Source organism: Cellulosimicrobium sp. RS (assembly GCF_046159675.1).
Classification (GTDB): Bacteria; Actinomycetota; Actinomycetes; order Actinomycetales; family Cellulomonadaceae; genus Cellulosimicrobium; species Cellulosimicrobium funkei.
The window spans coordinates 168,193-282,876 of the sequence record NZ_JBJXVU010000002.1; the positions used below are offsets into that span (position 1 = coordinate 168,193).

At 75.5% G+C, this 114,684-nt stretch carries 97 protein-coding genes and 2 pseudogenes (2 of these 99 cut by a window edge); 66 read left to right on the forward strand and 33 right to left on the reverse strand.

Annotated features, from left to right (window positions below; genetic code table 11):
- The 4 genes from ACI769_RS03955 to ACI769_RS03970 form a co-directional block, all read left to right on the forward strand.
- A protein-coding gene (locus tag ACI769_RS03955; RefSeq protein WP_137279932.1) for a hypothetical protein crosses the window boundary here: on the forward strand, positions 1-172 show its end. The gene continues 365 nt to the left of window position 1, outside the view; 172 of the gene's 537 nt are visible here — the last part of the coding sequence; its start codon lies off the left edge, out of view; its stop codon occupies positions 170-172.
- 181 nt (positions 173-353) lie between these two features.
- On the forward strand, positions 354-1,088 hold the full coding sequence (locus tag ACI769_RS03960; RefSeq protein WP_085386809.1) for a YcnI family protein: 735 nt from the start codon (positions 354-356) through the stop codon (positions 1,086-1,088).
- 3 nt (positions 1,089-1,091) lie between these two features.
- On the forward strand, positions 1,092-2,804 hold the full coding sequence (locus tag ACI769_RS03965) for a copper resistance protein CopC (RefSeq protein WP_085386808.1): 1,713 nt from the start codon (positions 1,092-1,094) through the stop codon (positions 2,802-2,804).
- Positions 2,801-3,418 (forward strand): DUF1775 domain-containing protein, encoded by a 618-nt coding sequence (locus ACI769_RS03970; protein ID WP_085386807.1) that lies wholly within the window; start codon positions 2,801-2,803, stop codon positions 3,416-3,418. Before ACI769_RS03965 ends, ACI769_RS03970 begins: the two co-directional genes overlap by 4 nt.
- 27 nt (positions 3,419-3,445) lie before the next feature.
- On the opposite strand, the gene ACI769_RS03975 is transcribed toward ACI769_RS03970, so the two are convergent.
- Both ACI769_RS03975 and ACI769_RS03980 read right to left on the reverse strand, forming a co-directional pair.
- On the reverse strand, positions 3,446-5,377 hold the full coding sequence (locus ACI769_RS03975) for a sigma-70 family RNA polymerase sigma factor (protein ID WP_409141208.1): 1,932 nt from the start codon (positions 5,375-5,377) through the stop codon (positions 3,446-3,448).
- Between the two features lie 355 nt (positions 5,378-5,732).
- Positions 5,733-6,929: a GTP-binding protein gene (locus ACI769_RS03980; RefSeq protein ID WP_085386805.1), complete on the reverse strand. Its 1,197-nt coding sequence runs from the start codon at positions 6,927-6,929 to the stop codon at positions 5,733-5,735.
- Positions 6,930-7,102: 173 nt separating this feature from the next.
- On the opposite strand from ACI769_RS03980, the gene rpmB reads away from it, so the two are divergent.
- From rpmB to ACI769_RS04015, 7 genes are all read left to right on the forward strand, one after another.
- Positions 7,103-7,339: a 50S ribosomal protein L28 gene (gene rpmB / locus ACI769_RS03985; protein WP_085386804.1), complete on the forward strand. Its 237-nt coding sequence runs from the start codon at positions 7,103-7,105 to the stop codon at positions 7,337-7,339.
- Positions 7,339-7,506: a 50S ribosomal protein L33 gene (gene rpmG / locus ACI769_RS03990; RefSeq protein WP_021483268.1), complete on the forward strand. Its 168-nt coding sequence runs from the start codon at positions 7,339-7,341 to the stop codon at positions 7,504-7,506. Before rpmB ends, rpmG begins: the two co-directional genes overlap by 1 nt.
- The gene (gene rpsN, locus ACI769_RS03995) at positions 7,506-7,811 is read left to right on the forward strand and encodes a 30S ribosomal protein S14 (RefSeq protein ID WP_085386803.1); all 306 of its coding nucleotides are present in this window, start codon (positions 7,506-7,508) and stop codon (positions 7,809-7,811) included. Before rpmG ends, rpsN begins: the two co-directional genes overlap by 1 nt.
- 47 nt (positions 7,812-7,858) lie before the next feature.
- Complete coding sequence (locus ACI769_RS04000; protein ID WP_021483270.1) at positions 7,859-8,158, forward strand: type B 50S ribosomal protein L31; 300 nt, start codon at positions 7,859-7,861, stop codon at positions 8,156-8,158.
- On the forward strand, positions 8,155-8,277 hold the full coding sequence (gene ykgO / locus ACI769_RS04005) for a type B 50S ribosomal protein L36 (protein WP_021483271.1): 123 nt from the start codon (positions 8,155-8,157) through the stop codon (positions 8,275-8,277). The genes ACI769_RS04000 and ykgO overlap by 4 nt, the downstream gene beginning before the upstream one ends.
- 61 nt (positions 8,278-8,338) lie before the next feature.
- Complete coding sequence (gene aztD / locus ACI769_RS04010) at positions 8,339-9,784, forward strand: zinc metallochaperone AztD (RefSeq protein ID WP_409141209.1); 1,446 nt, start codon at positions 8,339-8,341, stop codon at positions 9,782-9,784.
- 154 nt (positions 9,785-9,938) lie between these two features.
- Positions 9,939-10,220 carry an HU family DNA-binding protein gene (locus ACI769_RS04015; protein WP_021482680.1) on the forward strand — a complete coding sequence of 94 codons (282 nt, stop codon included), beginning with the start codon at positions 9,939-9,941 and terminating at the stop codon, positions 10,218-10,220.
- Positions 10,221-10,408: 188 nt separating this feature from the next.
- Here the strand turns inward: ACI769_RS04015 and ACI769_RS04020 are convergent, their stop codons facing one another.
- Positions 10,409-10,780, reverse strand: coding sequence for a hypothetical protein (locus tag ACI769_RS04020; protein ID WP_021482679.1), 372 nt, complete (start codon positions 10,778-10,780; stop codon positions 10,409-10,411).
- A 168-nt stretch (positions 10,781-10,948) separates the two neighbouring features.
- Between ACI769_RS04020 and rpmF the strand changes: the two genes are divergently transcribed.
- The 5 genes from rpmF to ACI769_RS04045 all read left to right on the forward strand — a co-directional run bounded on the left by rpmF (position 10,949) and on the right by ACI769_RS04045 (position 15,244).
- Positions 10,949-11,119: a 50S ribosomal protein L32 gene (gene rpmF, locus ACI769_RS04025; RefSeq protein WP_009864893.1), complete on the forward strand. Its 171-nt coding sequence runs from the start codon at positions 10,949-10,951 to the stop codon at positions 11,117-11,119.
- Positions 11,120-11,213: 94 nt separating this feature from the next.
- Positions 11,214-12,524, forward strand: coding sequence for a YibE/F family protein (locus ACI769_RS04030; protein WP_409141210.1), 1,311 nt, complete (start codon positions 11,214-11,216; stop codon positions 12,522-12,524).
- 68 nt (positions 12,525-12,592) lie between these two features.
- Complete coding sequence (locus tag ACI769_RS04035; protein ID WP_198163124.1) at positions 12,593-13,510, forward strand: ketopantoate reductase family protein; 918 nt, start codon at positions 12,593-12,595, stop codon at positions 13,508-13,510.
- 716 nt (positions 13,511-14,226) lie between these two features.
- Positions 14,227-14,862, forward strand: a complete 636-nt coding sequence (locus ACI769_RS04040; RefSeq protein WP_157446525.1) for a hypothetical protein — start codon at positions 14,227-14,229, stop codon at positions 14,860-14,862.
- Positions 14,863-14,956: 94 nt separating this feature from the next.
- A complete protein-coding gene (locus ACI769_RS04045) occupies positions 14,957-15,244 on the forward strand; it encodes a hypothetical protein (RefSeq protein WP_043659635.1) in 288 nt (95 codons plus the stop codon).
- A gap of 197 nt (positions 15,245-15,441) precedes the next feature.
- Here the strand turns inward: ACI769_RS04045 and ACI769_RS04050 are convergent, their stop codons facing one another.
- Entirely contained in the window at positions 15,442-15,780 is a 339-nt protein-coding gene (locus tag ACI769_RS04050; protein ID WP_085386802.1) for a hypothetical protein, read from the reverse strand.
- Between the two features lie 67 nt (positions 15,781-15,847).
- Between ACI769_RS04050 and ACI769_RS04055 the strand changes: the two genes are divergently transcribed.
- Entirely contained in the window at positions 15,848-20,092 is a 4,245-nt protein-coding gene (locus ACI769_RS04055; protein ID WP_409141211.1) for an SCO7613 C-terminal domain-containing membrane protein, read from the forward strand.
- Positions 20,093-20,133: 41 nt separating this feature from the next.
- Here ACI769_RS04055 and ACI769_RS04060 read toward each other — a convergent pair whose 3' ends face one another.
- The gene (locus ACI769_RS04060) at positions 20,134-20,604 is read right to left on the reverse strand and encodes an Lrp/AsnC family transcriptional regulator (RefSeq protein ID WP_034655696.1); all 471 of its coding nucleotides are present in this window, start codon (positions 20,602-20,604) and stop codon (positions 20,134-20,136) included.
- 253 nt (positions 20,605-20,857) lie between these two features.
- Between ACI769_RS04060 and ACI769_RS04065 the strand changes: the two genes are divergently transcribed.
- From ACI769_RS04065 to ACI769_RS04105, 9 genes and pseudogenes are all read left to right on the forward strand, one after another.
- Positions 20,858-22,060, forward strand: coding sequence for a thiamine pyrophosphate-dependent dehydrogenase E1 component subunit alpha (locus ACI769_RS04065; protein ID WP_409141298.1), 1,203 nt, complete (start codon positions 20,858-20,860; stop codon positions 22,058-22,060).
- Positions 22,057-23,085 carry an alpha-ketoacid dehydrogenase subunit beta gene (locus tag ACI769_RS04070; RefSeq protein WP_114553432.1) on the forward strand — a complete coding sequence of 343 codons (1,029 nt, stop codon included), beginning with the start codon at positions 22,057-22,059 and terminating at the stop codon, positions 23,083-23,085. The genes ACI769_RS04065 and ACI769_RS04070 overlap by 4 nt, the downstream gene beginning before the upstream one ends.
- On the forward strand, positions 23,082-24,659 hold the full coding sequence (locus ACI769_RS04075) for a dihydrolipoamide acetyltransferase family protein (protein ID WP_409141212.1): 1,578 nt from the start codon (positions 23,082-23,084) through the stop codon (positions 24,657-24,659). The genes ACI769_RS04070 and ACI769_RS04075 overlap by 4 nt, the downstream gene beginning before the upstream one ends.
- Positions 24,656-26,296: a carboxyl transferase domain-containing protein gene (locus ACI769_RS04080; protein WP_409141213.1), complete on the forward strand. Its 1,641-nt coding sequence runs from the start codon at positions 24,656-24,658 to the stop codon at positions 26,294-26,296. The genes ACI769_RS04075 and ACI769_RS04080 overlap by 4 nt, the downstream gene beginning before the upstream one ends.
- A 4-nt stretch (positions 26,297-26,300) precedes the next feature.
- Entirely contained in the window at positions 26,301-28,718 is a 2,418-nt protein-coding gene (locus tag ACI769_RS04085; RefSeq protein ID WP_409141214.1) for a biotin carboxylase N-terminal domain-containing protein, read from the forward strand.
- Positions 28,715-29,890 (forward strand): acyl-CoA dehydrogenase family protein, encoded by a 1,176-nt coding sequence (locus ACI769_RS04090; protein ID WP_034654689.1) that lies wholly within the window; start codon positions 28,715-28,717, stop codon positions 29,888-29,890. Before ACI769_RS04085 ends, ACI769_RS04090 begins: the two co-directional genes overlap by 4 nt.
- A gap of 105 nt (positions 29,891-29,995) precedes the next feature.
- Positions 29,996-30,466 (forward strand): annotated as a pseudogene (locus ACI769_RS04095) (MaoC family dehydratase); the annotation flags it as partial.
- Between the two features lie 194 nt (positions 30,467-30,660).
- Positions 30,661-31,563 (forward strand): HpcH/HpaI aldolase/citrate lyase family protein, encoded by a 903-nt coding sequence (locus ACI769_RS04100; RefSeq protein ID WP_409141215.1) that lies wholly within the window; start codon positions 30,661-30,663, stop codon positions 31,561-31,563.
- A gap of 115 nt (positions 31,564-31,678) precedes the next feature.
- Entirely contained in the window at positions 31,679-32,266 is a 588-nt protein-coding gene (locus ACI769_RS04105) for a hypothetical protein (RefSeq protein ID WP_051028391.1), read from the forward strand.
- A 52-nt stretch (positions 32,267-32,318) separates the two neighbouring features.
- Here the strand turns inward: ACI769_RS04105 and pntB are convergent, their stop codons facing one another.
- The 3 genes from pntB to ACI769_RS04120 form a co-directional block, all read right to left on the reverse strand.
- Positions 32,319-33,728 (reverse strand): Re/Si-specific NAD(P)(+) transhydrogenase subunit beta, encoded by a 1,410-nt coding sequence (pntB, locus tag ACI769_RS04110; RefSeq protein ID WP_409141216.1) that lies wholly within the window; start codon positions 33,726-33,728, stop codon positions 32,319-32,321.
- Positions 33,725-35,323 (reverse strand): Re/Si-specific NAD(P)(+) transhydrogenase subunit alpha, encoded by a 1,599-nt coding sequence (locus ACI769_RS04115; protein WP_409141217.1) that lies wholly within the window; start codon positions 35,321-35,323, stop codon positions 33,725-33,727. Before ACI769_RS04115 ends, pntB begins: the two co-directional genes overlap by 4 nt.
- A 171-nt stretch (positions 35,324-35,494) precedes the next feature.
- The gene (locus ACI769_RS04120; RefSeq protein WP_396049557.1) at positions 35,495-38,299 is read right to left on the reverse strand and encodes a lysylphosphatidylglycerol synthase domain-containing protein; all 2,805 of its coding nucleotides are present in this window, start codon (positions 38,297-38,299) and stop codon (positions 35,495-35,497) included.
- Positions 38,300-38,469: 170 nt separating this feature from the next.
- On the opposite strand from ACI769_RS04120, the gene ACI769_RS04125 reads away from it, so the two are divergent.
- The 5 genes and pseudogenes from ACI769_RS04125 to ACI769_RS04145 all read left to right on the forward strand — a co-directional run bounded on the left by ACI769_RS04125 (position 38,470) and on the right by ACI769_RS04145 (position 45,562).
- On the forward strand, positions 38,470-39,387 hold the full coding sequence (locus ACI769_RS04125; RefSeq protein ID WP_396049556.1) for an HdeD family acid-resistance protein: 918 nt from the start codon (positions 38,470-38,472) through the stop codon (positions 39,385-39,387).
- A gap of 294 nt (positions 39,388-39,681) precedes the next feature.
- The gene (locus ACI769_RS04130; RefSeq protein ID WP_340697240.1) at positions 39,682-41,328 is read left to right on the forward strand and encodes an ABC transporter substrate-binding protein; all 1,647 of its coding nucleotides are present in this window, start codon (positions 39,682-39,684) and stop codon (positions 41,326-41,328) included.
- A 115-nt stretch (positions 41,329-41,443) separates the two neighbouring features.
- The gene (locus ACI769_RS04135) at positions 41,444-42,565 is read left to right on the forward strand and encodes an ABC transporter permease (protein ID WP_085386785.1); all 1,122 of its coding nucleotides are present in this window, start codon (positions 41,444-41,446) and stop codon (positions 42,563-42,565) included.
- A 145-nt stretch (positions 42,566-42,710) separates the two neighbouring features.
- A pseudogene (locus ACI769_RS04140) lies at positions 42,711-43,566 on the forward strand (ABC transporter permease); the annotation flags it as partial.
- A 265-nt stretch (positions 43,567-43,831) separates the two neighbouring features.
- Positions 43,832-45,562: an ABC transporter ATP-binding protein gene (locus tag ACI769_RS04145; RefSeq protein WP_051028173.1), complete on the forward strand. Its 1,731-nt coding sequence runs from the start codon at positions 43,832-43,834 to the stop codon at positions 45,560-45,562.
- 173 nt (positions 45,563-45,735) lie between these two features.
- Here the strand turns inward: ACI769_RS04145 and ACI769_RS04150 are convergent, their stop codons facing one another.
- The 3 genes from ACI769_RS04150 to ACI769_RS04160 all read right to left on the reverse strand — a co-directional run bounded on the left by ACI769_RS04150 (position 45,736) and on the right by ACI769_RS04160 (position 48,134).
- Positions 45,736-46,596, reverse strand: a complete 861-nt coding sequence (locus ACI769_RS04150) for a CPBP family intramembrane glutamic endopeptidase (RefSeq protein WP_391514988.1) — start codon at positions 46,594-46,596, stop codon at positions 45,736-45,738.
- A 162-nt stretch (positions 46,597-46,758) separates the two neighbouring features.
- A complete protein-coding gene (locus ACI769_RS04155; RefSeq protein ID WP_409141218.1) occupies positions 46,759-47,169 on the reverse strand; it encodes a hypothetical protein in 411 nt (136 codons plus the stop codon).
- Positions 47,166-48,134, reverse strand: coding sequence for an SPFH domain-containing protein (locus ACI769_RS04160; RefSeq protein WP_021482834.1), 969 nt, complete (start codon positions 48,132-48,134; stop codon positions 47,166-47,168). The genes ACI769_RS04155 and ACI769_RS04160 overlap by 4 nt, the downstream gene beginning before the upstream one ends.
- Positions 48,135-48,314: 180 nt before the next feature.
- On the opposite strand from ACI769_RS04160, the gene ACI769_RS04165 reads away from it, so the two are divergent.
- Genes ACI769_RS04165 through ACI769_RS04180 form a run of 4 tightly spaced genes read left to right on the forward strand, consistent with a single transcriptional unit; the run spans position 48,315 to position 51,169 of the window.
- Entirely contained in the window at positions 48,315-49,085 is a 771-nt protein-coding gene (locus tag ACI769_RS04165; RefSeq protein ID WP_211932338.1) for a hypothetical protein, read from the forward strand.
- A complete protein-coding gene (locus tag ACI769_RS04170; protein ID WP_021482836.1) occupies positions 49,078-49,383 on the forward strand; it encodes a transcriptional regulator in 306 nt (101 codons plus the stop codon). Before ACI769_RS04165 ends, ACI769_RS04170 begins: the two co-directional genes overlap by 8 nt.
- Positions 49,380-50,381 carry an ABC transporter ATP-binding protein gene (locus ACI769_RS04175; protein ID WP_409141219.1) on the forward strand — a complete coding sequence of 334 codons (1,002 nt, stop codon included), beginning with the start codon at positions 49,380-49,382 and terminating at the stop codon, positions 50,379-50,381. Before ACI769_RS04170 ends, ACI769_RS04175 begins: the two co-directional genes overlap by 4 nt.
- Complete coding sequence (locus ACI769_RS04180; protein ID WP_034651519.1) at positions 50,378-51,169, forward strand: ABC transporter permease; 792 nt, start codon at positions 50,378-50,380, stop codon at positions 51,167-51,169. The genes ACI769_RS04175 and ACI769_RS04180 overlap by 4 nt, the downstream gene beginning before the upstream one ends.
- Before the next feature lie 109 nt (positions 51,170-51,278).
- On the opposite strand, the gene ACI769_RS04185 is transcribed toward ACI769_RS04180, so the two are convergent.
- From ACI769_RS04185 to ACI769_RS04195, 3 genes are all read right to left on the reverse strand, one after another.
- A complete protein-coding gene (locus ACI769_RS04185) occupies positions 51,279-53,921 on the reverse strand; it encodes a heavy metal translocating P-type ATPase (RefSeq protein WP_409141220.1) in 2,643 nt (880 codons plus the stop codon).
- A 207-nt stretch (positions 53,922-54,128) separates the two neighbouring features.
- The gene (locus tag ACI769_RS04190) at positions 54,129-54,503 is read right to left on the reverse strand and encodes a heavy-metal-associated domain-containing protein (protein WP_021483343.1); all 375 of its coding nucleotides are present in this window, start codon (positions 54,501-54,503) and stop codon (positions 54,129-54,131) included.
- A gap of 24 nt (positions 54,504-54,527) precedes the next feature.
- Entirely contained in the window at positions 54,528-54,866 is a 339-nt protein-coding gene (locus tag ACI769_RS04195) for a metal-sensitive transcriptional regulator (RefSeq protein WP_021483344.1), read from the reverse strand.
- 247 nt (positions 54,867-55,113) lie between these two features.
- On the opposite strand from ACI769_RS04195, the gene ACI769_RS04200 reads away from it, so the two are divergent.
- From ACI769_RS04200 to ACI769_RS04215, 4 genes are all read left to right on the forward strand, one after another.
- Positions 55,114-55,596 (forward strand): hypothetical protein, encoded by a 483-nt coding sequence (locus tag ACI769_RS04200; RefSeq protein WP_409141221.1) that lies wholly within the window; start codon positions 55,114-55,116, stop codon positions 55,594-55,596.
- Positions 55,597-55,680: 84 nt separating this feature from the next.
- Positions 55,681-56,778: a DUF2330 domain-containing protein gene (locus ACI769_RS04205; protein ID WP_409141222.1), complete on the forward strand. Its 1,098-nt coding sequence runs from the start codon at positions 55,681-55,683 to the stop codon at positions 56,776-56,778.
- Positions 56,779-56,937: 159 nt separating this feature from the next.
- Entirely contained in the window at positions 56,938-57,540 is a 603-nt protein-coding gene (locus ACI769_RS04210; protein ID WP_085386778.1) for an HdeD family acid-resistance protein, read from the forward strand.
- Positions 57,541-57,966: 426 nt separating this feature from the next.
- Entirely contained in the window at positions 57,967-58,554 is a 588-nt protein-coding gene (locus ACI769_RS04215) for a hypothetical protein (protein WP_409141223.1), read from the forward strand.
- 120 nt (positions 58,555-58,674) lie between these two features.
- Here the strand turns inward: ACI769_RS04215 and hemL are convergent, their stop codons facing one another.
- The 6 genes from hemL to hemE form a co-directional block, all read right to left on the reverse strand.
- Complete coding sequence (gene hemL, locus ACI769_RS04220; protein WP_081600255.1) at positions 58,675-60,090, reverse strand: glutamate-1-semialdehyde 2,1-aminomutase; 1,416 nt, start codon at positions 60,088-60,090, stop codon at positions 58,675-58,677.
- Positions 60,087-61,121, reverse strand: coding sequence for a porphobilinogen synthase (hemB, locus tag ACI769_RS04225; RefSeq protein ID WP_409141224.1), 1,035 nt, complete (start codon positions 61,119-61,121; stop codon positions 60,087-60,089). Before hemB ends, hemL begins: the two co-directional genes overlap by 4 nt.
- Complete coding sequence (locus ACI769_RS04230; RefSeq protein WP_409141225.1) at positions 61,118-62,056, reverse strand: uroporphyrinogen-III synthase; 939 nt, start codon at positions 62,054-62,056, stop codon at positions 61,118-61,120. Before ACI769_RS04230 ends, hemB begins: the two co-directional genes overlap by 4 nt.
- Positions 62,057-62,190: 134 nt before the next feature.
- Complete coding sequence (gene hemC, locus ACI769_RS04235) at positions 62,191-63,318, reverse strand: hydroxymethylbilane synthase (protein WP_085386774.1); 1,128 nt, start codon at positions 63,316-63,318, stop codon at positions 62,191-62,193.
- A 148-nt stretch (positions 63,319-63,466) separates the two neighbouring features.
- Entirely contained in the window at positions 63,467-64,939 is a 1,473-nt protein-coding gene (locus ACI769_RS04240) for an NAD(P)/FAD-dependent oxidoreductase (protein WP_085386773.1), read from the reverse strand.
- On the reverse strand, positions 64,936-65,964 hold the full coding sequence (gene hemE / locus ACI769_RS04245) for a uroporphyrinogen decarboxylase (protein WP_369824960.1): 1,029 nt from the start codon (positions 65,962-65,964) through the stop codon (positions 64,936-64,938). The genes ACI769_RS04240 and hemE overlap by 4 nt, the downstream gene beginning before the upstream one ends.
- A gap of 176 nt (positions 65,965-66,140) precedes the next feature.
- Here hemE and ACI769_RS04250 point away from each other — a divergent pair, with 176 nt between their 5' ends.
- The 3 genes from ACI769_RS04250 (at position 66,141) to ACI769_RS04260 (ending at position 71,450) form a co-directional block, all read left to right on the forward strand.
- On the forward strand, positions 66,141-67,514 hold the full coding sequence (locus ACI769_RS04250; RefSeq protein ID WP_409141226.1) for a glutamyl-tRNA reductase: 1,374 nt from the start codon (positions 66,141-66,143) through the stop codon (positions 67,512-67,514).
- Positions 67,515-67,713: 199 nt separating this feature from the next.
- Positions 67,714-70,416, forward strand: coding sequence for a GH92 family glycosyl hydrolase (locus ACI769_RS04255; RefSeq protein WP_409141227.1), 2,703 nt, complete (start codon positions 67,714-67,716; stop codon positions 70,414-70,416).
- Positions 70,417-70,514: 98 nt separating this feature from the next.
- A complete protein-coding gene (locus tag ACI769_RS04260) occupies positions 70,515-71,450 on the forward strand; it encodes a Ppx/GppA phosphatase family protein (RefSeq protein WP_409141228.1) in 936 nt (311 codons plus the stop codon).
- 15 nt (positions 71,451-71,465) lie between these two features.
- Here ACI769_RS04260 and ACI769_RS04265 read toward each other — a convergent pair whose 3' ends face one another.
- Positions 71,466-72,833, reverse strand: a complete 1,368-nt coding sequence (locus tag ACI769_RS04265) for a CoA transferase (RefSeq protein ID WP_409141229.1) — start codon at positions 72,831-72,833, stop codon at positions 71,466-71,468.
- Positions 72,834-73,010: 177 nt separating this feature from the next.
- Here ACI769_RS04265 and ACI769_RS04270 point away from each other — a divergent pair, with 177 nt between their 5' ends.
- Positions 73,011-74,270, forward strand: coding sequence for an SH3 domain-containing protein (locus ACI769_RS04270; protein WP_409141230.1), 1,260 nt, complete (start codon positions 73,011-73,013; stop codon positions 74,268-74,270).
- Positions 74,271-74,307: 37 nt separating this feature from the next.
- Here ACI769_RS04270 and ACI769_RS04275 read toward each other — a convergent pair whose 3' ends face one another.
- The 3 genes from ACI769_RS04275 to ACI769_RS04285 all read right to left on the reverse strand — a co-directional run bounded on the left by ACI769_RS04275 (position 74,308) and on the right by ACI769_RS04285 (position 78,473).
- Positions 74,308-76,086: a hypothetical protein gene (locus ACI769_RS04275; RefSeq protein ID WP_409141231.1), complete on the reverse strand. Its 1,779-nt coding sequence runs from the start codon at positions 76,084-76,086 to the stop codon at positions 74,308-74,310.
- Between the two features lie 127 nt (positions 76,087-76,213).
- Positions 76,214-76,681, reverse strand: a complete 468-nt coding sequence (locus ACI769_RS04280; protein WP_409141232.1) for an NUDIX hydrolase — start codon at positions 76,679-76,681, stop codon at positions 76,214-76,216.
- Between the two features lie 160 nt (positions 76,682-76,841).
- Positions 76,842-78,473, reverse strand: a complete 1,632-nt coding sequence (locus tag ACI769_RS04285; RefSeq protein WP_085386766.1) for a glycoside hydrolase family 10 protein — start codon at positions 78,471-78,473, stop codon at positions 76,842-76,844.
- A gap of 236 nt (positions 78,474-78,709) precedes the next feature.
- On the opposite strand from ACI769_RS04285, the gene ACI769_RS04290 reads away from it, so the two are divergent.
- Together ACI769_RS04290 and ACI769_RS04295 are read left to right on the forward strand one after the other, a co-directional pair.
- Positions 78,710-79,123, forward strand: a complete 414-nt coding sequence (locus tag ACI769_RS04290) for a PadR family transcriptional regulator (RefSeq protein ID WP_085386765.1) — start codon at positions 78,710-78,712, stop codon at positions 79,121-79,123.
- A complete protein-coding gene (locus tag ACI769_RS04295) occupies positions 79,120-80,232 on the forward strand; it encodes a hypothetical protein (protein ID WP_043656598.1) in 1,113 nt (370 codons plus the stop codon). Before ACI769_RS04290 ends, ACI769_RS04295 begins: the two co-directional genes overlap by 4 nt.
- Positions 80,233-80,333: 101 nt before the next feature.
- On the opposite strand, the gene purB is transcribed toward ACI769_RS04295, so the two are convergent.
- Positions 80,334-81,821 (reverse strand): adenylosuccinate lyase, encoded by a 1,488-nt coding sequence (purB, locus tag ACI769_RS04300; protein WP_085386764.1) that lies wholly within the window; start codon positions 81,819-81,821, stop codon positions 80,334-80,336.
- 170 nt (positions 81,822-81,991) lie between these two features.
- Between purB and ACI769_RS04305 the strand changes: the two genes are divergently transcribed.
- Both ACI769_RS04305 and ACI769_RS04310 read left to right on the forward strand, forming a co-directional pair.
- Positions 81,992-82,297 carry a hypothetical protein gene (locus ACI769_RS04305; protein WP_085386763.1) on the forward strand — a complete coding sequence of 102 codons (306 nt, stop codon included), beginning with the start codon at positions 81,992-81,994 and terminating at the stop codon, positions 82,295-82,297.
- A 53-nt stretch (positions 82,298-82,350) separates the two neighbouring features.
- Complete coding sequence (locus tag ACI769_RS04310; protein ID WP_157446522.1) at positions 82,351-83,964, forward strand: lipase family protein; 1,614 nt, start codon at positions 82,351-82,353, stop codon at positions 83,962-83,964.
- 70 nt (positions 83,965-84,034) lie between these two features.
- Here ACI769_RS04310 and ACI769_RS04315 read toward each other — a convergent pair whose 3' ends face one another.
- Entirely contained in the window at positions 84,035-84,424 is a 390-nt protein-coding gene (locus tag ACI769_RS04315; protein ID WP_085386761.1) for a phage holin family protein, read from the reverse strand.
- Positions 84,425-84,527: 103 nt separating this feature from the next.
- On the opposite strand from ACI769_RS04315, the gene hisC reads away from it, so the two are divergent.
- From hisC to ACI769_RS04405, 18 genes are all read left to right on the forward strand, one after another.
- Entirely contained in the window at positions 84,528-85,607 is a 1,080-nt protein-coding gene (gene hisC / locus ACI769_RS04320) for a histidinol-phosphate transaminase (protein WP_085386760.1), read from the forward strand.
- A 120-nt stretch (positions 85,608-85,727) separates the two neighbouring features.
- Positions 85,728-86,018: a lactococcin 972 family bacteriocin gene (locus ACI769_RS04325; protein WP_021483224.1), complete on the forward strand. Its 291-nt coding sequence runs from the start codon at positions 85,728-85,730 to the stop codon at positions 86,016-86,018.
- Between the two features lie 60 nt (positions 86,019-86,078).
- Positions 86,079-88,124 carry a hypothetical protein gene (locus ACI769_RS04330; protein ID WP_043656583.1) on the forward strand — a complete coding sequence of 682 codons (2,046 nt, stop codon included), beginning with the start codon at positions 86,079-86,081 and terminating at the stop codon, positions 88,122-88,124.
- A gap of 10 nt (positions 88,125-88,134) precedes the next feature.
- On the forward strand, positions 88,135-88,830 hold the full coding sequence (locus ACI769_RS04335; RefSeq protein WP_232422994.1) for an ABC transporter ATP-binding protein: 696 nt from the start codon (positions 88,135-88,137) through the stop codon (positions 88,828-88,830).
- Between the two features lie 56 nt (positions 88,831-88,886).
- Positions 88,887-89,153, forward strand: a complete 267-nt coding sequence (locus tag ACI769_RS04340; protein ID WP_076403859.1) for a hypothetical protein — start codon at positions 88,887-88,889, stop codon at positions 89,151-89,153.
- 249 nt (positions 89,154-89,402) lie between these two features.
- Complete coding sequence (pdhA, locus tag ACI769_RS04345) at positions 89,403-90,581, forward strand: pyruvate dehydrogenase (acetyl-transferring) E1 component subunit alpha (RefSeq protein ID WP_198163199.1); 1,179 nt, start codon at positions 89,403-89,405, stop codon at positions 90,579-90,581.
- Positions 90,578-91,570: an alpha-ketoacid dehydrogenase subunit beta gene (locus ACI769_RS04350; protein WP_043656580.1), complete on the forward strand. Its 993-nt coding sequence runs from the start codon at positions 90,578-90,580 to the stop codon at positions 91,568-91,570. The genes pdhA and ACI769_RS04350 overlap by 4 nt, the downstream gene beginning before the upstream one ends.
- Before the next feature lie 56 nt (positions 91,571-91,626).
- Positions 91,627-93,144, forward strand: coding sequence for a dihydrolipoamide acetyltransferase family protein (locus ACI769_RS04355; RefSeq protein ID WP_085386757.1), 1,518 nt, complete (start codon positions 91,627-91,629; stop codon positions 93,142-93,144).
- A 253-nt stretch (positions 93,145-93,397) separates the two neighbouring features.
- Entirely contained in the window at positions 93,398-93,781 is a 384-nt protein-coding gene (locus ACI769_RS04360) for a hypothetical protein (protein ID WP_043658855.1), read from the forward strand.
- Positions 93,782-93,866: 85 nt separating this feature from the next.
- The gene (locus ACI769_RS04365; RefSeq protein ID WP_409141233.1) at positions 93,867-94,568 is read left to right on the forward strand and encodes a DUF6766 family protein; all 702 of its coding nucleotides are present in this window, start codon (positions 93,867-93,869) and stop codon (positions 94,566-94,568) included.
- 145 nt (positions 94,569-94,713) lie between these two features.
- Entirely contained in the window at positions 94,714-96,174 is a 1,461-nt protein-coding gene (locus ACI769_RS04370) for an MFS transporter (RefSeq protein WP_409141234.1), read from the forward strand.
- Positions 96,175-96,176: 2 nt separating this feature from the next.
- Positions 96,177-98,357 carry a molybdopterin oxidoreductase family protein gene (locus tag ACI769_RS04375; protein WP_409141235.1) on the forward strand — a complete coding sequence of 727 codons (2,181 nt, stop codon included), beginning with the start codon at positions 96,177-96,179 and terminating at the stop codon, positions 98,355-98,357.
- A complete protein-coding gene (locus ACI769_RS04380) occupies positions 98,354-100,081 on the forward strand; it encodes an FAD-dependent oxidoreductase (RefSeq protein ID WP_409141236.1) in 1,728 nt (575 codons plus the stop codon). Before ACI769_RS04375 ends, ACI769_RS04380 begins: the two co-directional genes overlap by 4 nt.
- 335 nt (positions 100,082-100,416) lie before the next feature.
- Complete coding sequence (gene nirB, locus ACI769_RS04385; RefSeq protein ID WP_409141299.1) at positions 100,417-103,080, forward strand: nitrite reductase large subunit NirB; 2,664 nt, start codon at positions 100,417-100,419, stop codon at positions 103,078-103,080.
- Positions 103,077-103,517, forward strand: coding sequence for a nitrite reductase small subunit NirD (gene nirD, locus ACI769_RS04390; protein ID WP_082774289.1), 441 nt, complete (start codon positions 103,077-103,079; stop codon positions 103,515-103,517). Before nirB ends, nirD begins: the two co-directional genes overlap by 4 nt.
- Positions 103,514-104,875, forward strand: a complete 1,362-nt coding sequence (cobA, locus tag ACI769_RS04395) for a uroporphyrinogen-III C-methyltransferase (protein WP_085386752.1) — start codon at positions 103,514-103,516, stop codon at positions 104,873-104,875. The genes nirD and cobA overlap by 4 nt, the downstream gene beginning before the upstream one ends.
- A gap of 125 nt (positions 104,876-105,000) precedes the next feature.
- Positions 105,001-106,092, forward strand: coding sequence for a uroporphyrinogen-III synthase (locus tag ACI769_RS04400; protein WP_034653096.1), 1,092 nt, complete (start codon positions 105,001-105,003; stop codon positions 106,090-106,092).
- Positions 106,089-106,883 carry a sirohydrochlorin chelatase gene (locus ACI769_RS04405; RefSeq protein WP_085386751.1) on the forward strand — a complete coding sequence of 265 codons (795 nt, stop codon included), beginning with the start codon at positions 106,089-106,091 and terminating at the stop codon, positions 106,881-106,883. Before ACI769_RS04400 ends, ACI769_RS04405 begins: the two co-directional genes overlap by 4 nt.
- Here ACI769_RS04405 and ACI769_RS04410 read toward each other — a convergent pair.
- Positions 106,873-108,402, reverse strand: coding sequence for an MFS transporter (locus ACI769_RS04410; RefSeq protein WP_085386750.1), 1,530 nt, complete (start codon positions 108,400-108,402; stop codon positions 106,873-106,875). The two genes, ACI769_RS04405 and ACI769_RS04410, sit on opposite strands and share 11 nt — an antisense overlap.
- Positions 108,399-109,427: an alcohol dehydrogenase catalytic domain-containing protein gene (locus ACI769_RS04415; protein ID WP_085386749.1), complete on the reverse strand. Its 1,029-nt coding sequence runs from the start codon at positions 109,425-109,427 to the stop codon at positions 108,399-108,401. Before ACI769_RS04415 ends, ACI769_RS04410 begins: the two co-directional genes overlap by 4 nt.
- A gap of 173 nt (positions 109,428-109,600) precedes the next feature.
- On the opposite strand from ACI769_RS04415, the gene soxR reads away from it, so the two are divergent.
- Positions 109,601-110,071: a redox-sensitive transcriptional activator SoxR gene (gene soxR, locus ACI769_RS04420; RefSeq protein WP_043659223.1), complete on the forward strand. Its 471-nt coding sequence runs from the start codon at positions 109,601-109,603 to the stop codon at positions 110,069-110,071.
- 76 nt (positions 110,072-110,147) lie between these two features.
- On the opposite strand, the gene ACI769_RS04425 is transcribed toward soxR, so the two are convergent.
- The 5 genes from ACI769_RS04425 to ACI769_RS04445 all read right to left on the reverse strand — a co-directional run.
- Positions 110,148-110,870 (reverse strand): GNAT family N-acetyltransferase, encoded by a 723-nt coding sequence (locus tag ACI769_RS04425; protein WP_085386748.1) that lies wholly within the window; start codon positions 110,868-110,870, stop codon positions 110,148-110,150.
- A gap of 110 nt (positions 110,871-110,980) precedes the next feature.
- The gene (locus ACI769_RS04430) at positions 110,981-111,616 is read right to left on the reverse strand and encodes a nitroreductase family protein (protein ID WP_085386747.1); all 636 of its coding nucleotides are present in this window, start codon (positions 111,614-111,616) and stop codon (positions 110,981-110,983) included.
- A 168-nt stretch (positions 111,617-111,784) separates the two neighbouring features.
- On the reverse strand, positions 111,785-112,831 hold the full coding sequence (locus tag ACI769_RS04435; protein WP_137279870.1) for a hypothetical protein: 1,047 nt from the start codon (positions 112,829-112,831) through the stop codon (positions 111,785-111,787).
- Positions 112,828-113,913 carry a VWA domain-containing protein gene (locus ACI769_RS04440; protein ID WP_085386745.1) on the reverse strand — a complete coding sequence of 362 codons (1,086 nt, stop codon included), beginning with the start codon at positions 113,911-113,913 and terminating at the stop codon, positions 112,828-112,830. Before ACI769_RS04440 ends, ACI769_RS04435 begins: the two co-directional genes overlap by 4 nt.
- A 7-nt stretch (positions 113,914-113,920) precedes the next feature.
- Positions 113,921-114,684: the 3' portion of a VWA domain-containing protein gene (locus tag ACI769_RS04445; RefSeq protein ID WP_085386744.1), read on the reverse strand. Its footprint extends 331 nt past the window's final position; the window shows 764 of its 1,095 coding nt (coding positions 332-1,095); its start codon lies off the right edge, out of view; the stop codon is at positions 113,921-113,923.

The window sequence follows — 114,684 nt, forward strand, 5'->3', positions numbered from 1 at the left end:
CGACGCCGTGCTGTGGCGCCTGTGGACGTGGCTCGCAGGACGCCGGGTGCCCGGCCGCCCGCGGCCCGTCGTCGTCCTCGCGGCCCCTCCCGCCGTCGGCGCGCTGCCGACGGTGCGCGACCTGCTCGTGCGCGGCGCCGCGCCCGGGCGCGGGCCGCCCCTTCCCGCCTGACCTCTCCCGGACGCCCCCGCGGACGCCGTCGCCCGACGGAGTCCGCGGCGTCCCGCTCCCGCGCGCCCGCGCGACCGCTCACCCGCCGCCGGCCGGCTCCGCCGACCCGTGGCGCGGCGCGCCGTCGTGCCCGCCGGAGCAGCGTCCCCTCTCCCCGCACCTCTCCCCGAAAGGCACCACCATGCGAAAGACCCTGCGCGCCGTCGGCGCCGCCGCACTGACCACCGGGCTCGCCGTGACCGGCGCGGCCGCCGCGTCCGCCCACGTCACCGTCACCCCCGACACGACCGAGGCGGGCTCCTACGCCCTCCTGACGTTCGGCGTCCCGCACGGCTGCGGCGACTCCCCGACGACGAAGGTCTCCGTCCAGGTCCCCGAGCAGGTCGTCACCGTGACCCCCACGGTCAACCCCGGCTGGGACGTCGAGAAGGTCATGGAGGACCTCGCCGAGCCCGTGGACGACGGGCACGGCGGCCAGTACACCGAGCGCGTCGCGGAGGTCGTGTACACCGCGAAGGCGCCGCTGCCCGACGGCTACCGCGACGCGTTCGTGCTGTCGCTCAAGCTCCCCGACGCGGCGGGCGAGACGCTCGTCTTCCCGACCGTCCAGGAGTGCGCCGAGGGCGAGAGCGCCTGGGTGCAGGTCCCGGCCGACGGCGAGGACGGCGAGGAGCTCGACCTGCCCGCCCCGCTGTTCGAGCTGACGGCCGCGTCCGGCGGCGGCGCGCACGGCACGCAGGACGGCGCGGCCGACGCGACCGCCGAGCCGGCCGCCGCGGACGGCGAGGCGGCGGAGGCCGCCGCGAGCACGTCGAGCGGCCCGGCCCCCGCGGTCACGTGGACGGCGCTCGTCCTCGCGGCGGCCGGCCTCGTGCTCGGGCTGCTCGGGTTCGTGCGCTCGCGCCCGCGGGCCTGACCCGTGGGCCGCCCCCTGGCGCTGCGCCGGGCGGTGGCCGTCGTCGTCGGTGCCGCGGCCGCGGTCCTGCTCGCGATCCTCGCGAGCGGCCCGGCCGCGGCCCACGCCGTCCTCGTGGGCACCGACCCGCAGGACGGCACCGTCCTCGACGCGCCGCCCGACGCGCTGACCCTCACCTTCAACGAGCCCGTCCAGGTCGTCCCCGGCGGCACGACCGTCCTCGCGGCCGACGGCACCCCCGTCGACGTGGACGTCGCCGCGGTCGACGACGCGCTCGTCGTCACGCCCGGCACGGTCCTCGGCGACGGCACCTACGTCGTCAGCTGGCGCGTCGTGTCGCTCGACACGCACCCCGTGGCGGGGGCGTTCACGTTCTCCGTCGGCGCGCCGAGCACGACCGCGGTCGAGGCGCGTGTGGCCGAGCCGACGGCGGCGCTCGTCGCCGTCCGGGCGCTCGACCAGGCCGCCGTCTACGCCGGGACGTTCCTCGTCGCGGGGCTCGTCGTGTTCGAGCTCCTCGTGCTGCACGTCTCGCCCGGCGCGGCCCCCGTGCTGCGGCGGCGGCTCCACCGCGTCCGGCGCGGGGCGCTCGGCGTCGCGGCCGTCGGGACCGTGCTCGCGGTCCCGCTCACGCCCGCCTGGCAGGCGGGCGGCGGGCTGGGCGCGCTCGCGGACCCGGCGACGTGGGCCGCGGGCCTCGCCTCCGACACCACCGTGGCGGGCGCGCTCGGGCTCGCGGGGCTCGTCGTCGCGACGCTGCTCGCGCCCCGGGCCGCGCGCGAGACCCGGGCCGCCTGGCCCGCGGGCACGGTGCTCGGCGCCGCCGCGCTCGCGCTGGGGTCGCTCGTGCTCGTGGGCCACACGCGGACCTTCGGGCCGCCGTGGCTCGTCGTCACGGCGGACGCGCTGCACGTCGCGGCCGGGGCGGTGTGGCTCGGCGGCGTCGTCGGGCTCGCGCTCGTGCTCGCGCCGTCCGCCCACGTGGACGCCCGCCGCGCGGGCGTGACCGTGGCGCGGTTCTCCGCGCTCGGCGCGTGGGTCGTCCTCGCGCTCGCGGTCACCGGGACCGTCCTCGGGTGGCGCATCCTCGGGACCCTCGACGCGCTCGTCTCGACGACGTACGGCCGGACGCTGCTCGTCAAGGTCGGCGTCGCGCTCGTGCTCGTCGGCATCGCGGCGTGGAACCGGTACCGGCTCGTCCCCGAGGTCGCCGGGCCCGGAGGAGCCGGCGCGGCGGGCGGCACGACCGCGACGACGGCGCGCCGTCGGCTCGGCCGGACCGTCGCGGTCGAGGCCGCGCTGCTCGTGCTCGTGCTCGCCGCGACGGGCGTGCTCGTCTCGCGCAGCCCGGTCGTCCCGGCGGTGGCGTCCGCGCAGGACGGCGCGGCCTCCGCCGTCGAGGTGGTCGAGGAGCTCGGGGACGGGACGCTCCGCGCGCGCGTCACGCCGGGGCGCGTGGGCGTCAACGCGCTCGAGATCGAGCTGCTCGACGCCGACGGTGCGCCGTTCGAGCCGGTCGCGGTGCCGGAGCTGGCGACGACGCTCGCCGACCCGGCGCTCGGCCCGTTCTCGCGGCCGCTCACGCGCACGGGGCCGGGCGCGTACGAGGCGACGCTCGATCTGCCGATGCCCGGCTCCTGGACGCTCGAGGTGAGCGTGCGGACGTCCAAGTACGAGAACCCGATCGTCCGCATCCCCGTGGAGGTGACCTCATGACCCCCGACCGACGGCCGCCCGGGCCGCACCGCGGCGCGCGCGCCCTCCTCGCCCTGGCCGCCGCCGGGGCGCTCGCCCTGCTCACGACCGCGCCCGCGGCGGCGCACGTGCTCATCGAGACGGTCGAGCCGCGCGGCGACGGCACGTCGCGGCTCACGTTCACGTTCGACCACGGGTGCGACGGCGAGCCCACCGACGCCCTGCGCGTCACCTTGCCCGCGGGCGTCGAGGCGCTGGACGCGGGCCAGCCGGCCGGCTGGACCGCCGAGGTGACGGACGACGCCGTCGCATGGGCCGGGGAGCCCGTGCCCGACGGCGAGCGTGCGGCCTTCACGCTCGACGTCCGCGTGACGGGCGAACCCGGGCAGGCGTTCGTCTTCCCGGCGGTGCAGGAGTGCCCGTCCGGGGCCTCGTACGCGTGGACGGACACCGACCCGGCGGGCGCCCGTCCGGCACCCACGTTCGTCGCGACGGCGGCCTCCCTCGCCCCCGCGCCCGTCGCGGCGGGCGCTTCCCCGACGCCGACCGGCCCGCTCGTCGGGGCGGTCGTGCTCGGGGCGGGCGTCGTCGGCGTCGCGGGAGGGGCGTGGTCCCGCCGGCGCGCGCGGGGGTGACGCCCGCAGCCGTCGCGTGTCCCGCGCTCAGGGGCCCGCGACGGTGAAGCCGACGCTCACGGTCGGCCCGAACCCGGCGGTGTCCGACCACGGCTCGACGAACCGGATCCCGAACGTGTGCGGCCCGGGGGCGAGGCCGCGCACCTGGCGCACCGCGGGCTCGTCGCCGAGCTCGTGGAGGTTGCCGGTCGAGCGCCCGTCGACGAACGCCTCGACGACCAGGCCCGCGGTACCCGCGAAGGTCACGAGGACGGAGAAGCGCGGGTCCTCCCACGGCGCGGTCTCGCGCGCGCCGAGGACCGTCTCGCCGGGGCCCGGCGACAGCACGCGCGGGAGGTCGAACACGTAGGGGCCGAGCGGCGCGGCGGCCGCGGAGACGACGCCGTCGACCTCCTGGACGACGTCGAGCACGTGCTCCCCGGTGGCACCGAGCCCGGTCGGGACGAGCGCCCAGCGGCCGTCGTCGGCGGCGGTCGTCGTGCCGACGACCGTTCCCGTCGCGTCGAGCGCCCGCACGCGCGCCCCGGGCTCCCCGGTGCCGCGCAGGGCGGGGTAGACGGTGAGCGTCCCGGCCGGGGGCGCCTCGTCGACGACGGGTGCCGGAGGCGCCGGTTCCTCGGGCCCGGGCTCTTCGGGCGCGGGTTGCTCCGGACCGGGCTGCTCGGGCTCCGGCGGGGCCGGCGCGGCCGGCTCGACCGACGGCGGGGCCGGCTCGGGCGCGGTCTCGCCGGCTCCGGGCGCGTCCTGCCCGTCCGGACGGGAGGCGGGTGGGGCGTCGAGGCCCGCGGCGGGCGGCTCGGGGCGGTCGCCCGCCCCGGCGGGGGCGTCCGGCTCGGTCGCGACCGGCACGTCGTCCGCGCCGTTCTCCGCGGGGTCGCCGTCCGGAAGGACGGGGAGCGGCGCGGCGAGACCGGGAGCGGACGACTGCTGCCCGGCCGCGGCGGCGGGCGGGTCGGCAGCGGACCACGGCCGCGCCACGGCCAGCACGCCGACGACGGCCGCCACGACCACCGCGGCGAGCGCGCCGACCAGGACACCGGGGACCGCGGCTCCCGCCGCGGCGGCTCCGGCCCCGGCGCCGGACGCCGCTCCGCCGACCCCGCCCCCGGTGGTGCCGGTCGTCAGGCCCGTCGTCGTGCCGGGAGCCGGGCCCGTCGGCGTGCCGGGTGCGGCGGTCGTCGCCGCGAGCCCGCCCGTCGCGGCGTCGACGGCGGCCGGGACGCCGAGGACGAGCGGGAGGAGGACGATGCGCAGGCGCGAGGCGACGTCGTCGACCTCCTCCGCGAGGATCGAGCACGACAGGCACCCGGTGAGGTGCTCCTCGACGCGGTCCTGCGCCGCGCGCGACAGCGTCCCGCGCGCGTGGTCGCCCAGGCGCTCGACCGTCCAACGGCACTCGGGGGCCACCGCGTCGCTGCTCACGTGGGCCTGGAGCCACTCGCGGCGCAGGCCCTCGCGGGCGCGGTAGGAGAGCGCGGCGGTCGCGCCCGCCGAGAGCCCGAGCAGCGGTGCCGCCTCGCGCGGCTCCATCCCCTCGACCTCGGTGTACCAGAGCACGGCCTGCCACCGCTCCGGCAGGCGGCGGAACGCGCGGACCGTCACCGAGCGCTCGAGGACCTCGGTCGACAGGTCGTGCGGGTCGACGACCTCGGGCACGTCCTCGACAGGCGTCGGGTCCGGCGTGCGGGCCCAGCTCGCCGCGACGCTGCGCAGCGTCGTGTAGAGGTAGGGCCGGAACGGGCCGGTCGGCCCGTGGCCGGACTGCAGCGCGCCGAGCACGCGCAGGTACGCCTCCTGGACGAGGTCGTCCGGGTCGTACGTCGCCGTGAGGCGGCGGGCCGCCGCGCGTCCGGCGTCCGCGTGCCGCTCCCAGAGCACGGCGAACGCCTCCGCGCGGCCCGCGCGCACCGCGTCGGCGAGCTGCTCGTCGCCGAGCTCCGTCAGGTCCTGCGTGTGCACGCCGCTCCCGTCCCGGCCGCCTCCGTCCGGCGGCCCTCAGGGAGGAAGACGCTCTCGGGCCGCGATCATGACGCGGGTCGGGGTGTGACGTGCGCGCGCGGTCGAGCAGCCCGCGTCGTACTGTGATCCACATCACTGGCAACGCGCGTCACGAACGGGCGCCCCGGTGCTCTTGCACTGGTGGGGGACGTCGCCACGACGGGTCACGTGGCGACACACCTGGACCGGTGGCGGTCCGCGACGAGAGCTTCGCTGGGGGGAGCTCTCGCGGCGGATCGCCACCGGTTCTTCCGTCTCCGGGAGGTTCCGTCCTGCCGGCACGTGCCCTCGCGTCCCGGTGGCAGCGCCCCCGATCTCAGACGGCGTCCGTGCGCGCGCCGAGCCAGGGCGCGAGGACGTCGGTGCGCCCCAGCCAGCGCAGCCCGCCGTCGGCCAGCTCGTCCGGCGTCGCGAGCACGTCGCGGAACGCGTCGAGGACCCGCTCGCGCACGTCGTCGCCCGGCTCGCCGTCCGGCGGCGTCGCGCCGACGACCACCACGCGCGTGTGCGGCTCGACGGGCCGCCCCTCGGCGGTGGTCGCGTCGTCCCACGTGCCGAGCGTGCCGATGCACAGCTGGCCGCCCGCGCCGTCCCACGCGCACAGCGAGTCCGGGCGGTTCGCGACGTGGAACACCCCGCGCGACCGGACCCGCCCGGTGCCCAGGTCCTCGATGCGACGCAGCAGCCGCTCGGAGTCGAAGGGGCGGGCCGAGCGCAGCTCGACCGTCCAGCTCCGGTCGCCCGCGCGGCGCGCGTGCCGGGGGAGCGGGCCCCGCACGCCGAGCGGGTGCGCCCGGCGCTCGCCGGCCACCGGGTCGTGCGTGCGTCCTGCGAGGTCGGCGGCGGCGAGCGCGTGGAGCCCGTCGACCCGGCGCGTCCCGACGCCGCGCAGCCGGTCGACGAGCCCCGCCCCGGTCGCGGCGGCGACGGGGTCCCCGGTCGTCACGACGAGGTCGGCGTGCTCGAGCTGCGCGGCGAGCACCTCCCCGACGGCCCGCTGGTCGTCCTCCGTGAGCCCGACGCCGCGCTCGGTGACGAGCTCGTCGTCGAGCAGGTCGTGCTCGAGCGTGTCCACGTCGGCGACGGCGAGCACGGTCGCGAGGCGCAGCCGCTCGAGCTCGCCGCCGGGGGCGGTCTGCGCGGCGAGCGCGCGGACGACGGGCAGCGACTCGGCCGCCACGGGGAGCGCGAGCACGACGTGCTCCCAGCGCCCGTCCTCCGCGAGCCGCCGCAGCGTCGGGACGGCGTCCTCCCGGACCGCGCACGACAGGCACGCGTGCTCGAGCGGCACGACCTCGTCCTCGACGACGCCGCTCGCGTCGACGACGACCCGGCGCAGCGCTCCCTCGGCGGCCCGGATGTCGTGGCGGAGCGCGACGACCCGCGGAGCCCCGACGACGAGCCCGAACACCGCGCTGTCGCGCAGCACGGGGTCGATGGTCGCGAGGACGCTGAGGGCGACGCGGGTGTCGTCGGGCGCCGGGTCTGGCGAGGGGTGTGACGAGAAGGGCATGAAGCGCTCCGATCCGTGGTCTGGGGCGTCCCGGGAGGCGCGGCGGCCGGCTCGGGAACAACCTGCTCCTGAGAACTGTTCTCGACAGCGGGTCAGCATAGCGTCTTGACGGGAATGATTCTCACTATCTAGTGTCGTCCCCGTCGCCCCGACCGACCCCGAGAGGAACCGCCATGTCCGCCGTCTGCCAGGTGCTCGGCACCGCTCCCGGGTTCGGCCACGCGATCTCGCACTCCCACGTGCGGACCAAGCGTCGCTTCGACCCGAACATCCAGAAGAAGCGCTACTGGGTGCCGTCGCTGGGTCGCCACGTGACCCTGCGCGTCAGCGCCCAGGGCATCAAGACCATCGACCGCCAGGGGATCGACGCCGTCGTGGCGCGGATCCTCGCCCGAGGGGAGAAGCTCTGATGGCTACCCGCACCGACCTCCGTCCCGTGATCAAGCTCCGGTCCACCGCGGGCACCGGGTTCACCTACGTGACCCGCAAGAACCGCCGCAACGACCCGGACCGCATGGTCCTGCGCAAGTTCGACCCCGTCGTCCGCCGCCACGTCGACTTCCGCGAGGAGCGCTGATGGCGAAGCGGTCGAAGATCGCGCGCAACGAGCAGCGGGCGGCCGTCGTCGCCCGCTACGCCGAGCGTCGCGCCGAGCTGAAGCGCGTCGTCGCGTCGCCGTCGTCCTCGCCCGAGGAGAAGGAGGACGCGGTGCGCGAGCTCCAGCGCCAGCCCCGCGACGCGAGCGCCACGCGCACGCGGAACCGCGACGTCGTCGACGGCCGCCCGCGCGGCTACCTGAGGAAGTTCGGTCTCTCCCGCGTCCGCCTGCGCGAGCAGGCGCACCGCGGCGAGCTGCCCGGAGTCACGAAGTCGAGCTGGTGACCGCCGCCCCGAGCGGCGGCCGGCCCTGGCTCAGCAAGGAGACCATCATGAAGAAGGACATCCACCCCGTCTACGGGCCCGTCGTCTACCGCGACAAGTCCGCCGACTTCTCGTTCCTGACCCGCTCGACCCTCGCGGGCGACCACCCGCAGGGCCCGGGCGTCCCGCGCGAGACCGTGACGTGGACGGACGGGAACACCTACCCGGTCGTCGACGTCGAGATCTCGAGCGCGAGCCACCCGTTCTACACGGGCACGCAGCGCGTCGTGGACACCGCCGGGCGCGTCGAGAAGTTCCGCCAGCGCTACGGCGCCCGCGGCGGCGCGCAGGGCGGGGGCGCGCGATGAAGGTCCGCGCCTCGCTCCGCTCGCTCAAGGACAAGCCCGGGGCGAAGGTCGTGCGCCGGCACGGCAAGACCTTCGTCCTCAACAAGGCCAACCCGCGCTGGAAGGCCCGTCAGGGCTGACCCGCGCACCACCACCACCGGAGAGGAGCGGCCGCCCGGGGGTCCGGGCGGCCGACCACGCATGCACCACACCGCACCCGACCCGACCGACGCCGCTGCCGATCCCGCCCGGGTGACGGCCCCTCCCGGCGCCCGTGCCCGACGCCGCCCGCTCGCCCTCGCGCTCGGCCTCGCCCTCCCGCTCACGCTCGTCGCGGCGTGCGCGCAGGGCGCGGGCTCCGAGGGCGAGCAGGGCGACGCGACCGAGCTGGCGCCGTCGGCCACGTCCGACGTGAGCGAGGCTGCGGCGCTCACACCGCGCCTCGCGATCACCTACGACGGCGGCGTCCAGGTCCTCGACGCGACGACGCTCGAGGTCGTCGACGACCTCGCGCTCGACGGCTTCAACCGCCTCAACCCCGCGGGCGACGGGCGGCACCTGCTCGTCTCGACGTCCGGCGGGTTCCAGGTGCTCGACGCCGGCACCTGGGCCGAGCCGCACGGCGACCACGCCCACTACTACACGGCCGACCCGGTCCTCACGGACGTGACGTACGCGGCCGAGAAGCCGGGCCACGTCGTCGTGCACGACGGCCGCACCGCGCTGTTCGACGACGGCACGGGCGACATCACCGTGCTCGACTCGGCCACGGTGGCCGACCCGCACGGCATCGACGACGCGCGCACCTTGACCACCCCCGCGGCGCACCACGGCGTCGCGGTCGAGCTGTCCGACGGCTCGCTCGTCGTCTCCGAGGGCACCGAGGACGCGCGCACCGGCGTCCGGCTCCTCGACGCCGCGGGCGACGAGGTCGCGGCGAACGACCAGTGCCCCGGCGTGCACGGGGAGGCCGTCGCCGCGGGCGAGGCCGTCGTCATCGGCTGCGAGGACGGCGTGCTCGTCGTCGCGGGCGGCGCGATCACCAAGGTCGCCGCCCCGGACGCCTACGGGCGCATCGGCAACCAGGCGGGCAGCGAGGCGTCGCCCGTCGTGCTCGGCGACTACAAGTCCGACCCCGACGCGGAGCTCGAGCGGCCCACGCGCGTCTCCCTCGTGGACACGCGCGACGCGAGCCTGCGCCTCGTCGACCTCCCCGCGAGCTACACCTTCCGCTCGCTCGGGCGGGGCGACGCGGGCGAGGCGCTCGTGCTCGGCACCGACGGGTCGCTGCACGTCATCGACCCGGAGTCGGGCACGGTCGTGCGGTCCGTCCCCGTCGTCGACGCGTGGGAGGAGCCCGAGGAGTGGCAGGAGCCGCGGCCGGCGCTGTTCGTCCAGGACGGCATCGCCTACGTCACGGACCCGGCCGGTCGCGCGATCCACGCGGTCGACTACGTGGGCGGCGAGGTGTGGAAGAGCGCGGAGCTCGACGTCGTCCCGAACGAGCTCAACGGGGTCACCGGCAAGCCGGCCACCACGGGGGGCCACGAGGCCGACGAGCACGCCCACGAGGACGGCGAGCACGGTCACGACGAGCCCGCGCACGACGAGCACGAGGGCCACGACCACGAGCACGAGGACGGCTGAGCGAGGACACGCGACGACGAGAGCCGCGAGAAGTCGCGCGAAACTCCGCGTGTTCCCTAGTGTTGTCCCCGGTGCACGGCCCCGCGGCTGGCACACTGAGACCGTGACGACGGGTGGTGACCACCGCGCGTCGTGAACCGAAGAAGGGATTCGCATGTCGCTCAACAAGTCCGAGCTCGTCTCGGCCATCGCCAGCAAGGCCGACCTGTCGAAGGCGGACGCCGAGAAGGCTCTCAACGCCTTCCAGGAGGTGCTCATCGAGTCGCTGGGCAAGGGCGAGGCCGTCAAGGTCACGGGCCTCCTGTCCGTCGAGCGCGTCGAGCGTGCCGCCCGCACGGGCCGCAACCCCCGTACGGGCGAGGAGATCTCGATCCCGGCCGGTTACGGCGTGAAGATCAGCGCCGGCAGCCTGCTCAAGAAGGCCGTCGCCAAGTGACGTCCCGCTGACCGGCCGTCGCCGGCCCGGTCAGCAGCACGAAGGCCCGGACCCCCGTGAGGGGATCCGGGCCTTCGTGCGTCGCACCCCCGGCGCCGAGCACGGGGTTGACGTCGTCATCGGCGTGATGGCGCCACCAACGACGTGCTCGACCGCGAGGAGGCTCGTGATCGGCGACCTGCGCGTTCTCAGGCGTGCACGACGTTCGCGAGGATGCCGTGCTGCGTGAGGCGCGTGCCGATCGCCTGGTCGACCTCGCCGAACGCCTTGTTCGAGCGCGCGACGCCGACGGCGCCGGCCATCGCGCCGTGCCCGGTCGGGCGGTCGATGCGCGCGACGAGCTGGTCGCCGTGGACCATGAAGTCGACCGTGAAGACGAGGTGCTGGGCCTTGCCGGCGAACGCGCCGAGCCAGAACGTCTTCTGCTTGCTGCCGCGCTCGGCGGCCCACTGGCCCGTGGGGCGCGTGGTCACCGTGAAGCCCTGCTCCTGGAGCGCGGCGTGCAGGTGCTGCTTGGCGACCTCCGGGTCACCGGAGAGGAAGTAGTCGACCGTGGCCATGAGGGCTCCTCGTGCGTCGTGGTGGTGGGTGCGGCGGTCGCGCCGGGTCGTGGCAGGGCGCGCGGCCCCGGGGATGCTACCGCCGGGCCGGACCGACGGCCCGACCTGTCTTGAGAATCGTTCTCACGAACCGGTAGGCTGGGCGCTCGCCCACCGGAAGGACCCCTCATGGCCGTGCCCAAGCGCAAGCTCTCCCGCTCGAACACCCGCGCCCGTCGCTCGCAGTGGAAGGCGCAGGTGCCCGAGCTCGTGACCGTCGTCGTCGATGGCCGCGAGGTCACCCTCCCGCGCCGCCTCGTCGCGGGCGTGCGCCGCGGCCACGTGACGCTCCCCGAGTGAGCCGGCGGGGGCCCCGGACGGCCCGGCCCGCGCGATCGGTGCCCGACGGCGCGTGCCGCCGGGCGTCGTCGGGCCGCCGTGGCAGCATCCTCGCGTGAGCGCACCGACCTCTCCCGAGACGCCCGGGCGCGGCGAGCGCCGCACGCGGTCCCGGCGAGTGCCCGACGTCCTGGCGCGCGGCACCGCACGCACCCCGGCGCACGCGCACGCCCACGCGCACGGCCCAGCCGCGCCCGCGACCCGGCGCGTGCGGGTCACGCTCGCCGCGCTCCTGGTGCCCGCGCTGCTCGTCACGCTCGCCGGGCTCGTCGCGCTGTGGCCCGCCGCGGCGGACGTGCCCGCACGCATCCCCGTCGCCGCGGAGGGCAGCACCGTCCTGCGCGCGACCGTCACCGGGCCGGTCGACGAGGCGACGAGCGAGGTGCCCGCCCGGCTCGACGCGGGCTCCCGCGCGGGCGGCGAGGACGTGGGCGGCGACGCGATCACCGTCAACGCGCCGCCCGAGTACGTCGCCTACGGGTTCGACGAGGGCGACCGCCTGCGCGTCCTGTACATCGCCGAGGCCGCGGGCGCGGGCGGCACGCCCTACGTCTTCATGGACTTCGAGCGCGGGCTGCCCATCGGCGTCCTCGCGGTCGCGTACGCCGTCGTGGTGCTCGCCGTCGCGCGGTGGCGGGGCCTCGCGGCGCTCGCGGGGCTCGCGGGCGCGTTCGTCGTCATCACGTCGTTCACGCTGCCCGCGCTCCTCACCGGGCAGAACGCGCTGGGCGTCGCGCTCGTGACGTCGTCGCTCGTCATGTTCGTCGTGCTGTACGTCGCGCACGGGTTCACCGCGCGGACGTCGACGGCGCTGCTCGGCACCCTCGTGGGCCTGGTGCTCACGGCCGTGCTGGGCTGGTGGGGATCCGGGGCGGCCAACATCACGGGCCTCACGTCGGAGGAGTCCCTGTGGATCCCGCAGTACGCGCCCGAGCTCTCGATCCGCGGGGTCGTGCTGTGCGGGATCGTGCTCGCCGGCATGGGCGTGCTCAACGACGTGACGATCACGCAGGCGTCCGCGGTGTGGGAGCTGCGCGCCGTCGCGCCGCTCGCGACGCGGCGCGAGCTGTACGCGCGCGCGATGCGGATCGGGCGCGACCACATCGCCTCGACCGTCTACACGATCGCGTTCGCGTACGTCGGCGCCGCGCTGCCGCTCCTCATGGCGGTCTACCTCTCCGACCAGAACCTCGCGACCAGCCTCACGTCGGGCGAGATCGCGGAAGAGGTCGTGCGCACGCTCGTCGGCTCGATCGGGCTCGTCCTCGCGATTCCGATCACCACGGGCATCGCGGCGCTCACCGTGCCCGGCACCGGCTCGGCGCGGTCGGTCCCCGTGGGTAGGGTCGAGGTCCCCGCGACCTGACGGCGGGCGCGCCCGCTCGCGCGGGCACGACGACCGGGGCGACCCGGCGGCACGACGAGAGGACGACGGTGACGGAGACGACGGACGGCCTGAGCGGCCGGGACGGCCGGGACGTGGCGGTGCTCGGGCCGGGCGGGGTCGGCGGGCTGGTCGGCGCGCTGCTCGTCCGGTCGGGCGCCCGGGTGACGTTCCTCGCGGGCGAGGCCACGGCGGCCACCCTCACGGAGCGCGGCCTCCACGTGCGCAGCCGCCAGGTGGGCGACCTCCACGTGCCGGCGCGCGCGGCCACGCGCCTCGACGCCCCGGTCGACGTCGTCGTGGTGGCGGTCAAGCAGACCGCGCTCGACGACGCGCTCGACCGCGTGCCGCCGGAGGTGCTCGGTGACGGCGTGGTCGTCCCGATGCTCAACGGCCTCGACCACCTCGACGCGCTGCGCGCGCGGTACGGCACCGCGCGCGTGCTCCCCGCGACGGTCCGCGTCGAGTCCACGCGCGTCGCGCCGGGCGAGATCGAGCACACGAGCGCGTTCGTCGAGGTCGACGTCGCGCCGGGTGGGGTGGCCCCGGAGCGGGTCGAGGCAGTCCGCGCGCTCCTCGACGGGGCGGGCATCCCCACCACCGTGCACGACGACGAGACGGCGCTGATGTGGGCGAAGCTCGGCTTCCTCGCGCCGTTCGCGCTACTCACGACGGCGCACCGCGCCCCGATCGGCGAGGTGCGGACCACGCACCGGGCCGAGCTCGAGGCGCTCGTCCGCGAGGTCGCCGCCGTCGCGGCGGCGAGCGGCGCGCCGTCGGACCCGGACCGCACCCTGACGTTCTACGACCGCTTCGGGCCCGACGCGAAGTCCTCGATGCTGCGCGACGCCGAGGCGGGCCGGCCTCTCGAGACCGACGCGATCGGCGGCGCGATCGTGCGCGCCGCCGACCGCGCGGGGGTCGACGCGCCTCTGACGCGCGCGCTCGTCGAGCGACTCGGGGGCTGAGCGCGGCCGTCGTGAGGTCTCCCGGCGCGCGGGCTCATCCCGCGGCCGGGCCGGGCGCCGCGACGGCTGCTCGGCGGCGCGGCTCGCGTGCTTCCCCGCCGCCACGTGTCCTGACGCTGTCGCGAGATCCCACAGGTCCGTTCCAGTACCCGCCCGGCTGCACGACGGTGACCGAGACCCCGAATTGCCCGCCTCCATCGCGAGCGCCTCCCCCATCCTTTCGAGCGCGAACTTGCTCGCGCTGTACAGACCCGTGCTCGGGAAGCCGGCTAGCTGTACCCGGCCAGGACATTGGTTACCGCCGGCTGGTCGGGTACAGCTAGCGCGGCGATGCTCGACATCTGGAGCACGTGGCCCGAGCCCTGGCGCCGCAGGTGCGGCAGCACCGCCCGGCTACCCCACTGTCGTCCGGGGCATCTACCGCGCCGAGCTGCTGACGAAGGTCGATATCGCCGCCCGTGCAGGCAGCACCCGCCGCTCGCTCGACGCTTTAATCAACTCACGAGTGGTGCCCGCGTAAGGGAGTTCCCGGATCTATATCCCCGGATGAACCGCTGCGCTGCGTGAGCGTCTGACGAAAGCCCCAATCACGCGCGCGCGGATTGCGCGAAGTGCTGGGGGCGGGGGCCGAGTTGGAGACCACAGTATCTACGGCAGGATGCCAGGCGCGGAGGGGGGCGCAGGGGTTCTCCTCTTTCAAGCAGGAGGCAACTGTTATGAAGCGAAGCGCCCGCGCGGCGAGCGCCGTTGTGATCGCGGCGATACTGACGGCGCTCGGCGTGGTTCCCGCGGTCGGAGTACCGGGTGGGACCCACGTTGGCGGCGAGTTCGTCGAAGCCCCTCTCCTGGCTCAGAACGGGGACGAATCGTGGGATGTCGACTGGGATCGCCTGTCGACCGAACCTGTCCCCTATGTCGAGGCCGACTCTCCCCAGGAGGCGATCGAGATCTTCGACAGCCTCGAGTCGAACGAGGGTCTCGCGAGGACGTCCGCCGCGTCGGTCAACTATGGGCCGTGCAAGTTGCACCCGTCTGTCGTCTACTTCCGCACCTCGTCGAACAAGGGCGCAGTCGGGTTCAAGCCGTACACGAAGTGCAGCAACAACGTGACCTCCATCCACCACGAGAGCACGCTTCGGTACGAGTACTTTGGGCTCTGGCTTGTCGCGCTCAACAAGACTGGCGGCAACCGCGGCGTCATGAACTACACCCAGAAGAACATCGAGTACTACTGCCTCGGCAACATCGACACCGACTTCGGCGGCACGACTCTCGGCACGATCGTCTACCTTGGTAGGACGTACTACGCGCGTGTGTATACCCCCCGCGTCGAGCTGGGCTGCACCGTTTAGCGAGGACGTGTCGACCATGGGAACCGAATCAACGCACCTGCTGCTTGTCTATGCACGAAGTGGCTCTGGGGAAGACGAGCCACGAGTCTCGTGCGTGTCCGACCTGGCCGAGATCACACACGTCGAATCAGAGCTCGCCCGCATCAACCCAGAGCTCGAAGTGCGCTGGGAATCGGTCCCGTGGCAGCACACCGAACCAGGAGTTGGCCGTGTTGGATCCGACGTGGTGCACGTCGTGAGCGTAGGAAGCCCCCGAAACTTGATCGGTCTACGGGCCTTTGACAGCAGGCACGATGCCGAGTCGTTCGCCGTCGACTATGCCGAGGAGACAGTTGTCGAGACCTGTCGACTGAACGACATCGACCGGCAAGCGCTGGAATGAGCTGAAGGCGCCCCAGATGCTCCGGGGCGGGGTAGGGCCCGGTCGTCGCGCAGCGACCGGCCCCTGCTCGACGTCGGAAGTCATGCCCCGTGCTCCACACGGAGCGGTCTCGCGGTGTCAGCCACCCATCCGATAGAAGATTGCCCCTTCCCAACCCGCCGCTGTTCGCCTCGATGTCGCGAACCGCGCCCAGCTTTCTAGCGCAGCGAGGTACGTGGCGTAGTCGTCGGTGTGCCAGTGGCGAGCCGCATGTCTGTCTTCTCGTTGATCCACGTGAGCACACGGTTGTCCAGCACGGGCGCAGCGATCTCATGGTCGTGGACGCCACGCGCGGTTGCGGTGTACAGCCACTTCGTGAAGAACGCGGGGCCGCGTTGCTTGACGCGTCCGAGCAGAGAGTTGTTCAGGCACCGGTAGCCCACGATGGCTCCGACTCGGCGGGCGACGTATGTCGACCGCGTCCTCGACACGGCGCTGGGCGGGCTGCGCCCGCGCTGACGCGCGCGGTTCCTCACGACCGCGGCCGAGCTCTTCACCGGACCGCCACGCGACCCCCTGTGGACGTGTCCCCAGGCGCCTCACAGGTTCGCCAGGATGTCCGTCATGAGAGAGCCGTGGGTCGACGTCGCGCTGGCGCGGCTCCCCGAGACGCGTTCCTGCCCCGCGTGCGCCGCGCCGTTGCGGTCGTCGCGGTGCGACCGGTGCCTGCTCGACCTCGTCGGGCCGCTCGCGTTCGAGGTGGCGGCGGCGTCGACCGACGCGGCCGACGCGCTCCGGCGGCGCCAGACCGCCCTCGACACGCTCCGGGCCGCCCAGCCCGAGGCGGCCGCGTGGGCCGCCCGTGCCGCCGTCGCGCCCCCGCCCGGCATGCTCCCCGGCATCCGGCCCGGTGGTCGGCCCGGTGCAGCAGCGGGCGGCGGCTGGCGGACCCCGGCGGGCCCGCCGCCGATGCGCCCGCTCGACGCGAGCGGGCGCGGCGCGGCGGGGCCTCGCTCGTCGACCCTGTCGCCCGTGGCCGGACCGGGTGGGCCGGTGCGTCCGGGAGCGGCCGGCCCGGTCGTGCCGGTGCCTGCGCCCGGGCCTGCGGGCCCGCGCGCCGGTGGCGTCGGTCCGGGTGCGGCGCCCGCGCGGTCCGTCGGCCTCCAGCCCGTGCTCGCCGGGGCGGGCGCCGGGCTGCTCGCCGTGGCCGCCGTCGTCTTCGTGTTCTTCACGTTCGCCGACGACCTGACCCTGCGCGCCCTCGTCACCGGGGTGGTCACCGCGCTCACGGTCGGCGCCGCGGTGCTCCTGCGGTCGCGCGGACTGCGGTCGTCCGCGGAGGCCGTCGCGGCGCTGGCCGTGGTGCTCGCGCTGGTCGACGTCGAGCTCGCGCTCAGCGCGTGGGCGCTCGACCCGGTGGGTGCCGCCGCGGCGCGCGCGACGCTGCTCGCCGTCGTGCTCGTCGGCCTCGGCGTCGTGGGCGAGCGGGCGCGCGTCCGGGCCTGGGTGACGGGCGCCGTCGTGCTCGGTCCTCTCGTGCCGCTGGTCGCGGCGCCTGCGGCGCAGGCGTCGTGGGGCTGGGCCGTCGCGCTCCTCGTGACGGCGTGCCTGACGGCGGTCGCCGGCCCCGTCGCTGCGGCGGCGAGCGCGCGCGTGGGCGGCACCCTCGGCGCGGAGCGCGGGTTCCTGGGCGTCGTGCGCACGGTCGCCGTGCTCCTCGCGGTCCTCGTCGGGTTCACCGTCGCCGCGCCGCCGGGGCTGCCCGGGGGAGCGGGTGCGGCGCTCGTCGCGCTCGGGGCGGCGCTCGTCGCGACGCTGCTCCGGGTCACGACGGGCGAGCGGCGCTGGTACGCGGTCGGCGGCGCCGCGGCGGTGCTCGCCGGCGCGCTGCTCGGCACGGGCGACGGCGTCGGCTTCGTGGGTCTCGCGCCCGCGCTCGGCGCGCTCGCGTGGGTCGTCGTGCTGGTGCTCACCGGCCGCCGCGTGTCGGCGGGGGTGCTCCGGGCACCCGTCCCCGCGGTCGGCCGCTCCGACGCGCTCCTCGGAGGCGCCGTCGTCGTGCTCGTCATGGCGGGCCCCGCCCTCGCGCTCGCGGGCCTGCGGGCCGCCGAGGTGCTCGTGACCCCGACCGCGGGGACGAGCGCCGTGCTCGACGACGCGCCGCTGGGCGTGGGTGTCCTGTCCGCCGGGCTGGCGGGCGAGGGCACGGCGCCCGGGACCGTCGGCGCGACGCTGCTCGACGGCACGCTCGTCGGCCTCCTCTCCGTGCTCGTCGTCCTGCTCGTCGCGGCCCGGCTCCCGCTGCGCACGTCGCGGACCGCGCCGCCCCTCCTCGGTGGGACGGGCCGGCTCGGGACGGCGCCGCTCGTCGTGACCGGGCGCGCGCTCGCCCCGTGGGCGGCCCTCGCGCTCGTCCTCACCCTCGTGCTCGACCCGCGGCTGGCGGGCGTCATGTCGCTCGTCCTGCTCGGGCTGCTCGCCGCGGCGCTGCTCGTCGTGACGGCGCGGCCGGCCGCGGCCGCCGCGCCCGCCGGCACCGATCCCTCCGCGGGCGCCCCGTCGCCCGGCGCCGTCGTGCGCGCCGTCCGGCGCGGGCTCGGACGCGCCCTGCGCCCCGTCGCGCGTCTCGTGCCCGGCGCGCGCACCGCCGTCCGCCACGGTCTGCTCCCCGTCGGCCGGTCCGAGCGGCGGGCCGCGCACGCCGCCGCCGTCGCGGGCACCGTCCTCGCGCTCGTCCTCCTCGTCGCCGGGTCCTGGGTCGCGCGCCCGACGGCGACCGTCGGGGCCGTCGTCGTCGGCCTGCTCCTGCTCGCGGCGCGCGCCGCCGCGCCGCGCGCCCTGCACGCGCCCCTCGTCGGGGTCGCCTACGGGTACGCGCTGCTCGTGCTCGGGGTGACGCTCGCGTGGAGCGGCGCCGGGACGGTCGTCGTGCTGTGCGGGGTCTCCGGCGTCGCCTCGCTCGCGGCGCTCGCGGTGACGCTCGCCCCGCGCGTCGACCGGCACTCGTGGTGGGCGGTCCTCGGCGTGACGGCCGTGCCGTTCGGGCTCGGCGTGCTCACCGTCGTCGACGAGCGCAGCACCTGGTCCGTCGCGGCGTGCCTCGCGATGCTCGCGCTCGAGGTCGTCCTGGTCGGCTCCCGGCGCCCCGGCTCGGTGACGGCGCTGCGCGTCCTCGCCGCGGCCCTCGTGCTCCCGACGGCGGCCGTCGCCGTGGTGAGCGCGGGCGCGCTCGTGCTCCCGGGCAGCGGCTCGCCCGTCGTCCTGCCCGTCGTCGCCGTCCTCGTCGCGGCGGCCCTCGCGGGGGCCCGGCCGCTCGCGGCACGGCTCGACCTCGGGGCGGGCCGCGTCGCCGTCGAGGGGAGCGCGGCCGTGACGGGGGCCATCGCGGTCGGGCTCGCGTACGGGCGCCCCGCCGCGGGCCCGACGATCGCCGTCGCCGTGCTGCTCCTGCTCGCCGTCGGTGCGGGGCTCGCCGCGCGCGACCGCGACCGGCGGGGGGAGTGGTGGCTCGCCGCCGTCCTGGGCACCGCGGCGCTGTGGACGGCGCTCGCGGCCGCCGAGGTCGGGCTCGTCGAGGCGTACACCGCGCCGCCCGCGGTCGCCGCCGTCGTCGTGGGCGCGCTCCTCGCCCGCCGTGCGCGGCGCTGGTGGGAGCTCGCGGGCGCGGGTCTCGTGCTGCTCGTCGTGCCGTCGGTGCTCGTCCTGGGCGCGGCCCCGGGCGCGGGCGACGTCCGCGCGTCGCTGCTCGTCGTCGCGGGTGCGGTGTCCGTCGCCGGTGCGGTGCTGCTCCGGCAGGGCACGACGGCGGGCGGCGTCGCCCCGGCCGCGACGACCCGCAGCGCGTGGCGGCGTGCCGGTGCGCTCCGGCTCGCCGGAGCCGCGGTGCTCGCCGCGGTCGCCGGGACGGTGGAGTCGCTGCACGTCGCGCACGTGCCCGGCGGTGGTGCGCTGTTCGTCCTCGGGTTCGCGTGGGCGCTCGCGGCAGGCGGCGTGGCGCTCGGCGCGGGGCTCGTCGCGGCGCGCGCGGCCTCGGGGCGGGGTGCCGCGGCGGCGCGGCGCTGGGCCGTCGCGCCCGCCCTGACGCTCGTGGTGGTCGGCGCCGTCGCGAACGTGCGACCCGTGTGGGGCGTCATCGCGACGGTCTGGCTCGTCGAGGTCGCGCTGCTCGCGGTGCTCGTGGTGGGGGTGCGCCGCGCCGTGCGCGGGCGGCTCGACCTCCCGCCCGCGTGGTTCCTGTGGCTGCTCGCCCTCGTCGCCGCGATCGGCGCGTGGTCGCCGCGCGAGCTGCGCGTCGAGGTGTTCTCCCTGCCCCTCGGCGCCGGGCTCCTCGTCGCGGGCTACCTCGCGCTCGCGGCGGGCAGGGCGGGCACAGCGGGCACAGCGGGCACCGCGGGCACGACGAGCACGGCGGGAACCGCGGGCACGGCGGGCACGGCCGCGGGCGGACCGAGCGGTGTCCCGGCCGCGCCCGCGCGCACGGCCCGGCCCCTCGGCGGCTGGCCCGTCGGCGTCGTCGGGTCGTGGCGTGCGCTCGCACCCGGGCTCCTCGCGCTCGTCGGGCCGTCGGTGCTCGCGACGTACACCGACGCGCGTACGTGGCGCGCGATGCTCGTCGTCGTGCTCGCGCTCGCGGCGGTCCTCGTCGGGACGCGCAAGCACCTCGCGGCGCCGTTCCTGCTGGGCGTCGCCGTGCTGCCCGTCGAGATCCTCGTCGTGTTCGTCTCGCAGCTCGGCACGCGCATCTCCGCCGGGCCGTGGATGCTCACGCTCGCCGCGGCGGGCGGCCTGCTGCTCATCATCGCGACGTACTACGAGCGGCGGATCGCCGCGTACGACGGCGCCGCCGCGTACGTCCGGGACCTGCGCTGAGTCGCCGGGCTTGAGTCGCCGGGCTGAGTCGCTCGACGGCGTCAGCCGCGGCGCTGCTTCTCGATGAGCGGCCGCAGCCGGTAGGGGATGAGCTCTCCCATGGAGAGCGACGTCTCGGTGCGCTCGACGCCGTCGATCGCGAGGATCGCGGCATCGATGCGGAACAGGTGGTCCGTGTCGCGGCACGCGACGGTGACGCGCAGGTCCGCGGTGCCGCTGCGCCCGAACGCCTGCACGACCTCGGGGATGCGCGCGAGGTCGTCGACGATGCGCGCGAGCTCCTTCTGCCGGAGCTGCACCTCGACGAACGCCGTGAGGGGGTGCCCCAGCACGTGCGGGTCGATGCGCCGGTCGAGGTCGAGGAACGCGCCCTCGGCCTCGAGCCGTGCGAGCCGCGCCGCGACCGTGTTGCGGGAGAGCCGCAGGCGGTCGGCGAGCGCGACGATCGTGGCCCGCGGGTCGTCGGCGAGCGCGAGCAGGAGGTCGAGGTCGACAGCGTCGGCGCTGTGCATGGTGCTCACTCTAACCGAGTGACGGCGGTCACAGTGCACGATGCGTCAGGCGTCGGTGGAGCCATGTGCGTGACGCGGGTTACGTTCCCCCTACCTCGGTCCTCGACGGAGAGGACCGGCTCCCCGAGGTGAGGTGGCGACGATGCCCAGCGAACCTGCGGTGCGGACCGGACCGACGGCGGCGACCCCGCCGAAGGCGTACGACGGTCACCGGGCGGCAACCCCGCGCGACGCACGAGCAGACCGGAAGAACGTGGTGCGCGACGTGCGCAAGGACGCGCCGCGGCAGGACCCGCCCGACCCGGTCCCCGGGTCGACGCCGACCCTGCGCGTGCTCGACGAGGACGGCACCCGCCACCGCGACCCGGACCTCGACCGGTGGCTCGCGGACCTCGACCCGACGGCGCCCGACGACGCCGCGCGCGCGGCGGCCCGGTCGGCGCTGCTGCGGCTCCACGAGGACATGGTCGTGGCGCGTCGCATCGACGCGGAGGCCACGGCGCTCCAGCGGCAGGGCGAGCTCGCGCTCTGGCCGCCGCTCCTCGGCCAGGAGGCGGCGCAGGTCGGCTCGGCGCGCGCGCTGCGCGACGACGACTTCGTCTTCTCCTCCTACCGCGAGCACGCCGTCGCGCGGGTGCGCGGCGCAGCGCTCGTCGACCTCGTGCGCGTGTGGCGCGGCGTCGCGGTCTCCGGCTGGGACCCGTACGCGATCGGCATGGCGTCGCCGCAGGTCATCATCGGCGCCCAGGCGCTGCACGCGACGGGCTGGGCGATGGGCGTGCAGAACGACGTCGACGCCGGCCGCGTCGACGCCGCCGCCGGGCTGCCGGTCGGGGTGTCGTACTTCGGCGACGGCGCGATGAGCCAGGGCGACGTCAACGAGGCGTTCGTCTTCGCGTCCACGTACCGCTCGCCGGTCGTGTTCTTCTGCCAGAACAACCAGTGGGCCATCTCCGAGCCGGTCGCGCTCCAGTCGCGCGTCCCGCTCGCGGAGCGCGCCCGCGGGTTCGGCCTGCCGGGCGTGCGCGTCGACGGCAACGACGTCCTCGCGGTGCTCGCCGTGACGCGCGCGGCCCTCGACCGCGCCCGGAACGACGGCGGCCCCACCTTGATCGAGGCCGTCACCTACCGCATGGGCCCGCACACCACGGCCGACGACCCGAAGCGGTACCGCGACGCGGCCGAGGTGGAGGAGTGGACGCGCCGCGACCCGATCGCGCGCTTCGAGGCGTACCTGCGCGCCGTCGGGGTGCTCGACGACGCGGGCGCGGCGCGCGTGCAGGAGGTCGCCGACGCGGCGGCCGCCGAGCTGCGCGCCGGGTGCGTCGCGCTCACCGACCCGCCGCCGCTCTCGCTCTTCGACCACGTCTACGCGGAGCCGCACCACGCGCTGGACCGCGAGCGCGCGGAGTACGCGCACTACCTCGCCGGCTTCGACGGGGAGGAGGCGCGATGACGACCCTCACGCTCGCGAAGGCGCTCGGCGCCGGCCTGCACCGCGCGATGACGGACGACGACCGCGTGGTCGTCATGGGCGAGGACGTCGGCCGCCTGGGCGGCGTCTACCGCGTGACGGACGGGCTCCAGGCGGAGTTCGGACCGCGGCGCGTGCTCGACACGCCGCTCGCGGAGTCGGGGATCATCGGGACGGCCGTCGGGCTCGCGTACCGCGGCTACCGGCCGGTGTGCGAGATCCAGTTCGACGGCTTCGTGTTCGTCGCGTTCGACCAGATCCTGTCCCAGCTCGCGAAGATGCACGCCCGCACCGGCGGGAAGGTGCGCCTGCCGATCACGATCCGCATCCCCGTGGGCGGCGGCATCGGCGCGGCCGAGCACCACTCGGAGTCGCCCGAGGCGCTGTTCGCGCACACGGCCGGGCTGCGGGTCGTGTCGGTCGCGAACCCCCAGGACGCGTACACCGTGCTCCGCCAGGCCGTCGCGTGCGACGACCCGGTGATCTTCTTCGAGCCCAAGCGGCGCTACCACCTCAAGGGCGAGGTCGACCTCGACCCCGTCGACCCGCCGGCCATGGACCGGGCCCGCGTCGTGCGCGAGGGCCACGACGTCACGCTCGTCACGTGGGGCGGCCTCGTCGGGACCGCGCTCGACGCCGCCGTCGCCGCGTCGGACGACGGCGTGTCCGTCGAGGTGATCGACCTGCGCTCGCTGTCGCCGATCGACCACGACACCGTCGCGGCGTCGGTCCGCAAGACGGGGCGGGTCGTCGTCACGCACGAGGCGCCCCGCCAGGCGGGGCTCGGCGCGGAGATCGCCGCGACCGTGACGGACCGCTGCTTCGAGCACCTCGAGGCCCCGCCCGTGCGGGTCACAGGCCACGGCATCCCGTACCCGCCCGCGAAGCTCGAGGGCCACTACCTCCCGGACCTCGACCGCATCCTCGACGGCGTCGACCGCGTCCTGGGGCGGGTGGAACCGTTCGTGCCGGCGTCCGGGCGTCCCGTCGCGGAGGTGACCCGATGACGGCGCTGCGCGAGTTCCGCCTCCCCGACCTGGGCGAGGGCCTCACCGAGTCCGACATCGTCAGCTGGCACGTCCACGCGGGCGACCACGTCGAGCTCAACCAGGTCATCGCCGAGGTCGAGACCGCGAAGGCCCTCGTCGACCTCCCGTCCCCGTACGCGGGCGTCGTCGCGTCCCTCCACGCCGAGGAGGGCCAGACGGTGAGCGTCGGCGAGCCGCTCGTCACCTTCGAGGTCGACGACGGCGCGGCCACCGCGTCCGGCGGCGGTCCGGAGGGCTCGTCCGCCGGGGTCCCGGCCCGGGTGCCCGACGCCGTCCCCGCCCTGGTCGGGGCGGTCGCCGGGTCGGGGGTCGCCCCGGCCGCCACTGCGGCCGAGCCCACCGACGAGCCCGAGCCGAACCTCGTCGGCTACGGGGCACGCCCCGACCGGGTCGGGCGGCCCGCGCGTCGACCCCGGCGGGCGGTGGCTGAAACCCAGGTTTCACGGCCCGACGTCGCCGAGGCGCCCCGCCGCACCACCGTGACCGGCGAGCGGCCCCGGTCGACGCCGCCGGTGCGCGCGCTCGCGAAGAAGCTCGGCGTGCGGATCGACCGGGTCGAGGGCTCCGGCCGCGACGGGCTCATCACGCGCGAGGACGTCCTCGCGGCGGTGAGCTGCCATCGCGACGTCGCACGCCGACCGCGCGACGAGCACCACGCGCACCCCGCGACGTCCGCCGGCCCGGGGGCACCGAGCGGCGAGAAGCGAGAACTGGCCCCTCCGGACCGCGGCCGAGGGGCCACTTCTCCCCTCTCGGCGCCGGGCGCGGTGACGGGCGTGGCCGCCGACCGCGCGGCCGGCCTCGAGGCGGAGGTCGTGCCCGTGCGGGGCGTGCGCAAGCACACCGCGGCGGCGATGGTGGCGAGCGCGTTCACGGCGCCCCACGCGACGGTGTTCCTCACCGTGGACGTGACGCGGAGCGTCGAGCTCCTGGAGCGGCTGCGCACCCACCGCCTCGTGCGCGGCGCGCGGATCACCGTGCTGGCGCTCGCGGCCCGCGCGCTGTGCCTCGTGCTGCCGCGCCACCCCGCGCTCAACAGCGCGTGGCGCGACCTCCCCGACGGCTCGGCAGAGATCGTGCGGTACCGGCGGGTGCACCTGGGGATCGCGGTCGCGACCGACCGGGGGCTCGTCGTGCCGCACGTGCCCGACGCCCAGGCGCTCGACCTGCCCGACCTCGCCGCCGCGCTGACCGACCTCACGACCACCGCGCGCGACGGCCGCACGACGCCCGAGCGCCTGACCGGCGGGACGATCTCGATCACCAACGTCGGGGTGTTCGGCGTCGACGCGGGTACCCCGATCCTCGTCCCCGGCGAGGCGGCGATCCTCGGCCTGGGGGCGGTGCGGCGTCGGCCCTGGGAGCACGACGGCGAGGTCGCGCTGCGCGACGTCGTCACGCTCAGCCTGTCGTTCGACCACCGCGTGGTCGACGGCGAGCAGGGCGCGCGCTTCCTCGCCGACCTGGGCGCGCTGCTGGAGGACCCGGCGCTCGCGCTCCTCGCCGGGAGCCGGCAGGAGGTGGTCGCGTGACCGTCCTGACGAGCGCCGTCGAGCCCGGGTCGGACGCGGCCCGCGCGAACGACGCCGCGCAGCGCGGGCTCGCGCAGGAGCTGCGCGAGCGCACGGCGGACGTCGCGCGTGGCGGCCCGGCGTCGGCGCGCGACCGGCACGTGGCGCGCGGCAAGCTGCTCCCGCGCGACCGCGTCGACCGGCTGCTCGACGAGGGCAGCCCGTTCCTGGAGATCGCACCGCTCGCCGGGTACGGCGTGGACGACGGCGCGTGGCCGGCGGCGGGCGTCGTCGCCGGGATCGGGGTGGTCAGCGGGCGGCAGGTCATGGTCGTGTGCAACGACGCGACCGTGAAGGGCGGCACGTACCACCCGCTCACGGTGAAGAAGCACCTGCGGGCGCAGGAGATCGCGCTGGAGAACCGGCTGCCGTGCGTCTACCTCGTCGACTCGGGCGGTGCCTTCCTGCCCCGGCAGGCCGAGGTGTTCCCGGACCGCGACCACTTCGGCCGCATCTTCTACCACCAGGCGCGTCTCTCGGCGGCGGGGATCCCGCAGATCTCCGCGGTGCTCGGGTCGTGCACGGCGGGCGGCGCCTACGTGCCCGCGATGAGCGACGAGACGGTCATCGTGCGCGGGCAGGGCACGATCTTCCTCGGCGGGCCGCCGCTCGTGAAGGCGGCGATCGGCGAGGTCGTCACGGCCGAGGAGCTCGGCGGCGGCGAGCTGCACGCGCGTCGCAGCGGCGTCGTCGACCACCTCGCCGACGACGACGAGGACGCGCTCGACACCGTGCGGCGCATCGTCGCGACGCTCCCGCCCGACCCGGAGCCCGCGTGGGACGTGGCGCCCAGCGAGCCTCCCCGCGTGGCGGGTGCCGCCGTACAGGACCCGGGGGAGGATCTGTACGCCGCCGTCCCGGCCGACGTCCAGGCTCCCTACGACCCCCGCGAGGTCATCGCCCGGCTCGTCGACGGGAGCCGGTTCGACGAGTTCAAGCGCGAGTACGGCGACACGCTCGTCACGGGCTTCGCGCGGATCCACGGGCACCCGGTGGGGATCCTCGCGAACCAGGGCGTGCTGTTCTCGGCGTCCGCGCTCAAGGGGGCGCACTTCGTCGAGCTGTGCGACCAGCGCGGCATCCCGCTGCTGTTCCTGCAGAACATCTCCGGCTTCATGGTCGGCACGGACGCCGAGGCGGGCGGGATCGCGAAGGACGGCGCGAAGATGGTCACGGCCGTCGCGACGACGCGCGTCCCGAAGCTCACGGTGATCGTCGGCGGCTCGTTCGGGGCGGGGAACTACTCGATGTGCGGCCGCGCGTACTCGCCGCGCTTCCTGTGGTCGTGGCCCGCGAGCCGCATCTCCGTGATGGGCGGCCCGCAGGCCGCGTCCGTGCTCTCGACGGTCAAGCGCGACCAGCTCGCGGCGCGCGGCGAGGCGTGGGACCCCGATGCGGAGGCCGCGTTCTCCGCCGGCATCCGCGCCGACTACGACGAGCACGGCAGCCCCTACTACGCGACCGCGCGGCTGTGGGACGACGGCGTGATCGACCCCGCCGACACGCGCCGCGTGCTCGGCCTCGCCCTCGGCGTGTGCGCTCGCACGCCCCTCGCCGAGACCTGGACCGGTGACCGGTTCGGCCTCTTCCGGATGTGAGCCGATGACCTCCCGCACCTTCCTCGACGCGACCGCCCGCCCGCCCGGCGGTACCGGGTTCCGCACGGTCCTCGTCGCGAACCGCGGCGAGATCGCGTGCCGCGTGATCGGCACGCTGCGCCGCCTCGGCGTGCGGTCCGTCGCCGTCTTCTCCGACGCCGACGCCGACGCGCGCCACGTGCGCGAGGCGGACGTCGCGGTCCGGATCGGGCCCGCGCCCGCCGCGCAGAGCTACCTCGACGTCGACGCCGTCGTCGCCGCGGCCGTCGCGACCGGGTCCGAGGCGGTCCACCCCGGCTACGGCTTCCTCTCGGAGAACCCGGCGCTCGCCCGGGCGTGCGAGCGCGCGGGGATCGCGTTCGTCGGGCCGGGCGTCGACGCGCTCGAGGCGATGGCCGACAAGCTCGCCGCGAAGAGCATCGTCGGCGCGCGGGGCGTGCCCGTCGTGCCGGGGGCGGGCGAGCCCGGGATGTCCGACGACGACCTCCTCGCCGCCGCGGGCGCCGTCGGGTTCCCGCTGCTCGTCAAGCCGTCCGCCGGGGGCGGGGGCAAGGGCATGGTCGTCGTGCGCGCCGAGGCCGACCTGTCGGGCGCGCTCGCGTCGGCGCGGCGGGTCGCGGCGTCGTCGTTCGGCGACGACACGCTCCTGCTCGAACGCCTCGTCGAGGCGCCGCGCCACATCGAGGTGCAGGTGCTCGCCGACACGCACGGGACCGTGGTCCACCTCGGCGAGCGCGAGTGCTCGCTCCAGCGCCGCCACCAGAAGGTGGTCGAGGAGGCGCCGTCGCCGCTCCTCACCGCGGAGCAGCGCGCCCGCATGGGCGAGGCCGCGTGCGAGGTCGCGCGGTCGGTCGGGTACGTCGGCGCCGGGACGGTCGAGTTCCTCGTCCCTGCCGCGAGCCCCGACGAGTTCTTCTTCATCGAGATGAACACGCGCCTCCAGGTCGAGCACCCCGTGACCGAGATGGTCACCGGCCTCGACCTCGTCGCGCTCCAGCTCCGCGTCGCGGCGGGCGAGCCGCTGGGCCTGGCGCAGAGCGACGTCGTGCTCCGCGGCCACGCCGTCGAGGCGCGCCTCTACGCGGAGTCGCCCGAGCGCGGGTTCCTCCCGGCCACCGGGTCGGTCCTGGTCTACGACGACGGCGGCGTCGCTGCCGGGCCGGGCGCCTCGCCGCTGCGCCTCGACTCCGGCATCTGCGCAGGCTCGGTGGTCGGCGGTCACTACGACCCGATGCTCGCGAAGGCGGTCGCCTGGGGAGAGACGCGCGACGAGGCCGTGGGGCGCCTCGACGGCCTGCTCGCGCGGACGGTCGTGCTGGGCGTCGAGACGAACACGGCGTTCCTGCGGTCCCTGCTCGCGGACGACGACGTCCGTGCGGGCCGGCTCGACACCGGCCTGATCGACCGGCTCGTGGCGTCGGGTTCGGGGTCGGTGGCCGGGCTTGGCGAAGGGCCGGGGGCCGTGGTCGGGTCCGGCGAGGGGCCGGGGGGTGCGCGCGCCGTCTACCCTCCGCGCCCTCGTTCCTCGGGCGCTCCCGCCAGGCCCGACCACGACGGCGCGCACACCCCCCGCCCCCTCGCCTCGGAGGTCGGCTCGCCATCCGGCGGCGCGGACTGGGTCGAGCTCGTCGCCGCCGCCCTGTTCCTCGCCGAGCAGGCGGTTGTGGCTCGTCCGGGGGGCGGGACGGGCCATGACCGCCTGCTCGACGTCGGAGTGGCTGCCGACGGCGATCCCTGGCGGGCGGGGGACGGGTGGCGGCTCAACGGGGACGCGGCGGCGCGGCGGGTTCTGCTCGTCGATGCGGCCGGTGGCGCGCACGAGGTGCGGGTGTCCGGGGTGGTGGGGGACGCCGTCGTGCGCGTGCCAGCACCCGACGACGGCGCGTGGCCCGGCTCGACGACGCACGCGGCGCGGGCGTCGCTCGTCCGCGACCCCGGGGCCGACGGCGCGTGGTGGCTCACCCTGGACGGTGTCCGGGAGCGCGTGCGGCTCGCCCTCGACGCACCCCCCGCCGACGGGGAGCCCGCGACGGTGTGGGTGTGGCGCGACGGGCGGACCGTCGCCCTGGCCGCCCCGGACCGGGAGCAGCGCGCCGCACGGGCGCGGGCCGACCGCCGTCGGGCACGGGGCGACGCGCCTGGCGCGACCGACCCCGAGGTGCGCGCGGCGATGCCCGGCACGGTCGTCACGGCCGCCGCGGACGGCGAGCCCGTCACCGCCGGGGACGTCCTCGTCACCGTCGAGGCCATGAAGATGGAGCACCCGCTCCTCGCCCCGCACGACGGCGTCGCCGACGTGCGCGTGCGCCCCGGCGACCTCGTGCGCCGGGACCAGGTGGTCGCCGTCGTCCACCCTCACGACTCCGGTGCGGCACAACCCGCCGCCCCGGTCCCGCAACCCGACACCCAGGGAGCATCATGATCGAGGCCGACGTCCTGCTCGACGACGAGCAGCGGAAGCTCAGCCAGGTGGTGCGCGACTTCGCGGACAGCGTCGTCGCGCCCGCCGCCTACCGCTACGACACGGAACGCCGCCTGCCGATGGAGATCATCGCGCAGATGGGGGAGCTCGGGCTGTTCGGGCTGCCGTTCCCGCGCGACGTCGGCGGTCAGGGCCAGGACTACGTGTCGCTGTGCCTCGCCGTCGAGGCGCTCGCGCGCGTCGACCAGTCGATCGCGGTGACGCTCGAGGCCGGGGTCGGGCTCGGGATCGTCCCGCTCTACCGGCACGGCTCGCGCGAGCAGCAGGAGCGGTGGCTGCCCGACCTGCTCGCCGGGCGGGCGCTCGCGGCGTTCGGGCTCACCGAGGCCGGTGCCGGGTCCGACGCGGGCGGCACCCGCACGACCGCGCGGCTCGACGGCGACGAGTGGGTGATCGACGGGTCCAAGCAGTTCATCACCAACTCGGGGACGCCCATCACGAGCCTCGTGACCATCACCGCCGTCACGGGCGAGACGGTCGGCCCGGAGGGCGAGGTGCGCAAGGAGCTGTCGAGCATCATCGTCCCGGCGGGGACGCCCGGGCTCGAGGTGGGGCCGTCGTACGACAAGGTCGGCTGGCACACCTCGGACACGCACCCCCTCACGCTGACCGACGTCCGCGTGCCCGCCGGGAACCTGCTCGGCGAGCGCGGTCGTGGGTACGCGAACTTCCTCCGCGCGCTCGACGAGGGCCGCATCGCGTTCGCCGCCCTCGCGACCGGCGCCGCGCAGGGCTGCCTCGAGGAGGCGCTGCGGTACGCGCGCGAGCGCGTCGTGTTCGGTCGGTCGATCGGGGAGAACCAGCACGTCGCGTTCACGCTCGCCCGCATGCAGGCGCGCGTCCACACCGCGCGCCTCGCGTGGCTCGACGCCGCGCAGAAGCTCGTGCGCGGCAAGCCGTTCAAGGCGGAGGCGTCGGTCGCGAAGCTCGTCGGCGGCGAGGCCGCGATGGCGAACGCGCGCGACGCGTCGCAGATCTTCGGCGGCTACGGGTTCCTCAACGAGAACCCCGTCGCACGGCACTACCGCGACGCGAAGGTGCTCGAGGTCGGCGAGGGCACGACCGAGGTGCAGCTCATGGTCATCGCGAGGAGCCTGGGACTGGACGGCTAGCGCGGGTCCGACGCCGACCACGACGTTGCTGTCGTTCTCACGGTCATCCCGACAGCAACGTCGTGGTCGGCAGATGGCGACGTCAGGGACGAGGGGAGGATCAGCATGCGCGAGGTGGTCCAGCGGGGCCTGTACTACGACGAGCTGGAGACGGGCGTGGTCTACCGCCACCGTCCCGGCCGCACGCTCACGGAGGCGGACGACGTCGTCTTCTCCACGCTCACGATGAACCACCAGGCGCTGCACCTCGACGCCGCGTGGGCCGCGACCCAGCCGTTCGGGCAGCGGCTCGTCAACTCGATGATGACGCTGTCCACGCTCGTCGGGCTGTCCGTCGGGCAGGTCACGCAGGGCACGATCGTCGCGAACCTCGGGTTCCGCGAGGTCGAGTTCCCGAAGCCGCTGTTCCACGGCGACACGCTCTACGCCGAGACGGAGGTCGTGGAGAAGCGGCTCTCCGCGTCGCGGCCGGGGCAGGGCGTCGTGACCCTCGAGCACCGCGGCCTCAACCAGGACGGCGTGCTCGTCGCGCGCGCCGTCCGCACCGCGCTCTTCTGGACGCGCGCCGCCCACGAGGCGGCGTCCGCGCCGGTGCCCGACGACGCCCGGTCCCCCGGGGCGTCCACCGGACCCGGGGCTGTGGGCACGGTGGGTACCGATCCCGCTGACACCCCCGGGCCCGGCGCCGGGCACGACGACGGCCCGGGGCTCGGCGAGCACGCGGCGGGGGTGCACGAGCCCGTGCTCGAGCGCGGCGACGAGGAGAGCGCGTGGTGACCGACGGCGCCGGGCACCGCGCCGTCTCCCCGCCAGGGTTCGGGCTCGGGCCCGCGCTGCTGTTCTGCCCCGCCGACCGGCCCGACCGCTTCGCCAAGGCCGCGGACCGCGCGGACGCCGTGATCCTCGACCTCGAGGACGCCGTCGCCCCGCACGCCAAGGACGCCGCGCGGCGAGCCGTCGTCGAGGCGTCCGCGACGCTCGACCCGGCGCGCACCGTCGTGCGCGTGAACCCCGTCGGGACGCCCGAGCACGCGCTCGACGTGGCGGCGCTCGCGGACACGCGCCTGCGGACGGTCATGGTCGCGAAGTCGGGCCCGGAGCTGCTCGGCTCGCTCGGAGCGCTCGCGACCACCCTCCCGGGCGTCCGGGTCCTCGCGCTGTGCGAGACGGCGGCCGGCGTCCTCGCGGCGCCGGAGCTCGCCCGCAGGCCCGAGGTCGTCGCGCTGATGTGGGGCGCGGAGGACCTCGTCGCCTCCCTCGGGGGGACGTCGAGCCGCCGCCCCGACGGCACGTACCTCGACGTCGCGCGGCACGCCCGCGCCGCGGTGCTGCTCGCGGCCGGTGCGGCGGGGAAGGCTGCGGTCGACGCGGTGCACCTCGACGTGGGCGACCTCGACGGGCTGCGCGCCGAGGCCGAGGACGCCGCCGCGTCGGGGTTCGCCGCGACGGCGTGCATCCATCCGAGCCACGTCCCCATGATCCGCGCCGCCTACGCACCGACCGTCGAGCAGGTGGCCGACGCCCGCGCGCTGCTCGACGCCGCGGCCGCGAACCCCGGCGGCGCGGGCGCCGTCTTCACGTTCGAGGGCCGCATGGTCGACGAGCCGGTCCTCCGGCACGCGCGGGCGGTCCTCGACCGGGTGGTTCTCGACCGGGCGCCGTCGGACGGGTGAGCGCGGGGATCTCGCGCTCGCGGGCCCGGCCGACGGCGCCTCGTCGCGGCCGACCGGACAAATACCCCGCTCCGCCCGTTCCGCTTGCGGGCTCGGGCATCGTATGGTCACTCGCGTGAACGTCTACGTCGTCCTGTCCCGCAGTCGTACGGTCCTGTCCCGGACGATCGCGCTGGCGACGCGCGACGAGTTCACGCACTCCTCCCTGGCGCTCGACCAGGGGCTCGACCTCATGTTCAGCTTCGGCCGACGCCGGGCGGGCAACCCGTTCGTCGGCTGCTTCCGCCGCGAGCGGTTCGACGACGGCCTGTACCGCGGCATGGACGTCGTGCCGGGGGTCGTGCTCGCGGTGCCCGTGACCCCCGAGCAGCACGAGGCGATCCGCGTCCGGATCACCGAGTTCCTGCTCGACTCGCACGCGTTCTCGTACAACGTGCGCGGCCTCGTCGGCGCGCGGTTCGGCCGCGGGCACGAGGCCGAGGACCGGTTCTTCTGCTCGGAGTTCGTCTACCACGTGCTGCACGGCGCGGGGGTGTGGGACCTCGGGGTCGAGCGGTGGCAGGTGCGGCCCCAGACGCTGCTCGACCTGCCGGGCCGCGTCGTCTTCCGCGGGGACCTCAAGGACTACGTCGCCGCGCACCGCACGCTCGAGACGCTGCCGTCGCTGACGTTCGCCCCTGCCCGGGAGCGCGTGCCCGGCTGATCGCCGACACGCGCTCCGCGGGCCCCGCGCCGTCCCCGTCGCCCGCGGCTCCTCAGCCCGCGCGGAGCGCCGCCACGATGTCCTCGACCCGTTGCTTGGCGTCCCCGAAGAGCATCCCGGTGTTCTCGCGGAAGAACAGCGGGTTCTGCACCCCGGCGTAGCCCGCCGCCATGGACCGCTTGAAGACGACGACCTGCTCCGCCTCCCACACGTGCAGCACGGGCATCCCCGCGATGGGCGAGCCGGGGTCGTCGAGCGCGGCCGGGTTCACGGTGTCGTTCGCCCCGATGACGAGCACGACGTCCGTCCCCGCCAGGTCGTCGTTGATCTCGTCCATCTCGAGCACGATGTCGTACGGGACGCGCGCCTCCGCGAGCAGCACGTTCATGTGCCCGGGGAGCCGGCCCGCGACGGGGTGGACGCCGAAGCGGACCTGGGCGCCGCCGTCGCGCAGGAGCTGCACGAGGTCGGCGACGGGGTACTGCGCCTTGGCGACCGCCATGCCGTAGCCCGGGGTGATGACGACGCTCCGCGCGTCGCGCAGGAGGGCCGCGACGTCGTCGGCGCGCACCTCGCGGTGCTCGCCCTGCGGGCCCTCGCCGCCCGCGGGCGCCGCACCCTCCTCGGCCCCGAAGCCGCCGAGGATGACGGACACGAACGACCGGTTCATGGCCCGGCACATGATGTAGCTGAGGATCGCACCGGAGGACCCGACGAGCGCGCCCGTGACGATGAGCAGGTCGTTGCCCAGCATGAAGCCGGCCGCGGCGGCGGCCCAGCCGGAGTACGAGTTGAGCATCGAGACGACGACGGGCATGTCGCCGCCCCCGATCGACGCGACGAGGTGCCAGCCCAGCGCGAGCGACACGACGGTGAGCAGGAGCAGCGGCCACACGGACGGCGCGACCACGAACCACGCGACGAGCCCGAGGCTCGCCACGAGCGCCCCGAGGTTGAGCAGGTTCCGGCCGGGGAGCTGGAGCGGCGCCGACCGCGTGCGACCGGACAGCTTGAGGAACGCGACGACGGAGCCGGTGAACGTCACGGCGCCCACGAGCACGCCGAGCGAGACCTCGACGAGGTGCGCGACGTCGTCGTGCCCCGCGGCCTGCGCGGTGAGGTACGAGTTGAAGCCGACGAGCACGGACGCGGCCCCGACGAAGCTGTGCAGGATCGCGATGAGCTCGGGCATCTGCGTCATCTCGACGCGGCGGGCCCGCCACGTCCCGACGGCGGCGCCCACGAGGAGCACGACCGCGACGAGCAGCGCGGTGACGAGGACCGGGCGGGCGCTCGTGCCGAGCGCGAGGACGATCGTCGCGGCCAGGGCGAGGACCATGCCGACCATGCCGAGGACGTTGCCGCGGCGCGCGGACTCCTGCTTCGACAGGCCCGCGAGGCTCAGCACGAACAGGACGGCCGCGAGGACGTAGACGGCCTGGGCGACGGACGTGGCGGTCATCGGGCCACCCCCTGCGCGCGGGCGGGGACGTCCTTGCGGAACATGCCGATCATGCGGTTCGCGACGAGGAAGCCACCGAACACGTTGATGCTCGCGAGCGTCGCCGCGACGAGCGCGAGCGTCGTGACGACCCAGTCGTCGGAGCCGAGCTGCAGGAGCGCGCCGACGAGGATGATGCCGGAGATCGCGTTCGTCTGGGCCATGAGCGGCGTGTGCAGGGAGTGCGTGACGTTCGAGATGACGTAGTACCCGACGATCACCGCGAGCGTGAACACCGTGACGTGCCCGACGAGCGACGGCGGCGCGAACGACAGCGCGAGCGTGACGAGCACCGCGGCGAGCGCGGCGCCGACGGTCCGACGGCGGCGGCGCAGGCTCGCGGCGGCGGCGGCCTCCGAGGCGGCCCGCTCGCGGTCCGCGGCCTCCTGGGCGGGGTCCGGCGGTGGTGGCGCGGCGGGGGACGGCGCCGCGCTCACCGCGACGGGCGGGGGCGGCCAGAGGACCTCGCCGGCGCGCGCGACGGTCATGCCGCGCTGGACCGGGTCGTCGAGGTCGAGCACGGGCACGCCGTCCGTGCCGGGCGTGAGCAGCTCGAGCAGGTGCACGACGTTCGTTCCCAGGAGCTGCGACGTGTGCTGCGGGAGCCGGCCCGCGAGGTCGGTCCAGCCGACAACCACGACGCCGTTCTCGGTGACGACACGCTCGCCCGGCACGGTGAGCGCGCAGTTGCCGCCGCCCGAGGCCGCGAGGTCCACGACGACGCTCCCGGGACGCATCCCGGCGACCGCCTCGGCCGTGAGGGTGCGCGGCGCCCGGCCGCGCACGAGCGCCGTCGTGACGACGACGTCCGCGTCGGCCGCCTCGCGCGCGTAGACGGCGAGGGCCGCCGCCTCCTGCTCGGGCGTGAGCGGCTTCGCGTAGCCGTCGGCCGACATGCCCTGCTGCGCCGCGGGCTCGCGCACGGCGGTGCCGCCCATGGACTCGATCTGCTCGGCCGCCTCCGACCGGACGTCGAACGCGCGGACCTGCGCGCCGAGGCTCGCGGCCGCGCCGACCGCGGCGAGCCCCGCGACCCCGCCGCCGATGACGAAGACCTTCGCGGGCGGCGTCTTGCCCGCGGCGGTGACCTGCCCGGCGAACATGCCGCCGTACTCGGCCGCGGCCTCGACGACGGCGCGGTAGCCCGCGACGTTCGACAGCGTGCTCAGGACGTCGAGCGCCTGGGCGCGCGAGATGCGCGGCACGGCGTCGAGCGCGAGCGCGGTCACGCCGTGGTCGGCGAGGCGCCGCACGAGGTCGGGGTCGTTCGCGGGACCGAGCATCGCGACGAGGGTCGCGCCCGGGCGCAGGAGCGCCACCTGCGCGTCGGTGGGCGCGTTCACGGCGGTGACGACGTCGGCCCCCCACGCCGTCGCGGCGTCGACCACCGCGGCGCCCGCGGCCTCGTACGCGGCGTCGGAGAACGTGGCTCCCGCGCCCGCGTCGTGCTCGACGACCACCTCGTACCCGAGCGCCCGCAGGCGCTCGACCGTGCGCGGGGTGGCGGCGACCAGCCGCTCCCCGTCCCTCACCTCGCGGGGGACACCGATCCTCACGTGCGGGCTCCTCACCTCGTCGGGCGTCGTCGGCACGCGCGCGACCGGTGGGGACGGCGGGTGCGCGGCGAGCCTATCGGGGGCTGCCCGCGCCGTCCCGGGTCGAACGTCCCCGGGGCCGCGGCGTCCGCCCGCGCGGTGCGCGGACCGCGACGGGGCCGGGCGTGCGGGCTAGAGGTCGCCCTTCTTCTGCAGGAAGCGCATGGCGAACCAGCCGATGGGGATGCGCGCCCAGTACGTCGCGACGCGGAAGAGGAGGGTGGCCGACGTGGCGAGCGCGACCGGGACGCCGGCCGCGGTGAGCCCCGCGGTCAGCGCGAGCTCGATGGTGCCCAGGCCGCCCGGCGTCGGGACGGCGGCACCCGCCGCGTTGCCGACCAGGTAGATCACGGCGACGTCGACGAGGTCGAGCTCCTGCCCGAACGCCGCGAGCGCGGCGTCGAAGGCCAGCACGTAGCCGAGCGTCATGACGATGTTCCCCGCGAGGCCGACGGCGAGGCGCCCCGGCTGGCCGAGCATCTCCGAGAGCCGCGGCCACACCTGCTGGACGGTCGGCCGGAGCTTGGCGAGCGCCCAGGTCCGCACCGCGGGCACGAGGAGCGTCGCGAGCACGGCGAGCGCGACGCCGCCGATGGCGAGCAGCACCGTCGTCGAGGGGAGCTGGACGAGGCCACCCTCGCCGGTGAAGACCGACAGCACCACGAGGATGAGGATCGTCACGACGAACTGCGACACCTGCACGAGCGCGACGGTGGCGACCGCCATGGGCGTCGAGATGCCGCGCTTCGTGAGCAGCCGGAGGTTGAGCGCCGCCGGGCCGATCCCCGCGGGCGCGGCGAGCGCGACGTAGGAGCCGGCCGCCTGGGTCAGGTTGACGCGCCAGAACGGCAGGCGCTTCGGCGAGAACGCCGTGAGCGTCATCGCGGCGCCGACCCACGTGAGGATGCCGAGGACGAACGACAGGACGGCCCACCACGGGTTCGCCTCGGTGACGGCCTCGGCGATCTGCTCGAAGTTGAACGACGTGACGAGCGCGGTCACCGCGGCGATCACGAGCGCGATCGTCAGCACCGTGCGGGCGCCGAACCGCGTGATCCGCTGCGGCTCGACGTCCGCCTCGGGCAGCCGCTCCACGAGCGCGGCGCGCAGCTCCTTGAGCAGCTCCTTGTCCTGCCGGATCTCCTCGCGCGTGCTCGGCGGCAGGGCGACCGACTGGAGCAGCGGGCCGATGGCGGCGATGTCGTCGTCGGGCAGCACGCTCACCGCCGACTCGACCGCGCGCTGCGCCCCGACGCGCAGCGCGAGCAGCGCGACCATCTGGGCGAGGTCCATGCGGCGCGCGAGCTCGGACGACGCAATGTCGCCCTGCTCCCACCCGGTGAGCCACACCTCCGGGGCGCCCGTCGCCGGCTCGTGCGAGACGAGCACGACGTCGGAGGTCAGGGCACGGTGCGCGATCCCCGCGGAGTGGGCGAGGCGGAGCTGGCGCCACGCCTCGTTGAGCACCGAGCCGGTGACGTCCTCGACGGGCAGGTCGCGCAGCGACACGGCGCCCGTCGCGTGCTCCTGGACGAGCACCATGGAGTCGGCGGACTCGGCGACGCCCAGGAGCCGCGGCGTGCGGACGCCGGCCGCCCGGGCCGCGTAGGACAGGAGGGCCGTGCGCTCCGCGGCGGCGCGCAGCGAGATCGCGGCGCGACCCTCGCTGCCGCGCAGGCGCAGCGACCGCCAGAAGCGGGTGAGGAAGCCGACGACCTGGCGGTCGCCGTCGAGCACGACGACGTCGCGGCGCACGTCGTCCTCCGCGAGCATCGCGTAGACGCGGTTGTCGCCCGCGCGCGTCAGCGCGATCGCGGCCGGGTCGGACGGGGCGTCCTGCGGCTCGGGGGCGGCGTCCGTGCCCTGCGGGACCTCGCTCTCGTCGGCGTGCGCGGCCCCGAGGTGCTGCGCCGCGAGGGCGGCGTCGGCGGTGAGGACGGTCCCGCCGTCGTCGCCCGCGCCGGGCGCGCGCAGCACGCCGACGTGCACCTCGGCCGTGATCCGGCCCTCGGCGTCGACCTCCGTGATCGGGTCGTCCGCCGCCTCGGCGAGCTCGTCGTCGTCGGTGACGTCGCGCACGCGGACGAGCGCCACGGGGGAGAAGCCCGCGCGCCGGACCCCGGCCACGAGGTCGGGCCCGTAGGCGCGCTCGCTGCGGACGCCGGAGACGTACCGCACGGCCAGCCCGGCGATGCGCCCGAGCAGCAGCGTGATGATGATGCCCGGCAGCGAGACCTGGCCGGTGATGAGCACGACGCCGATCGCGACGAACAGCAGGTTCCACGACCACTTGACGGTGCGTCGCCGGGTGCGGGTGCCCGCGGCCGTGAGGAGGCCGGCGATCGCGGCGACGTACAGGTAGTCGGGGATGGTGAGCTGCCACGACCCGTCGATGAACGCGGAGAGCCCGCGGATCAGGTCGTCGGAGCCCCACGTGCGCAGCGCGAGCACGACCAGCACCCCGAGGAGCAGGCCGAGCGCCGCGGCGACGATGGACTCGACGACCTGCCGCCCCAGCCGGCGCAGACCGAGCTCGACCAGCACCGCGAGCGGCACGAAGAGCGTGATGAGCCCTTCGAGCACGGTGACCGGGAGGAAGAGCACGCGGGCGAGCACGTCCGAGAAGTTCTGCACGTCCTCCGCGACGCCCTCGGTCGTGCCGTGCGCGTACACCGACATGAGCATGACGACCGCGACGCCCACCGCGCACAGCACGAGGTTGACGAAGTCGATCGGGTGCCGGACCCGCTGCTCGGCGGTGTCGACGACCCGGACGGTGCCCTCGTCGTCGGCGTCGCGCGGGGCGAGCAGCGCCTCGAGCGCGCCGGTCTGGGGACGGGCGTCACGCCGGCCCGACGCGGCGAGCGACCCGACCTCGACGACCGCGCCCACGTGGGGCGTGTCGCCCGTCGTGGGCTCGGGCGCGGGGGAGGACATGCCTGCGAGTCTAGGTCCGGGGGTCCCGGCAGGCGCGGTATTTGGCCGATTCCTCCGGGTGATTCGCCCGGTTCGACCGCTTGTCCGATGCCCGTGGGGGGTTGTTCGACGGGCGGGTGTGAGGAAGGCCTCCCTAGCATGGGGGTGCGAGCACCCCCGGGGAGGTCGGCATGGCACGTGGCACGACGACGCAGCGCGACGAGGCCGGAGGCGCCGCACCCGCGACGCCGGACGAGAGCGGGCAGGAGCGCAACCCCTTCCGCCGGGTGTGGTGGCTCCCCGTCGTCCGGGGCACGCTCCTCGTCGTCCTGGGCCTGCTCCTCATGATCGAGCCGCTCGAGCAGCTGGGGACCCTCCGGGTCGTGCTGGGGGCGTTCCTCGTGGCCGACGGCGTGCTGGTCGCCGTGCAAGGGTTCGTGCACCGCAAGCAGGTCGGGTCGGCGTGGTGGCTCGCGCAGGCCGGGGTCAACGTCGTCTTCGGCGTCGTGGTGGCGCTGTGGCCGGACCTCGGCGCGACGGCGCTGTACTACGTCCTCGCCGTCTGGGTGCTCGTCCTCGGCATCACGACGATCGCCGGGGCGGCGGCGCTCGTGCGCAACCGCGACCTCGGCTGGGCGTGGATGCTCGCGGTGGGGATCGTGTCGGTGCTCTTCGGGATCCTCCTCGTCACGCGCCCGCTCGACGCCTTCGACGTGCTGCGCCTCGTGACCGTGGTGTTCGCCCTGTACGCCTTCGTGTCGGGGGCGATCCACGTGGTGTCCGGCTTCGCGGTCCGGGCGGTCGCACGCGAGCTCGCCGACCTGCGCGCGCAGGCGGTCGCGGCCGGTGTCGTCGTGACGGGCGGGTCGGTGCTGGGCGCCGCCGCGGTGCACCCGGGCGTCGCCCCGCCGTCGGCCGTGGGCGGCGCGCCCGCCGCGACTCCGGCGGCCGACCCGGCGGCTCGCGCATCCGACGCGTCCCCGACGAGCGACCACCCCGGCCCGGCCGACCCCGCTCCGGTGGAGACCGCCCCGGTCGAGCCTGCCCCGGACGGCCCGGCAGCGGGTGGTCCCGGGGCGGCAGGGCCGGAGGACCGCGCGGGCTCCTGAGGGCCGTGCGGCCGTCGTCCGCCAGGGCCGGGCGCTCCGAAAGGGGCGGGACCTTACACCCACGGCGCGACCGCTGTGAGTGTGTCTCACGTCACGACCGTTGCCCGGGGCGCAGGGTTACGACCGGGTAACAACGCTGGCGTTCTGTCCGGGTTTCTGTCGATCCTGACACCTGTGCGACACGGCACTGTGCTAGAAATCACGGCACTCCGCCGACAGGTCGGGGTCCTGGTGCGTGCAAGGTCGCGCCACCGGTGTCTCGCACCCCGAGAAACCCGAGAAAGAGGTAGACACATGACAGCGGTGTCCAGGAAGCGGCTCCTCGCCGCGGCCGCCGGCATCACGGCGGTGACGCTGACCCTGACCGCGTGCGGCGGGGGCTCGAGCGACGGCGAGGGCGACGGTGACGGCGGCGGTTCGGCGAGCGGCTCGCTCGTCATCGGCACCACCGACAAGATCACGGTGCTCGACCCGGCCGGCTCGTACGACAACGGCTCGTTCGCCGTGATGAACCAGGTCTTCCCGTTCCTCATGAACACCCCGTACGGCAGCCCCGACGTCGAGCCCGACATCGCGGAGTCGGCCGAGTTCACCTCGCCGACCGAGTACACGGTCAAGCTCAAGCCGGGCCTCAAGTGGGCCAACGGCAACGACCTCACGTCGTCCGACGTGAAGTTCTCGTTCGACCGCCAGGTCGCGATCAACGACGAGAACGGGCCGGCGTCGCTGCTCTACAACCTCGACAGCGTCGAGGCGCCCGACGACACGACCGTCGTCTTCCACCTCAAGAGCGAGAACGACCAGCTCTTCCCGCAGATCCTGTCCAGCCCGGCGGGCCCGATCGTCGACGAGGACGTCTTCGCGGCCGACGCGCTCACCTCGGACCAGGACATCGTCGACGGCAAGGCGTTCGCCGGCCAGTACACGATCACGGGCTACAAGTTCAACGAGCTCGTCTCCTACGAGGCGTACGACGGCTACGAGGGCCTCCTCGGCCCGGCGAAGACCGACAAGGTCGCGGTGAAGTACTTCGCCGAGGCGTCGAACATGAAGCTCGAGATCCAGCAGGGCAAGATCGACGTCGCGTGGCGCAGCCTGTCCGCGACGGACATCGAGGACCTGCGCGGCAACGACGACGTCAAGGTCGTGGACGGTCCCGGCGGCGAGATCCGCTACATCACGTTCAACTTCGACACCCAGCCGTTCGGTGCGAAGACGCCGGAGGCCGACCCGGCCAAGGCGCTGGCCGTGCGCCAGGCCGCCGCGTCGCTCATCGACCGCGACGAGCTCTCGGACCAGGTCTACAAGGGCACCTACACCCCGCTGTACTCCTACGTCCCCGCGGGCCTGACCGGCGCCGCCGAGCCGCTCAAGGAGATGTACGGCGACGGCGCGGGCAAGCCCGACGCCGCGAAGGCGCAGCAGCTCCTGACCGACGCCGGCGTCGAGACGCCCGTGACGCTCAACCTGCAGTACTCGAACGACCACTACGGCCCGTCGTCGGCCGACGAGTACGCGCTCATCAAGGACCAGCTCGAGAAGGACGGCCTCTTCACGGTCAACCTGCAGACCACCGAGTGGGTCACGTACGCCAAGGAGCGCACGTCCGACGTCTACCCGGCGTACCAGCTCGGCTGGTTCCCGGACTACTCCGACGCGGACAACTACCTCACGCCGTTCTTCCTCACGGAGAACTTCCTGGTGAACCACTACGCCAACCAGGAGGTCAACGACCTCATCCTCCAGCAGGCGGCGACGCCCGACGCCGACGAGCGCACCGCGCTCATCGAGGAGATCCAGAGCAAGGTCGCGGCGGACCTGTCCACGCTCCCGTACCTCCAGGGCGCGCAGGTCGCGGTCGTCGGGACGGACGTGGAGGGGGCCGAGGACACGCTGGACCCGTCCTTCAAGTTCCGCTACGCGGCGCTGTCCAAGGGCTGACCGGCAGCCGCCCCAGCCGCCCGGCCCTCCCCGCGCGACCCGCGGGGAGGGCCGGGCACCGCTCGTCCGGACCGGCGACCACGCCGACGCCCCGGGCACCTGAGGAAGAGACGACATGACGACCACCACCACCGACGTGCCCGTCGGCGAGGACGCGCCCCGCGGCCCCGGCCGCGCGGGGCGGGTGCGCACCCCGCGCACGACCCGCCGCCGCGGCGGCGGGCTCGGGAGCTACATCCTGGTCCGCGCGCTGCTCATCATCCCGACGGTCTTCATCCTCGTGACCACGGTCTTCGTGGTCATGCGGGCCACGGGCGACCCGATCACCGCGGCGCTCGGCGGCCGGCTCACGCCGGACCAGCTCGCCGAGCGCATCCACGAGGCCGGGTACGACCGCCCGGTGGTCGTGCAGTACCTCGAGTACCTCGGCGGCATCGTCCGCGGCGACTTCGGCACGACGATCAGCGACAACCGCCCGGTCACCGAGGTGCTCGCGACGTACGGCACCGCGACGCTCGAGCTCGCGGTCTACGCCCTGCTCGTCGCGTTCGTGGTCGGCATCCCGCTGGGCATGCTCGCGGGCTACCTGCGCGACCGCGTGCCCGACGCGATCCTGCGCGTCTCCGCGATCCTCGCCTACGCGACGCCCGTGTTCTTCGCCGGCCTCATGCTCAAGCTCGTCTTCTCGGTGTGGCTCGGCTGGCTGCCCGTGTCCGGGCGCGCGTCCACCGACGCGGAGATCGAGCTGCAGTTCCTCGACGACCCGACCGGCTTCTACCTGATCGACGCGATCCGGACGGGCGACCCCGCGATCGTCGGCGACGTGCTCCAGCACGCCGTCCTGCCGGCGCTCGCGCTCGGGCTGCTCACGGCGGGCGTGTTCCTCCGGCTCGTGCGCACCAACGTCATCGGGACGCTCTCGACCGACTACGTGGTCGCGGCGCGGTCGCGCGGCGTGCGCGAGTCCCGGCTCGTGCGCGCGCACGCGTGGCGCCCCGCGCTCATCCCCATCATCACCGTCATCGGTCTGCAGGTCGCGATGCTCCTCGCGGGCGCCGTGCTCACCGAGACGACGTTCGAGTGGAAGGGGCTCGGCTTCCAGCTCGCCGAGTACCTCCAGGCGCGCGACTTCGTCGCCGTGCAGGGGATCGTCGTGCTCATGGCCGTGATCGTCGCGGTCACGAACTTCCTCGTCGACATCATCGCGGCGCTCATCGACCCGAGGGTGAGGTACTGACATGGTCGCGGAGACCGTCGTCCCGGCCGGTCCGGAAACCGGGGGCCCCGTCCCCGTCGTCGTCCCCGAGCGCGGGCGCGTCGCGTGGTGGAAGCGCCTGCCCGTCGTCCACCAGCTCCGGCAGAGCGTCGGGCTGCAGCGCGGCATGCTCGTCACCGGCCTCGTCATCACGGGCCTCTTCCTGCTCACCGCCGCCCTCGCGCCCGTGCTCGCCCCCTACGGGTACAGCCAGCTCCGCACCGCGGACGGGCCGTTCGGCGCGCAGCAGCCGCCGTCGGCCGAGCACCTGCTCGGCACGACCGTCGGCGGCTACGACGTCCTGTCGCGCGTCATCTGGGGCGCGCAGACGGCGCTCCTCGTCATCGTTGTGGCGATCCTCGCCTCGATCGTCGTCGGGGTGCTGCTCGGGCTCGTCTCCGGGTACTTCGGCGGCTGGGCGGACCGGCTGCTCGTCGTGGTCTGCGACGCGATCTACGCGTTCCCGTCCCTGCTCCTCGCGATCCTCATGGCGATCGTCATCTCCGGCGGCCAGTCGAGCATGTGGGGCGGCATCCTCGCCGCGGCCTTCTCGATCACCGTGGTGTTCGTGCCGCAGTACTTCCGCGTCACGCGCGCGGAGGTCGTGCGGATCAAGGGCGAGGCGTTCGTCGACTCGGCGCGCGTGCTCGGCACGCCGCACCGGCGCATCATGGTGCGCCACGTCCTGCGGAACTCGACCCGCACGCTGCCGCTCATCGTCACGCTCAACGCGTCCGAGGCGATCCTCACGCTCGCCGGGCTCGGGTTCCTCGGGTTCGGCATCGAGCCGACCGCGGCCGCCGAGTGGGGCTACGACCTCAACAAGGCCGTGTCCGACGTGACGAGCGGCATCTGGTGGACCGCCCTCTTCCCGGGCCTCGCGATCGTGCTCGTGGTGCTCGGCATCACGCTCGTCGGCGAGAGCCTCAACGACCTCGCCGACCCCCGGCTGCGCTCGCGCCGCGCGTCCGCCGAGGTGTCGGGCGACGTCGCGGAGACGTCGGTCGTCCCGGGCGGCACGCTCACCGCCGGCCCCGGCGGCCTCGACGCGATCGAGGGCGCGGGCTCGCGCTCCGACGAGCTCGCGGCCGTCCCCGGGCAGCGCGACCCCGACGCCGTCGGGCTCGACGGGCGGGTCGGCAGCACCCCGGACGACGGCGGCCCTACGACAGGTCCGGCGACGGGCCCCGCGGTCGGTCCTGCGGCTGCTCCTGCGGACGCACCCCACGACGAGACGGAGGACCGGCGATGAGCGCCGTGACCGAGACGACCCGCCGCGAGAGCGGTGACGCCGCACGCCCCGTCGTGACGATCCGCGACCTCGCGGTGTCGTTCGCGACCGACGCCGGGGCCGTGCGCGCCGTCGACGGCGTCGACCTGGAGGTCGCGCCCGGAGAGGTGCTGGCCGTCGTCGGCGAGTCGGGCTCCGGCAAGACGGTGACCGCGAAGACGATCCTCGGCCTGCTGCCGTCGACCGCGACCGCGCGCGGCGCCGTCGTGCTGACGAACAAGGCCGGGACGGCCGACCACGACGTCGTGACGCTGGGCGGGGAGCGGCTGCGCCAGGTCCGCGGGACCGACGTCGCGATGGTCTTCCAGGAGCCGTCCGCCGCGCTCAACCCCGTGTACACGGTGGGCTGGCAGATCGTCGAGGGCATCCGCGCGCACACGAAGGTGTCGCGGCGCGAGGCGCGCCGGCGCGCGGTCGACGTGCTGCGGCGCGTCGGCATCCCGGACCCGGAGACGCGCGTCGACCACTACCCGCACCAGTTCTCCGGCGGGCAGAAGCAGCGCATCGTCATCGCGATGGCCCTCGTGCTCGACCCGGGCCTCATCGTCGCGGACGAGCCCACGACCGCGCTCGACGTGACCGTCCAGGCCGAGATCCTCGACCTCCTGCGCCGGTGCCGCGACGAGTTCGGCACGGCCATCGTGCTCATCACGCACAACATGGGCGTCGTCGCGGACCTCGCCGACCGGGTCGCGGTCATGTACCAGGGGAAGGTCGTCGAGCAGGCGCCCGCGCGCGAGCTCTTCGCCGCCCCGCAGGCCGCGTACACGCGCGCGCTGCTCGACTCCGTGCCGCGCGTCGGCGAGGGGACCGCGCGGGCCGAGGCCCGCGCGTCGGCCCGCGACGTCGGATGGGCGGACGCGGAGCCCGTGGTGGCGGCGCAGGGACTGACCGTCACCTACCCGGGCCGCCTGCGCCGTCCCGGCTTCACCGCGGTCGACGACGTCTCGCTCACCATCCGGCCCGGCGAGGTGCTCGGCCTCGTGGGCGAGTCCGGCTCCGGCAAGACGACGTTCGCGCGCGCCGTCGCCGGCCTCACCCGGGTGACGGGCGGGTCGCTGCGCGTGCTCGGCGTCGAGATGAACGGCGTGAGGGAACGCGAGCTGCGCCCCGTGCGGCCGCGCATCGGGTTCGTGTTCCAGGACCCCGCGACGAGCTTCAACCCGCTGCTCACGATCGCGGACTGCGTCGCGGAGCCGCTCGTCGTGCACGGGCGCGCGGAGTCGCCCCAGGCGGCGCGCGGGCGCGTCGACGAGCTCCTGGAGGCGGTGCAGCTCCCGCGGTCGTACGGCGACCGGTTCCCGCACGAGCTCTCCGGCGGGCAGCGCCAGCGCGCGTCGCTCGCCCGGGCCCTCGCGCTCGACCCGGAGCTGCTCGTGGCCGACGAGCCGACGTCGGCGCTCGACGTCTCCGTGCAGGCGCGCGTGCTCGAGCTGTTCGCCGAGCTCCAGCGCGAGCTCGGCTTCGCGAGCCTGTTCGTGTCCCACGACCTCGCCGTCGTGGACCTGCTGTCCGACCGCATCGCGGTGCTCTATCGCGGGCGGCTGGTCGAGGAGGGCACGGGCGCCGAGGTGCTGGGCAGCCCGCGCGAGGAGTACACGCAGCGTCTCCTCGCGTCCCTGCCCGTCCCGGACCCGGTGCTCCAGGCGGAGCGCCGCGAGCAGCTTCGCGCCCTCCGCGGCGCCTGACGCCCCGGCCCGTCGGGGGAGAGCCGTGGCCCGCCGAGGTAGAGCCGTGGTCCCGTGGGGTAGAGCCGCGGTCTGGCGAGGTAGAGCCCTGGTCTGCCGGGGGAGAGCCCTGGTCCATGGAGGAGGCCGGGGCTCTGCTCCGGACGACCTGGGCTCTCCCTCGGCGGGCGGCGTCAGGCGAGGCCCAGGGACTGCTTCCACTCCAGGGGGAGCAGCGCGTACCCGACGAACGCGACGACGTCGAGCAGGGTGTGCGCGATCACGAGCGGCATGACGCGGTGCCGGCCCCAGCGGGACGTGTAGAACCACGAGAACACGACGCCCATGACGACGTTCCCCACGAACGGCCCGAAGCCCTGGTACAGGTGGTAGGACCCGCGCAGGAGCGAGCTCCACACGACGAACTTCACGCGGCCCCAGCCGAGGTCGCGCGTGCGCTCGAACAGGTAGCCGACCGCGATGACCTCCTCGAGCAGGCCGTTCTGCAGCGCGGCGAGGATGAGCACGGGCACCGTCCACCACGCGGCGTTGAGCGCCGACGCCTGCACCTCGACCGTGATGCCGAGGACACGGCCGAGCGCGTAGAACCCCAGGCCGGGGATGCCGATGGCCGCGGCGAGCGCGAACCCCCAGCCGACGTCGCGCAGGGGCCGGGCGCCGTCGAGCCCGATGGCGCGGACGGCGGAGCGGCCGCGCGCGCTGAGCAGGTAGAGCGCGAGCGCGACGGGCAGCACGGCGAAGAAGATCCCGACGAGCTGGTAGGCGAGGTCGAGGTACGGGCGGGCCGACCGGCTCACGTTGAGGCTCGCGGACTGCTCGCCGAGCGGGGTCCCGGCGGTGAGCCGCGCGACGATGTTGATGATCGCGTAGACCGCCGACTTGCCGAGGCTGAGCCCGAGCACGATCCAGATCTCCGCGCCGATACGACGGCGCGTGGCGCGGTCCGGGCGCGCGGGAGCGCCGTCGGCGGTGCCGGGGACGACGGCGGCCGTCGGGCCGGGCACGGGCGCGGCGGGGGAGCCGGGAGCGGTCAGGTCGGGCACGGTCCGGTTATAGCACCGCTCACCGAAAGCCACCTCGGTGCCTCCTGGACGAAACCTGTCCACCGACCACGGTCGGAGCGCCCCGCGAGCACGCGATCCGGGACCGGATCGAGACGAGAGCGGTCGCGGACCCGGTGCTCGGCGGGTGGGGAGTTATGGGCGAGGTGGGCGGCCCGGGCGGCGGGGTGGGCGGACGTCGCGGGGGAGGCGGCCCGCGTCGTCGAGCGCTCGGCGCAGGAGCATCTCGATCTGCGCGTTGACGCTGCGCAGGTCGTCGCCGGCCCAGCGGGCTAGGGCGTCGTGCACGGCGGGGTCGAGGCGCAGGAGGACCGACTTGCGCTGCGGCCGCTGCGCTCGGCCCGCGCCCGGGGTCGTCTCCGTGCCCGTGTCTGCGCCCGCGCCCGCGCCGGGCGCTGTGCCCGACGACGCCTGCTCGCCCGGCGAGGGTGCGTCGCCCTCCGGCGTGGCCGGCTCCCCCGCGGGCACGCCGCGGCCCGACGACGGCCGGTCGCCGTCGTCGGGCGCGTCGCGCTTCTCGGGCGGCGTGGGCCCGACGGGCGTCACTGGTACAGGGACCCCGTGTTGACGACGGGCGTCACGCGGCTGTCGCCGCAGAGCACCACGAGGAGGTTGGAGACCATCGTCGCGCGGCGCTCGTCGTCGAGCGTGACGATGTCCTCGGCCTCGAGGCGGGACAGGGCGTCCTCGACCATGGACACCGCGCCCTCGACGATGCGCGAGCGTGCCGCGATGATCGCCCCGGCCTGCTGGCGCTGGAGCATCGCCTGCGCGATCTCGGGCGCATAGGCGAGGTTGGAGATGCGGGCCTCGATGACCTCGACGCCCGCCACGACGACGCGCTCCGCGACCTCCGCCGCGATCTCGGCCGAGACGACCTCCGTCGCGCCGCGCAGCGACTCCTCGCCGGCCTCGGCGTCGTCGTACGGGTGGGACATGGCGACGTGGCGCAGCGCGGACTCGGCCTGGACCACGACGAAGTCGTCGTAGTCCTCGACCGCGAACGACGCCTTGGCGGTGTCGGCGACCTGCCAGACGACGATCGCGGCGATGTTGATGGGGTTGCCGTCGGCGTCGTTGACCTTGAGCTCGCTCGTCTCGAAGTTCCGGACGCGCACGGACACGCGGCGGCGGGTGCTGAGCGGCACCGTCGCGACGAGGCCCGTGGTGCGGACGGTGCCGAGGTAGCGGCCGAAGAACTGGACGACGACCGTCTCGCCGGGGTTGATGACGGCGACGCCGGTCGGGACGAGCACGCCCGCGAGGAACGCCAGGACGCCGAGCGTGATGAGCACGGCGGGGTTGCCGGCCTCCGCCGCGGCGGCCACGACGAGCCCCGTGCCGCCGAGGAGAAGGACGATGCTCAGCGCGATGACGGCGGCCGCGCCGCCCGCGCCGAGGGACCAGGCGGGCCGCTCGGTGACGTCGACGCGCGTGCCGTCGTGGCCGACGGGGCGGCCGGTCGGTTCGCCGCCGACGGACTCCTGCGGGGGTGCTGCGCTCTCGGTCACGGTGGTCGTCCTCTCCTGCGTCGGGGCCGCGTCGTGTATAGCAAAGTGATATCACATTTCGGAGGAGCGCCGCCATCCGTCCCCCGGGTCTTGCGCGACGGCGCACGCGTGTGGGAATCTACAAACAGGTTTGAAGCGCAAAGTAGTTTCCGGAATGACCCGCACCACCGAGAGGCCACCATGACGACCGACCGCGGCGACGCCGTCCACGACGGAGCCGTCGGCGAGCCCGACGAGCCGTCCCTCGGCGCCGCCGAGACGCTCCGCCTCATCCGCGAGCAGCAGGAGCGCGCGCGCCAGGCGACCGAGCCCGACTCCCGGCTGCTGTTCCTCGCGTGGGGCGTCGCGTGGCTCGTCGGCTACCTGTGCCTGTGGACGAGCGCAGTCCGGGTCGCGGACGGGACCGCGACGGTCCGCGTCACGAGCGGCGCCGGTCAGGTCATGGGCGCCCAGCCCGAGCCGTGGGCCTTCTGGGTCTTCTTCAGCCTCATCGCGGCCGCCGTCGCGTTCACGATCGTCCACAGCGTCACGCGCACCGCCGGGACGCGCGGCGTGAGCGCCCGCACCGGGGCGATGTACGGGTGGTCGTGGATGCTCGGGTTCGTCTGCTTCGGCCTCGTGCTCGGCGGGCTGGCCCGCGCCGGGGCGTCCGAGGAGGTCATGGCGCTCGCGAGCAACGCGTTCGCGTGCGTCGTCGTCGGCCTCCTCTACCTCGGCGGCGCGGCCGCGTTCGGCGACCGCGGGCTGTTCGTCCTCGGCGTCTGGATTCTCCTCACCGCGGCCGTCGCGACCTTCGCCGGCCTGCCGCTCACCTACCTCGTCATGGCGCTCGCGGGCGGCGGCGGCTTCCTCGTCATGGCCGCGATCGAGCAGGTCGTGCGCCGCCGACGACGGCGCCGCGCGGCCCGCCCCGTGCCCGCCCGGCCGGCGGAGGGTGCGGCCGATGCCTGAGACCGAGCTCGACCCCGTCATCCACGCGCCCGCGCGGCTGCGCGTGGTCGCGACGCTCGCCACCCTCCCGACGGGCGACGAGCTGTCGTTCCCCAAGCTCCAGAAGCTCCTCGACATGACCGCGGGCAACCTCTCGACGCACCTGCGCAAGCTCGAGGACGCCGGCTACGTGACCGTCACCAAGACGCACGAGGGCCGCACGCCCGCCACCTACCTGTCCCTCACCGCCCGCGGTCGCGTCGCCTTCGAGGACTACACGACCGCCCTCGACGCCCTCCTGAAGGGAGCCCGACCATGAGCGACGAGCGCACCGAGCGCACCGAGCGCGCCCCGCGCACCGGCCCGGTCCGGACCGCCCGAGCCGAGCCCGCGCCGTCGGGCACGGACCGCACCCCGCCCGTGGTCGCCGTCGACCGCGTGACGCGTCGCTTCGGTGCGGTCGTCGCGCTCGACGACGTCTCCCTCACCGTCGGGGGTGGTGAGCTCGTCGGGCTGCTCGGCCCGAACGGCGCCGGGAAGTCGACGCTGCTGTCCCTGGTCAGCGGGCAGCGGCGGCCCGACTCCGGGACGGTGCGGCTCCTCGGGGGCGACCCGCGCGACGCGCGCAGCCGCGTCGGCCTCGGTCTCACGCCGCAGGAGACGGGCCTGCCCGCGACGCTCAAGGTGCGGGAGGTCGTGGACTTCGTCGGCGGCCACTACCCCGACCCGGTCCCGACGGCGGAGCTGCTCGAGCAGTTCGGCCTCACCGAGCTCGCGGGCCGCCAGACGGGCGCGATGTCCGGCGGGCAGAAGCGCCGCCTCGCCGTCGCGCTCTCGCTGGTGGGCCGCCCGCGCGTCGTGCTGCTCGACGAGCCGACGACAGGGCTCGACGTCGGCGCGCGCCAGGCGCTGTGGGACGCGATCCGCGCGTACCACGCGGGCGGCGGGACGGTGCTGCTCACGAGCCACTACCTCGAGGAGGTGCAGGCGCTCGCGCAGCGCGTCGTCGTCATCGACCAGGGCGTCGTGAAGGCCGACGACTCGCTCGACGCGATCCTGCGGCGCGTGTCCCTGCGGCGCGTCGTCGTCGGGTCGGCCGTCGACCTGCGCGACCGCCCGGGCGTCGTGCGTGCCGACCGCCTCGGCGACGGCCGCCAGGAGCTGTACACGCCCGACGCCGACGCGCTCGTGCGCGAGCTCGTCACCTCGGGCGTCGACTTCCACGACCTCGAGATCCGGGGCGCGAGCCTCGAGGAAGCGTTCGAGCAGATGGTCGCGCGCGGCGCGGCCCCGACGACGGAGGCACGGGCCCGATGACCACCACGACCACCACCCCGCGGGCGGCGGCGCTGCCCGGGCCGCTGCGCCTCACGTGGCTGCACCTCAAGTACCAGTTCCTCGAGACCGTGCGGGTTCCCGTCGCGGTGCTCGGCAACCTGCTGTTCCCGGCGCTCGCGATGTTCTTCTTCGTCGTGCCGCAGAAGGCCGTGGCCCAGGACCCGGTGGCGGCGACCATGGCCGTCGCGTCGCTCGGGCTGTTCGCGATCTGCTCGGCGAGCCTGTTCACGTACGGGCTCGGCGTCGCGGAGGACCGGCAGCTGCCGTTCGACCCGTTCGTCCGCACGCTGCCCGCAGGGCCCGCGCCGCGCATGGCGGCGCGCGTGCTCAACGGCGGGATCTTCTCGCTGTTCGGCCTCGTGCCGCTCATCCTCATCGGCTGGCTGTTCACCGACGCGAGCGTCACCGCGACCCAGCTCCTCGCGGGCGTCGGGACGGTGCTGCTCGTCTCCGTGCCGTTCGTGCTGCTCGGCATGGCGATCGGCTACTCGCTGTCGGCGAAGGCGGCGCTCCCGGTCGTGCAGGTGATCCTCTTCCCGCTCGCGTTCGCGGGCGGCCTGTTCCTGCCGCCGTTCCTCTTCCCCGACTGGCTCGACGCGATCTCGAAGGCCACCCCGACCCGCGCGGGCCGCGACCTGCTCGTCCAGGCGCTCACGGGCGAGCCGGCGTACGGCGCGGCGTGGTTCGTGCTCCTGGGCTGGACGGTGCTGTTCGCCGTCCTCGCGGTCGGTGCCTATCGTCGCGACGAGGGCCGCCGCTTCCGCTGACCCTCACGCCCCTGCTGACCCCACCCCTCCCGCCGAGCACGGGGACGGCGACCGGATCCGAGCGATCCCGGTCGCCGTCCCCGTGTTCGGCGGTTGTCGGTTCCGGGTGTCAGGCAGCGCGGCGCAGGCGCAGGGAGTTCCCGACGACGAGCACCGAGCTCGCGGCCATCGCCGCGCCCGCGATCATCGGGTTGAGCAGGCCGGCCGCCGCGAGCGGGATCGCCGCGACGTTGTACGCGAAGGCCCAGAAGAGGTTCTGCTGGATGACGCGCAGCGTGCGGCGCGACAGCCGGATCGCGGTGGCCGCGCTGCGCAGGTCGCCGCGGACGAGCGTGAGGTCGCTCGCCTCGATCGCGACGTCGGTGCCGGTCCCGATCGCGAGCCCGAGGTCGGCCGTCGCGAGCGCGGCGGCGTCGTTGACGCCGTCCCCGACCATCGCGACGACGCGGCCCTCGCGCTGGAGCCGGGCCACGACGTCGACCTTCTCGTCGGGGAGGACGCGCGCGACGACGTCCGTCTCCGCGATGCCGACGGCGCGCGCCGCCTCGAGGGCCGCGCCCTCGCCGTCGCCCGTGAGCAGGTAGGGCCGCAGGCCGAGCTCCCGGAGCTCGCGCACGGCCTCGGCCGACGTGGGCTTCACCGGGTCGCGCAGCACGAGCACCGCGCGCGCCCGGCCGTCCCACGCGACGACGACGGCGCTCGCCCCCGACGCCTCGGCCGCCGCGAACGCGTCGTCGAGGGCCGGCTCCGGGGTCACTCCCTCGCGCGCGAGCCACGCGGGCTGTCCGACGAGCACCCGGCGCGCGGTGAGCCCCGCCCCGTCGGCGCCCAGCGAGAGACCCGAGTGCGCGGTCCGGACGACGGCCTCGACCCCGCCGCCCGGGGCGCTGCGGAAGTCGAACGCCTGCAGCGAGCCCACCGCGACGCCGTCGGCCCCGACCCGGGGGCCGTCGTCCGGCGCCGGGGCGCCCGCGGGCAGGTCGCGCGCGGCCGCGGTGATCGCGCGGGCGATCGGGTGCTCGCTCAGGGCCTCGACCGCGCCCGCGTGCCGCAGGGCGTCGCGCGCGTCCGCGGCCGTCGGGTCGGCGGCCACGAGCCGGTCGAGCGGCGCGCGGCCCGACGGCGTGACGACCGCCTCGAGCGCCATCGCGCCCTGGGTGACCGTGCCCGTCTTGTCGAGCACCACCGTGTCGACGCGGCGCGTCGACTCGAGGATCTCCGGGCCCTTGATGAGGACGCCGAGCTGCGCGCCCCGGCCCGTGCCGACGAGCAGGGCCGTCGGCGTCGCGAGCCCCAGCGCGCACGGGCACGCGATGATGAGGACCGCGACCGCGGCGGTGAACGCGAGCTGCGTCCCGGCACCCGCGAGGAGCCACGCCGCCAGGGTCCCCACCGCGAGCACGAGCACGACCGGCACGAACACCGCGGAGATGCGGTCCGCGAGCCGCTGCACCGGCGCCTTGCCCGTCTGGGCCTGCGTGACGAGGCGGCCGATCTGCGCGAGCGTCGTCTCCTCGCCCACGCGCGTCGCCCGCACCAGGAGAGCGCCCGCCGCGTTCACCGTCGCGCCGGTCACGGCGTCGCCGGGGCCGACGTCGACCGGCACCGGCTCGCCCGTGAGCAGCGACGTGTCGACGGCGCTCGACCCCTCGAGCACGACGCCGTCCGTCGCGACCTTGTCGCCCGGCCGCACGAGGAACACGTCGCCCACCGCGAGGTCGGCGACGGGCACGCGCTCGGTGACGCGCGCGCCGTCGGGCCCGGTGCGCGGGGTGCCGTCGGGGGCGAGCAGCACGCGCTCCGCGTCCTTCGCGCCCAGCTCGAGCAGCGACCGCAGCGCGTCGCCCGCGCGCCGCTTCGAGCGGTGCTCGGCGTACCGGCCGGCGAGCAGGAACGTCGTGACGACGGCCGCGACCTCGAAGTAGAGCTCGGGCGCGGCGCCCGCGTGGCCGCGCGACGGGACGAGCGTCGGCTCCATGCGCATCCCGAGCTCGCCCGCGCCGCCCAGCAGCAGCGCCCACAGCGACCAGAGCGTCGCGGCGACCACGCCGAGCGACACGAGCGTGTCCATCGTCGAGGCGCCGTGCCGGGCCGCGCGGAACGCCGCCGCGTGGAACGGCCACGCGGCCCACGTGACGACGGGCAGCGCGAGCGCCGCGACGACCCACTGCCAGCCGGTGAACTGCAGCGCCGGGACCATCGACAGCGCGACGACCGGCACGGTGAGCACCGCCGCGACGCGCAGGCGCTGTGCCAGCACGACGCCGCGGTCGGTCGGGGCGGCGCCGTCGTCGGGTGCGGCGGTGGCGCGGTCAGGCCCGGTGGCGCGGTCGGTCCCGACGGCGCGGGCGGGCTCGGTGGCAGGGTTGCCGGAGGTGCTCGGGCCCGCCTCCGCCTCCTCCGGCCGCGCCGCCGCCTCGGCGGTCGTCTCGCCCAGGTCCGCCGGGGGAGTGCCCTCGACGGTGGTGGCGGTTGCGCGGCGGGTGGTGACGCGGGCCGTGTAGCCGGCCTTCTCGACGGCGTCGACGAGGTCGGCGTCGGTGACGTCGGCCGCGAGGACGACGTGCGCGGTCTCCAGCGGGAGGTTGACCGTCGCCGTGACGCCCTCGACGCGGTTGAGGCGCTTCTCGACGCGCGCGACGCACGACGCGCACGTCATGCCGCCGATCGCGAGGTCGACCTCGGCGACGGGCCGGGCCTCCGCGGCTCCGCCGGGTGCGGCGGTCGACGTGGGCGCGGGCTGTGCGGTCATCGGTGGGGCTCCTCGACGGGGTGCGGGGCGAGGTCGCCGCGGTCGTCCGGCGTGCTGGCCGTCGCGGCGTGCGCGGCGCTGCCGGTGCGCGCGGGGGTCGGGGTCGCGGTGGCGACCGGGACCCGGGGTGCCCGACGGCGGTCGCGGCCTCGTGCGGTCGAGGCGCGTCCCGCCGTCGGGCACCGGGGAGGTGCGGACCGGGGACGGTCAGGCGCGGGGCGGGACCTGGAGGTCGTACGTCTTCGTCGCGGGGGCGGCGTCGGCGGCAGGCTCGGTGCCGCAGCCGCACGCACAGTCGTGCGCCTCCTGCTTGTCGGCCGCCTGCTCGGCGTACTGGGCGGCGAGCGCGTCCTGCTGGACCTCGACCGACGCGACCTCGTACCCGGCCTCGTCGACGGCCTCGCGCAGCGCGGCCTCGTCGAGCGGGTCGTCGGAGAAGACCGTGACCTCGGACGTGCTGCCGACGCGGAGCTCGACGCTCACGTTCTCGACGCCGGCGACGGCCTCGAGGTCCTTCGTGACGTGGGCAACGCAGTTGCCGCAGGTCATGCCGGTGACGCCCAGGGTCGTGACGGTGCTCATGGTGCTCCTCGGGTGGTGGGGTGGTCAGCTGCGGACGAGGCGGGCGATGGCGTCGGCGGCCTCCTTGACCTTGGCCGCGCCCTCCGCCTCGGACTGGCGGGCCGCGTCCACGACGCAGTGGCCCAGGTGGTCCTCGACGAGGCCGATGCTCACGGCCTGGAGCGCCTTGGTGACGGCGGAGACCTGCGTGAGGATGTCGATGCAGTAGACGTCCTCGTCGATCATGCGAGCGATGCCGCGCACCTGGCCCTCGATGCGGCGCATGCGCTTGAGGTACGCCTCCTTGTCGGACGCGTAGCCGTGCGGACCGGTGTGGACCGCCTGCTCCTGCTCGACGGCCGTCGCCTCGGTCGTGTCGGTCATGCTCTCCTCCTCGTCCAGGACGCGGTAGCGCGCCCGCCGCGCGGGTGGTGCGGCGGTGATACCCCGTCAGGGTACGCCCCATCATACCCCCGTGAGGTATCCGTCGGGAGGTTCGACGATCCGCTCCGAGCGCATGACACGTGTCATGCCCGTCGGGTGAGGACTCCACCCCGTCCGGTGACGGGCCGCACTGCCGCAGGCGCCGTGCCGCCGCGAGGCTGGAGGCACCACCAACGAGAGGCGCACCATGACCGACATCGTCACCGGGCTCCAGGACCTCACGCAGGGCCTGCCGCCCTTCCTGCGCTGGGTCGGGGTCCTGCTCGCCGGCGCGATCCCCTACGTCGAGGCCGAGGGCGCGGCGGTCCTCGGGGTCGTGGCGGGCGTCAACCCGTTCGTCGCCATCCCGGTCGCCATCATCGGCAACGCGATCGCGCTCGCCCTGGTCGTCTGGGTCATCGGCGCCGCGCGCACCGGGATCACGCGCGGACGGACCGTCGAGACCACGCCCAAGCGCCAGCGGATGCGGCAGGTGTTCGACCGCTACGGCGTGCCCGGCGTCAGCCTCCTCGGGCCGCTGCTCCTGCCGAGCCACGTCACCGCCGCGGCGATGGTCGGGTTCGGGGCCCCGCGCGCCCGTGTCTTCACGTGGGGCGTCGTGGCCGTCGCGGCCTGGGCCCTGGTGCTGGGCGTCGTCGTGCACCTCGGGGTGAGCGCCGCCGTCGGCTGACGGCCGGTCACGACGCCGTCACGACGGCATCACGATTCGGCGCCCGCCGCGCGGTGCCCCGGGCACGCACCTACCCTCCCAAGCATGGGCAGGGGAGCCGGAGCACGACGCGCGCTGCGCGTGGCGGTGGTGTCGGTCGCGCTCGCGGGGACGGGCGTCGTCGCGGCGCCGCCCGCGGGCGCGTGCGCGTGCGGCGGCCTCGTCGACGGACCCGCGTACGACACGGCGGTCTCCCACGAGACCGCGGTCCTCCAGTGGGACGGGACCACCGAGACGATGCTCGTCGAGCTCTCCACGCTGTCGAACGCGCCCGAGGTCGGCCTGCTGCTGCCCACGCCCGCACCCGCCGAGGTCGCGCTCGCCGACCCGCAGGTGTTCCGCGAGCTCGACGAGCTCACCCGGCCGCGCGCCGTCGTCTCCGACACCCGGTGGTGGCCCGAGCTCGGCTTCGGGAGCGGCGCGGACGCCGTGGCGGGCGCGGGCGTCACGGTGCTCGACGAGGTCCGCCTCGGGCCGCTCGACGTCACGACGCTCGGCGCGACCGACACGGGGGCGCTCGACGCCTGGCTCACCGAGCGCGGGTTCCAGCTCCCCGAGACGATCCGGACGGCCCTCGCCCCCTACGTCGGCGAGGGCTGGTCGTTCGTCGCGGCCCGGCTCGCGCCCGAGGAGGCCGCCGCGTTCGACGGCACGCTCCAGCCGCTCCGGGTCACGTTCCCGAGCGGCTCGCTCGTCTACCCGATGCGCATGTCGGCCGTCGCGGAGGACCCCCAGAGCACGCGCACGTACGTCCTGGCCGACCACCGCGTCGACCGCGTCGACCCGACCGCCGAGGCGCAGGAGCCGACCGTGCGCTTCGCCGGGCGCCTGGACCCGGCGGACGTCGCCTCGCAGGAGCTCGCCGCGCTGCTCGCCGGCGGCGGCTTCGTCACGGCCCACGAGCAGGTGTTCACCGAGCCGGCGACGCAGATCGTCTCCGACTTCTCCTTCGCCCCCGCCGCCGCGGACGTCGCCTTCACCCCGACGTACGCCGTGGTCGCCGAGAAGCGGATCGGGCCGTTCTTCGCCGGGCCCGTCCTCGCGTTCGCCGGCGTGCTCGCGCTCGCGGCGCTCGTCGTCTGGCGAGGCCGACGACGCCGCGCGCCCTCGCCCGCCCTCGCGCCGCACCCCGCGCGCGCCTGAGCGACGCGACCCGGCCCGCTGCCCGGGTCACCCCGTACGGGCGAGACGCGCGGTTCGCCGCGACACGCGGCACCGCCGGGTGTTCCATGGAGGCGAAGCGGGAGGCGCCCGGGCCCAGGCCGTCGGGAGCCGGCCCGTCACCTCGGCAGGGGAGTGACCATGACGATCCAGGACCCGATCCTCACCGCCTTCTCGCGCACCGCGAAGCAGGTCTGGTACTGGCCGGTGATCCGCGGCGTGCTCGCCATCCTCTTCGGCATCATCGCGCTCGCGTGGCCGGACAAGACGGCGGCCGTCGTCATCTGGGTGATCGGCATCTTCGCCGTCGTCGACGGCATCGTCGAGATCGTCGAGGGCATCCGGCGCCGCGGCACGGGCAGCGGCACCGCGCTGCTCGTGACGATGGGCGTCCTGAGCCTCGCGGTCGGCGTCGTGCTGCTCGTCTGGCCGGGCAAGACCGCGATCGTTCTCACCTGGATCGTCGGGTTCTGGGCCGTGGTCTACGGCCTGTTCCAGACGGTCGCGAGCCTCGACCTGCGCAAGGTGCCCGGGAGCGGGTGGGGCTGGGGCGTCGTCGCCGGCCTGCTCGGCATCGTCTTCGGTCTGCTCGTGCTGTTCAACGTCAACGCCGGCCTGGTGTCGATCGTGTGGCTGCTCGCGCTCTTCGCGATCGTCTGGGGCGTCATGCTCATCGCGTTCGGCGTCCAGATCCGCTCGCTCGGCCGACAGGCCGGACGCGCGGCCGCACCCGGCACGTACTGACCCGACCGGCTCGCGACGAGACCGGCGCGCTCCGGTCGAGCGGGCATCGTGGCGGCAAGAGCGACCGCGTGTCTCACGACCGCTGCGCCGGTCGTCGCGATCGGGCGGCTCCCCGCGGGCGAGCGCGCCGGGTGGCTCGCCGTCGGCAGGCCTGCTGACGCGCTCGCGTCGACCGGATCAGGCGCGATCGCAGAGGCTCTCGTCCTGCGGAGGCGGGGTGGAGGGCCGTATCGCGAGCGACTGTCCGTGCCGGGAGACAACAAGGCCCCGGGGGGTCTCTCACCGAAGTGAGTCGCCATGATTCCCGGGGCTCTCTGTTGGCTACAGTCTAGCGACTCGCACGTACGTCGCCCTACAGGGGGCCCACGGATGTCGATGTAACCGCCCGTCCAACGCACGATGGTCGGGCTGCTGTCACGACCACGGATGTCCACGTACGAGCAGGCGTCCGGGGGCGACGTGCCGGCCGCGGTCGACCTGTACAGGTGGAATCTGGACATCTCGATGGCGCTGTTCGAGGCGATCCACTACCTGGAGGTCGCGGTCCGCAACCGGATCGACGACGCGCTGACGCAGCGTGCGGGAGCCGGGGTGGACTGGCTCGACTCACCGCCCACCGTGCCGCTCAACGGGGGGACGAGGGCGAGGATCGCCAGGGCGCGGGAGTTCGCGTCCCGGAACGGCAGGGTGCCCACGCACGGTCACGTCATCGCGGAGACCACGTTCGGCTTCTGGCCGTACCCGTTCGCCGACAACTACAACCGCACGCTGTGGCAGCCCGCGCTGAAGAGAGCATTTCCCACGGCGCAGCGGACCGCGCTCCACGCGCAGCTCACGGCCGTGAGCGACCTGCGCAACCGGATCGCGCACCACGAGCCGCTGCTTGGCCTGGACATCCCTCGCGAGTACCAGGGGATCATCTCGCTCGCGGAGCTCGTCGAGCCGCGGCTGGGGTGGTGGATCGACACGACGTCGCGCGTCGACGCGGTGCGTCGCGCCGATCCCCGCCTCTGACGCGGCGACAGGCGGTCTCAGACGTCGCCACCGCCCCGCCGACCACGGGGTTGCTGTCGTTCTGAGCGCCAGACGACAGCAACCCCGTGCTCGGCGGGTGGGACGCTCCGGCCGGACGCGTCAGGCGGGACGGGCCTCGGCGGCCGCGCGGGCGGCGGCGGGGAACGCGTCGAGGATGCGGGCGACGGCGGTGTCGTCGTGGGCGGCCGAGACGAACCACGCCTCGAACACCGACGGCGGCAGGCTGACCCCGGCGTCGAGCATCGCGTGGAAGAACGCGCGGTACCGGAACGACTCCTGCGCCTGGGCCTGCGCGTAGTCGCGAACCCCTGCGGTCGCGGCGAGCTCGCCGAACATCACGGAGAACAGGGAGCCCGCGCGCTGCACGCGGTGCGGCACGCCCGCGGCGTCGAGCGCGGAGCTCACCGCCGCCGACAGCACGCCCGCGACCTCGTCCACGCGTGCGTACACCGTCTCGTCGGCGAGCCGCAGCGTCGCGAGGCCCGCCGCGACCGCGACGGGGTTCCCCGAGAGCGTGCCCGCCTGGTAGACGGGGCCGAGCGGTGCGAGCTGGTCCATGACGCTCGCCGGTCCGCCGACCGCGGCGACGGGCATCCCGCCGCCCACGACCTTGCCGAAGGTGAACAGGTCGGGCGTGTAGCCGTCCGCGCCCTGGCCGCGCAGCACCGCGTTCTCGAGGCCCCACCAGCCGCTCGGCCCGACGCGGAAGCCCGTGAGCACCTCGTCGAGGATCAGCAGCGCGCCGTGCGCCGCCGTGATGCGGCGCAGGCCCTCGTTGAAGCCCTCCGCGGGCGGGACGACGCCCATGTTCGCGGGCGACGCCTCGGTGATGACGGCCGCGATCTCGGATCCGCGCTCCGCGAACGCCGCCTCGACGGCCGCGAGGTCGTTGTACGGGAGCACGAGCGTCTCGGCCGCCGTCGCCTCGGTGACCCCGGCCGAGCCGGGCAGGGCGAGCGTCGCGACGCCGGACCCCGCCTCGGCGAGCAGCGCGTCCACGTGCCCGTGGTAGCAGCCGGCGAACTTCACGACGACGTCGCGCCCGGTCACGCCGCGCGCGAGGCGGATCGCGGTCATCGTGGCCTCCGTGCCCGTGGACACGAGGCGCACGCGCTCCGCGGCGGGCACCCGACGGCGGATCTCCTCCCCGAGCTCGACCTCGCCGAGCGTCGGCGCGCCGAACGACAGCCCGCGGGCCGCCGCCTCCTGGACCGCGGCGACGACGTCGGGGTGCGCGTGCCCGAGCAGGGCCGGGCCCCACGAGCACACGAGGTCGACGTACTCGCGGCCCGCGACGTCGGTCACGTACGGGCCGCGCGCCGAGGCGAGGAACCGCGGGTCGCCGCCCACGGACCCGTAGGCCCGCACGGGCGAGCTGACGCCGCCCGGGAGCACGCCCTGCGCGCGCACGAACGCGGCGTGGTTGTCCGCCCCGCCCGCGCCCGGCGCGCCGAACAGCGCCGCGTCCTGCGCCTGCACGGCCTCCGCCGTCCCGAAACCGCCCGTGTCCGTCATGCCCGCGTCCTTCCGTCGTTCTCGTCCAGCCAGCCCGCGAGCTCCGTCGCCCAGTAGGTGAGGATCACGTCCGCGCCGGCGCGCTTGATGCCGAGCACCGACTCCGTGACGGCGGCGCGCCGGTCGATCCAGCCGTTCGCCGCGGCCGCCTCGATCATCGCGTACTCGCCCGACACCTGGTACGCCGCGACGGGCACCGCCGACATCTCCGCGACCGCCGCGAGCACGTCGAGGTACGACCCGGCGGGCTTCACCATGACCATGTCCGCGCCCTCGGCGAGGTCGAGGTCGGCCTCGCGCAGGCCCTCCCGGGCGTTGCCCGCGTCCATCTGGTAGGTGCGGCGGTCGCCCTGGAGCGCCGAGTCCACGGCCTCCCGGAACGGCCCGTAGAACGCGCTCGCGTACTTCGCGGAGTACGCGAGGATGCCCACGTCGTCGAACCCGGCGGCGTCGAGCGCCTCGCGGATCACGGCCACCTGGCCGTCCATCATGCCCGACGGCGCGACGACGTCCGCGCCCGCGCGCGCCTGCGCGACGGCCATCGAGGCGTAGCGGTCGAGCGTCGCGTCGTTGTCGACGACGACGCCCCCGTCCCGGCCCTCGGCCAGCACGCCGCAGTGCCCGTGGTCGGTGAACTCGTCGAGGCACGTGTCCGCCATGACGACCGGCCCGCCGCCTGCGTGCTCGCGCGCCGCCTCGACCGCGATCCGGATGCCGCGCTGCAGGATCCCGTCCTCGGCGTCCGCCTGGGTGCCGGTCGCGTCGCGCTCGGCCGGGATGCCGAAGAGCATGACGCCGCCGACCCCGGCGCGCGCGGCGTCGCGCACGGCGTCCGCGAGCGTCGCCTCGGTGTGCTGCACGACGCCTGGCATCGACGAGATGGGGCGCGGCGCGTCGAGGCCCTCCTTGACGAACAGGGGGAGCACGAGGTCGGACGCGTGCACGCGCGTCTCGCGGACGAGCCGCCGCACGCGCGGGCTCGTGCGCAGACGGCGCGGCCGGTGGTGCCCGACGGGGAGCTGGTGGGTCACGAGGGGTCTCCTTCGGTGGTCGGGTCGACGCCGGTCGTGCTGGCCGCCGGGGGAGCGGCCGGGTCGTCGGGCTCGGCGGTCGTGCGAGTGGAGGGACCGGTGGCGGCGAGCGCGCCGACGAGCGCGGCGGCCAGCGCGGCGTCGGTCGGGCGCTCCGCGACGGCGTCGAGCCGCAGCCCGACGTCGCGCGCGGCCCGGGCGGTCGGGTCGCCGATCGCGACGCCCACGACGTCGTCGCGCGGGCCGAGCTGCCGCGCGACCTCGCGCGCGACGCTCCCCGAGGTGAGCACGACGGCGTCCACCGCGCCCGCCCGCCACGCCGCGACGACGTCCGGCGCGAGCGTGTGCGTGACGGTGCGGTAGACGGTGACGACGTGCGGGACGTACCCGAGGTCGTGCAGGCCGTCGTGCATCGTCGGCGCGGCGAGGTCCCCCTGCGGCAGCAGGACCACACCTCTACCTCGCGAGGTAGAGCCCTGGTCCGCCGAGGTAGAGCCGTGGTCCGACGGGGGGAGGGTCGCGAACGCGGCGACGAGGCCGCGGGCGGAATTCTCGTCGGGCTCGAGCTCGACGGTGACGCCGACCGCCTCCAGGGCGCGGCGCGTCGCGGGCCCGACGGCGGCCCAGCGGGCCCGGCGCCCGGCGTCGCCGAGGTCGACGCCCTGGCGGGCGGCGCTCGCGACGAGCTCGTCGATCGCGTTGACGCTCGTCACGACGACCCACGCGAAGTCGCCGTGGACCAGGCGGGCGAGGGCGCCGTCGACGGGCGCCGTGTCCTCGACGGGCGCGCGCTCGATCGCCGGGCTGACGAGGACGTGGGCGCCCGCGTCGCGGAGCGTCGCCGCGAGGCCCGCGGCGCGCTCGGGCGCGCGCGGGACCAGGACGGTCCGACCGGCGAGCGCGTCGGCCCGGCGGGCTGCGTCCAGGTCGTCCACGGGATCCCCAGCGTCCACGGGGTTCCCAGCGTCCACCGAGTCCCCAGGGTCCACCGCGTCCGCCGTGCCGCGCGCCGGGAGCGGGGGCACCACGGGCGCGGGTCCCCGCGACGGGTCCCGCAGCGGTCCGGGGCTCATTCCGCCGCGCCGCGGTAGCCGCCGTCGCGGAGCTGCTCGCGGGCAGCCTCCACGGCGCGGTCGGTCGCCGGCGCCTCCGCGGCCGGGGCGTCGAGGACAGGGGTGCCCGCCCCGGTCTCGCGCAGCGGCGCGAGGCGCGCGGCGCCGTCGGCGAGGAGCGCGTCGGCGACGCGGGCACCCAGCCCGCGCGCGACGTCGTCCCGGGCGGTCGCGGCGGCCGCGAGCGACCCGGTGCTCGGGGGGAGCGCGGCGCGCGCGGAGTGCGTGAGCTGCTCGGCGCCGTCGACCCGCGCGACGACGGCCGTCAGCGCCACGTCGCCGTCCTCCACGACGGCGTGCGCGCCGACGGGGGCTGCGCACCCGGCCTCGAGCCGGCCGAGGAGCGCGCGCTCGGCGAGCACGGCGAGGCGCGTGGGCTCGTGGTCGAGGTCGTGCAGGGCGCGGGCGAGGACCGGGTCGTCGAGCGACGACGTGCGCACCTCGACGGCGAGCGCGCCCTGCCCGGCGGCGGGCGCCATGATCGCGGTGTCGATCACCTCGGACACGGCCTCGAGCCGGCCGAGGCGGGCGAGCCCCGCGTACGCGAGCACGACGGCGTCGAGGTCGGCCTCCTCGCCGAGCGCCCGGGCGAGGCGCGTGTCGACGTTGCCGCGGATGTCGACGACGTCGAGGTCGGGCCGGACGGACCGGAGCTGCGCGGCGCGCCGCGGCGACCCGGTGCCGACGCGGGCGCCGCGCCGGAGCGTCGTGATGGTCAGGCCGTCGCGCGCGCACAGGACGTCGCGCGGGTTCTCGCGCTCGGGCGTGACGACGGTGAGCCCCGGTGCGGGCTCGGTCGGGAGGTCCTTGAGGGAGTGCACCGCGACGTCGCACCGGCCGTCGAGCAGCGCCTCGCGGAGCGCGGTCACGAAGACGCCCGTCCCGCCCATCTGGGCGAGCGATCCGGTGAGCACGTCACCGTCGGTGCGGATGCGCACGATCTCGACGTCGCGGCCGGTCAGCTCTTCGAGGCGGCGGGCGACGTGGCCGGTCTGGGTCGTCGCGAGGGCGCTGCCGCGCGTGCCCACGCGGAGGGGCGTCGTACCTGCAGGACTCACGGAACCAGTCTCTCCCCACTTCGGCATTCCACGAAAATGTGCACGTCACAGCGCGGGAATGATGCGGGGAGTGACGTGGTCCTGACGCCCGGTCAGGAAGTTGCGGACAATGTGTCAGGTCATTTCGCGGGGAATTCTCGGGACTATTCCGGCGCGCAATCCGGTGAGGATTCCCTCACCCCGCGGCCGCGAGGCTGCGGGCACATTCCTGTGCGTGGCCGACGATCGACGCGAGCCCCGTCCCGGCGATCCAGCCGCCGGTCACGGCCAGCCCGGGCACGGCGTCCACGCGCGCGACGAACGCCGCGACCTCGCGCCGGAACGCGGGCGTGGGCGGGGGCAGCGCGCCGTTCCACCGCGTGACGACGTGGCCGAGGACGCGCCCGTGCAGGTCGACGCCGAAGAGGCGCGACGCGTCCACGACGACGCGGTCGAGGTCCGGCTCCGTCGTCGCGCCGATGCGCCCGTAGCTCAGGCGCACCACGTGGTGCCCCGGCCCGGCGGCGGCGCGGACGCGGTCGCGCAGCCAGGGCCACTTGGCGGTCGAGTGCGTGAGCGCCTTGGCCTCGACGTCCGACGGCGGCGCCGCGCGCCCGGCGTCGCGGTGCGGCGGGGCGACGAGCAGGCCGGTCCCGCGCGGGGCGTCGTCGAGCTCGGGCGCGCGCAGCAGGAGCGTCACGAGCCGCACGTCCGCGCCGGGCTCCGGGTCCGGCAGGAGGTCGGCCGCCGTCCCGACGAGCGGGCCGAGCGCGTCGACGAGCGCCGGGGTCGTCACGACGAGGCGCGGCGCGGCGAGGTCGACCGGACCGCTCGGGGTCTCGGCGCGCACGAGCCAGGTTCCGGGGCCGCCGTCCGGGGCCGCGGTGCGCGAGATCCCCGTGACCTCGTGGCGCAGCCGGACGTCGGTCCCCGCGACGAGCCCCTCGACGAGCCGGTGCATCCCGCCGTCGATGCCGCGCACGGCCGACCCGGCGGGGGCGAGGGCGCGCATCGACGCGACGGCGCGCGCGAGCGACCCCTCGCGCTCGAACGCCTCGCGCAGCCCGGGCGCGACCGCCGCGACGTCCAGCCGGTCGAGCGGGGCGGAGTGCACGCCGGAGGCGACCGGCGCGACGAGCCGCTCGGTCACGCGCGCCCCCATGCGGGACCGCGTGAACGTCTCGAGCGTCCGCAGGTCGGTGAACCTGCGGGGCAGCACCCGGTCGAGGCTCGCGCGCAGCGACCCGCCGAGGCCGACGGCGCGGCGCACGTCGCGCGACCACGGGTCCGCGGGGATGCCGAGGACGCCCGCGCGCGGCAGGGGGTAGGCGTGCCCGGCGGCGTAGCCCCACGCGCCCGCGCCCGACGGCTCGACGACGTCCAGCCCCAGCTCGTGCACGAGGTCGCCGACGGCCGTACCGCGGGCCGCGAACGACTCGGCCCCGAGGTCGACGCGCACGCCGTCGAGGCCGGGCAGCTCCCCGCCGCGGACCGGCCCGCCGGGCACCTCGGCGGCGTCCAGCACGACGACGCGCAGCCCCTGCGCGCGCAGGGTCCGCGCGGCGGTGAGCCCGGCGACGCCCGCGCCGACGACGACCGCGTCCGCGGTCTCGACTCCCTCCGGTGCGGGGGGTGCGGGCGGACGGGGCGTCGTCGGCTCGGTGCTCACCGTCGGGTCGCCTCCTCGGTGGCGGCGTCGGGAGCGTCGTCCGCGAGCGCGTGGACGAGCGCGACGACGCGCGTCAGCACGTCGGGGTCGGTGTCCGGCGGGACGCCGTGGCCGAGGTTGACCACGTGCCCCGGGGCCGTGCGTCCGCGGCGCACGACGTCCCGGACGTGCGCCTCGAGCACGTCCCACGGCGCGGCGAGCAACGCGGGGTCGATGTTGCCCTGCACCGGCACGGGGGCGTGGCCCTCGGCGAGGAGCCGGGCGGCGTCGTCGAGCGGCGTGCGGTAGTCGACGCCCACGGCGACGTCCTGCACCCCGGCCGCGGTGACGGCGTCGCGCATGGCGGGGAGCAGGTGCCCCGTGCCCGTGCCGAAGTGGACGACGGGCACGCCGAGGTCCGCGACGTGGGTGAGCGCGCGCGTGCTCGCCGGGGCGGCGCCGGCCGCGTAGTCCGCGAGCGAGAGCGAGCCGGCCCACGAGTCGAAGAGCTGCGCCGCGCTCGCGCCCGCCTCGACCTGCGTCCGCAGGAACGTGCCGGTGAGGTCGGCCGCCCAGTCGACGAGGCGCTGCCACGTCTCCGGGTCGCCGCGCAGCAGGGCGCGCGCCGCGAGGTGGTCGCGCGACGGCCGACCCTCCACGAGGTAGGCAGCGAGGGTGAACGGCGCCCCGGCGAACCCGATGAGGGGCGTCGTGCCCAGCGCGTCGACGGTCAGCGCGACGGCCTCGCGGATCGGGGCGAGCGCGTCCTCGGTGAGCTCGCTCTCCACGAGCCGGGCGACGTCGTCGGGCGTGCGGTACGCCTGGCCCATGACGGGGCCGACGCCCGGCGCGATCTCCACCTCGACGCCTGCGAGCCGCAGCGGGACCACGATGTCCGAGAAGAAGATGCCCGCGTCCACGCGGTGCCGGCGCACCGGCTGGAGCGTGATCTCGGACGCGAGGTCGGGGCGCAGGCACGAGTCGAGCATGCTCACGCCCTCGCGCGCGGCGCGGTACTCCGGCAGCGAGCGGCCCGCCTGGCGCATGAACCACACGGGTGTGATTTCTGGGCGCTTTCCGGTCGTGCCCGCGCGCAGGGCCTGCACGAGCGGGGAACGGTCCGTGCGGCCGTCGGTCAGGGGATGGCCCGGGGAAAGGGCGACAGGAATCACAGCTACCGATTCTGCCTCTCTCCCGGGGGAATGATTAAATCGGAGGCACTGTGGCTCTTCTCTCCCTCACGGCCAGCCACCACGAGCTGGACCTCGACGCCCTGGAACGACTCTCCACCGGGGCCCACTCGATCGGCGGCTCCGCGGTCGCGGCGTGCGACGTGATCACCGGTGCGGTCGTCCTCGCGACGTGCAACCGGTTCGAGCTGTACCTCGACGTGGACGCCCCCCTCGACGGCACCGGCGTGCAGCACGCGACCGAGCACGTCGCGCGCATGGTCGCCGAGGCGTCGGGCGTGGAGGTGGCGGAGGCGCTCGCGTCGTTCCGCACGCGCGCCGGGACCGAGGTCGCCGAGCACCTGTTCGCCGTCGCGTCGGGCCTGGACTCGATGGTCGTGGGAGAGCGCGAGATCGCCGGCCAGGTGAAGCGGGCGCTGGAGACCGCGCACGCCGACGGCGTGACGTCCTCGACGCTCGAGCTCCTCTTCCAGACGGCGTCGCGCACCTCCAAGAAGGTCAGCACGCACACGACGCTCGGCGGGGCCGGTCGCTCCGTCGTCGCGCTCGGGCTCGACCTCGCCGCCGCCGAGCTGCCGCCGTGGCCGCAGGTCCGCGCCGTCCTCATCGGCACCGGGTCGTACGCGGGCGCGAGCCTCGCCGCGCTGCGGGCGCTCGGGTGCGACGACGTGCGGGTCTACTCGCAGTCCGGCCGCGCCGAGGAGTTCGCCGCCGCGCGCGGCGTGGAGGCCGTGACGGACCTCGTCGCGGCGCTCGAGGACGCGGACCTCGTGGTGTCGTGCAGCGGCGCGCGCGGTCGGGCGCTCGCGGCGGACGCCGCGCGCCCGGGCTCCGAGCGGCGCGAGCAGGCGATCGAGCACGTGCTCGACGCCGCCGCGGTGGTGCGAGCGCGCGAGCGGGCTGCGGTGCGGGCGGGCGACGAGCCCGTCGCGCGCCCCACGGTCGTGCTCGACCTCGCGCTGCACCGCGACGTCGACCCGCGCGTGGCCGACGTCGAGGGCGTGCTCCTGTACGACCTCGCGACGCTCGCGGCGCACTCGCCGTCGATCGCGTCCGAGCTCGTGACGCAGGCGCGCACGATCGTCGACGAGGCGACGCGGGCGTTCGAGGAGACGCGCCTCGGGCGGGCGGCGGACACCGCCGTGGTCGCCCTGCTGGCCGACGCCGAGCGGCGCGTCGCGCTCGAGGTGGCCGACGTCGTCGCGCTGCGCGAGGCGGACGGCGACCCGGTCGAGCCGGACGAGGCCGACGAGATCGCGCGCGGCGTGCGGCGCCGCGTGCACGCCGACCTGCACCGCGCGATCGTCGCGGCCCGTGCGGAGGCCGTCGCGGCTGCGCAGGCCGAGGAGCGCGCGGTCGTCGCGGACGCCCAGGCGCTCGTCCACGAGGCCGCCGGCGCGCGCTGACCCCCGTCCGCTCGACGGACCCGCTGCCTCGGGCACGCGATTGACAGCGCAGTCATAGCCGGGAGAGGGTGGCCGACGGACGCCCGTCGTCGACCAGGAGCACCGTCGCCCCGCCACGAGCGGCCCGGGCGGCACCTGACCGACGGCCCCGGGGCGCCCCGGGCGACGACGCCCGGTCGCACGTCGAAGAGGACATGGCATGAGACGACCACGACTCGCCCTGCTCGCCGCAGGGCTCGCGCTCGCCGTCGCGCCGGGCACGCTGCTGCCCGCCGCCGCGGGCGCCGCCCCCGCCGACGAGGGCACCGTCACCGCCGCCGCTCGCGACGACCTCACGCTCGAGGTCAACCCGTTCGTCGGCACCGAGAGCGAGGGCAACGCCTACCCGGGCGCGACCGTGCCGTTCGGCATGGTCCAGCTCAGCCCGGACAACACGAACTCCTACGCCTCGACGTCGTACAGCACGAACGCGGGGCGCGTGTGGGGCTTCAGCCACCGGCACGTGAACAGCGCGGGCTGCCCCGCGGCGGGCGAGCTGCTCGTCACGCCGGACACGAGCGCGACCCCGCGCACGTCGCGCTCCTTCATCGCCATCAAGGACCAGAAGAGCACCGAGCGCGCGTCGGCCGGGTTCTACGAGGTGACCCTCGCGAACGACGTGCACGCCGAGCTCACCGCGACCACGCGCGTCGGCGCGCACCGCTACACGTTCCCCGCCTCGACGACGTCGCACCTGTCGTTCAACGTGGGCCAGACCCTGCGCGACGCCGGCGCGAGCTCGGTGACGTGGGTCGACGACCGCACGCTCGAGGGCTGGGTCGACAACGGCGGCTTCTGCGGCGGCACGCCGGACAAGCAGCGGTACTTCTTCAGCGCGACGTTCGACCGCCCGGTCGCGTCGAGCGGCACGTGGGGGACCGATGCGCGCTACGTCGCGGGCTCCACGACGAGCGAGGTCGCGGGCGGCAACAACGGCGCCGTCGCGGTGTTCGACACCACGACCGACCGCGACGTCGAGGTGAGCGTGGGCGTGTCCTTCGTGAGCGTCGACGGCGCGCGCGCCAACCGCGAGGCCGAGGCCACCGACGAGGGCGGGCAGGTCGCGTTCGACACCGTGCGTGAGGAGGCCCGCGACGCGTGGAACGCGGAGCTGGGCCGTGCCGCGATCGACGCGTCGCCCGACCAGCGCCGGATCTTCTACACCCAGCTCTACAAGACGCTGCTGTCCCCGACGATCGGCAGCGACGTCGACGGCCGGTACCGCGGCATGGACCTCGAGGTCCACCAGGCCGACGGCTGGGACTACTACCAGAACTTCTCGCTCTGGGACACGTACCGCACGCAGGCGACGCTGCACGCCCTCCTGCTGCCCGAGCGCGCGCAGGACATCGTGCGCTCGATGTACCAGCACCGCGTCGAGGGCGGCTGGCTGCCGCGCTGGTCCCTCGGTGCACTGGAGACCAACATCATGGCGGGCGACCCCGTCACGCCGTGGCTCGCGGAGAACTTCGCGCTCGGCACCGTCCCCGACGACATCGCGGACGAGCTGTGGGACTACCTCGTCGAGAACGCCACGACGACCCCGCCGGACGACGTCGCGTCCGTCGGGCGGCGCAGCACCGAGTTCTACGCCGAGCACGGCCACGTGCCGTTCTACCCCGAGAACGAGGGCGGCCTCGGCGGCCAGTTCGAGGAGTACCGCCACGGCGGCTCGGCGACGCTCGAGCTCGCGCTCGCCGACGCGAGCCTCGGCGCTGCGGCCGAGCGCACGGGTCGCGAGGGCGGCCAGGCGTTCCTCGACAAGGGTCGCAACTGGCGCAACCTCTGGAACCCGGACGTCGAGCTCTCGGGTGGCTTCCAGGGCATGGTCAACGCGAAGCGCCCGACGGGCGAGTTCGTCACGCTGCCCGAGCTGACGGACGTCACGCGCTCCGGCTTCCACGAGGGCGTGCCGTGGCAGTACCAGTGGATGGTGCCGCAGGACGTCACGGGCCTCCAGGAGGTCATGGGCGGCGAGGACGGCTTCGTCGAGCGTCTCGACTACTACTTCGACCAGCCGGCGCTCGCCGCGAACCCCGGCGTCTCGCCGAGCACGTGGGCCAAGGGCGGCAGCTCGTACTACACGACCATCCGCTACAACCCGGGCAACGAGCCGACGATCATGAACGCGTGGCTCTACGGCTACGTGGGCCAGCCGTGGAAGACGAACGACGTCCTCGCCGCGAACCTCAACCGCTTCCCGGACACCCCGGGCGGCGGCGTCGGGAACGACGACCTCGGCACGCTTGCCGCCTGGTACGTCATGGCGTCGCTCGGGTTCGAGCCCGTCATGCCGGGCTCGGGGATCCTCGCGCTCAACGCGCCGAAGGTGCAGGCCGCGACGCTCACGACCGACGCCGGGGCGACGCTGCGCATCGACGCGGCGGGCGCGAACGAGAAGCTCCCGAGCTACGTCGCCGGCCTGGAGGTCGACGGCGTCGCGCACACCGCCGCGTGGCTCGACGTCGCGGCGCTGCAGGACGGCGGCACGCTCGACTTCGACCTGTCCGGCACGAGCGCGGGCCTCACGTGGGGCACCGGCGCGGCCGACCGCATCCCGTCGGTCTCCGCCGTCGCCCCGCCCGCGCCGGTCGAGGTCGAGGCGAGCGCGCGCTGCCTCGGCGGCCGGGCGTTCGTCGCGGTCCGCGCGACCAGCACGGCCGACGCGCCGGTGGACGTGACTCTCACGACGCCGTTCGGCGAGCGGACGGTCCGGCACGTGCAGCCGGGCAGGAGCGCCTACCAGTCGTTCACGACGCGCACGACGTCCGTCGAGGCCGGGACGGCGACCGTCACGGTCGTCGCCGCGGACGGCACGACGTCGACGGTCGACGCGGCGTACGAGGCGCTGGCCTGCGGCTGACCGCCGCGTCACCACGGGTGCGCGCCGCGCACCGGACGAGGGCCGTCGTCGGGCAGGACGCCCGACGGCGGCCCTCGCCGCGCCGCTAGGCTCGCCGCGTGAGCAGCACCACGCGCCTGGGCGTCCTCGACATCGGCTCGAACACCGTGCACCTCGCCGTCGTCGACGCCGCCTACGCGGCGCGTCCCGTGCAGGCCGCGGGGGCGCGCACGGTCGTGCGCATCATGCGCTACCTCCGGCCCGACGGGTCGCTGTCCCCGGAGGGCGTCGCGGCGATGCTCGCCGCCGTCGACGACGCGATGGCGCTCGCGCGCGAGTCCGCCGTCGACGAGATGCTGCCCATGGCGACGTCGGCGCTGCGGGACGCGACCAACGGGCCCGAGGTGCTCGCCGCGATCGGCGAGCGCGTCGGGCAGCCGGTCCACGTGCTCTCCGGCGAGGACGAGTCGCGCCTGACGTTCCTCGCCGCGCGCCGCTGGCACGGCTGGGCCGCGGGACGCCTGCTCGTCCTCGACATCGGGGGCGGGTCGCTCGAGATCGCGTCGGGCGTCGACGAGGAGCCCGACCTCGCCGTGTCCCTCCCGCTCGGCGCGGGCCGCATGACCATGGCCTTCCTGCCCGACGACCCGCCCGCGCCCGAGCACGTCGAGGCGCTGCGCGAGCACGTGCGCGCGACGCTCGCGCCCGCCGTCGCGCGGTTCGCCCGGCTCCCGCGCCCGGACCACGTCGTCGCGACGTCCAAGACGTTCCGCTCGCTCGCGCGGCTCGCGGGCATGCAGACCGAGGCGGTCGGCCCCGACGACCGGTGGCGGATGCGCCGCGCGCAGCTCGCGGACTGGGTGCCGCGGCTCGCGCGCATCACGGCCGAGGGCCGCACCGCGCTGCCGGGCATCACGCCGGAGCGCACGTTCCAGATCGTCGCGGGCGGGGTGGTCGCGGTCGAGACGATGCGCGCGCTCGGCGTGGACGAGGTCGAGATCTGCCCGTGGGCGCTGCGCGAGGGCGCGATCCTGCGCCGCCTCGACCACGCCTGACGTCCGGCTTCCCGCTCAGCCGTCGGCTCCGGACGCGCCGCGCGGGGTCGTCCACCGCGGCGCGTCCGCGCCCCACGGCCGGGCCGGCGCCGGGCAGTCGTCGACGGGCTCGCCCGCGAGGCGGTCGAGCGCGGGCCGGGTCGTCGTCACCTCGACGTCCCGGCCGTCGAGGCGCACCCGGTGCCCGACGACGCACCGCGCCCCCGGCGTCCGCGGCGGCCCGTGCGCGGGGTCGCGCCCGGGGGCGACGAGCAGCGCGTGCGCGGTGCGGGCGAGCGCGCCGTCGACGTCGCGCCCGCGGCCGTCGGCCGCGCGGTCGGCGAGGGCGTCCACGACGGCCGCGGCCAGGAGGTAGCCCGTCGCGTGGTCGAGCGCCTGGGCGGGCAGGGCGCCGGGCGCGGCGGTCGAGGCGTCGCCCACGGTCCCGTCCCGGGTGCCCTCCACGAGCGCGATCCCGCTGGCCGCCTGCACGATCGAGTCGAAGCCGCGGCGCGGGGCCCACGGGCCGTCGTCGCCCCACGCGCTGACGCGCGCGTGCACCGCGCCGCCCGGCAGGCGCAGGCCGAACGCCTCGACCGCGCCCGGGCGGTAGCCCGTCACGAGGACGTCGGCGGCGTCGAGCAGCTCCTGGGCCCGGGCCCGGCCGTCGGGGGTCGCGAGGTCGAGCAGCGCGGACCGCTTGCCCTGCCCGGTGTCGAGGTGCTGGACCTCGATCTCGGGCAGGCCCGGCGGGTCGACGCGCAGGACGTCCGCGCCGAGCAGCGCGAGCGTCCGGGTCGCGACGGGCCCGGCGATGACGCGGGTGAGATCCAGGACCCGGAGGCCGGCGAGCGGCCGGGGCCCGACGGCGAGCGGGCGCGGGGGAGCGGCGTCGTCGCGCACCGCGGTCCGCACGCCAGGGCCCGACGCCGCGGCCCGGCCCGGCGCGGACGCGCGCCACTCGTCCGCAGAGCGCACGCGCACGGCGATCGCGCCGACCGAGGCCGCGAGGTCCTCGACCTCCTGCGCCGACCGCGCGGCGAGCGCCGTCGCGACGTCGTCCCGGGACGGGGGGTCCGCGACCGTGGCGGGCAGGTCAAGGAGCGCGAGCAGCCGCGCGCGGTGGTGCGGGTAGTTCGCGTGCGTGCGGACCCAGCCGTCCGCCGTGCGGAAGAAGCCGGACAGCGGCGCGAACCCGTCCACCGGAGCGCCGTCGACCCGCAGCAGCCGGTCGCTCGCGAACGCCGCCGCGACGCGCTCGGGGTCCGGGGCCGGTCCGGGGTCGAACCCGCCCGCCCGCGCCGCGGCGTCGCGCACGGCCGCGACCGACGCGAGCGCGAGGCCGAGCACGGGCAGCGTCGCAGCGAGGAGGTCGTCGTCCGCGCGTCCCGTCCCGACGGTCATGGCACGACGGTACGCCCCGCCTCGTCGAGCCCTCGGCGCTGTTGGACGGTCGTCCATCTGGCGGTCCCCACGGACTGGCCTTACCGTTCCTGAGGCGTGTCAACCCGACACGCCGGGTATGTCTGATTTCTTTTCAGGGGGCAGAGGATGGTTCGGAACGCGAGGCGCTGGTCGGGCGTGGCGAGCGTGGCGATGGCGACGGCGCTCGCCACGGGGCTCGGCGGGCTGCTCGTCGCCCCGAGCGCGAGCGCGGCGGCCGCCGTCGTGGCGCCGCTGGGGGCGCGCACCTACTCGGTCTCCTCCTACTACGGCCCGCGCTGCATGCCGGTCGCCAGCGCCTCGACCTGGCACCTCGGGCAGGACCTCGGCGCGACCTCCGGCACGCGGATCAACGCGATCGCCGACGGCACCGTCCTGCGCGCGGGCAGCGTCAGCGGGTTCGGGCAGTGGGTCGTCCTGCGGCACACCATCGGCGGGAAGACGGTCTCGAGCGTCTACGGGCACGTCATCGACGGCGACAAGTACGTCAAGGCCGGGCAGACGGTCAAGGCCGGGCAGCGCATCGCCGACGTCGGCTCCACCGGCATCTCCACCTCGCCGCACCTGCACCTCGAGGTCTGGAACGGCACCTACGGGTCGGGCGCGTCGCACACCGACCCGCTCGCCTACCTCAAGGGCAAGGGCGTCGACCTCGGGCGCGACGCGACGCGGGTGGCCGCCCGGTCAACCGCGACGTCGTGCACCTACTACACGAACGCCGCCGTGGACGTGCGCGCCGGGGCGGGCACCGGCGCCGTCATCGCCCGGGTCGCGCGCGGGGCGACCGTCGTCGGCAAGCCCGGGGACGAGAGCGGCACGTGGCGCCGGGTCACGTCGGGGCGGACGACGGGCTGGGTCCCGGCCGCGAGCATCGGGCCGACGAAGCCCGCGCCGGTCAGCACGCCCCCGGTGACGAAGCCGCCGGCACCCCAGCCGGCGCCGAAGCCGTCGGCGCCCCAGCCGGCGACGCGGTACGTCACGGCCGCGTCGCTCAACCTGCGGGCGTCGGCGACGACGTCCTCGGCCGTGGTCGCACGCCTGGCGAAGGGCACGAAGCTCGCGGTCGCGTCGACCTCGGGCGGCTGGCTCAAGGTCACCGCGAACGGACGGACCGGCTGGGTCTCCGCCCAGTACACCTCGACGAGCGCACCGGCGGCGCCCGCGAAGCCGGCGCCCGCGAAGCCCGCACCGCCCAAGGCCGCGACGTCGTACGTCACCGCGTCGAGCCTCAACCTGCGGGCGTCGGCGTCGACCTCGTCCAAGGTCGTCGCACGGCTCGGGCGCGGCTCCGTGGTGACGCACGCAGGCACCGCCTCGAAGGGGTGGCTCAAGGTGACCGCCGGGGGCCGGACGGGCTTCGTCTCGACCGCGTACCTCTCGGCGCAGAAGCCCCGCTGAGCCGACCCGGCGCCGCGCCCCTCCGGGCGGCGCGGCGTCAGCCGCCCGGCGTCACCGTGCCGGGGAACCGGGCGGCGGAGCGGTCCGTGACCGAGCCGTCGCCCGCGGCGTTGATCTCGCTGATCATCATGACGAGGTCCAGGTCGGAGTCGGCCGCCCGGGCCAGGCTCGTGGCGAGCTGGTACGGGTCCGAGAGCGGCTGCATGTCGTAGTCGGTGACGACGGCCCGCGTCTGCATGCCGAGGGCGTCGTTCTCGACGGCGGTCCGCACGCTGTCGGCGAGGCGGTTCATCTGCGACTCGGTGAGCGTCATCGTCACCTGCTGGCCGGGCGACACCTCGGCGGACGGCGAGAAGCCGGAGAAGTCGCGCGTGTTGAAGTACTGCGACGACATGTCGTCGGCCGTGACGTCGAACGAGTACGTGCGCGCCGAGAGGTCCTCCGTGCCGGAGGCGTCGAACGACTGCGACAGGCGGAAGTCGCCTCGGTCGCCGTACGTCGCGGTCATGAGCTGCTCGGTGCTGCCGTCGGGGTAGGTCGTCGCGACGAGCGACCCGGTGTTCTGGCCGATCTGCCACTCGGCCCCGCCGACAGGCGTGTCGAAGCCGACGGTCGACGTCGAGTCGTAGTTGACGCGCTCGATGGTCGTCGTGCCGGAGATCCCGGTCGACGGGTCCCCGGGGATCTCGCCGGTGACGAGGTAGGTGTCGTAGGCGGCCTGGCCCTCGGGCGTCGACAGGTCGAACTCGGCGCTGCGCAGGGACGCGCCGTCGAGCGACGTCGTGTTGCCGAGCATGACCTTGACCGCGTCGAAGTCGAGGCCGAGGCCCGCGTGGTTCGCGATCGCCTCCGTCGGGCCTGCGGTGACGCGGACGGTGTCGTCGCCCGTGCGCTCGATGAGGCTGCTCACGCCCTCGGAGTCCTTGACGGACGACTCGAGCGCGATGTGCCGGAACGCGGCGTCGAGCTCGGTCTTGGCGTAGCTCCCGCCGTCCATCGTCACGGACGACCCGACCGGCATGCTCCGCGGGTCGAACGGGTTGACGGACCCGGGGTCGACGTCGGTGCCGTCGGGCATCTTCAGGGTGTACTCCGACGTGACGCCGGTCGTGTACCCCCCGCTGACGCCCGTGCCGCCCTTCGAGACGCCGCCCTCGACGCCGATCGAGACGTCCGACTTCGACGTGTAGGTGGTGAAGCCGTCCTCCGACTTCTCCCCGACCGTGTACTCGGCGCCGCCGTTGACGCCGAACGAGACCTTGGAGCCGTCGGTCGTCTTGAACCAGTCGGCGAGCGACCCGTTGCCGGAGTACGTCGTCTCGCCGCTGTTCGGGTCGTGGGAGACGCCGAAGCCGACCTTCGAGTCCGTGCCCTCGGTCGCGGGGCTCCCGAGGCCACCGTTGTCGGTGCCGCCGCTCTGGCTGCCCTTCACCGAGACCGTCGGGCCGCCGGGGCCGTCACCGCTCTCGCCGCCGTCGCCCGACCCGCCGGAGCCCGACCCGCCGGAGCCCGACCCGGACCCGCCGGGGCCGCTGGCGCCCCCGCCCGTGCCGTCGGAGCTGGCGCTCTCCTGCTGGTCGGCGTTCGTGCGCACCTTGTCGGCCGCGTCGCGGAGCGTGGCTGCGGCCGCGGCGAGCGCGGGGCCGAGCTCCGAGGTCCAGCGGCCGCGCAGCTCGTCGCCGTCGGGGCCGGCCCAGCGGGCCCCGCTGACGGTGGACTGGAGGCCGCCGCGCGTCGTCTCGAGCGACTCCGACGCCGTCGTCAGGCTCTGCGCGAGCCTGCGCAGCTCGCCGATGTCGGCACCGTAGAACCCCATGGTCGTCCCTCTGTCGCGGCGGATCGTGCTCCCGGAGCGTACGTGGGCGGGCGCCCCCGCGTCTCGGGGTGCCCATGGGGCGAGGTCCCCATGCCGGGTGCGGGCGGCCTGCCGGCCGGGCGCGCGGTCAGGCCGAGAGGACGTCCGCGAGCCGCTCGAGGACGATGCGGCCGGCGGGCGGGACCCGGTCCGCGTCGGCCGGCGTGAGCCACGCGAGCTCGGCGATCTCGGCGTCCGGCGCCGGCTCGGGGGACCCGGGCAGCGGCTCGGCGTACAGGCAGTGCATCCGCACGACGCGCCCGCCCAGGCCGTGCCCCGGCGCCTCGGCGACGAACGCCGGGCGCACCGTCGCCGGGTCGAGGCGCACGCCGAGCTCCTCGTGGATCTCGCGCACCAGCGCCTCGGCGTCCGACTCGCCGGGCTCGACCTTGCCGCCCGGCATGAAGAAGCGGTCCTTCCCGGTGGTCCGTACCGCGAGCAGGCGTCCGTCGCGGACGTTCACCCACCCGACGGTGCGCAGCGGCGGGAGGTCGGACGGCGGGGCCGGCGCTCCGGCGGTCGAGGGGTCGGCGGGGCGGAGGTCGGGCGTGCTCACGCGTCCCACTGTGCCACCCGGCGCCCACGGTCGGGTGGCCGGGGAACCCCGACGGCGCGTGGCGCACCCAGCGAACCACGCGCCGTCGGGCCTGCCCCTCGCGCGGCCCCAGTTCCGGCGAAGGGCGATCGTGCCGGGCCGAGGCCCGGCACGACGATCGTCACACCGACCAGCGGACCCTGCTCGGTGCGGACTCGTTCCAGACGCGGTCGAGCGCGGTCACGGCGTATGTGTACCGGCGCCCGCGCACGGCGGTCGGGTCGAGGAAGTCCTGGACCACCCGGCCCTCGGCCCGCTGCGTCGCGACGAGGTTCGCCGGGTTCTCGGTGTCCACGTGCTGCACCCACCCGTCGGCGCGGTAGATCGCGAACGACGTCGCCGCGAACCGGCGGCCCCCGGCGTCGGTCCAGTGCACGCGGACGCCGTCGTCGCGCCAGCCGGCCCACGCGAGCACGGGGGTGCGGACCTTCGTGCCCGGGAGGTGCGGCATGGCGGGGACGAGCGCCGGGTACCGGTAGTGGTCGTCGCGCACGCGCGTCATCGAGCCCTGCGGGTCGGCCGGGACGTGCTTGGCCGAGAAGTAGACGTTGCCGTGCACCGGGTGCTCCTGCTCCTGGCAGAACGTGAGGTGGTTCGACAGCTCGGCCGGGTCCGTGAAGACGCCCGACGTCACCTTGTACAGCGCCTCGCCGACGTACAGGTGCGTGCCGGACTGCGCGGCGACGTCGGCCCACCACGGGACGAGCTTCGCGTAGTCCGCGACGGCGAGCCCGAGCTGCCAGTAGATCTGCGGGTTGATGTAGTCGAGCCAGCCCTCGAGGACCCACTTGCGCGTGTCGGCGAACTGCATGTCGTACGACTGCGAGCCGCCCGTCTGCGAGCCGCGCGGGTCCGTCGAGGCGTTGCGCCAGATGCCGAACGGGCTGATGCCGAACTTGACCCACGGCTTCGCCTGCTTGATGCGCTGCGAGATGGACTGCACGAACGTGTCGACGTTGTGGCGCCGCCAGTCCTCGACCCGGTCGAAGCCCGCGCCGTGGGTCGCGAAGGTCGCGGCGTCCGGGATCGTCTCGCCGGCGACGGCGTACGGGTAGAAGTAGTCGTCGAAGTGCACGCCGTCGATGTCGTAGTTCTCGACGCTGTGCAGGATCGCGTTCTTGATGTGCTCCTGCGCCGCGGGCAGGCCCGGGTCGAAGTAGAGCTTGCCCCCGTAGGCCCACACCCACTCCGGGTGCTGCCGCGCGGGGTGCTCGGGGACGAGCCGCGCCGGGTCGGCCTGCATCGACACGCGGTACGGGTTGTACCAGGCGTGGATCTCCAGGTTGCGCCGGTGGCACTCCTCGACGACGAACGCGAGGGGGTCGTAGCCGGGGTCCTGGCCCTGCACGCCCGTGAGGTACTGCGACCACGGCTCGTAGGGGCTGGGCCAGAACGCGTCGGCCGTCGGGCGGACCTGGACGAACACGGCGTTGAGACGGAAGTCGCGCGCGACGTCGAGCCAGCCGAGGAGCTCGGCCTTCTGCTGCTCGGCCGAGAGTCCCGACGCCGACGGCCAGTCGATGTTCACGACGCTGGAGATCCACATCGCGCGCAGCTCGCGCTTGCGGGGCGCCGGGGCCGCGGTCGGTGCGGCGTGGGTCGCGCCGGGCGTGGTGAGCGCGGCGGCCGGGGTGAGCGAGCCGACCGTCACGGTGAGCGTGCTCGCCGCGACGCCCGCCGTGGCGAGGGTGAGGAACTGTCGTCGTCCGACGCCGGCCGGGGCGGGGGACGTGGGGGAGCCGTCGAGCGTCATTGCTGATCCTCCGGGTCGTCGAGTATGTGGCAGATAGTTTCACAGAACGTCGTGTCTGTGAAGGTTTGCGCCACGCGCTCCCGGCGGCGGCGCCGAGCGTGGGGTCGTCGGCGCTCCGGGGCCCGGCGCGGTGCGGGTCGCCAGGTGGACTCTCCCGGCCCGTGCCCGGCGGGCCGCGACGCGCCGTGCACTGCGGGTCCTGCCCATACCTTCGCGGCGAGAGTATGGTCGCCACCATGGCATCGAAACCGCTCCAGGAACCCGCGTTCCTCGTGCTGTCCGCGCTCGCCGCCGGGCCGCTGCACGGGTACGGCATCGCGCAGGACGTCGAGTCCAGCTCCAACGGGCGCGTGACCCTGCGCGCCGGCACGCTCTACGGCGCGATCGACCGGCTCGTCGCCGCCGGGCTCGTCGAGGTCGACCACGAGGAGGTCGTCGACTCGCGGCTGCGCCGGTACTACCGGCTCACCAGTGAGGGCGGCTCGCGCCTCGCCGCCGAGGCCGAGCGCGCCGAGGCCCAGGCACGCCGCGCGCTCGAGCGTCTCGGTGCCCGACGCCGCACGGCCGCCCCGGCGGGCGACCGCACCGCGGCCCGGCCCGCGCGCAGGCTCGACGGGGGAGTCGTCGACGGCGGGGCGGTGCCCGCATGAGCGGCCACGACGGCCACCACGACACGGACGCCGCCGGCCCGGTGCTCGTGGCGCCGGTCCTCGTGCGGGACTACCGGCGGCTGCTGCGCCTGTTCCCGTACACCTACCGGCGGGCGCACGAGGCCGAGATGCTCGGGCACCTGGTCGACGGCGCGCGGCCCGGGCAGTCGCGGCCGACGCGGGCCGAGCGGTGGGACCTGCTGCGCGCCGCCGCGCGCGAGTGGCTGCTCGCGCCGCTGGGCCCGTCCCCACGGCAGCGGCGCGCGGGGACGGGGCTCCTGCTCGTGGTCCTGCCCGCCGTGCTCGTGGTCATGGCAGCGCGCGTCCTCGCGTTCGCCGCGGCGATCGTCGGGGCCGTGCTCGGCCCGAGCGGGCACGCACCGCTCCTGACGACCGTCCCGACGGCGTCGATGTGGACCCTCTGGCTCGCGGCGGTGGCCCTTACGCTCGCCGGGGCGCAGCGCGTCGGCCTCGCTGCTGCGGTGCTCGCCGCTGTCGCCGGGGTGGGCGGGCTCGCGGTCTCGCTCGGCGCGGGGAGCAGCTATGCGGCGTACCTCGACGCGCCGTGGGTCGCGGCGGTGTCCGTCTACGCGGGCGTGCTCGCCGCACGTCGGGCGTGCCGGGTCGGGCCTGAGCCGTGGACGCTCCGGGCCGCGACCCTCGGGGCGATGGCTCTGGCCGTCGGCGGGTTCGCCGCGGCGACCGCTGCCGACGCGGCGAGCTTCGGGGTGCCGTGGTGGTCGGGTGTCGCGCTGAGCCCGTGGACGCCTCCCGCGCTGGCTGCGCCGGTCGTCCTGCTCCTCGGGGTCGCGCTGCTGTGGCGCCGGACGCGGCCGGCCGTCCCGGTGCTCGGCGGTCTCGCCCTCGCAGGCGTGCTGAGCCGCTCGACCTTCTTCTGGTCGGGGACCGTGAACGTCCAGACCGCGGACCTCGGCAACGTGCTCGGCCTGCTCGCGCTCGCGGCCGCCGCGATGCTCGTCCTGACCTGGGTCGTCAACCGCCTCGACGAGCTCGCCGAAGTGCGCGCGGCGCACCGCTCCCAGCTCGCGGCCGCGGGTGGGATGCCGGGCCGGGGCGGCCCCCGCCCGGGCGCGCCGACCGCCGTCTGACCCGGGCGCCGTCGAGCACGACGGTGCGTGCGGACGAGAACGGGGCTGCTGTCGTCATCCGTCGGACGACGACAGCAGCCCCGTTCTCGGCGTCGGTCTTGTCAGTCCAGGTAGGTCTCGACCAGGCGGGAGGCGAGGCCCGTGTACGTCGCGGGGGTGAGGTCCGCGAGGCGCTGCGCGACGTCGTCGGGCAGGCCGAGGCCCGCGACGAACTCGCGGAGCCGCGCCGCGTCGACGCGCTGGCCGCGCGTGAGGTCCTTGAGGCGCTCGTACGGGTTCTCCATGCCGGGGACGCCCGCGACCGACGCCGCGCGCATGGCCGACTGGATGGGCTCGCCGAGCACCTCCCAGTTCTCGTCGAGATCCGCCGCCATGAGGTCGGCGTTCGCGGCGAGGGCCTTCAGGCCGCGGCGCACGTTGTCGATCGCGAGGAGCGAGTGGCCGAACGCGGGGCCGACGTTGCGCTGCGTCGTCGAGTCCGTGAGGTCGCGCTGGAGGCGCGACGTCACGAGCGTCGCGCCGAGCGTGTCGAGCAGCGCGGACGAGATCTCGAGGTTCGCCTCGGCGTTCTCGAACCGGATCGGGTTGACCTTGTGCGGCATGGTCGACGACCCGGTCGCGCCCGGGACGGGGATCTGCGTGAAGAACCCGAGCGAGATGTACGTCCACACGTCGGTCGCGAGGTTGTGGAGGATCCGGTTGAACCGCGCGACGTCCGCGTACAGCTCGGCCTGCCAGTCGTGCGACTCGATCTGCGTCGTCAGCGGGTTCCACGTGAGACCGAGGCCCTCGACGAAGTGCTTCGAGACCGACGGCCAGTCCACGCCCGGGACGGCGACGGTGTGCGCGCCGTACGTGCCCGTCGCGCCGTTGAGCTTGCCCAGGTACTCGGCCGCGCCGACGCGGCGGAGCTGGCGGCGCAGCCGGTGCGCGAGGACGGCGAGCTCCTTGCCGAGCGTCGTCGGCGTCGCGGGCTGGCCGTGCGTGCGCGAGAGCATCGGCACGTCGGCGTGCTCGCGCGCCATGTCCGCGAGCTGGTCGGCGAGCGCCGTCGCGGCGGGCAGCCACACGTGCTCGACGGCGCCGCGCACCATGAGCGCGTACGACAGGTTGTTGACGTCCTCGCTCGTGCACGCGAAGTGCACGAGCTCGCCGACGCCGGACAGCACCGTGTCGGGGCCCAGCGTGTCGGGCGCCGCGGCGAGGCGGCGCTTGACGAAGTACTCGACCGCCTTGACGTCGTGCACCGTCTCGCGCTCGATCGCGGCGAGCTCGGCGATCTCGTCGCCACCGAACGCCGCGGGGATGCGGCGCAGGTAGGCGACCTCGGCGTCGGAGAGCTGGGGCGCGCCGGGCACGACCGGACGGACGGCGTTCTCGTCGACCGCCTGCACGCCGTTGCACAGCGTGATGAGCCACTCGACCTCGACGTGGATACGCTCGCGGTTGAGCGCGGCCTCGCTGAGGTGGTCGACGAGCGGGGCGACCGCGGCGCGGTAGCGGCCGTCGAGCGGGCCGAGCGCGATCGGCGGGGTCACCTCGGCGAGGCTGACGCGGGCAGGGGCGGCTGCGGCGGGGTTCTCGGGCACGCCCCTGATTCTCCCACGCGTGCCCGACGGCGGTCGGTGCCGCCCGCAGTCCGGGCAACCGAGCGGTCGTGCGGCCCGTGGCCGTCCCCAGCGTCCGGTCGCGAGGGGTCGGTCCACAGCGTGCGACCGGTCCCCGCCGCCGGTCGGCGGGGGTCCGTACGGTCGCCGCCATGCCGACCCCGCCTCCAGTCCCGTGCCTCGCCGCACCCTTCGGGATCACCCGCGCCCGCGACCAGGTCCTCACGGCCACGGACGACGCGGCGCGCGCCGCTGCTGCCCTGGGGACCCCTGACCTCCCGTGGTCCGGGCAGGCGCGGCACGCGTACGACGACGCGACGGCGGAGGTCCGGGCAGCCCTGCTCCGGCTCGACGGGACGCTCGAGAGCTGCCTCACAGGGCTGGACGCTCTCACCGTGCTCGCGGAGACGGACGTCGCGAGCCTCCGGGCGGAGCTCGCCGCGGTGGGCGGCGCGTGAGCGGGACGTGGCCCGCACCGTCCGTCGTGATCCGTGGCGGGACGGAGCCGACCGTGATCGAGACGGCGGCGGTCGTCGCGCAGGCCGTGGCGCTCGCGGGGCGCGCGGACCTCCTGGCGGGAGCGGCGGTGGCGCTGCGGGACGCCCGGCACGGCGTGGAGGCCACGACGGCGACGCCCACGGCGTTCGCCGGTCGGCTCACCCCGCCCGACCTGCTCCGGTCCGCCTCGGGCTGGAACCTGCCGACGACGCCGTTCTGGTCGGCGGAGGTCCGTGCCGCCCGCGCGGCCGTCCTCGACGAGCTCGACGCGGCGGTCCTGCTCGCCGAGCAGCAGGAACGGGGCCTGCGGCGGCTCGCCGCGCGTCTGCACCAGGCGGTCCGGGTGTACGACGACGCGGACGCTGCGGCCGCCGCGGCGTGGTCCGACACCGCGCTGGTCGTGGCGGGACGGCACTACGGGCTGGCGGGGGCGGGCGCCGCCGGGCTCGGGATGATCGTCGCGCAGGGCCTCGCCGGGCTCGCGCAGTCCCTGCTGCGCGGAGGGCCCTCTCTCGGTCGGCTCGTCACGACGGGCGAGGCGCTGCACCCCGCGACCGTCCGCGCGCTGGGTCGCACGATCGGCCTGCTCGACCCGGACCGCCCCTGGTACGCCGTGCCGACGGTCGGCAACGCGGCGGCCGTGCTGCGCGCGTCCGTCCAGCCGTTGCGCAAGCGGTTCCTGCCCGACCCGGAGGTGCGCAGGGTCGACGCGGCACCCTACGACCTGCCGACGCCCACGGACACGCGGTCCGCGCTCGGCGCCGTGGCGGCGCTCGGGAGCACGGACTCGGTGCTGAGCGTCCAGCGCATCGTCAAGGACGACGGCACTCCCACGTGGGTCGTCGCGATCCCGGGCACCCAGCCCGGCAACCTGCGGACGGTGTGGAACATGACGTCCAACTACGACCTCATGTCCGACGACGAGTCCCAGCGCGCGCGGGCGGACAGCGTGCGGGCGGTGCTCGACGCGATGGGCCAGTCGGGCATCGAGCCGAAGGACGACGTCGTGCTCGTCGGGCACAGCCAGGGTGGCATGGTCGCGGCGACGATCGCGGCGGCGACGGTCGGGACCTACCAGGTGCGCCACGTCGTGACCGCCGGGTCACCGGTCGGGGGGCACGGCCTCCCGCCCGGCGTGCGCGCCACGCACCTCGAGACCAGCGGGGAGGGGGTCTCCGGCCTCGACGGGAAGCCGAACCCGGCGACGCCCGAGCGCGTGACGGTGACCGGTACCGTCTTCGCGCCCGGCGGCGGGCCGCCGCTCGACGTGCCGCACTCCGTCGGCTACCACCAGGACGTGCTCGACGCCGCGGTCGAGGTGGGCGACCGCGGCCTCGAGGAGCACCTCGCCGACGTGGAGCACTGGCTCGACGGCGAGGCGGAGGACCCGCTCGTCTACGAGGCGCGTCTCGTCCCGGACCCCGAGACGACGTTCTGCGTCGGTGAGCTCGCGGTGCCGAGGCCGCCGTGGCCCCCGTGGCCGGCTCCGGACGGCGTCGTGACGGCGCCGGGCCCGTCCCTCGGCACGCCGGGTCCGTCCGGGACGACCGGTGGCTCCGGCACGCTCGGCGGCACGGGCACGCTCGGGGGCGCCGGGACGGGTGGTGGCGAGGACGATGCGCGGTGACGGCCCGGTGCCGTCCCCCGGCGGGCCGGTCGGGAGGGCGGGCAGCGGCGCGCGCGGTGGAGCGCTCGGGTCAGCGGTCCTGGGCCTTCGGCACGACGGCCGAGACGAGGAAGTTGATCACGGCGATGATGAGGGCCGCGAGCAGCGCCCACCAGAACCCGCCGATGATGCGGATGCCCCAGTCCGTCTGCTCGGTGATCCACGCGGTGAGCATGAGCATGAGCGCGTTGACCACGAGCGAGAACAGCCCCAGCGTGAGGATGTAGAGCGGGATCGAGAGGACCTGCACGATCGGCTTGATCACCGCGTTCACCAGCGAGTAGAGCAGCGCCACGACGAGGACGATCACGACCTTCCCGCCGGCCGTGTGGGAGCCGACGATCTGGAAGTGCTCGTCCATGAACAGGCTCGTGAGCCAGATCGCGAGACCGGTGATGAGGACGCGGACGACGAAGCTCATACCCGGCATCCTGCCATCCGGGCGGTGGTGCGGCACGGGCGCCGCGCGTGGCGCGCCGTCGTCCGCCACGGACCGCGGTGCACGAGTGGCATGATCGAGGACCGTGGCCCACGAACCCCGCGTCCCCCTGCGTCCTGCCGTCGCCGCCCTGCCGGCCTACGTCCCGGGGGCGCGCGTCGCCCCGGGTGCGGCGGCGTTCAAGCTCTCCTCGAACGAGAACCCGTACCCGCCGCTGCCCTCGGTCGTGGCGGCGATCGCCGACGCCGCGGCGGACGCGAACCGCTACCCGGACATGTACGCGACCGAGCTCACCGAGGCGCTCGCGGCGGACCTCGGGGTCGGGGCCGACGAGGTCGTGGTGGGCAACGGGTCGGTCGCGGTCCTCGCGCACGTCCTCCAGGCGGTCGTCGAGCCGGGCGACGAGGTCGTCTACCCGTGGCGCTCGTTCGAGGCGTACCCGATCGCGGTCGCCGTCGCGGGCGGCACGTCGGTGCGGGTCCCGCTCCGGACGGGGGAGCACCGCGGGCGCCTCGACCTGCCCGCGATGGCCGCGGCGGTCACCGAGCGCACGCGCGTCGTCATGGTGTGCACGCCCAACAACCCGACCGGTCCGGCGGTGCACCGCGACGAGCTCGAGACGTTCCTCGCGGCGGTGCCGTCGGACGTGCTCGTGGTGCTCGACGAGGCGTACCTCGAGTTCGTGCGCGACCCGGAGGCCCCCGACGGTCTCGCGGTGTACGCGCAGCACCCGAACGTCGTGCTGCTGCGCACGTTCTCCAAGGCGTACGGGCTCGCGGGCCTGCGCGTCGGGTACGCCGTCGCGCGTCCGCGCCTCGCGGCGGGCATCCGTGCCGTCTCCACGCCGTTCGGGGTCTCGCACGTGGCGCAGCGGGCCGCGATCGCGTCGCTCGGGGCGCGAGGCGAGCTCCTGCAGCGGGTCGAGCACCTCGTGGCGGACCGCACCCGCCTCGTCGAGGGTCTGCGCGACCAGGGCTGGTCCCTGCCGGAGTCGCAGGCGAACTTCGTGTGGTTCGACCTGGGGGAGCGCACGGCCCAGCGCGCCGAGGAGGCGCGTGCTGCCGGCGCGATCGTGCGCCCGTTCGCGGGCGAGGGCCTGCGCGTGAGCGTGGGCGAGCCCGAGGCGACCGACCTCTTCCTGCGCGTCAGCGCGACCTGGCTGTAGCCCTTCCTCGACGGCCCCTCTGCGTTCCGGCAACGGAACTTCCCCAGATCGACCGAACCCCTGGTGCTCGCGTCTCCGGATTGCTACTTTTACGTAGCAATCACTTCCGAAGGGGGAGATATGAGGTTTGGTCGAGTACTGACGACGGCGATGGTCGCCGGGGTCCTGGCCTTCACACCGGCGGCGGCGTTCGCCGGCTCGCAGCTCGTGGGCGGCGGGATCTGGAACTACGGGACCAGTGCGGGCGCGATCTACTCGCACTACCTGCACAACACCCAGTGCCACGGCGCGTCCGTGCACAACGGGAAGCTCTACCGGGTGACCAACATCAAGCCCGGGGTCTGGGCGAAGGTGCACGCCAAGGACTGGCCCATGCGCGTGGACCACGCCTACTGGCACAAGTGCGCGTAGCACGGACGCAGGGCAGGGGCGGCGCCGTGCCGCCCCTGCCCGGTCCGGCGCGGAGCCTCCATGCCGAACAGAAGCCTCAGCCTGGCCTACGCCCTCGCGGTGGTCGTCAGCCTCTTCCTCGCCTTCTTCACGGTGCAGGCGTACAGCGAGTTCGCGGTCCGCGGGTTCGACGCCCAGCTCCGCGTCGACTCCCTCGGCACGACCGCGTCGAGCGCCGAGGCGTACGGCACGATCGCGACCTTCGCGACCTCCCGCGACTGCACCGTCGCCAAGGTGACCTTCGACCTCACCGACGTCTCGACGCGGCACCTCTCCGTCCTCGGTGACGGCTCGGCCGACCCGGGCGGGCGGTGGCTCGACCACGGCGTGGCCGACTTCAGCCGCGGCGTCACCACGCAGGTGCACCCCGGCGCCGAGCTCGGGGCCACGAGCCCGGTGGGCTCCTACGGGCTCTCGTGCGGCACGGCGGAGGCCGAGGCGCTGGCCGCCGCGCTGCGGGAGGCCGGGGTGACGGCGTCGGCCGACTCCTACCCGACGATCCTCTCGTGGCACCGCTACCTCGCGGGCACGCCGATCCCGGCGGGCTACGCCATCGCGGCGGTCGCCGTCGTGCTCCTCGCGGGGTGCGGCGCGCTCCTCAACGCCCGGGCGTACGCGGTCCAGCGCCTCCAGGGCGCGCCGTTCTCCAGCATCCTGCGGCGCGACCTCGCCCCGATCGGCCGACGCCTCGCCCTCCACCTGGGTGGTGCTGCCGTCGTGTGCGCGATCGTGCTCGGCGCCTACAACGGGTTCGCGCAGGCGACGACGTTCCTCGGCCTGGCCGGCGCCGTCCTCGCCGGGCTGCTGCTCGTCACCGTGACCGCCCACGCCGTCTCGACGGCCGCCGCGCAGCGCATCCCGCTCGCGGCCGCGATCAAGGGCGAGTCCGTGGGGGCCTGGGTCGTCCCCGCCGCGTTCGGCGTGCGGTTCTGCGCCCTCGTCATCCTCGTCGCGTCGATCTTCTCCGCCGTGCACGCGGGCCAGCTCATCGCGGGTCAGCAGGCCGCCCGCTCCGCCTGGCAGAGCGCGGGCGGCGCGACCTCCGTGGGCGTCGGCGGCGACGACCAGGCCCGCGCGGGCGAGTTCGCGCAGCGCCTCGGCGAGGTCGTCGTGCGGGCGCTCGACGACCGCGAGGCGGTGCTCGCCGCGCGGCAGCCCGTCTCGGCGTTCGGCACGGTGACGGTCGCGCCCGAGGACCAGCCGGTCCTCCTCGTCAGCCCGTCGTACCTGGAGGAGCAGGACGTCCGCGACGCGACCGGGTCGCGGCTCGTCCCGGCGCCGGGGTCGTGCCTCACGATCCACCTGCCCACCACGCTGCGGGCGGACCAGCAGGACGACGTCGTGGCCGCCGTCGGCTCGTGGGCGGACTACTTCGGTGCGACGTGCGCCGTCGAGCGCGGTGCGCCGCTCGCCGAGGGCAGCACGCTGTTCGACTACGGCAACGCCGCGGACCCGAGCGCGTCACCGCTCGTGGACGAGCCGGTCGTGCTCGTCGTGGACCCGGCCTCGGAGGTCGTGAGCGCCGACGGGTACGGCGCGTACACCTCGACGGGGGACGTCGTCTTCCTCGACCCGGCGTACGTGCTGGAGGAGAGCCGCGCGGCGGGCATCCGCGACTACGTCCTCTCGGTCACGCCGATCGCGGACGCCGCGGCCGAGGAGTACCAGAAGCTCGTCCGGAGCTTCCGGCTCGGCCTCGCGAACATCGCGGCGGCGGCCGGCGTCGTGCTCCTCACCGCGGTCGTGGTGTCGAGCGCGTACACGCGGCGGTACGCGCAGAGCGTGTTCGTCCGCTACATCGCGGGGTGGTCGTTCGCCGCGCGGTACCGCGCGGCGTTCCTCGCCGAGGCCGCCTCGGCGGTGCTGCTCGTCGCGTACGTGGCGGCGAACCCGCCGCGCACGCCGCCGGCCCTCGGCGCCGTCGTCGCGGCCGCCGCACCGCGGCTGCTCGGGGGAGCGGAGCCGCTCGTCGCGGTGGCGGTGTGCCTCGTGTCGTCCGCCCTGCTGGTGACCGCGCTCGCGGTGGCCCAGCGCAGGCTCCTGCGGACGCGATCCAGTGACAGCTGAACGAAGGGGGATGGCGATGATCGAGGTCGTAGGTGCGGCCAAGTTCTACGGGGCGCGGACGGTCTGGACGGGCCTCACGCTGAGCGTGGAGGCGGGCTCGATGGCGGGCCTCGTGGGGTCGAGCGGGTCGGGCAAGACGACGCTGCTCAACTGCGTGGGCCTGCTCGACCGGCTGGACGCGGGGACGCTGTTCGTGGACGGGCGCGACGTCACCGCGCTGAGCCCGCACGGGCGACGCCTGTTCCGACGGGACGAGCTCGGGTACCTGTTCCAGAACTACGCGCTCATCGACAACGCGACGGTCGCGGCGAACCTCGACGTCGCGTTCGTGAGCCGGGGCGTCCGGCGGGCGGACCGCGCGCGCCGGCGCGAGGAGGTGCTCGAGCGCGTGGGGCTCGGCGGGTACGAGCGCGCGGCCGTCTACGAGCTGTCGGGCGGCGAGCAGCAGCGCGTCGCCGTGGCGCGGCTGCTCCTCAAGCGGCCGCGCGTCGTCCTCGCCGACGAGCCCACGGGGGCGCTCGACGAGGGGAACGCCGACGCGATCGTCGGGCTCCTGCGCGAGCTCGCGGACGAGGGGCGTGCCGTGGTCGTCGCGACGCACAACCCGCGCGTCGAGCAGGCCTGCGACACCGTCCTCGAGCTCGGCGCCTCGACCCAGCACGTGGCCCGCGCGTTCGTCGGCGCGGACGACGACGGCGCGGCGTAGCGGCCGGCGACGGCGGCGCGGTTGCCGGGTCCTGGTCACGCGAGAAGACTCGCGGCATGGACAACCAGGAGTGGGAGCAGTTCGTCGAGGACAACGGCTGGCTCTTCGGGGGCGCGGCCCTGGTCCTCTACGTCGCGGTCGCGGTGATCTTCTTCATCGCCTACGTCCGGATCATCCAGAAGGCCGGCTACTCCGGCTGGTGGGTGCTCGTGGGCCTCGTGCCGATCCTCAACGTCGTCATGTTCCTCGTGTTCGCGTTCTCGCGCTGGCCGGTCCTGCGCGAGCGCGACGCGCTGCGCTCGGGCGGCGTCTACCCGCGGTAGGGGCAGCCCTCCTGGTGCCGGGGGTGCGCCGGTGGGGATTGGAGGTTCTCTACAGCCGGTCGTGACGGACGTTGGGCGACACGTCGGAGGCGCTACCTACGGGGTCGTAGCCTACGCTTGCGTAGGCTACGGAGACGTAGGTTCCGACGGCGCCCTTTATCAGGCGCCTCCTGCCCCCGAGCGGGCCGGCCGCACGGCCGGGCCGCACCGAAGGAGAGTCGCGTGACCGAGAACGACGCGAGAACCGGCGTGCGGGACGCTGCGAGCACGCACCCCGACCTCCCCGACGTCGCGGGCGGTCCCGACGACGCACCCCTGCTCCAGCTCGTGACGCCCGCCGGCGCCCGCGTCACGACCCCGGAGACCGACGGCTACCGCGAGCGCGTCGCCTACCTCGACGCCGCGGCGCTGCGCGGTCTCTACCGCGACATGGTGCTCACGCGCCGCTTCGACGACGAGGCGACGTCGCTCCAGCGCCAGGGCGAGCTCGGGCTGTTCGCGCAGGCGAAGGGCCAGGAGGCCGCGCAGATCGGCTCCGGCCGCGCGCTCGCCCCCCAGGACTACGTCTTCCCGTCGTACCGTGAGCACGGCGTCTCGCACGTGCGCGGCATCGACCCGACGGCGCGCCTGCGCCTCTTCCGCGGCGTGGACCACGGCGGGTGGGACCCGACGGCGCACAACGTCCACCTGTACACGCTCGTCATCGGGTCGCACGCGCTGCACGCGACGGGGTACGCCATGGGGGTCCAGCGCGACGGCCTCGTCGGGTCGGGCGACCCGGAGCGCGACGCGGCCGTCGTCACGTACTTCGGCGACGGCGCGACGTCGCAGGGCGACGTCAACGAGGCGCTCGTCTTCGCGGCCGTGAACAACGCGCCGGTCGTGTTCTTCTGCCAGAACAACCAGTGGGCGATCTCGGAGCCGACGACCCGGCAGACCCGCGTGCCGCTCTACCGCCGCGGCGGCGGGTTCGGCATCCCCAGCGTGCGGGTCGACGGCAACGACGTGCTCGCGTGCTACGCCGTGACCGCGGAGGCGCTCGAGCGTGCCCGCTCCGGCGGCGGCCCGACGTTCGTCGAGGCGTTCACCTACCGCATGGGCGCGCACACGACGTCCGACGACCCGACGAAGTACCGGTCGCGCGCCCAGGAGGACTACTGGCGCCGTCGGGACCCGATCGACCGGCTCGAGAACCTGCTCCGCGCCGAGGACGCGTGGGACGACGCGTTCGCCGCCGACCTGGCCGCCGAGGCCGACGCGCTGGGCGAGCGGCTGCGCGAGGAGGTCCGTGCGCTCGCTGCACCGGACCCGTCGAGCATGTTCGACCACGTCTACGCGACCCCGAACGCCGTGGTCGAGCGCGAGAAGGCGTGGTTCGCCGACTACCAGCAGTCCTTCGAGGAGCCGACCGCGGAGGTGGCGCGATGAGCGACAGCAAGACCCTGACCCTGGCCCGCGCCATCAACGAGGGGCTGCGCCGGTCGCTGGAGAACGACCCCAAGGTCCTGCTCATGGGCGAGGACATCGGCGCGCTCGGCGGCGTCTTCCGCGTGACGGACGGCCTGCAGAAGGACTTCGGCGAGGACCGCGTCGTCGACACGCCGCTCGCGGAGTCCGGCATCCTCGGCACCGCGATCGGTCTCGCGCTGCGCGGCTACCGGCCGGTGTGCGAGATCCAGTTCGACGGGTTCATCTTCCCCGCGTACGACCAGATCACGACGCAGCTCGCGAAGATGGGCTACCGCTCGGGCGGGAAGCTCCAGGTGCCCGTCGTGATCCGCGTGCCGTACGGCGGCGGGATCGGTGCGGTCGAGCACCACAGCGAGAGCCCCGAGGCGCTGTTCGCGCACACGGCCGGCCTGCGCGTCGTGTCGCCGTCCACGCCGCAGGACGCGTACACGATGATCCAGGAGGCCGTCGCCTCGCCGGACCCGGTGCTCTTCTTCGAGCCCAAGGGCCGCTACTGGGAGAAGGGGCCGGTCGACGTCGCGGGTCGCGGCGAGGGCGCGACCGTGCTCGACCGGGCGCGCGTCGTCCGCCCCGGCACGGACCTCACGCTCGTCGCCTACGGTCCGACCGTCGCGACCGCGCTCCGCGTCGCCGCGGCGGCCGAGCAGGAGGGCCGCAGCATCGAGGTCGTGGACCTGCGCAGCATCTCGCCGCTCGACACCGCGACGGTCGTCGAGTCCGTCCGCCGGACGGGACGCTGCGTCGTCGTGCACGAGGCCCCGACCTACCTCGGCTCGGGCGCCGAGGTCGCGGCCCGCGTGACCGAGGAGTGCTTCTACTCGCTCGAGGCGCCCGTGCTGCGCGTCGGCGGCTTCCACACGCCGTACCCCGTCGCGAAGATCGAGCACGACTACCTGCCGAGCCTCGACCGCGTGCTCGACGCCGTCGACCGCGCGTTCGCGTTCTGACGCGCGTCCACCGCGACCTCGACAGCGCCGACCGGGACCACCAGGAGGACCACGCAGTGCCCACCTTCGAGAAGTTCAACCTCCCCGACGCGGGCGAGGGCCTCACCGAGGCCGAGATCGTGCACTGGCACGTCGCCGTCGGCGACGCCGTCACGGTCAACCAGACGATCGTCGAGATCGAGACGGCGAAGTCGCTCGTCGAGCTGCCGTCGCCGTACACGGGCGTCGTCACGGAGATCCTCACGCCCGAGGGCACGACGGTCGAGGTCGGCGTGCCGATCATCGTCGTGGACACGGACCCGGGCGGCACGGCCCCGGCGCCGACCGCACCGGCCGGCGTCGTGCCCGACGGCGCGGACGCCCCCGCAGCGGCCCCGTCGCCGCAGGCGGGCACCGGTGACGCGACGCCCGCCGCGAGCGAGGGTTCCGGCTCGGTGCTCGTCGGGTACGGCACCGTCGAGCCGGGCACGGCCCGACGGCGGCGCCGCGCGGCCGAGCCGGCCGCCGCAGCGCCCGCGGCCGAGCCCACCGCCGCAGCACCCGCGACCGACCGCCCCGGCCCGGCGACCCCGGACCGGACGGCCCCGGCGGCGAGCACCGCGCCGTCGGCCCCGGCCTCGACCTCCGCCCCGCGGGCGAGCGCGCCGGCCGCCGTCGGGCACGCGACCCTGCCGGTGCTGGCCAAGCCGCCGGTGCGCAAGCTCGCGAAGGACCTGGGCGTCGACCTGGCGAGCGTCGCGGGCACCGGCCCGGGCGGGATCGTCACGCGCGAGGACGTGCAGGCCTACCACGAGCAGGCGAAGGCGCAGCCGCTCGCGACGTACGCCGACGACGACCAGCCGTGGCTCGCGACGGGCGCCGTCACGGCCGACGGCCGCCAGACGCGCGTGCCCGTGAAGTCGGTGCGCAAGCGCACGGCCGAGGCGATGGTCACGAGCGCGTTCACCGCCCCCCACGTGACGGTCTTCCACACGGTCGACGTCACGCGCACCATGAAGCTCGTCCGCACCCTGCGGGAGGACCGCGAGTTCGCGGACGTGCGCGTCACGCCCCTGCTCGTCACCGCCAAGGCGCTGCTCCTCGCGGTGCGCCGCCACCCGGAGATCAACGCGAGCTGGGACGACGCCGCGCAGGAGATCGTCTACAAGCACTACGTGAACCTGGGGATCGCGGCGGCGACGCCGCGCGGGCTCGTCGTGCCGAACATCAAGGACGCGCACCGCCTCGACCTGCACGGCCTCGCCGGCGGGATCGCGGACCTCACCGCGACCGCGCGGGCCGGGCGCACGTCGCCCACCGACATGTCCGACGGCACGATCACGATCACCAACGTCGGGGTGTTCGGCATCGACACGGGGACGCCCATCCTCAACCCCGGCGAGGCCGCGATCCTCGCGTTCGGCGCGATCCGCGAGCAGCCCTGGGTCCACAAGGGCAAGATCCGCAAGCGCTGGGTCACGCAGCTCGCGCTGAGCTTCGACCACCGCCTCGTCGACGGCGAGCTCGGCGCGCGCGTGCTGGCCGACGTCGCGCGGATCCTCGAGGACCCGGCGCGCGGTCTCGTCTGGGGCTGAGCCCACCCGTCGGCACGCGGGACGCGCGTCGGCACACGCTGCGCCGCTCGGCACCTCGAGGTGCCGAGCGGGCACGCTCCGTGCCGAACCGTGCCCGGGCCACTGCTTGCGAGCGCATCGAGAACCGCGAGCATGAGGCTCAGCGTCGGCGACCCGGTCGGCGCGGTGTCGCCACAGGAGGGTCGTGTGCTCGCGAGTGCTGGTCGGGGGGTCACGGACGGGTCCGGGCGTCGGGCTCGCGGCCCTCGCGCTCGTGACCGCCACGCTCGCGGGGTGCGCGGGACCCGGCGCGGCAGAGGCGCAGGACGTCGTCGAGGACCTCGCGGGCGCGCTCGCCGTGGGGGACGGCGACGCCGCGTGCGCCCTGATCCTGCCCGCCGCGGCCGACGCGCTCGCCGCCGACGAGGGCGAGCCGTGCGCGGACGTCGTCACCGCGCCGGACGGCCCCCTCGCCGGGCTGACCGCGGCCGGAACCGAGGTCGTCGTCGAGGACGTGCACGTCGCGGGGCGTCAGGCGCAGGTCGTCACGGCGACGGACACCGTCTTCCTCGCGCTCTCCGGCGACGCGTGGGTCGTCACCGCAGCAGGCTGCACGCCCCGCGACGACCGCCCCTACGACTGCGAGGTGGAGGCATGAGGGTCCCGCGGCTGATGTTCTGGGCCACGCTCGTGCTCGTTGTCGCGGGCCTCGCGGTCACGTTCGTGCTGGCGGCGGTGCACCGATGAGCGCCGGCAGCGGGAAGGGCGGCGTCCTCGGCGGCCTGCGCGCGAGCTCGCTGAGCCTGTTCTTCACGCTCGCGTTCCTCGCGTCGCTGGTCGCGCAGGCCGTGAGCGGCGTCGCCGTCTTCAACACCGACCAGCGGGCGGCGGGCCTCGACCCGGTGACGTTCGGCCAGTACGTGCTGTCGTCGGCGTTCTGGGTCGACGTCACGGAGAACTGGCAGTCCGAGTACCTGCAGTTCCTCCTCTTCATCACCGCGACGGTGTGGTTCGTGCAGCGGGGCTCGCCCGAGTCGAAGAAGCTCGACCAGGCGGGCCGCGAGTCCGACGAGGACCAGAAGGTCGGCGAGCACGCGACCGCCGACTCCCCGGCGTGGGCCCGCGCCCGGGGCTGGCGGCTCGCCGTCTACTCGCGGTCCCTGTCGCTCGTCATGGGCGCGATCTTCCTCGGGTCGTGGGCCGCGCAGTCGGCGGCCGGCGCGGTCGCGTTCAGCGAGGAGCAGCTGCGCGACCTCCAGGACCCCGTGCCGTGGACGGAGTACCTGTCCATGCCGGACTTCTGGAGCCGCACGTTCCAGAACTGGCAGTCCGAGATGCTGGCCGTCCTCAGCATGGTCGTGCTCGCGATCTACCTGCGCGAGCGCGGGTCGCCCGAGTCCAAGCCGGTGGGCTCGTCCCACGAGGCGACCGGCGTCGAGGGCTGACGGCGACCGCACGGACGGCCGCTCACAGCGGCCGTCGAGCAGGTGTGCGGAAGACCTCACACGGGCTTAACGGGGGTCGCGCGCGGGGGAAACACGGCGTTCCTAGCGTCCTGGTCACTGACCGGGACCTGCTGAAGGAGCCGCCATGCCCGCGCCCACGAGCCCCACCACCCACGAGGGTGAGCAGTCCGCAGCCCGCCCGTCCGGCGTCGTGCCCGCGACGCCGCCCGCCCCGGGACTCGCCCCGGCACCACCGAGGACGCCGCACCGCCGCTCCGGGCGGTGGATCGACCGCTGGGACCCGGAGGACCCCACGTTCTGGCGCGACGGCGGCCGCCGGGTCGCGACCCGCAACCTGGGGATCTCGGTGTTCGCGGAGTTCCTCGGCTTCGCGGTCTGGGCGCTGTGGTCGATCGTCGTGCCGCAGCTCCCCGCCGCCGGGTTCACCTTCACCGTGGACCAGCAGTTCTGGCTCATCGCCGTCCCGAGCCTCGTCGGCGCGACGCTGCGCATCCCGTACACGTTCGCCGTGCCCCTGTTCGGCGGGCGCAACTGGACGGTCGTGTCCGCCCTCCTCCTGCTGCTCCCGACGGCGGCGCTCGCGGTCGTCGTGCAGGACCCCGGCACGTCGTTCGGCGTGATGCTGGCCGTCGCGGCGCTCGCCGGCTTCGGCGGCGGCAACTTCGCGTCCTCGATGGCGAACATCTCGTTCTTCTACCCGGAGCGGGAGAAGGGCAAGGCGCTGGGCCTCAACGCCGCGGGCGGCAACCTGGGGACGGCGGTCGTGCAGCTCGCGGTGCCGCTCGTCATCGTCGCCGGGGCGGGTGTCGCGCTCGAGCGTGCGGGCCTCATGATGATCCCGTTCATCCTGCTCGCGGCGTTCCTCGCGTGGCGGTTCATGGACAACCTCGCCACGGCGAAGGCGGACCCGCGGTCGTTCGCCGTCGCGACGCGGAACCGGCACACGTGGATCATCTCGTTCCTCTACATCGGGACGTTCGGGTCGTTCATCGGCTACGCCGGTGCGTTCCCGACGCTCCTCGCGGGCCAGTTCCCGGAGGTCACGCTCTCGATCGCGTTCCTCGGCGCGCTGGTCGGCTCGGTGTCCCGGCCGCTGGGCGGCATCGTCGCGGACCGCCTGGGCGGCGCGCGCGTGACGATCGCGTCGTACGGGGTCATGGCGCTCGGCGCGGTCGGCGCGATCCGGGCGCTGGAGACCCACAGCTTCGGCCTCTTCTTCGCGTCGTTCCTCGTCCTGTTCGTCGCGACGGGCGTCGGCAACGGCTCGACCTACCGGATGATCCCGGCCGTCTTCCAGGCGAGCGCGGCGCGGGCCCTCGACGGCCCGACGGCGAGCGACCCCGCGGCCCTCGCCGCGGCCCGGGTCCGCGCCCGCCAGGCCGCGGCCGGGTGCATCGGGATCGCGGGCGCCGTCGGCGCGTTCGGCGGGTTCCTCATCCCGCGCGGGTTCGCCGCGTCGACGAGCCTCTCCGGCTCGCTCGTCCCCGCCCTGTGGACGTTCGTGGGGATGTACGCCGTGATGGCGATCGTCGCGTGGGCGGTCTACCTGCGCAAGGGCTCGGCCCTCGCGGCGGCCGGGATCTGAGCGTGGACACCCACTGCCCCTACTGCGCGCTCCAGTGCGGCATGACGCTCACGCCGGCGAGCGGCCCGCTGCCGGTCACGGTCGCCCCGCGGGACTTCCCGACCAACCGGGGCGGGCTGTGCCAGAAGGGCTGGACGAGCGCGACGGTCCTGCGCGCACCCGACCGGTTGACGCGCCCGCTCCTGCGCGGGCCCGACGGCGAGCTCCGGCCCGCCCCGTGGGACGAGGCCCTCGACGTGGTCGCGGCCGGGATCGAGCGGGTCCAGGCCGCGCACGGCTGCGACGCCGTCGCGGTGTTCGGGGGCGGCGGCCTGACGAACGAGAAGGCGTACGCGCTCGGGAAGTTCGCGCGCACGGTGCTGCGGACCGCGAACATCGACTACAACGGGCGGTTCTGCATGGCGTCCGCCGCGGCGGGGGCGAACCGCGCGTTCGGCGCCGACCGCGGGCTCCCGTTCCCGCTCGCCGACCTCGGCGGCGCGGACGCCGTGCTGCTGCTCGGGTCGAACGTCGCCGAGACGATGCCGCCGTCCGTCCAGCACCTCGCCGGCGTGCGGGCACGGGGCGGGCTCGTCGTCGTGGACCCGCGCCGCAGCGCGACGGCGGCGCTCACGGGGGAGGCGGGGGACGCCGTCGGGCAGGGGGTGCACCTGCAGCCGGTCCCGGGCACCGACCTCGTGGTGCTGCTCGCGCTGCTGCACGTCGTGGTCGCGGAGGGGCTCGCGGACACGGCCTACCTCGACGCGCGCACGACCGGGTTCGACGACGTCCGCCGGTCCGTCGCCGCATGGTGGCCCGAGCGCGCGGAGACGGTGTGCGGGGTGTCGGCGGACCGGTTGCGCCACGTGGCCCGGCTGCTCGCGGCGGCGTCACCCGTCCACGGGGGTGCGGGCGCGTACGTGCTCACGGGCCGTGGCGTCGAGCAGTCCTCGCAGGGCACGGCGACCGTGACCGCGGCGATCGACCTCGCGCTCGCCCTCGGCCTGCCCGGCCGCGTGGGGTCCGGGTACGGCGCGATCACCGGCCAGGGCAACGGGCAGGGCGGCCGCGAGCACGGGCAGAAGGCGGACCAGCTCCCCGGGTACCGCAGGATCGACGACCCGGCGGCCCGCGCGCACGTCGCCGCGGTGTGGGGCGTCGACCCGGAGTCGCTCCCCGGCCCCGGGATGCCCGCCGTCGAGCTCTTGCGGTCGCTCGGCACGCGGCCCGGACCGGGCGGTGCGACCACGACCTACGCCGAGGACGGGCGCCCGCGCGCCTTGCTCGTGCACGGGGCGAACGTCGTGGTCAGCGCCCCGGACGCGGACCGGGTCGCGGCGAACCTGCGCGCGCTCGACCTGCTCGTCGTGTGCGACCTCGTGCCGTCGGAGACGGCGCTGCTCGCGGACGTCGTGCTGCCCGTGACGCAGTGGGCCGAGGAGGAGGGCACCATGACGTCGCTCGAGGGTCGCGTGATCCGACGGCGCCGCGCGGTCGACGCGCCGGGCGACGCACGGTCGGAGCTGTGGATCCTGGCGGAGCTCGCGCGTCGGCTGGGATCGCCGGTCTCCTTCCCGACCGACCCGGCCGTCGTCTTCGACGAGCTCGCGCGCGCGTCCGCGGGCGGCGTCGCGGACTACGCCGGGCTCAGCCACGCGCGCCTCGACGCGGACGAGGCGGACGGCGGCCCGGGCCTGCACTGGCCGGTGCCGTCCCCCGACCACCCGGGCACCCCGCGGATGTTCCTCGACCGGTTCCCGACGCCGGACGGACGTGCCCGCCTGGTCGCGGTCGACCACACGGGCCCGAGCGACGACGTGCGGCCCGACGCGCCGCTCTACCTCGTCACGGGCCGCGTGCTCCAGCACTACCAGTCGGGCGCGCAGACCCGGCGCGTGCCGGAGCTCGACCGCCTCGTCCCGGAGCCGTTCGTCGAGGTCCACCCGGTTCTGGGCACGCGCCTCGGCATCGACGACGGAGACCGGGCGCGCCTCACGACCGCGCGCGGCGCGATCGAGGCGGTCGTGCGGTGGACGGACCGCGTCCGGCCGGACACGGTCTTCATGCCCTTCCACTGGGGCGGCGTGGGCAGCGTCAACCGCGTGACGACCGACGCGACCGACCCCGTCTCCGGGATGCCGGAGTTCAAGGTCTGCGCCGTGGACGTGCGACGCGCCCCCGCGCTCCAGGAGGTCGGGGGATGACGCGCGTCGTCGTGGTCGGTCACGGCATGGTCGGGTCGCGGTTCGCGGGCGACCTCGCGGCGCGGTGCGGGGGGTCCGCCGACGTCGAGGTCACCGTGCTCGGCGCGGAGGAGCACGAGCCGTACAACCGCGTGCTGCTCAGCGAGGTCGTCGCGGGCCGGGCCGACGTCGCGACGATCGCCCTGCCTGTCGCGGACGACGCGCGCGTCACGGTCCGGCGGGGCACCGAGGCCCTCGCGGTCGACCGGGCGTCGCGCCGCGTCCTCACGGGCGAGGGTGCCTACCCGTACGACGTCGTCGTGCTCGCGACGGGCGCCGCGGCGCGCGTCCCCGAGGTGCCCGGCCTCACCGGCCTGCCCGGCGGCCTGCCGCGTGGCGCGCACGTCCTGCGGACGCTCGACGACGCACGCGCGATCGTCGCGGGGTCGCTCGACGCGCGGCACGCCGTCGTCGTGGGAGCGGGCGTCCTCGGCCTCGAGGTCGCGTGCGGGCTCGCGCGTCGCGGCGTCGCCGTGAGCCTCGTGCACGGCGGCGCGAGCGTGATGGACCGCCAGCTCGACCGTGCGGCGGGCGGCGTCGTCGCGCGCGGTCTCGCCGGCCTCGGGGTGCGCGCCTGGACCTCAGCCCGGACCGAGCGCGTGGTCGTGGCCGGCCGCAGCGTGCGCGGCGTGACGCTCCGCATGCCCGACGGCGGCCCGCTCGACCCCGCGGCAGATCGGCCGGGCGCGGCCGGGGGAGCGCCGGACGGCGTGCGTCGCGTCGACCTCGACGCCGACCTCGTCGTGCTCGCGTGCGGCACCGTGCCCGAGGCCGGGCTCGCGCAGGCGGCGGGGCTCACGGTCGACCGGGGGGTCGTCGTCGGGCCCGACCTCGCCAGCCCGGACGACGCGCGCGTGTTCGCGATCGGCGACTGCGCCCAGCCGCCCGAGGGCGGCACCGGGCTGATCGCCCAGGGGTGGGACCAGGCACGCCGGCTCGCGCAGCACCTCGCGGAGCGGCTCGCCGCCAGGGCCGACGGCGCGGGGAGGCCGGGCGCCGCGCGGGGGGCCGCGCCCGACCGGCGGCGTGCGCGCCGAGGACCGGCCGCCGACCGGCCGAGCGTGGCGCTGCGGCTCGCCACGGACGTCGTCGCGCGCCCGCTCGCGCCGACGTCCGACCCCCGGGTCGGCACGCGCGCGACCGCCGGGACCGACGTCGTGCGGGTCAAGGCGGCGGGGCTCGAGATCGTGACGATGGGCGTGTGCGGCGAGCGTCGCGCGCCCGACGCGTCGCACCGCTCCGTGACGCTGAGCGACCCGGCGGCGGGGCGGCACGTCGAGGTCGTCGTCGCGGACGGGCTGCTCGTCGGCGCGACGTGCGTCGGCGCGCCCGAGGTGGGCGCCGACCTCGCCGCCGCGTACACGCGCCGCGTCCCCGTGCCCGCCGACCCGACCCACCTGCTGCTGCGCCCGGTCGCGCAGGCGCCCGCCCCGGCGTCGTCCCCGACGCTCATGCCCGACCGCACGACCGTGTGCACGTGCAACGGCGTGACCAAGGGCGACGTCGTGGGCTGCTGGCACGACGGCGCCCGGAGCGTCGACGACGTCGCACGGGCGACGCGCGCGACGACGGGCTGCGGCGGGTGCAAGGACGTCGTGTGCGGCCTGGTCGACTGGCTCGCGCAGACCGACCCGGAGCAGCCGCAGGCCGACGGCGCACGGGCGAGCGTCGGCCTCGGCGCGTGAGGTCGGCAAGCCCTGCCGAGATCGGCAGTCACGATCGTCGATCTGGACACGACCTGCCGGTCTCGCACCGCTCCGCCGACCTCACACGGCGGCGTCCGGCCGGGTGAGAACACCGTTACGGACGGGCAACGGGCGGGGCACGGTCGCGAAACCGCCCGTCCGTAGCGTCGTCAGCACCATCCCCGGGGGCCTCTCCTCGCTCTCGTCGGACCCCGCGGACGGTGACCGATCCGCCCCGACGCCCCCAGGAGCCCGCCGTGACCGGACCTGAGACCGATCCCGCCCCCGCCCCGGCCCCCGGTGCGCCCCGGCACCTCGTCGTCGTCGGCGGCGGCATGGTGGCGCAGCGGCTCGTCGAGGCGTTGCGCGCGCGCGACGCCGACGGCACGTGGCGCGTCTCGCTCTTCGCCGAGGAGCCGCGCAAGCCGTACGACCGCGTCGCCCTGACGAGCTACTTCTCGGCGCGCGACGCCGAGGAGCTCACGCTCGGCGACCCTGCCCTGTGGGACGACCCGCTGGTCACGCTGCACCGTGACTGCGCGGTGACGTCGATCGACCGCGAGGCGCAGACCGTCACCGACCGGCTCGGGCGCGTGCACGCCTACGACGAGCTCGTCCTCGCGACCGGTTCGAACGCCGCGCGCCCCCCGATCCCCGGCAACGAGCTGCCCGGCGTGTTCGTCTACCGCACGATCGACGACGTCGCGGCGCTGCGCGGCTGGGTCGATGAGAAGCGGCGCAACGCCACGACCGAGGGTGGCTGGGAACGCCCGGTGCGCGGCGCCGTCATCGGCGGCGGACTCCTGGGCCTCGAGGCCGCGGGCGCGCTCAAGGCCCTCGGCGCGCAGGCCACGGTCGTCCAGTTCGGCACGCACCTCATGGACGCGCAGATCGACCTGGGCGGCGGCGAGGCCCTCAAGCGCCTCATCAACGGCATGGGCATCGCGGTCCGGTGCGACACCGGGACCAAGGAGCTGAGGGTCTCCCGCAAGACCGGACACGTGGGCCGGCTCGACTTCGCCGACGGCGGCCGGCTCGACGTCGACGTCGTGGTCCTCGCGACGGGCGTGCGGCCGCGCGACGAGCTCGCGCGCGCGGCGGGGCTCGCGGTCGGGGAGCGCGGTGGCGCCGTCGTGGACCTCGCGTGCCGCACCGAGGACGAGCACGTGTGGGCGGTCGGCGAGGTCGCGTGCCTCGAGGGCCGGTGCCTCGGCCTGGTCGCGCCGGGCTACGCGATGGCGGAGGTCGTCGTGGACCGCCTGCTCGGCGGCGAGGCGACGTTCCCCGGCGCGGACACGGCGACCAAGCTCAAGCTCCAGGGGGTCGACGTCGCGAGCTTCGGCGACGCGCACGGCCGCACCGAGGGCGCGATGGAGCTCGTGTGGGCCGACCCGGTCGCGGGCGTCTACAAGAAGCTCGTCCTGTCCGACGACGCGCGCACGCTCCTGGGCGGCGTGTTCGTGGGCGACGCCGCGCCGTACGCGTCGCTGCGGCCGATGCTGGGCACGGAGCTCCCCGGCGACCCGGGGCTGTTCCTGCTCCCCGAGGGGTCCGGCGGCGGGGCGCCGGCCCTCGAGCTCCCCGACGACGCCACGGTCTGCTCGTGCAACAACGTCGGCGCGGGCACGATCCGGGGTGCGGTCACCGAGCACGGGTGCACCGACCTCGCGGGCGTCAAGGCGTGCACGCGCGCGGGGACGAGCTGCGGGTCGTGCCTGCCGCTCGTCAAGAAGCTCACGACGACCGAGCTCGCCCGGGCCGGCGTCGAGGTCTCGAACGCCCTGTGCGAGCACTTCGACCTCTCGCGCGCGCAGCTCTTCGACGCCGTGCGCGTCGCGGACCTGCACACGTTCAGCGAGATCGTCGCGCGGTTCGGCCGGGGTGTCACTGCGCCGGTGGACGAGAGCGCAGCCACGCAGGGTGCCGTGCTGGTGCGCGACGCCGGGCGCGGCTGCGACATCTGCAAGCCCACGATCGCGTCGATCCTCGCGTCGCTCGGCAACGGTCACGTCCTCGACGGCGAGCAGGCGACGCTGCAGGACACGAACGACCACGTCCTGGCGAACATGCAGAAGGACGGCACGTACTCCGTGGTCCCGCGCATCCCCGGGGGCGAGATCACGCCCGACGGGCTGCTCGTCATCGGGCAGGTCGCCAAGGACTTCGGGCTCTACACGAAGATCACGGGCGGCCAGCGCATCGACATGTTCGGGGCGCGCATCGAGCAGCTCCCGCACATCTGGCGCCGGCTCGTGGAGCACGGGTTCGAGTCCGGCCACGCGTACGGCAAGTCGCTGCGCACGGTGAAGTCGTGCGTCGGGTCCACGTGGTGCCGGTTCGGCGTGCAGGACTCGGTGGGCATGGCCGTCGAGCTCGAGCTCCGGTACCGCGGCCTGCGCTCGCCGCACAAGATCAAGCTCGGCGTCTCGGGGTGCGCGCGCGAGTGCGCCGAGGCGCGCGGCAAGGACGTCGGCGTCATCGCGACGGACAAGGGCTGGAACGTGTACGTCGGCGGCAACGGCGGGTTCACGCCCCGGCACGCGCAGCTCCTCGCCGAGGACCTGGACGACGAGGCGCTCGTGCGCACCATCGACCGCTTCCTCATGTACTACGTCCGGACGGCCGACCGCCTGCAGCGCACGGCCGCGTGGGTCGAGGACCACGAAGGCGGTCTCGACGCGATCCGCGAGGTGGTCGTCGAGGACTCGCTCGGCATCGGTGCCGACCTCGACGCCGCGATGGCCCGCCACGTCGGCGACTACGAGGACGAGTGGCGCGCCGTCCTCGAGGACCCGGAGAAGCTGCGCCGCTTCGGCTCGTTCGTCAACGCGCCCGCCGAGCCCGACCCCGACCTCGCGTACGTCACCGAGCGCGGCCAGATCCGGCCCGCCAGGGCGGACGAGCGGGCCGCCCTCGAGGAGGCCCGCGCCTCGGGTCTCGCCACCGTCCCCGCCGGCCCCGTGGTGATCGCCGGCACGACCCTGGAGGTCCGTCGATGAGCGTCGTGCCAGCAGAGCAGGCCGCGTACCCCGTAGAGACGCCGACGTCGGACGCGGCGGGGTGGGAGCGCGTGTGCCTCCTGCGCGACCTCTTGGTCGAACGCGGCGCCGCCGCCCTCGTCGGCGGGGTGCAGGTCGCGCTGTTCCGCCTCCCCGACGACACGGTCCGCGTCGTGCAGCAGCGCGACCCGTTCTCCGGTGCGAACGTCCTGTCGCGCGGCATCGTCGGCACGCGCGGGGGCGTGCCGACGGTCGCCGGCCCCATGTACAAGCAGGTCTTCGACCTCACGACCGGCCGGTGCCTCGAGGCCGCCGGGTACGTGCCCGTCCAAGGCCTCGCGCCGGACCTGGCGACGTGGCCCGCCGAGGTGCGCGACGGCGTCGTGCACGTGGGCCTGCGCCCCCACGCCGCCGGGCCCGCGGACGGTGCGTCGTGACGACGCTCCTCGGGATCGACCTCGCCGGGCGCACGGTGCTCGTCGCGGGCGGCGGCCCCGTCGCGGCCCGTCGCGCGCGGGCGATGGCCGACGACGGCGCGCACGTCCGCGTCGTCGCGCCCCAGGTCTGCGAGGACCTGCGCGACCTCGTCGCGGCCTCGCTGCGCGCCCCGCTCCTCGCACCGTCACCCGTCGGGCTGCGGGCCGACGGCGGGACCGCGCCGGGCGGCCGCGTCACCTGGGCGCCGCGCGAGGTCCGTGAGTCCGACGTCGAGGACGCGTGGCTCGTGCTCGCGGCGACGGACGACTCGGGGACCGACCGCGACGTCGCCGCGTGGGCGGCGGCGCGCCGCACCTGGTGCGTCCACGCCGGGGCCGCGCACGAGGGCACCGCCCGCACGCCGGCGACGACCCGCAGCGGCGACGTGCTCGTCGGGGTCGTCACGGACGTCCCCGCGGCCGGCGTTCCGGCGGACGGGTGCGCTCGGGAGCGACGAGAGGCCGACAGCCCGGGGGAGCGACGAGGCGCCGACCCGCGGCGGGCGCGCGCGGTGCGCGACGCGATCGCCGAGCACCTGCGCTCCGGCGGCGCCGACCAGCGCCACCACCGTCCGGCGCCGGGAGGCCTGGGGCGCGTGACGCTCGTCGGGGGAGGGCCCGGCGCGGTCGACCTGCTCACGGTCCGGGGTCGCCGGGCGCTCGCGGAGGCGGACGTCGTCGTCGCGGACCGGCTCGGACCGGTCGACGTGCTCGACGAGCTCGCGCCCGGCGTCGAGGTGATCGACGTCGGCAAGACGCCCGGCCACCACCCCGTGCCGCAGCACGAGATCAACGCCCTCCTCGTGGAGCACGCGCAGCGCGGCCGGCGCGTCGTGCGGCTCAAGGGCGGCGACCCGTTCGTCTACGGGCGCGGCGGCGAAGAGGTGCTCGCGTGCCGCGCGGCGGGTGTGCCGGTCGACGTCGTGCCGGGCGTCTCGAGCGCGCTCAGCGTCCCCGCGCTCGCGGGCATCCCGCTCACGCACCGGGGCACGGTCGCCGCGTTCCACGTGGTCAGCGGCCACGACGGGCTCGACGCCGCCGCGCTCGCGGGGGTCCGCGACCGCACGGCTACGCTGGTGGTCCTCATGGGTGTCTCGCAGCTCGCACGCATCACGGCCCAGGCGCTCGGCGCCGGGGCCGACCCTGCGCTGCCCGTCGCGATCGTGGAGAACGGGTCGACGCCGCGCCAGCGCGTCACGCGGGCCCCGCTCGGCGAGATCGTGGAGCGCGCCGCCCAGTCTGGGGTCCGACCCCCGGCGATCATCGTGGTGGGGGACGTCGCCGCCGCGGGACGGCTCGACCCGGCGACGGTCGCGTGACCGGCACCGGCGGCACCGAGGTCGACCCGCCCGTCGCGACGTCGACCCGCGGAGGGTCGATCTCGGACGCTCGGGTCGATCTCGCGTCCGGCCCCGACGCCGATCGCCCCACCCTCGGCCAGGTCATGGCCGGCTGCACCGTGCTCGTCACGGCCGACCGCCGCAAGAGCGAGCTCGCCGCCGCCCTCCAGCGCCGGGGCGCCGAGGTCCGCCACGCGCCCGCGCTGAGCATGATCCCGCACGCCGACGACGAGCAGCTCCTCGCGGGGACGCGCGACCTCGTCGAGCGACCGCCGGACGTCGTCGTCGTGACGACCGGGATCGGCTTCCGGTCCTGGGTCGAGGCCGCCGACGCGCACGGCCTCGCCGACCGCCTGCTCGAGGTGCTGGCCGACGCGCGGATCGTCGCGCGCGGGCCCAAGGCGCGCGGCGCGATCCAGGCCGCAGGCCTCACCGCCGACTGGGTCGCCGAGTCCGAGACGTCGGCGGAGATCGCCGACGTGCTGCTCGGCGAGGGCGTCGCCGGGCTGCGCATCGCCGTGCAGCACCACGGCGCCGGTGCCGACGGGCTCGACGTCGTGTTCGCGGAGGCCGGCGCCGAGGTCGCGAGCCTCGTCGTCTACCGGTGGGGACCGCCGCCCGACCCGGAAGCGTTGCGCGCGTCCGTCGAGGCCGCGGCCGTCGGGGAGATCGACGCGGTCGTCTTCACCTCCGCGCCCGGCGCCGAGGCGTGGCTGAGCGCCGCCGAGGAGCACGGCGTCGGGCGGCTCGTCGTGTCGAGGTTCCAGGACGGTTCGATGGTCGCGGCCGCCGTCGGGCCCGTCACCGCGCGACCGCTCGAGCACCGCGGCGTCACGCCGCTGCAGCCCGAGCGCGGACGGCTCGGCGCGCTCGTGCGGACGCTCGTCGCGCACTACGAGCAGGCCGAGACCGTCGCCCTCGCGACCGTCGCCGGGACGCTGCAGATCCGCTCGCGCGTCGCCGTCCTCGACGGCGAGGTGCTGCCCCTGTCGCCCAGCAGCCTTGAGGTGCTGCGCCTCCTCGCCGCGCGCCGCGGCGAGGTCGTCACCCGCGACGACGTGCTCGACGTCCTGCCCGGCGACTCGCGCGACCCCCACGCGGCCGAGGTCGCGGTCGCGCGCCTGCGCGAGGCCACCGGTCGCCGGGACCTGGTCAGGACCGTCGTCAAGCGCGGATACCGATTGGAGCTCGCATGAGCGCGGACAGCCCCACCTCCCTCGACGCCGTCGCCGGCGCCACGGCCGGGCGGCGTGCCGCCGCGCCGGTGCTCGTCGGCTGCTCCCACGGCACGAACGACCTCGCGGGGCGTGCGGTGATCCGCGCCCTCCTGGACGACGTGCGCGCTGCCCGTCCTGACCTCGACGTCCGGGAGGCGTTCGTCGACGTGCAGCAGCCCGAGGTGGCGGACGTCGTGGCGGCGGTCGTCGCGCCGTCCGACGGCGGGGCCCCGGGCGCCGCGGTGGTGGTCCCGCTCCTGCTCTCCGCCGGGTTCCACGTGAGCGTGGACGTCGCCGCGGCCGTCGAGGACCGCGGCCCCGGCACCGGGGCGGCCGCCGCGTCGGGGCCGCTCGGCCCCGACCCGCGCCTCGTGGACCTGCTCGCCGAGCGGCTCGCGGAGGCCGGCCTGCGCGACGGCGACGCCGTCGTGATCGCCGCCGCCGGGTCGAGCCGCCCGGGCGCCGCGCGCGACGTCGCGGAGCTCGCCGCGGGGCTGCGCGAGCGCGTCCCCGGCCCGGTCTCCGTCGGCTACGGCGCCATGGCGACGCCCACGGTGCCCGACGCCGTCGCCGCCGCCCGCGCGGGCCTCGCCCCGGGCGGGCGCGTCGTCGTCGCGGCCTACCTCCTCGCGCCCGGCTTCTTCTACGACCGGGTGCTGGAGGCGGGCGCCGACGTCGTGACCGGCCCGCTCGCGCCCGACCCGCGGCTCACCGCGATCGTGCTCGACCGCTATGGGGACGCCGCGGCCGGGCTGCGCCCTACGCCCTGAGGACCGGGCGGGTGCGGGGCGCGAGGAGGGCGACGCCCGCCGCGAGCAGCACCGTGACGCCGAAGCACACGACGTACGACGCCAGGCCGAGCGTGGGGTGCAGGGCCCACAGGAGCGACCCCGTGACGGCGAGCGCGGTCGCCGCGGCGACGGCGTCGGACACCTGGAGCGCGGACGAGTTCGCGCCCTGCTCGGCGACGGGCGAGAGCTCGAGCGTGAGCACGGAGAGCGTCGGGTGCGTCATGCCCATGCCGAGCCCCGCGAGGGTCCACGCGACCATCCCGACGACGGGCGGCACCGCCGTCCACGCGAGCAGCGCGGCGCCACCGATCCCGAGCGCGACGAGCGTCCCGCCGAGTCGCACGTAGCCCGCGTGCTGGAGGCCCCACGTCGCCCGGCCGCGGAGCCACGACCCCGTCGACCAGCCGACGGCGCCGAACGTGAGCACGGCGCCCGCGAGCGACGGCGAGAGGCCGCGCTCGTGCGACAGCAGGAGCGGGAGCAGCACCTCGGCGCCGGTGAACGCGGCCGCGACGAGGCCGCGGATCGCGATGACGCTCGGCAGGCCGCGGGCCGCGCGGGTCGTGCCGCGGGGGAGCAGGCGCGGGACGGCGAGCGCGACGGCGGCGAGCGAGGCGACGAGCAGGGCCGCGAGCCCGACCCCGCGCAGCTGGCCCGCGTAGTTGAGCGCCCCGATCCCGACGGCGGCGACGACCGCCCAGGTGAGCGACGCCTGGCGCGCGGTCCGGTCGAGCGGCGGCTCGGCGTCGTCGGGCCGGTCCCCCGACAGCGGGGCGGACGCCGGGGCGGGCTCGGGGGCCGAGCCGCGGGCCGCGCGCATGCCCGGGCGCATGAGGAACAGCGCGGGCACCGCGAGGACCGGGACGGCGAGGAACACCCAGCGCCACCCGACGTGCTCGACCACGAGCCCGGCGATGGCGGGCCCGACGATCGACGGGATCACCCAGGCCGCCGCGAACGCGGCGAAGACCTTCGGACGCCGGTCGGTGGGGAAGACGCGCGCGACGAGCACGTACAGCGCGACGATGTACAGGCCCGTCCCGACGCCCTGGAGCACGCGGCCCGCGACGAGCACGAGCATGTCCTGCGCGAGCCCGGCGACGAGCAGCCCGGCGAGAAAGAGGCCGATGCCGGTCCACAGCGGGGTGGTCGGGCCGGCGCGGTCGCTCCAGCGGCCGGACGCCACCATGCCGACGACGCTCGACGCGAGCGACGCGGCGAACGCGAGCGTGTACAGCGTGAGGCCGTCGAGCTCGACGGCGACCGTCGGCATGGCGGTCGCGACGGCGAGCGCCTCGAACGCGCCGAGGAACACGAACGCGACCATGCCGAACAGCACCGTGCGCTGCGTCCCGGGCGAGAGCGTGCCCGCCTCGGTGGGGCTGGTCGCGGGGCCGGTCTCGGGCACGCCGACGCCTCCCGTGCCGGTCTCGCCCGCGCCGGGCGCGGGGGAGCCGTACGCCGGTGCGTCGGCGTCGGTGCGGGGGTCCGCCGTCATACGAGAACGACCTTTCCGGTGGTGGCGCGCGCTTCGAGCTCGCGGTGGGCGCGCGCGGCCTCCGCGAGGGGGATCTGGTGCGTGACGACCCGCCACGTCCCGTCCGCCGCGAGCGCGAGCGCGCGCTCCTGCAGCGCGGACAGGTCTCCCCAGGGTCGGGCCCGGGGTCCCACCGCCCACCGTACGTCCGGCGCGCCGCCGTCGGCCCCCGTTTTCCCGCCCGGGTGGTCGACGTCACCGGCCCGGTTCGGCGCCCCCGACGCCCAGCCGTAGAGCACGAGGCGGCCGGTCGGCGCGACGAGGCTCGCGGCGTCGGTGCCCGCGTCGCCGCCGACGCCGTCGAGGAGCACGGTCGCGCCCTCCGGGGCGTGCTGCCCGACGGCGGTCGCCGCCTCGTCGAGCCAGCCGTCGGCCCGGTAGTCGACGGCGACGAGGCGGTCCTCCTGCGCCTCCCCGGCGAGCGACCGCACGAGGGCGATCTTCTCCGGGCTGCCGGCGAGCGCGACGACGCGCGCTCCCACCGCGAGCGCGCTCTGCACGAGCAGCGTGCCGAGCCCGCCGGCCGCGGCGGTGACGACGACGGTGTCCGTCGCGGCGAGCTCCGCGAGGTCGAGGATGCCGACGGCGGTCCGACCGGTGCCGATCATGGCCAGCGCGTCGGGCGCGGTGACGTGGTCGGGGATGCGGTGCAGCGCCTCGACGGGCACGACGGCCAGGCGGGCGTACCCGCCGCCGTCGGGCGTGGCGCCGAGGTGGGCCGTGACGCGTCGCCCGCGCCACGCGGCGTCGACGCCCGGCCCGACGACGTCCACCACCCCGGCGACCTCGCGCCCGGGGACCGTGGGCAGGGCGGGCAGCGGGAGCGGTCCCGCGACCTCGCCGCGGCGCAGCGTCGTGTCGAGCAGGTGGACGCCGTGCGCGCGCACGGCGACGCGTACCTGGCCGGGGCCGGGGACCGGGTCGGGGAGCTGGTCCAGCACGAGGTTCTCGGGTGGTCCGAACGCGTGCAGGCGGATGGCGTCCACGGGTGCTCCTCGGGGTCGGGATCGGGGTCGTGCCAGGGGTCGTGCGGCCTCGCGGCCGCGCCGCCCTGCTAGTCTCGAACCTCAACAATTGTTCAGGTCAAGTACCCGTGCCGACCGGCGGCCGGCCGTGCGCGCCGCGTCGCCGCTGCACCCGACCGCGTGGAGGAACCGCAGTGCCCGACGCCGCCCCGTCCCCGAGCGACGAGCTCACCGTCGGCCAGCTCGCGGCGCGCAGCGGCGTCGCCGTGTCCGCGCTGCACTTCTACGAGCGCGAGGGGCTCATCACGAGCCGTCGGACGCCCGGCAACCAGCGGCGCTTCACGCGCGAGACGCTGCGCCGCGTCGCGTTCGTGCGCGCGTCGCAGCGCGTCGGCATCCCGCTCGCCCGCATCCGCGCCGCACTCGCGACGCTCCCCGGCGACCGCACGCCCACGGCCAAGGACTGGCACCGGCTCTCGGCCGGGTGGCACGCCGACCTCGACGCGCGCATCGAGCAGCTCACGCGCCTGCGCGACCACCTCACGGACTGCATCGGCTGCGGGTGCCTCTCGCTGCGCCGGTGCGTCCTCGTCAACCCCGACGACGCGCTCGCCGACGAGGGCCCCGGCCCCCGCACGCTGCTCGTCGAGGGGATCGAGGACTGAGCCGCACCGCGCCGAGCGTCCGATCGGCCGCGGGGCCGCGTGGCAGGAGCGTGGGGCGGGCCCGGCGACGAGGCCGTCAGCCCGGCGCGCGCAGCGAGCCGAACGTCGGACGGTGGCGCAGGGCGAACCCGAGCCGCTCGTAGACGCCGATCGCGCCGACGTTCTGCGCCGCGGCGTGCAGGAACGCGCGGTCGCCCCGCTCCTGGACGTGGAACGCGACGTCGCGCACCAGGCGCGAGGCGAGGCCGCGCCCGCGGTGGTCGGGGTCGGTCGTCACGGCGCTGATCTCGGTCCACCCCGCGGGCCGCAGGCGCTCGCCCGCCATGGCGACGAGGCGGCCGTCGTCGTCGCGGAACCCGACGTACCGGCCGAGGAGGTAGGTCCGGGCCTCGAAAGGACCCGGTCGGCTGCGCTCGACGAGCGCGAGCATCTCCGGGACGTCGTCCGCGCCGAGCACGACCGCCTCCGGGTCGGGTCGGGTGACGAGGTGCTCGGTCTCGACGAGCTGGACGCCCTCGACGCGGGCCTCGACCGTCCAGCCGTGCGGCGGCTCGACCCCGACCGGCGGCGCCGAGAAGTGCCCGCCCGGGCCGACGAGCGCGGCGATCGCGTCCCACACGCCCGGGTCGGTCCACGAGCGCACGCCCGTGATCGGGGAGACGTCGGCCGGGTAGCGTCGCGCCAGGTCGCCGCCCTCGGCGAGGTGCGCGTGCGCGCCGGTGAGCGCGCTCCACGACGGGTTGTCCAGGGCCGGGTCGTCGACGCCGGTGGTGCCGGGCCCCGTGCTCGTCGCGGTCATGCTGCTCCTCCTCGCCCGGTCGCCCGGGTGCCGTGCCGTCGTCGCGGCCGTCCGGCCGTGCGTGTCCTCCGGGGCGAACGCGTCCGGACGGTGGCCTCTTCCCGGCGCGCTCAGCCGTGCCACCGGTCCCGGTGCACGACCTCCGCGAGCGGGCGCCGCCGCGGCTCGGACCAGCGGCCCCGGGTCGGGTACCCGAGGGGGAGCAGGCCCATCGTCAGCGCGTCGTCGGGCAGGCCGAGCAGCGCGGCGACGTCGCGCTCCCGGACGGTGTGGAAGGTCGTGAGCGTCGTCCCGATCCCGTAGGCCCGGGCCGCGAGGACGAGGTTCTGCACCGCGCCGTAGATCGAGGCCCCGAGCCGGGGGTCGGCCGAGCGCGCCGCGTCCCGCAGCACCGGCACGACCCACACCGGAGCCTCCTCCAGGTGCAGCGCCAGGTGCTCGACGGCGCGGAAGCCCGCCTCGCTCACGCCGGCGTCGCCGGTCGCGGCACCGAGGACGGCGTCCCGGCGGTCCCCGTACGCCGCTCGCCACCCCTCGCGGTACCAGGCGGCGATCTGCGCCTTCGTCGCGGGGTCCCGCACGACGACCCACCCCCACCGCTGCCGGTTGCCCCCGCTGGGCCCGCGGACCGCGGCGTCGAGGATCGCGTCGAGCACGCCGTCGGGCACCGGGTCGGGCGAGAGGTAGCGGCGCGACGGCGTCGAGTGGAGCGCGCGCAGGACGGGCAGGTCCTCGGGTGTGGTCACGGTCGCCGAGGGTACGGGCGAGCCGCCGGCGCGTCCTCGGGTCGTGCCCGTCGTCTCGCAGGCTGGGCACCCCTGCGACGCGTCCCGCTCCACCGGCCGACGAGGTGAGCAGGCGGACGTCGGAGCGGCCGGCGGACGACGGCGGATCGGCCGCGGCGCAGCCGGGGCTCACCAGTTCTTGGTGCCGCCCCCGGTGCTGTCGCCCGGGTCGCTGCCGGTGCCCGGCTGGTCCCCGTAGAGGTCGCGGTACTCCTGCTCGAGGCGCTCCTGCTCGTCGCGCGCCTCGGAGCCCTGCTGCTCGAGCTGCTCCTGGCGCTGCTGCTCCTCGCGCTCGGCCTGGCTCTGCTGGTCCTCGCCCTGCGCGCCGTCGCCGCCCGAGGCGTCCGACTGCTCGTCGCCCTCGGAGCCGTCGCCCTCGCCCTCCGAGGTGTCGCCACCGTCCTGGTTCTCGGGCTGCGAGTCCTGCGCCTCCTGCTGCTTGTCCTGGAGACGCTGCTGCGCGGCCGCGTCCTGCTCCTGCTGCTCGGGGGTCTGCTCGGACTCCCCGCAGTCGGGCCAGCCGCGGATCTGCTCGGCCGTCGCGTACTCCTGCTCGGCGTACTCGTACCAGTCCTGGACGTCCTGGCGCAGCTCCGCCGGGTCGGGCTCGGTGCCGTCCCCGTACGGGTCGAGCACCCCCTCGTCGTACGGCAGGCCCGCGTCGCGGGCGGCGATCGCCTCCTCGACGAGGGCGAGCTCCGCCGCCTTGCGGTCGGCGTAGGCCATGTCGCCGTCGCCCTGGATCTCGTACGTCAGCGACAGGTTGGTCTGGATCATGCACCGTTCCTCGGGAGACGAATTCTCCGCGAGGTCGTAGGCACGGTCGAGGGATCGGATCGCGTCGTACAGCGACCACGAGTCCTCGGTCCGCGCGAGCGCCGTCCCGTGGTTGTAGTGCGCCTTCCACGGCTCGACGAGGTTGAGCGTCCGCTGGAGGCCGTACGTGCTCGCCGCGCCCTCGGTGTCGCCGGCGTCGTAGCGGTCCTTCGCGAGCGAGGCGACCGGGGCGCGCAGGGCGAGCGTGAACCCCAGCACGAGGAGCACGAGCACGACGGGCAGGGTCCCGAGGAGCCACCACCGGCGCCGCCGCAGCCGCGCCGCACGCAGGGCGGCCGCGCCGGTGGGCCGGGGCGCGCGGGCGCCGGGCGGGGGTGCCGGGGGAGGGGTCCAGGTCATCGGCGCACCTCCGCCCGGTCGCGTGCCGTCGGGCGGACGAGCGAGCGGCTCGCCGAGCGCGCCCAGAACCACGCCTCGACGCCGAGCAGCGTCACGAGCGCGAGGGCGAACGGCCACACGACCGGCCGGTACGCCGTGACGTCGCGGCGTCCGTCCGCTGCCACCTGCTGCGGGTCGACGCCCGCGACGAGCGACGCCGTCTCCGACGGCTCCTGCCGGTGCACGTACGGCACGCCGAGCTGGTCGGCGAGCGCGGTGAGCGTCGCCTCGTCCAGCACGGACAGCGCCTCGACGGGCTCGCCGCCGTCGCTCGGCTTCGACCAGTCGACGAGGTACTCCGCGTCCTCGGGGTCCACGTCCGGGTCGTACTCCTTCATGCGGCCTCCCTCGGCGGTCCCGTAGCCCAGCACCGCTCCGCCGTCGACGAGCGGCGCGAGGTCGGCGAACGACCGCGGCTCGCCCTCGGCCGTCTGCTCGCCGTCGGTGAGGAAGAAGACGAGCCGCACGTTGGCCGGGTGCTGCTCCGCCGAGCCCTCGAGCGCCGACCGCAGCTCGTCGAGCGGCCGGTCCGTGAGGGACCCCTGCGAGTACCGCGTGATCTCGCGGTGGAACGTGTCGGCCCAGGACGTGATCGCGCGCGCGTCCGTCGTCAGCGGGAGCTGGCGCGACGCCTGCGAGTCGAACGAGATGATCGAGTACCGCGCCCCGGGGATCGCCTCCGTGAGGCTCGTGATGTCGTGCCGCACGCCGTCGAGGCGCTCCTGACCGCCCTCGGGCCCGTAGTCCTCGGCCGCCATCGACCCCGTGCGGTCGACGACGAAGAACATGTCGACGTTCGCGACCGACGTGTCGCGGTCCGTCGACGCGACCGACGGCGCGATCCCGATGATCCCGAGCAGCACGACCACCCCGGCGCGGCGCACCCAGGCCGCGCGCGGGGCGCCCGGGCGCGGGGCGCCGTCGGGCCCCGGGCGCCCGGCCACGACCGCCTGCCACCCGGCGAGGCCGAGCAGCGGCAGCACGAGCAGCGCCAGCGCCCACAGGGGCACGAGCGGCTGGAACGTGAGTCCGGCGAGGTTCATCGGCGCGTCACTCCTTCACCCGCCACGCGACGACGAGCAGCAGCGCGACGCCGAGGACCGCGACGAGGAACCAGCCCGCGGGCCGGTCCGTGACGACCACCTCGGGGGACGCGTCGAGCTCGACGGCCTGCTGCGCGACGACGTCGTCGACCATGCCCTGCACCGCGGCCGGGTCGTCCGCGAGGAAGTACAGGCCGCCGCCCGACTCGACGGTCTCGCGGTACTCGGTCTCCTCGGGCGTGCCCTCGTAGCGCTGGGACCCGCCGAAGATGCCGTGCAGCGTGATGTCGCGCGACGCGACCAGGTCCGCCGCCTGCGGGAGCGTGTAGATCGGCTCGCCGGAGACGTAGTTGTCCGTCGCCAGGATGATCGAGCGCGAGCGCTCGGTGTCCTCCGCGTCGAACTGGAGCGCGCAGCTCGCGAGCCCGTCGCCGATGAGGCTCGCGCCCGAGAGGTTCGCCGTCGTGCCCGCCGTGAACTGCGCGTACTCGAGGATCTCCGCGTCGTCGGTGCCGCCCGTGTAGTCGAACGTCGCCGGGTCTTGGTCGAGCGCGGCGATCCCGGCCTGGAGCTCCTCCTGGACGAGCGTGTAGTCGTCCGTGAGCGGGAAGACCGTGCGCGACGACGAGTTGAAGATCGACAGCGCGATCCGCTCGCCCTCGAAGTTGTCCACGAGCTCCTGGAACACCTTGAGCACCGCGCCGTCGTACTCGATCATCGAGCCCGACACGTCGAGGCACAGCACGATGTCGCGCGTGCCGAGGCGGTCGA

Bases quoted from the DNA above. Each gene is read 5' to 3' on its own strand.
- ACI769_RS04165 (WP_211932338.1), top strand. From the start codon at position 48,315: ATGACGACCGACCGCGGCGACGCCGTCCACGACGGAGCCGTCGGCGAG.
- ACI769_RS04435 (WP_137279870.1), bottom strand. From the start codon at position 112,831: ATGACCTGGACCCCTCCCCCGGCACCCCCGCCCGGCGCCCGCGCGCCC.
- ACI769_RS03960 (WP_085386809.1), top strand. From the start codon at position 354: ATGCGAAAGACCCTGCGCGCCGTCGGCGCCGCCGCACTGACCACCGGG.
- hemE (WP_369824960.1), bottom strand. From the start codon at position 65,964: ATGCGCCAGGCGGGCCGCTCGCTGCCGGAGTACCGCGCCGCGCGCGAG.
- ACI769_RS04070 (WP_114553432.1), top strand. From the start codon at position 22,057: ATGACGACCCTCACGCTCGCGAAGGCGCTCGGCGCCGGCCTGCACCGC.
- ACI769_RS04405 (WP_085386751.1), top strand. From the start codon at position 106,089: ATGAGCGCGGACAGCCCCACCTCCCTCGACGCCGTCGCCGGCGCCACG.
- ACI769_RS03980 (WP_085386805.1), bottom strand. From the start codon at position 6,929: ATGCCCTTCTCGTCACACCCCTCGCCAGACCCGGCGCCCGACGACACC.
- ACI769_RS04305 (WP_085386763.1), top strand. From the start codon at position 81,992: ATGCCGACCCCGCCTCCAGTCCCGTGCCTCGCCGCACCCTTCGGGATC.
- ACI769_RS04085 (WP_409141214.1), top strand. From the start codon at position 26,301: ATGACCTCCCGCACCTTCCTCGACGCGACCGCCCGCCCGCCCGGCGGT.
- pntB (WP_409141216.1), bottom strand. From the start codon at position 33,728: ATGACCGCCACGTCCGTCGCCCAGGCCGTCTACGTCCTCGCGGCCGTC.
- aztD (WP_409141209.1), top strand. From the start codon at position 8,339: ATGCACCACACCGCACCCGACCCGACCGACGCCGCTGCCGATCCCGCC.
- ACI769_RS04060 (WP_034655696.1), bottom strand. From the start codon at position 20,604: ATGCACAGCGCCGACGCTGTCGACCTCGACCTCCTGCTCGCGCTCGCC.
- ACI769_RS04370 (WP_409141234.1), top strand. From the start codon at position 94,714: ATGCCCGCGCCCACGAGCCCCACCACCCACGAGGGTGAGCAGTCCGCA.
- ACI769_RS04090 (WP_034654689.1), top strand. From the start codon at position 28,715: ATGATCGAGGCCGACGTCCTGCTCGACGACGAGCAGCGGAAGCTCAGC.
- ACI769_RS04040 (WP_157446525.1), top strand. From the start codon at position 14,227: ATGAAGCGAAGCGCCCGCGCGGCGAGCGCCGTTGTGATCGCGGCGATA.
- ACI769_RS04350 (WP_043656580.1), top strand. From the start codon at position 90,578: ATGAGCGACAGCAAGACCCTGACCCTGGCCCGCGCCATCAACGAGGGG.
- ACI769_RS04200 (WP_409141221.1), top strand. From the start codon at position 55,114: ATGACCGACATCGTCACCGGGCTCCAGGACCTCACGCAGGGCCTGCCG.
- ACI769_RS04015 (WP_021482680.1), top strand. From the start codon at position 9,939: ATGTCGCTCAACAAGTCCGAGCTCGTCTCGGCCATCGCCAGCAAGGCC.
- ACI769_RS04190 (WP_021483343.1), bottom strand. From the start codon at position 54,503: ATGAGCACCGTCACGACCCTGGGCGTCACCGGCATGACCTGCGGCAAC.
- ACI769_RS04130 (WP_340697240.1), top strand. From the start codon at position 39,682: ATGACAGCGGTGTCCAGGAAGCGGCTCCTCGCCGCGGCCGCCGGCATC.
- rpmG (WP_021483268.1), top strand. From the start codon at position 7,339: ATGGCTACCCGCACCGACCTCCGTCCCGTGATCAAGCTCCGGTCCACC.
- ACI769_RS04285 (WP_085386766.1), bottom strand. From the start codon at position 78,473: ATGACGCTCGACGGCTCCCCCACGTCCCCCGCCCCGGCCGGCGTCGGA.
- ACI769_RS04290 (WP_085386765.1), top strand. From the start codon at position 78,710: ATGGCATCGAAACCGCTCCAGGAACCCGCGTTCCTCGTGCTGTCCGCG.
- ACI769_RS04275 (WP_409141231.1), bottom strand. From the start codon at position 76,086: ATGGGGTTCTACGGTGCCGACATCGGCGAGCTGCGCAGGCTCGCGCAG.
- ACI769_RS04145 (WP_051028173.1), top strand. From the start codon at position 43,832: ATGAGCGCCGTGACCGAGACGACCCGCCGCGAGAGCGGTGACGCCGCA.
- ykgO (WP_021483271.1), top strand. From the start codon at position 8,155: ATGAAGGTCCGCGCCTCGCTCCGCTCGCTCAAGGACAAGCCCGGGGCG.
- rpsN (WP_085386803.1), top strand. From the start codon at position 7,506: ATGGCGAAGCGGTCGAAGATCGCGCGCAACGAGCAGCGGGCGGCCGTC.
- ACI769_RS04195 (WP_021483344.1), bottom strand. From the start codon at position 54,866: ATGACCGACACGACCGAGGCGACGGCCGTCGAGCAGGAGCAGGCGGTC.
- ACI769_RS04075 (WP_409141212.1), top strand. From the start codon at position 23,082: ATGACGGCGCTGCGCGAGTTCCGCCTCCCCGACCTGGGCGAGGGCCTC.
- rpmB (WP_085386804.1), top strand. From the start codon at position 7,103: ATGTCCGCCGTCTGCCAGGTGCTCGGCACCGCTCCCGGGTTCGGCCAC.
- ACI769_RS04330 (WP_043656583.1), top strand. From the start codon at position 86,079: ATGCCGAACAGAAGCCTCAGCCTGGCCTACGCCCTCGCGGTGGTCGTC.
- ACI769_RS04135 (WP_085386785.1), top strand. From the start codon at position 41,444: ATGACGACCACCACCACCGACGTGCCCGTCGGCGAGGACGCGCCCCGC.
- ACI769_RS04020 (WP_021482679.1), bottom strand. From the start codon at position 10,780: ATGGCCACGGTCGACTACTTCCTCTCCGGTGACCCGGAGGTCGCCAAG.
- ACI769_RS04265 (WP_409141229.1), bottom strand. From the start codon at position 72,833: ATGACCGTCGGGACGGGACGCGCGGACGACGACCTCCTCGCTGCGACG.
- ACI769_RS04255 (WP_409141227.1), top strand. From the start codon at position 67,714: ATGAGACGACCACGACTCGCCCTGCTCGCCGCAGGGCTCGCGCTCGCC.
- hemL (WP_081600255.1), bottom strand. From the start codon at position 60,090: ATGACGGACACGGGCGGTTTCGGGACGGCGGAGGCCGTGCAGGCGCAG.
- ACI769_RS04295 (WP_043656598.1), top strand. From the start codon at position 79,120: ATGAGCGGCCACGACGGCCACCACGACACGGACGCCGCCGGCCCGGTG.
- ACI769_RS04325 (WP_021483224.1), top strand. From the start codon at position 85,728: ATGAGGTTTGGTCGAGTACTGACGACGGCGATGGTCGCCGGGGTCCTG.
- ACI769_RS04000 (WP_021483270.1), top strand. From the start codon at position 7,859: ATGAAGAAGGACATCCACCCCGTCTACGGGCCCGTCGTCTACCGCGAC.
- ACI769_RS04180 (WP_034651519.1), top strand. From the start codon at position 50,378: ATGACCACCACGACCACCACCCCGCGGGCGGCGGCGCTGCCCGGGCCG.
- ACI769_RS04170 (WP_021482836.1), top strand. From the start codon at position 49,078: ATGCCTGAGACCGAGCTCGACCCCGTCATCCACGCGCCCGCGCGGCTG.
- ACI769_RS04335 (WP_232422994.1), top strand. From the start codon at position 88,135: ATGGCGATGATCGAGGTCGTAGGTGCGGCCAAGTTCTACGGGGCGCGG.
- ACI769_RS04400 (WP_034653096.1), top strand. From the start codon at position 105,001: ATGGCCGGCTGCACCGTGCTCGTCACGGCCGACCGCCGCAAGAGCGAG.
- ACI769_RS04410 (WP_085386750.1), bottom strand. From the start codon at position 108,402: ATGACGGCGGACCCCCGCACCGACGCCGACGCACCGGCGTACGGCTCC.
- ACI769_RS04125 (WP_396049556.1), top strand. From the start codon at position 38,470: ATGGCACGTGGCACGACGACGCAGCGCGACGAGGCCGGAGGCGCCGCA.
- rpmF (WP_009864893.1), top strand. From the start codon at position 10,949: ATGGCCGTGCCCAAGCGCAAGCTCTCCCGCTCGAACACCCGCGCCCGT.
- ACI769_RS04315 (WP_085386761.1), bottom strand. From the start codon at position 84,424: ATGAGCTTCGTCGTCCGCGTCCTCATCACCGGTCTCGCGATCTGGCTC.
- ACI769_RS04215 (WP_409141223.1), top strand. From the start codon at position 57,967: ATGTCCACGTACGAGCAGGCGTCCGGGGGCGACGTGCCGGCCGCGGTC.
- ACI769_RS04185 (WP_409141220.1), bottom strand. From the start codon at position 53,921: ATGACCGCACAGCCCGCGCCCACGTCGACCGCCGCACCCGGCGGAGCC.
- nirB (WP_409141299.1), top strand. From the start codon at position 100,417: ATGGTGGCGCAGCGGCTCGTCGAGGCGTTGCGCGCGCGCGACGCCGAC.
- ACI769_RS04340 (WP_076403859.1), top strand. From the start codon at position 88,887: ATGGACAACCAGGAGTGGGAGCAGTTCGTCGAGGACAACGGCTGGCTC.
- ACI769_RS04210 (WP_085386778.1), top strand. From the start codon at position 56,938: ATGACGATCCAGGACCCGATCCTCACCGCCTTCTCGCGCACCGCGAAG.
- ACI769_RS04055 (WP_409141211.1), top strand. From the start codon at position 15,848: ATGAGAGAGCCGTGGGTCGACGTCGCGCTGGCGCGGCTCCCCGAGACG.
- ACI769_RS04175 (WP_409141219.1), top strand. From the start codon at position 49,380: ATGAGCGACGAGCGCACCGAGCGCACCGAGCGCGCCCCGCGCACCGGC.
- ACI769_RS04120 (WP_396049557.1), bottom strand. From the start codon at position 38,299: ATGTCCTCCCCCGCGCCCGAGCCCACGACGGGCGACACGCCCCACGTG.
- ACI769_RS04380 (WP_409141236.1), top strand. From the start codon at position 98,354: ATGACGCGCGTCGTCGTGGTCGGTCACGGCATGGTCGGGTCGCGGTTC.
- ACI769_RS04365 (WP_409141233.1), top strand. From the start codon at position 93,867: ATGAGCGCCGGCAGCGGGAAGGGCGGCGTCCTCGGCGGCCTGCGCGCG.
- ACI769_RS04205 (WP_409141222.1), top strand. From the start codon at position 55,681: ATGGGCAGGGGAGCCGGAGCACGACGCGCGCTGCGCGTGGCGGTGGTG.
- nirD (WP_082774289.1), top strand. From the start codon at position 103,077: ATGAGCGTCGTGCCAGCAGAGCAGGCCGCGTACCCCGTAGAGACGCCG.
- ACI769_RS04440 (WP_085386745.1), bottom strand. From the start codon at position 113,913: ATGAACCTCGCCGGACTCACGTTCCAGCCGCTCGTGCCCCTGTGGGCG.
- ACI769_RS03970 (WP_085386807.1), top strand. From the start codon at position 2,801: ATGACCCCCGACCGACGGCCGCCCGGGCCGCACCGCGGCGCGCGCGCC.
- hemC (WP_085386774.1), bottom strand. From the start codon at position 63,318: ATGCCGAAGTGGGGAGAGACTGGTTCCGTGAGTCCTGCAGGTACGACG.
- ACI769_RS04425 (WP_085386748.1), bottom strand. From the start codon at position 110,870: ATGACCGCGACGAGCACGGGGCCCGGCACCACCGGCGTCGACGACCCG.